This is a genomic window from Brevibacillus halotolerans (assembly GCF_026891775.1).
GTDB classification, from domain to species: Bacteria; Bacillota; Bacilli; order Brevibacillales; family Brevibacillaceae; genus Brevibacillus_B; species Brevibacillus_B halotolerans.
Genome location: NZ_JAPTNK010000001.1, coordinates 461,374 through 576,716, shown reverse-complemented (window position 1 = coordinate 576,716; position 115,343 = coordinate 461,374). Strand labels below are relative to the sequence as shown.

Annotated in this window: 99 protein-coding genes, 1 pseudogene, 4 riboswitches and 1 other annotated feature (2 of these 105 only partly in view); of the genes and pseudogenes, 17 read left to right on the top strand and 83 right to left on the bottom strand. The window is 42.8% G+C overall.

Annotation, left to right across the window (positions count from 1 at the left end):
• Window positions 1–225 (bottom strand) — a binding site (T-box leader); it reaches 55 nt to the left of the window's first position.
• 134 nt (window positions 226–359) lie between these two features.
• Window positions 360–1,223 carry a YitT family protein gene (locus O0550_RS02505; protein WP_003338405.1) on the bottom strand — a complete coding sequence of 288 codons (864 nt, stop codon included), beginning with the start codon at window positions 1,221–1,223 and terminating at the stop codon, window positions 360–362.
• A 137-nt stretch (window positions 1,224–1,360) separates the two neighbouring features.
• Here O0550_RS02505 and O0550_RS02500 point away from each other — a divergent pair, with 137 nt between their 5' ends.
• Window positions 1,361–1,546, top strand: coding sequence for a hypothetical protein (locus tag O0550_RS02500; RefSeq protein WP_003346010.1), 186 nt, complete (start codon window positions 1,361–1,363; stop codon window positions 1,544–1,546).
• A 67-nt stretch (window positions 1,547–1,613) separates the two neighbouring features.
• On the opposite strand, the gene O0550_RS02495 is transcribed toward O0550_RS02500, so the two are convergent.
• The 13 genes from O0550_RS02495 to hemA all read right to left on the bottom strand — a co-directional run bounded on the left by O0550_RS02495 (window position 1,614) and on the right by hemA (window position 18,242).
• Window positions 1,614–2,609, bottom strand: a complete 996-nt coding sequence (locus O0550_RS02495; RefSeq protein WP_258425579.1) for an aminoglycoside phosphotransferase family protein — start codon at window positions 2,607–2,609, stop codon at window positions 1,614–1,616.
• Window positions 2,606–3,589 (bottom strand): aminoglycoside phosphotransferase/kinase family protein, encoded by a 984-nt coding sequence (locus O0550_RS02490; protein ID WP_003346006.1) that lies wholly within the window; start codon window positions 3,587–3,589, stop codon window positions 2,606–2,608. The genes O0550_RS02495 and O0550_RS02490 overlap by 4 nt, the downstream gene beginning before the upstream one ends.
• 14 nt (window positions 3,590–3,603) lie before the next feature.
• Window positions 3,604–7,590, bottom strand: coding sequence for a LysM peptidoglycan-binding domain-containing protein (locus O0550_RS24475; RefSeq protein WP_258425578.1), 3,987 nt, complete (start codon window positions 7,588–7,590; stop codon window positions 3,604–3,606).
• A 200-nt stretch (window positions 7,591–7,790) separates the two neighbouring features.
• Window positions 7,791–8,705: an NAD-dependent epimerase/dehydratase family protein gene (locus O0550_RS02480; RefSeq protein ID WP_003338852.1), complete on the bottom strand. Its 915-nt coding sequence runs from the start codon at window positions 8,703–8,705 to the stop codon at window positions 7,791–7,793.
• A gap of 1 nt (window position 8,706) precedes the next feature.
• On the bottom strand, window positions 8,707–9,162 hold the full coding sequence (locus O0550_RS02475; protein ID WP_003334878.1) for an NUDIX hydrolase: 456 nt from the start codon (window positions 9,160–9,162) through the stop codon (window positions 8,707–8,709).
• A gap of 180 nt (window positions 9,163–9,342) precedes the next feature.
• Window positions 9,343–10,635, bottom strand: coding sequence for a glutamate-1-semialdehyde 2,1-aminomutase (gene hemL / locus O0550_RS02470; protein ID WP_003334879.1), 1,293 nt, complete (start codon window positions 10,633–10,635; stop codon window positions 9,343–9,345).
• Between the two features lie 149 nt (window positions 10,636–10,784).
• Window positions 10,785–11,846, bottom strand: a complete 1,062-nt coding sequence (ahbA, locus tag O0550_RS02465) for a siroheme decarboxylase subunit alpha (protein ID WP_003334880.1) — start codon at window positions 11,844–11,846, stop codon at window positions 10,785–10,787.
• Window position 11,847: 1 nt separating this feature from the next.
• Window positions 11,848–12,828, bottom strand: coding sequence for a porphobilinogen synthase (gene hemB / locus O0550_RS02460; protein ID WP_003334881.1), 981 nt, complete (start codon window positions 12,826–12,828; stop codon window positions 11,848–11,850).
• A 15-nt stretch (window positions 12,829–12,843) separates the two neighbouring features.
• Complete coding sequence (cobA, locus tag O0550_RS02455; RefSeq protein WP_258425577.1) at window positions 12,844–14,352, bottom strand: uroporphyrinogen-III C-methyltransferase; 1,509 nt, start codon at window positions 14,350–14,352, stop codon at window positions 12,844–12,846.
• Window positions 14,349–15,290, bottom strand: a complete 942-nt coding sequence (gene hemC / locus O0550_RS02450; protein WP_258425576.1) for a hydroxymethylbilane synthase — start codon at window positions 15,288–15,290, stop codon at window positions 14,349–14,351. The genes cobA and hemC overlap by 4 nt, the downstream gene beginning before the upstream one ends.
• Window positions 15,291–15,300: 10 nt before the next feature.
• A complete protein-coding gene (locus O0550_RS02445; protein WP_003338856.1) occupies window positions 15,301–15,942 on the bottom strand; it encodes a precorrin-2 dehydrogenase/sirohydrochlorin ferrochelatase family protein in 642 nt (213 codons plus the stop codon).
• A 13-nt stretch (window positions 15,943–15,955) separates the two neighbouring features.
• On the bottom strand, window positions 15,956–16,774 hold the full coding sequence (locus O0550_RS02440) for a cytochrome C assembly family protein (protein WP_258425575.1): 819 nt from the start codon (window positions 16,772–16,774) through the stop codon (window positions 15,956–15,958).
• A gap of 100 nt (window positions 16,775–16,874) precedes the next feature.
• Complete coding sequence (gene hemA / locus O0550_RS02435; protein WP_101667662.1) at window positions 16,875–18,242, bottom strand: glutamyl-tRNA reductase; 1,368 nt, start codon at window positions 18,240–18,242, stop codon at window positions 16,875–16,877.
• Between the two features lie 360 nt (window positions 18,243–18,602).
• Here hemA and O0550_RS02430 point away from each other — a divergent pair, with 360 nt between their 5' ends.
• Window positions 18,603–19,520 (top strand): DMT family transporter, encoded by a 918-nt coding sequence (locus O0550_RS02430; RefSeq protein WP_309304366.1) that lies wholly within the window; start codon window positions 18,603–18,605, stop codon window positions 19,518–19,520.
• A 104-nt stretch (window positions 19,521–19,624) separates the two neighbouring features.
• On the opposite strand, the gene O0550_RS02425 is transcribed toward O0550_RS02430, so the two are convergent.
• From O0550_RS02425 to racE, 14 genes are all read right to left on the bottom strand, one after another.
• Window positions 19,625–20,995, bottom strand: a complete 1,371-nt coding sequence (locus tag O0550_RS02425) for a protein O-GlcNAcase (RefSeq protein WP_003338859.1) — start codon at window positions 20,993–20,995, stop codon at window positions 19,625–19,627.
• Between the two features lie 70 nt (window positions 20,996–21,065).
• Window positions 21,066–21,701 (bottom strand): ribosome biogenesis GTP-binding protein YihA/YsxC, encoded by a 636-nt coding sequence (yihA, locus tag O0550_RS02420; RefSeq protein WP_003338860.1) that lies wholly within the window; start codon window positions 21,699–21,701, stop codon window positions 21,066–21,068.
• On the bottom strand, window positions 21,698–24,037 hold the full coding sequence (lon, locus tag O0550_RS02415; RefSeq protein WP_258425574.1) for an endopeptidase La: 2,340 nt from the start codon (window positions 24,035–24,037) through the stop codon (window positions 21,698–21,700). Before lon ends, yihA begins: the two co-directional genes overlap by 4 nt.
• A 324-nt stretch (window positions 24,038–24,361) precedes the next feature.
• Window positions 24,362–26,089 carry an ATP-dependent protease LonB gene (lonB, locus tag O0550_RS02410; RefSeq protein WP_022584168.1) on the bottom strand — a complete coding sequence of 576 codons (1,728 nt, stop codon included), beginning with the start codon at window positions 26,087–26,089 and terminating at the stop codon, window positions 24,362–24,364.
• Between the two features lie 344 nt (window positions 26,090–26,433).
• Complete coding sequence (gene clpX, locus O0550_RS02405) at window positions 26,434–27,693, bottom strand: ATP-dependent protease ATP-binding subunit ClpX (protein WP_003334892.1); 1,260 nt, start codon at window positions 27,691–27,693, stop codon at window positions 26,434–26,436.
• A gap of 50 nt (window positions 27,694–27,743) precedes the next feature.
• The gene (clpP, locus tag O0550_RS02400; protein ID WP_003334893.1) at window positions 27,744–28,322 is read right to left on the bottom strand and encodes an ATP-dependent Clp endopeptidase proteolytic subunit ClpP; all 579 of its coding nucleotides are present in this window, start codon (window positions 28,320–28,322) and stop codon (window positions 27,744–27,746) included.
• Between the two features lie 99 nt (window positions 28,323–28,421).
• Complete coding sequence (gene tig / locus O0550_RS02395; RefSeq protein WP_003338864.1) at window positions 28,422–29,705, bottom strand: trigger factor; 1,284 nt, start codon at window positions 29,703–29,705, stop codon at window positions 28,422–28,424.
• A 134-nt stretch (window positions 29,706–29,839) separates the two neighbouring features.
• On the bottom strand, window positions 29,840–30,361 hold the full coding sequence (locus O0550_RS02390) for a metallophosphoesterase family protein (protein WP_003334896.1): 522 nt from the start codon (window positions 30,359–30,361) through the stop codon (window positions 29,840–29,842).
• 2 nt (window positions 30,362–30,363) lie between these two features.
• On the bottom strand, window positions 30,364–30,972 hold the full coding sequence (locus O0550_RS02385; RefSeq protein ID WP_258425573.1) for an XTP/dITP diphosphatase: 609 nt from the start codon (window positions 30,970–30,972) through the stop codon (window positions 30,364–30,366).
• Between the two features lie 265 nt (window positions 30,973–31,237).
• Window positions 31,238–31,975, bottom strand: a complete 738-nt coding sequence (rph, locus tag O0550_RS02380) for a ribonuclease PH (RefSeq protein ID WP_003334898.1) — start codon at window positions 31,973–31,975, stop codon at window positions 31,238–31,240.
• A gap of 271 nt (window positions 31,976–32,246) precedes the next feature.
• Window positions 32,247–33,305, bottom strand: coding sequence for a GerMN domain-containing protein (locus O0550_RS02375; RefSeq protein ID WP_003334899.1), 1,059 nt, complete (start codon window positions 33,303–33,305; stop codon window positions 32,247–32,249).
• Between the two features lie 95 nt (window positions 33,306–33,400).
• On the bottom strand, window positions 33,401–34,558 hold the full coding sequence (locus tag O0550_RS02370; protein ID WP_258425572.1) for an MFS transporter: 1,158 nt from the start codon (window positions 34,556–34,558) through the stop codon (window positions 33,401–33,403).
• 79 nt (window positions 34,559–34,637) lie between these two features.
• On the bottom strand, window positions 34,638–35,045 hold the full coding sequence (locus O0550_RS02365; RefSeq protein WP_003334901.1) for a MerR family transcriptional regulator: 408 nt from the start codon (window positions 35,043–35,045) through the stop codon (window positions 34,638–34,640).
• Window positions 35,046–35,230: 185 nt separating this feature from the next.
• A complete protein-coding gene (gene racE, locus O0550_RS02360; RefSeq protein ID WP_096887675.1) occupies window positions 35,231–36,055 on the bottom strand; it encodes a glutamate racemase in 825 nt (274 codons plus the stop codon).
• Window positions 36,056–36,212: 157 nt separating this feature from the next.
• On the opposite strand from racE, the gene O0550_RS02355 reads away from it, so the two are divergent.
• Together O0550_RS02355 and O0550_RS02350 are read left to right on the top strand one after the other, a co-directional pair.
• Complete coding sequence (locus tag O0550_RS02355) at window positions 36,213–37,238, top strand: superoxide dismutase (protein ID WP_258425571.1); 1,026 nt, start codon at window positions 36,213–36,215, stop codon at window positions 37,236–37,238.
• 485 nt (window positions 37,239–37,723) lie between these two features.
• Window positions 37,724–37,996 carry an HU family DNA-binding protein gene (locus tag O0550_RS02350; RefSeq protein WP_003338869.1) on the top strand — a complete coding sequence of 91 codons (273 nt, stop codon included), beginning with the start codon at window positions 37,724–37,726 and terminating at the stop codon, window positions 37,994–37,996.
• Between the two features lie 145 nt (window positions 37,997–38,141).
• On the opposite strand, the gene O0550_RS02345 is transcribed toward O0550_RS02350, so the two are convergent.
• From O0550_RS02345 to cobJ, 16 genes are all read right to left on the bottom strand, one after another.
• On the bottom strand, window positions 38,142–39,026 hold the full coding sequence (locus tag O0550_RS02345) for an energy-coupling factor ABC transporter ATP-binding protein (RefSeq protein ID WP_003338870.1): 885 nt from the start codon (window positions 39,024–39,026) through the stop codon (window positions 38,142–38,144).
• 75 nt (window positions 39,027–39,101) lie between these two features.
• Window positions 39,102–39,902 carry a cobalt ECF transporter T component CbiQ gene (gene cbiQ / locus O0550_RS02340; protein ID WP_003338871.1) on the bottom strand — a complete coding sequence of 267 codons (801 nt, stop codon included), beginning with the start codon at window positions 39,900–39,902 and terminating at the stop codon, window positions 39,102–39,104.
• A complete protein-coding gene (locus O0550_RS02335) occupies window positions 39,899–40,207 on the bottom strand; it encodes an energy-coupling factor ABC transporter substrate-binding protein (RefSeq protein ID WP_258425570.1) in 309 nt (102 codons plus the stop codon). The genes cbiQ and O0550_RS02335 overlap by 4 nt, the downstream gene beginning before the upstream one ends.
• Window positions 40,207–40,974, bottom strand: a complete 768-nt coding sequence (locus O0550_RS02330; RefSeq protein WP_035317816.1) for an energy-coupling factor ABC transporter permease — start codon at window positions 40,972–40,974, stop codon at window positions 40,207–40,209. Before O0550_RS02330 ends, O0550_RS02335 begins: the two co-directional genes overlap by 1 nt.
• A 19-nt stretch (window positions 40,975–40,993) precedes the next feature.
• Complete coding sequence (locus O0550_RS02325; protein WP_003334910.1) at window positions 40,994–42,592, bottom strand: cobyric acid synthase; 1,599 nt, start codon at window positions 42,590–42,592, stop codon at window positions 40,994–40,996.
• A 15-nt stretch (window positions 42,593–42,607) separates the two neighbouring features.
• Window positions 42,608–43,273, bottom strand: coding sequence for a cob(I)yrinic acid a,c-diamide adenosyltransferase (locus O0550_RS02320; protein WP_022584159.1), 666 nt, complete (start codon window positions 43,271–43,273; stop codon window positions 42,608–42,610).
• Between the two features lie 76 nt (window positions 43,274–43,349).
• Window positions 43,350–44,786, bottom strand: a complete 1,437-nt coding sequence (locus O0550_RS02315; protein WP_258425569.1) for a cobyrinic acid a,c-diamide synthase CobB — start codon at window positions 44,784–44,786, stop codon at window positions 43,350–43,352.
• Entirely contained in the window at window positions 44,776–45,981 is a 1,206-nt protein-coding gene (locus O0550_RS02310) for a cobalt-precorrin 5A hydrolase (RefSeq protein ID WP_096887680.1), read from the bottom strand. The genes O0550_RS02315 and O0550_RS02310 overlap by 11 nt, the downstream gene beginning before the upstream one ends.
• Entirely contained in the window at window positions 45,978–46,799 is an 822-nt protein-coding gene (gene cobM / locus O0550_RS02305; protein ID WP_003334914.1) for a precorrin-4 C(11)-methyltransferase, read from the bottom strand. The genes O0550_RS02310 and cobM overlap by 4 nt, the downstream gene beginning before the upstream one ends.
• Window positions 46,800–46,804: 5 nt before the next feature.
• Window positions 46,805–47,521, bottom strand: coding sequence for a precorrin-2 C(20)-methyltransferase (gene cobI / locus O0550_RS02300; protein ID WP_258425598.1), 717 nt, complete (start codon window positions 47,519–47,521; stop codon window positions 46,805–46,807).
• 43 nt (window positions 47,522–47,564) lie between these two features.
• Window positions 47,565–48,818, bottom strand: a complete 1,254-nt coding sequence (locus O0550_RS02295) for a bifunctional cobalt-precorrin-7 (C(5))-methyltransferase/cobalt-precorrin-6B (C(15))-methyltransferase (RefSeq protein WP_003334917.1) — start codon at window positions 48,816–48,818, stop codon at window positions 47,565–47,567.
• Window positions 48,784–49,926, bottom strand: a complete 1,143-nt coding sequence (locus tag O0550_RS02290; protein ID WP_003338877.1) for a cobalt-precorrin-5B (C(1))-methyltransferase — start codon at window positions 49,924–49,926, stop codon at window positions 48,784–48,786. The genes O0550_RS02295 and O0550_RS02290 overlap by 35 nt, the downstream gene beginning before the upstream one ends.
• Window positions 49,923–50,588: a precorrin-8X methylmutase gene (locus O0550_RS02285; RefSeq protein WP_003334919.1), complete on the bottom strand. Its 666-nt coding sequence runs from the start codon at window positions 50,586–50,588 to the stop codon at window positions 49,923–49,925. The genes O0550_RS02290 and O0550_RS02285 overlap by 4 nt, the downstream gene beginning before the upstream one ends.
• Before the next feature lie 32 nt (window positions 50,589–50,620).
• Complete coding sequence (cobK, locus tag O0550_RS02280; protein WP_258425568.1) at window positions 50,621–51,391, bottom strand: precorrin-6A reductase; 771 nt, start codon at window positions 51,389–51,391, stop codon at window positions 50,621–50,623.
• Complete coding sequence (locus tag O0550_RS02275; RefSeq protein ID WP_258425567.1) at window positions 51,388–52,422, bottom strand: sirohydrochlorin chelatase; 1,035 nt, start codon at window positions 52,420–52,422, stop codon at window positions 51,388–51,390. The genes cobK and O0550_RS02275 overlap by 4 nt, the downstream gene beginning before the upstream one ends.
• 13 nt (window positions 52,423–52,435) lie before the next feature.
• Window positions 52,436–54,238 carry a precorrin-3B C(17)-methyltransferase gene (gene cobJ / locus O0550_RS02270; protein WP_258425566.1) on the bottom strand — a complete coding sequence of 601 codons (1,803 nt, stop codon included), beginning with the start codon at window positions 54,236–54,238 and terminating at the stop codon, window positions 52,436–52,438.
• A gap of 187 nt (window positions 54,239–54,425) precedes the next feature.
• Window positions 54,426–54,617, bottom strand: a riboswitch (cobalamin riboswitch).
• 194 nt (window positions 54,618–54,811) lie between these two features.
• Between cobJ and O0550_RS02265 the strand changes: the two genes are divergently transcribed.
• Both O0550_RS02265 and O0550_RS02260 read left to right on the top strand, forming a co-directional pair.
• On the top strand, window positions 54,812–55,375 hold the full coding sequence (locus tag O0550_RS02265) for a nitroreductase family protein (protein ID WP_003338881.1): 564 nt from the start codon (window positions 54,812–54,814) through the stop codon (window positions 55,373–55,375).
• 107 nt (window positions 55,376–55,482) lie between these two features.
• A complete protein-coding gene (locus O0550_RS02260; protein WP_242401292.1) occupies window positions 55,483–56,001 on the top strand; it encodes a hypothetical protein in 519 nt (172 codons plus the stop codon).
• Window positions 56,002–56,182: 181 nt separating this feature from the next.
• Here the strand turns inward: O0550_RS02260 and O0550_RS02255 are convergent, their stop codons facing one another.
• Both O0550_RS02255 and thiT read right to left on the bottom strand, forming a co-directional pair.
• Window positions 56,183–56,755: a bifunctional transcriptional activator/DNA repair enzyme AdaA gene (locus tag O0550_RS02255; protein ID WP_003334925.1), complete on the bottom strand. Its 573-nt coding sequence runs from the start codon at window positions 56,753–56,755 to the stop codon at window positions 56,183–56,185.
• Window positions 56,756–57,015: 260 nt separating this feature from the next.
• Window positions 57,016–57,582: an energy-coupled thiamine transporter ThiT gene (gene thiT, locus O0550_RS02250; RefSeq protein WP_181747060.1), complete on the bottom strand. Its 567-nt coding sequence runs from the start codon at window positions 57,580–57,582 to the stop codon at window positions 57,016–57,018.
• Window positions 57,583–57,810: 228 nt separating this feature from the next.
• Window positions 57,811–57,922, bottom strand: a riboswitch (TPP riboswitch).
• A 364-nt stretch (window positions 57,923–58,286) separates the two neighbouring features.
• Between thiT and O0550_RS02245 the strand changes: the two genes are divergently transcribed.
• Window positions 58,287–58,508 (top strand): helix-turn-helix domain-containing protein, encoded by a 222-nt coding sequence (locus tag O0550_RS02245; protein ID WP_003334928.1) that lies wholly within the window; start codon window positions 58,287–58,289, stop codon window positions 58,506–58,508.
• Window positions 58,509–58,878: 370 nt separating this feature from the next.
• On the opposite strand, the gene bglH is transcribed toward O0550_RS02245, so the two are convergent.
• The 11 genes from bglH to O0550_RS02190 all read right to left on the bottom strand — a co-directional run bounded on the left by bglH (window position 58,879) and on the right by O0550_RS02190 (window position 75,378).
• Window positions 58,879–60,294 carry an aryl-phospho-beta-d-glucosidase gene (gene bglH / locus O0550_RS02240; RefSeq protein ID WP_258425565.1) on the bottom strand — a complete coding sequence of 472 codons (1,416 nt, stop codon included), beginning with the start codon at window positions 60,292–60,294 and terminating at the stop codon, window positions 58,879–58,881.
• An 83-nt stretch (window positions 60,295–60,377) separates the two neighbouring features.
• The gene (locus O0550_RS02235) at window positions 60,378–62,264 is read right to left on the bottom strand and encodes a beta-glucoside-specific PTS transporter subunit IIABC (RefSeq protein ID WP_258425564.1); all 1,887 of its coding nucleotides are present in this window, start codon (window positions 62,262–62,264) and stop codon (window positions 60,378–60,380) included.
• A gap of 346 nt (window positions 62,265–62,610) precedes the next feature.
• Window positions 62,611–63,444: a BglG family transcription antiterminator LicT gene (gene licT, locus O0550_RS02230; RefSeq protein WP_003338887.1), complete on the bottom strand. Its 834-nt coding sequence runs from the start codon at window positions 63,442–63,444 to the stop codon at window positions 62,611–62,613.
• A gap of 160 nt (window positions 63,445–63,604) precedes the next feature.
• Complete coding sequence (locus O0550_RS02225; protein ID WP_258425563.1) at window positions 63,605–65,368, bottom strand: FTR1 family iron permease; 1,764 nt, start codon at window positions 65,366–65,368, stop codon at window positions 63,605–63,607.
• 37 nt (window positions 65,369–65,405) lie between these two features.
• The gene (gene efeB, locus O0550_RS02220; RefSeq protein WP_068792018.1) at window positions 65,406–66,722 is read right to left on the bottom strand and encodes an iron uptake transporter deferrochelatase/peroxidase subunit; all 1,317 of its coding nucleotides are present in this window, start codon (window positions 66,720–66,722) and stop codon (window positions 65,406–65,408) included.
• A 6-nt stretch (window positions 66,723–66,728) separates the two neighbouring features.
• Complete coding sequence (gene efeO / locus O0550_RS02215) at window positions 66,729–67,604, bottom strand: iron uptake system protein EfeO (protein ID WP_181747064.1); 876 nt, start codon at window positions 67,602–67,604, stop codon at window positions 66,729–66,731.
• A 149-nt stretch (window positions 67,605–67,753) separates the two neighbouring features.
• Window positions 67,754–68,128, bottom strand: coding sequence for a hypothetical protein (locus tag O0550_RS02210; protein WP_096887698.1), 375 nt, complete (start codon window positions 68,126–68,128; stop codon window positions 67,754–67,756).
• A gap of 81 nt (window positions 68,129–68,209) precedes the next feature.
• Window positions 68,210–72,034: a S8 family serine peptidase gene (locus O0550_RS02205; RefSeq protein ID WP_258425562.1), complete on the bottom strand. Its 3,825-nt coding sequence runs from the start codon at window positions 72,032–72,034 to the stop codon at window positions 68,210–68,212.
• A 198-nt stretch (window positions 72,035–72,232) separates the two neighbouring features.
• Window positions 72,233–72,982 carry a succinate dehydrogenase iron-sulfur subunit gene (sdhB, locus tag O0550_RS02200; protein ID WP_003334938.1) on the bottom strand — a complete coding sequence of 250 codons (750 nt, stop codon included), beginning with the start codon at window positions 72,980–72,982 and terminating at the stop codon, window positions 72,233–72,235.
• A 2-nt stretch (window positions 72,983–72,984) separates the two neighbouring features.
• Window positions 72,985–74,748: a succinate dehydrogenase flavoprotein subunit gene (sdhA, locus tag O0550_RS02195; protein WP_003338894.1), complete on the bottom strand. Its 1,764-nt coding sequence runs from the start codon at window positions 74,746–74,748 to the stop codon at window positions 72,985–72,987.
• An 18-nt stretch (window positions 74,749–74,766) separates the two neighbouring features.
• Window positions 74,767–75,378: a succinate dehydrogenase cytochrome b558 subunit gene (locus O0550_RS02190; RefSeq protein ID WP_003334941.1), complete on the bottom strand. Its 612-nt coding sequence runs from the start codon at window positions 75,376–75,378 to the stop codon at window positions 74,767–74,769.
• 517 nt (window positions 75,379–75,895) lie between these two features.
• Between O0550_RS02190 and O0550_RS02185 the strand changes: the two genes are divergently transcribed.
• Complete coding sequence (locus O0550_RS02185; protein WP_022584144.1) at window positions 75,896–76,375, top strand: DUF2507 domain-containing protein; 480 nt, start codon at window positions 75,896–75,898, stop codon at window positions 76,373–76,375.
• Between the two features lie 106 nt (window positions 76,376–76,481).
• Here the strand turns inward: O0550_RS02185 and metX are convergent, their stop codons facing one another.
• From metX to O0550_RS02170, 3 genes are all read right to left on the bottom strand, one after another.
• Window positions 76,482–77,582, bottom strand: a complete 1,101-nt coding sequence (gene metX / locus O0550_RS02180) for a homoserine O-acetyltransferase MetX (RefSeq protein WP_258425561.1) — start codon at window positions 77,580–77,582, stop codon at window positions 76,482–76,484.
• 104 nt (window positions 77,583–77,686) lie between these two features.
• Window positions 77,687–77,797, bottom strand: a riboswitch (SAM riboswitch).
• 51 nt (window positions 77,798–77,848) lie between these two features.
• A complete protein-coding gene (locus O0550_RS02175) occupies window positions 77,849–78,670 on the bottom strand; it encodes a GNAT family N-acetyltransferase (RefSeq protein ID WP_258425560.1) in 822 nt (273 codons plus the stop codon).
• A 180-nt stretch (window positions 78,671–78,850) separates the two neighbouring features.
• Entirely contained in the window at window positions 78,851–80,089 is a 1,239-nt protein-coding gene (locus O0550_RS02170) for an aspartate kinase (protein ID WP_258425559.1), read from the bottom strand.
• Between the two features lie 205 nt (window positions 80,090–80,294).
• Window positions 80,295–80,485: riboswitch (Lysine riboswitch) on the bottom strand.
• Window positions 80,486–80,645: 160 nt separating this feature from the next.
• Between O0550_RS02170 and O0550_RS02165 the strand changes: the two genes are divergently transcribed.
• Window positions 80,646–81,581, top strand: a complete 936-nt coding sequence (locus O0550_RS02165) for an SDR family oxidoreductase (protein ID WP_003338901.1) — start codon at window positions 80,646–80,648, stop codon at window positions 81,579–81,581.
• Between the two features lie 2 nt (window positions 81,582–81,583).
• Here O0550_RS02165 and uvrC read toward each other — a convergent pair whose 3' ends face one another.
• The 11 genes and pseudogenes from uvrC to O0550_RS02110 form a co-directional block, all read right to left on the bottom strand.
• Window positions 81,584–83,407, bottom strand: a complete 1,824-nt coding sequence (uvrC, locus tag O0550_RS02160; RefSeq protein ID WP_258425558.1) for an excinuclease ABC subunit UvrC — start codon at window positions 83,405–83,407, stop codon at window positions 81,584–81,586.
• Window positions 83,408–83,587: 180 nt separating this feature from the next.
• Window positions 83,588–83,902 (bottom strand): thioredoxin, encoded by a 315-nt coding sequence (trxA, locus tag O0550_RS02155; RefSeq protein WP_003334951.1) that lies wholly within the window; start codon window positions 83,900–83,902, stop codon window positions 83,588–83,590.
• Between the two features lie 226 nt (window positions 83,903–84,128).
• Window positions 84,129–84,254, bottom strand: a pseudogene (locus O0550_RS02150) (MBL fold metallo-hydrolase); the annotation flags it as partial.
• Between the two features lie 189 nt (window positions 84,255–84,443).
• Window positions 84,444–85,406, bottom strand: coding sequence for an electron transfer flavoprotein subunit alpha/FixB family protein (locus O0550_RS02145; RefSeq protein ID WP_258425557.1), 963 nt, complete (start codon window positions 85,404–85,406; stop codon window positions 84,444–84,446).
• Between the two features lie 14 nt (window positions 85,407–85,420).
• Window positions 85,421–86,188, bottom strand: a complete 768-nt coding sequence (locus O0550_RS02140) for an electron transfer flavoprotein subunit beta/FixA family protein (RefSeq protein ID WP_258425556.1) — start codon at window positions 86,186–86,188, stop codon at window positions 85,421–85,423.
• A gap of 12 nt (window positions 86,189–86,200) precedes the next feature.
• Window positions 86,201–86,977, bottom strand: coding sequence for an enoyl-CoA hydratase (locus O0550_RS02135; RefSeq protein WP_258425555.1), 777 nt, complete (start codon window positions 86,975–86,977; stop codon window positions 86,201–86,203).
• A gap of 186 nt (window positions 86,978–87,163) precedes the next feature.
• Window positions 87,164–87,751 (bottom strand): fatty acid metabolism transcriptional regulator FadR, encoded by a 588-nt coding sequence (fadR, locus tag O0550_RS02130; protein ID WP_003338909.1) that lies wholly within the window; start codon window positions 87,749–87,751, stop codon window positions 87,164–87,166.
• A gap of 258 nt (window positions 87,752–88,009) precedes the next feature.
• Window positions 88,010–89,719 carry a long-chain-fatty-acid--CoA ligase gene (locus tag O0550_RS02125; protein ID WP_258425554.1) on the bottom strand — a complete coding sequence of 570 codons (1,710 nt, stop codon included), beginning with the start codon at window positions 89,717–89,719 and terminating at the stop codon, window positions 88,010–88,012.
• Window positions 89,720–89,949: 230 nt separating this feature from the next.
• Window positions 89,950–90,996 (bottom strand): LCP family protein, encoded by a 1,047-nt coding sequence (locus tag O0550_RS02120; RefSeq protein ID WP_258425553.1) that lies wholly within the window; start codon window positions 90,994–90,996, stop codon window positions 89,950–89,952.
• A 149-nt stretch (window positions 90,997–91,145) separates the two neighbouring features.
• The gene (locus O0550_RS02115; RefSeq protein ID WP_121473620.1) at window positions 91,146–92,321 is read right to left on the bottom strand and encodes a thiolase family protein; all 1,176 of its coding nucleotides are present in this window, start codon (window positions 92,319–92,321) and stop codon (window positions 91,146–91,148) included.
• A gap of 23 nt (window positions 92,322–92,344) precedes the next feature.
• Window positions 92,345–93,280 (bottom strand): 50S ribosomal protein L11 methyltransferase, encoded by a 936-nt coding sequence (locus O0550_RS02110; RefSeq protein WP_258425552.1) that lies wholly within the window; start codon window positions 93,278–93,280, stop codon window positions 92,345–92,347.
• A 353-nt stretch (window positions 93,281–93,633) separates the two neighbouring features.
• Between O0550_RS02110 and csaB the strand changes: the two genes are divergently transcribed.
• Entirely contained in the window at window positions 93,634–94,737 is a 1,104-nt protein-coding gene (gene csaB / locus O0550_RS02105) for a polysaccharide pyruvyl transferase CsaB (RefSeq protein ID WP_258425551.1), read from the top strand.
• Between the two features lie 31 nt (window positions 94,738–94,768).
• The gene (locus tag O0550_RS02100) at window positions 94,769–95,617 is read left to right on the top strand and encodes a class I SAM-dependent methyltransferase (RefSeq protein ID WP_022584129.1); all 849 of its coding nucleotides are present in this window, start codon (window positions 94,769–94,771) and stop codon (window positions 95,615–95,617) included.
• 55 nt (window positions 95,618–95,672) lie between these two features.
• On the opposite strand, the gene O0550_RS02095 is transcribed toward O0550_RS02100, so the two are convergent.
• From O0550_RS02095 to O0550_RS02055, 9 genes are all read right to left on the bottom strand, one after another.
• A complete protein-coding gene (locus O0550_RS02095) occupies window positions 95,673–96,584 on the bottom strand; it encodes an ABC transporter ATP-binding protein (RefSeq protein WP_181747077.1) in 912 nt (303 codons plus the stop codon).
• A gap of 6 nt (window positions 96,585–96,590) precedes the next feature.
• Window positions 96,591–97,661, bottom strand: a complete 1,071-nt coding sequence (locus O0550_RS02090) for a FecCD family ABC transporter permease (protein WP_083208729.1) — start codon at window positions 97,659–97,661, stop codon at window positions 96,591–96,593.
• An 18-nt stretch (window positions 97,662–97,679) separates the two neighbouring features.
• On the bottom strand, window positions 97,680–98,684 hold the full coding sequence (locus O0550_RS02085) for an ABC transporter substrate-binding protein (RefSeq protein ID WP_022584126.1): 1,005 nt from the start codon (window positions 98,682–98,684) through the stop codon (window positions 97,680–97,682).
• A 225-nt stretch (window positions 98,685–98,909) separates the two neighbouring features.
• Window positions 98,910–100,484 (bottom strand): PepSY domain-containing protein, encoded by a 1,575-nt coding sequence (locus O0550_RS02080; RefSeq protein ID WP_258425550.1) that lies wholly within the window; start codon window positions 100,482–100,484, stop codon window positions 98,910–98,912.
• Window positions 100,465–101,010: an RNA polymerase sigma factor gene (locus O0550_RS02075; protein ID WP_068792029.1), complete on the bottom strand. Its 546-nt coding sequence runs from the start codon at window positions 101,008–101,010 to the stop codon at window positions 100,465–100,467. The genes O0550_RS02080 and O0550_RS02075 overlap by 20 nt, the downstream gene beginning before the upstream one ends.
• A 59-nt stretch (window positions 101,011–101,069) precedes the next feature.
• Entirely contained in the window at window positions 101,070–102,257 is a 1,188-nt protein-coding gene (locus O0550_RS02070; RefSeq protein WP_258425549.1) for a hypothetical protein, read from the bottom strand.
• A 460-nt stretch (window positions 102,258–102,717) separates the two neighbouring features.
• Entirely contained in the window at window positions 102,718–103,062 is a 345-nt protein-coding gene (locus tag O0550_RS02065; protein ID WP_003338924.1) for a hypothetical protein, read from the bottom strand.
• Window positions 103,063–103,091: 29 nt separating this feature from the next.
• On the bottom strand, window positions 103,092–103,490 hold the full coding sequence (locus tag O0550_RS02060) for a hypothetical protein (RefSeq protein WP_242401293.1): 399 nt from the start codon (window positions 103,488–103,490) through the stop codon (window positions 103,092–103,094).
• A 35-nt stretch (window positions 103,491–103,525) separates the two neighbouring features.
• On the bottom strand, window positions 103,526–103,888 hold the full coding sequence (locus O0550_RS02055) for a thioredoxin family protein (RefSeq protein WP_003338926.1): 363 nt from the start codon (window positions 103,886–103,888) through the stop codon (window positions 103,526–103,528).
• 169 nt (window positions 103,889–104,057) lie between these two features.
• Between O0550_RS02055 and O0550_RS02050 the strand changes: the two genes are divergently transcribed.
• On the top strand, window positions 104,058–105,443 hold the full coding sequence (locus O0550_RS02050) for a zinc ribbon domain-containing protein (RefSeq protein WP_003338927.1): 1,386 nt from the start codon (window positions 104,058–104,060) through the stop codon (window positions 105,441–105,443).
• A gap of 116 nt (window positions 105,444–105,559) precedes the next feature.
• Here the strand turns inward: O0550_RS02050 and murJ are convergent, their stop codons facing one another.
• Window positions 105,560–107,086, bottom strand: coding sequence for a murein biosynthesis integral membrane protein MurJ (gene murJ, locus O0550_RS02045; protein WP_258425548.1), 1,527 nt, complete (start codon window positions 107,084–107,086; stop codon window positions 105,560–105,562).
• A 130-nt stretch (window positions 107,087–107,216) separates the two neighbouring features.
• On the opposite strand from murJ, the gene O0550_RS02040 reads away from it, so the two are divergent.
• The 3 genes from O0550_RS02040 to O0550_RS02030 are packed head-to-tail and all read left to right on the top strand — an operon-like array spanning window position 107,217 to window position 110,984.
• The gene (locus tag O0550_RS02040; protein ID WP_022584118.1) at window positions 107,217–108,497 is read left to right on the top strand and encodes an O-antigen ligase family protein; all 1,281 of its coding nucleotides are present in this window, start codon (window positions 107,217–107,219) and stop codon (window positions 108,495–108,497) included.
• 20 nt (window positions 108,498–108,517) lie between these two features.
• Window positions 108,518–110,164, top strand: a complete 1,647-nt coding sequence (locus O0550_RS02035) for a hypothetical protein (protein WP_258425547.1) — start codon at window positions 108,518–108,520, stop codon at window positions 110,162–110,164.
• Window positions 110,151–110,984, top strand: a complete 834-nt coding sequence (locus O0550_RS02030) for a hypothetical protein (RefSeq protein WP_258425546.1) — start codon at window positions 110,151–110,153, stop codon at window positions 110,982–110,984. Before O0550_RS02035 ends, O0550_RS02030 begins: the two co-directional genes overlap by 14 nt.
• 140 nt (window positions 110,985–111,124) lie before the next feature.
• Here the strand turns inward: O0550_RS02030 and O0550_RS02025 are convergent, their stop codons facing one another.
• Window positions 111,125–112,666, bottom strand: coding sequence for a glycosyltransferase family 4 protein (locus tag O0550_RS02025; protein WP_258425545.1), 1,542 nt, complete (start codon window positions 112,664–112,666; stop codon window positions 111,125–111,127).
• 174 nt (window positions 112,667–112,840) lie between these two features.
• Between O0550_RS02025 and O0550_RS02020 the strand changes: the two genes are divergently transcribed.
• Together O0550_RS02020 and O0550_RS02015 are read left to right on the top strand one after the other, a co-directional pair.
• Complete coding sequence (locus tag O0550_RS02020) at window positions 112,841–113,983, top strand: glycosyltransferase (protein WP_258425544.1); 1,143 nt, start codon at window positions 112,841–112,843, stop codon at window positions 113,981–113,983.
• Between the two features lie 179 nt (window positions 113,984–114,162).
• The gene (locus O0550_RS02015; RefSeq protein WP_003335006.1) at window positions 114,163–114,990 is read left to right on the top strand and encodes a M55 family metallopeptidase; all 828 of its coding nucleotides are present in this window, start codon (window positions 114,163–114,165) and stop codon (window positions 114,988–114,990) included.
• A 151-nt stretch (window positions 114,991–115,141) separates the two neighbouring features.
• Here O0550_RS02015 and O0550_RS02010 read toward each other — a convergent pair whose 3' ends face one another.
• Window positions 115,142–115,343 carry the 3' portion of a nucleotide sugar dehydrogenase gene (locus O0550_RS02010; RefSeq protein WP_258425543.1) on the bottom strand. It continues 1,097 nt past the right edge of the window, so 202 of the gene's 1,299 nt are visible here — the last part of the coding sequence; the start codon falls outside the window, past its right edge; it ends in the stop codon at window positions 115,142–115,144.

The following is a 115,343-nucleotide window of genomic DNA, read 5'->3' as shown; positions in this document are numbered from 1 at the left end:
CATCATTCAAATACATTTCCCACTATGTGAAAGTACGGAACTCACGCGTTCACTCTAACAAGATAACGGTTTGACGCCGATTCCAACTACTTTATTACTTCTCATTTCATTGGAATTGCTCATGGATGACTTTCCATATCCCTACTCCTTAGAGAATCTCGCAGCTAATGATTCTCCCTCTCTGATAAGGTGGGTATATGTACTCTTTCCAATCATAGCATTGCATATATAATCATATACAGCATATTATAGCGAACCCCTAATGGTACGTCAAATAGAGAAAAATGTGAATGCTTACAGACAGAAACGAAAGCTGTTTGATTTACCTTCCCTTCTAAATCAGACAGCCTTCGTTCCTTTTAATGAATCGCTTCCTTCTTAAAACGACCGCCTTTTACATCACGAATGTTTCCAATGGCTAAAAATGCAGACTGATCCCATTCTTCTACAATTGATTTTAATTTGGCCTCTTCCAATCGGGTGATAACGGTAAAGATAATTGTCTTATTATCTCTAGAATATCCACCTTCCCCGTTCAAATAAGTAACACCACGTCCTAGCCTTGCTAGCAGAGCTTCACCAATTTCTCGATGCTTGTCACTAATGATCCAGACTGACCTAGATTCGTTAAAGCCCTCAAGTGTTAATTCAATCATTTTGTAGGCGATGTAGTAAGCAAGTAAGGAATACATCGCTTGATTCCAGCCAAATACAAATCCCGCACTGCCTAAAATAAATATGTTGAAAAACATAATTACCTCTCCAACAGAAAAGGCTGTTTTCCTGTTAAACAAAATGGCTACAACCTCTGTCCCATCCAGCGACCCACCATAACGAATGACCAAGCCTACTCCTATCCCCAAAAATACGCCACCATAAACCGCAGCGAGAAACGGTTCTCTCGTAACAGCGCTGACTGGGTGCAATAAACTTGTAGCAATTGACATGGTCGTAACTCCAAACAATGTAGATAGGGCAAAGGTTCTACCTATGTGCTTATAACCAATAATGAGGAAGGGAATATTTAATAAAAATAAGAAAAGACCAATTGGCCAGCCTGTTAAATGGCTAAAAATAATAGAAACACCCGTAATTCCTCCATCAATGACTTGATTGGGAATCAAAAATTCTTCTAGTCCAAATGAAAAAATCATGGACCCTAGAATGATAAAAAAAGCTCTCTTGAATAGTTGAACGGTATTAACCCTTCTATGTTCAATCAAAAGAACCACATCCTCTCTTCTTTATTTGTTTTTTTATATTTTACTGCAATTCATGTAAAGAAACGATTCATAAAGTGCTGCTGGGCTTCACCCTCTATCCGCATACTGCATACACTGTGCAGTAAGGGGTGATCATTATGAATTGGCGACGCTTTAAATACAGTTCTTTTCTACACAATGTAAAAGCTTCCTATAAGCAGTTTCTATTGCCTTTTACAGCCTTTCAGTTTATTAGAACCTTACTATTGCCCACCTCTCTCGATGTATTAATCCTCGGCTTCCTCGCCATTTCTTATGCCGCATTCTCGATGGATTGGCTGTAGTCACGTCATTATGTTTACCCACCCATCATGCAAAAAAACGCCTCCTTTTCCCAAGAAGGCGTCTAAATCAAAATGCTTGATTGGTCCATCTATTTAAGCTCACCAGCCGATCCAAATCCTTTTCCAATCGTTTAACTGCATATAGCTCCGTCCATTCGTACCGTCGATTATAGTAGGACTCCAGATTACGCATGATCCTCTCAGGATATTGCAAAAAGTATCGTAGTAGCGAAATCTCTTCTGGTCGAAGGGGAAACACTTCACTGTACTGTTCAAAAAGATCAGTTGCTGTTTTACTTTCCCCCCCGAGCTGAAAATAATTACGTAGCATTACCGCTACATCACGAATGGGGGTATCGAACACCGTTCGATCAAAATTTAGTAAACGCACTTTGCCGCTCTCATTCATAACCGTATGACTTGGATCTGGATAACCATGGATGAGCGAGAGTCGAAATTGATTGCTTGTTTCGTGTCGTCTTCGCCAAATTCGTAAATTTTCCAAGGCTTGATTAGCAATGTCAGCAATAAAAGTATGATTTGCTAAAAACGCCACATCAAACGGAGATGCATAATCACGTTCATTAGCGAGGTCACGGAACATAGCCAATTGACGAATCCAGCTTTGCCATCTATTAATTAGGGCATCAACGAGCGGCTCCACCTGCTTTGGATCTTCAATTCGGTAATTTTGCGTTAGCTGATGAAACTCCGCCAATCGAACAACTGTGCCCGAAGCCCAGCTAGACAGATTCGCTTTGGAAATTGAAACACTATCCTCCCATTGGGTTAAATAATAAACCTCTCCCCCTTGCTTTACATATGGCTCATCAATTTTGGTATATAAAAGAGGGATAGCACCATCCCAGCCTCTTTGCTCCAAATGCCTCAATACGCCACCCACATAAAGTAGGCGAGTGGCCGGTGTGGCTGTTTTTTTGCAGGAATAACACCCATTTGGAGTAACCCCTTTGAATACACGTGGAGCTTTAACCAACTCAATTGATTGTACATACATATCGTACTCGTTAAACAAGGGAAAGAGTTGATCGTACTGACTCATGACGATTGCCGTCCTCGCTCTGCTCGCTTCGCCAAGCGTTGCAGATGATAATCCAATTCTCGCTGTCGCATGACTGATTGTTTGACATCCTCTGCTGCTTGTTTATCCTCTTTTGTGCTAGCTTGAAGAACTTTTTCCAACGTTTTCCATAATTCATGCGGATAGGCCATAAAGGAGAGTAGTAAACGAAACTCTTCATAATTCAATGGTTTTACCTCTTCATAACCATCTAGAAAGGCGTCAACCAATGCCGGATCTCCACCATCCAATGCAATCTCCTGTAAAAAGCTTGCTGTATCCTTATGCTGAACAGTGAGAGAGGTTTTATAAAAGCCTCGCAAAAACACTTGATCGTCAACCATTACCCAATTCTTCCGTGATAAGTCCTTATGAGAAGCTGCAAGCACTTCATCTGGTAAGGATACGCTCTGAATCAAGGTAGCACTGCGCTCCATCCGTTCTAAGATTGACGGAAACAAGCTTCCCCATTTATTGCGTTTCTTGGCATTACGATCTCGTTCCCACTGCTTTAAAAATTTTTTTGTCCGATCCAGCCCTTGCTGCGCATGTAATTGTTCTCGTTTCAACAATTCTCCACCAATTTGGAGGGATTGCGCTTGTTGGGCTAAATGCATTTGCGCTGTTATACGACCACATTCCAGCATGTTATCAGTGGTGTAGGCGATAGGTTCTTCTACGCGATGGTGGTCCATCATGCTATAACCCTTTTTATTTGATACTATATAAGGCTTCGAATCTTTGGTACGAATAAATCGTTCTACGTTTTTAACCCCCTGACGCGCCATTTGCTCACGCCATCCGTAAGACCAACGCATATATTCTATACGAGGCCATACCCTTACCTCTTTGGTTCCCCTGTTTGTTTCTATTAAATAGTAATCCACTTTTGGTGTTATTTTGGTCGTTTTCAGTTTATATCGTTTGCAGATGGGGGAAATATCTAATTGTTCCTTTGCCATGCCCTTCTCTCCCCTTATTGCGGAATGTAAAGAATTTGCCCCTCTTCTACCCGATCTGTTGACATTCGATTTGCTTCTTTAATTTTGCTCACGGACATTTCATACCGCTGTGCAATGGAATCTAAGGTATCATTTTTTTGGATAATGCACATTTTCAATTTACTGAATTTTTCTGTGCGATCTTGAACAAATGAAGTTAGATTCCCTAATGCATCTTTACGTGAACTACTGGTATCACGTTTTGCTTTCGTTTGCTCTGAAAGCTCCTCCTCTTGTTTACTCTCCTCACGCAGATTTTTATTTTTCTCATTTCCATGTAAGTGTGAGAAAATATTGGAGAAGTTCATCATTTCATTTTGCTCTTTATGATTGTTTTTTGAGCCAATTGCAACCTTCATTTCTTTTTCCTGTTCAACTTGGGATGCTGTATTTTCCTCTGCCGATTTTGCTTCTTCCTTCTCCAATTGAGCCATGAGCACAGTTGCCTCTTCTTCTGTGCTTAATTCCGTCCTGATAGTAGGCTCTTGTTGCTTCTGATCATAATCTGCTGTATGAACTTTCACCTTATTTTCATCTAGTTCGACATGTACTTTGGCAGTTTCTGTTGCTGTTTCTGTTATTGCTTCTTTTTTTGCTGCTGTGGTTATGTCTACCTGATCTTCTTCACTCCCCTCAACTAATTGCACCGTTGATTGAGAGTGATGATTCTCTATCCGTTCTTCATGTTGTTTCGCAACAACTTCTTTTGGTTCTGGAGTTACCTCCGGGCGTTTCGTTGCAGCTTCTTTTGGTTTTGGAGCTACTTCTTGGCGTTTGGCAACGGCTTCCTTTGGCTCTGGAGCTATTTCTTGCGGTTTTGCAACGGCCTCTTTTGGCTCCGGAACGGTTTCTGGGCGTTTTTCAGCAACTTCTTTTGGTTCGGCAACCGTCTCTTGGGTTTTTGCAACGGCTTCTTTTGGCTCTGGAACGATTTCTGGACGGTTTTCAGCAACTTCTTTTGGTTCAGCAACTGTCTCTTGGGTTTTTGCAACGGCTTCCTTTGGCTCTGGAGCTATTTCTTGCGGTTTTGCAACGGCTTCTTTTGGCTCTGGAACGGTTTCTTGGCGTTTTTCAGCAACTTCTTTTAGTTCGGCAACCGTCTCTTGGGTTTTTGCAACGGCTTCTTTTGGCTCTGGAGCTATTTCTTGCGGTTTTGCAACGGCCTCTTTTGGCTCCGGAACGGTTTCTTGGCGTTTTTCAGCAACTTCTTTTAGTTCGGCAACCGTCTCTTGGGTTTTTGCAACGGCTTCCTTTAGCTCTGGAGCTATTTCTTGCGATTTTGCAATAGCTTCTTTTGGCTCTGGAACGGTTTCTTGACGCTTTTCAGCAACTTCTTTTGGTTCGGCAACCGTCTCTTGAGTTTTTGCAACGGCTTCTTTTGGCTCTGGAACGGTTTCTTGGCGTTTTTCAGCAACTTCTTTTGGTTCGGCAACTGTCTCTTGGGTTTTTGCAACGGCTTCCTTTAGCTCTGGAGCTATTTCTTGCGGTTTTGCAATAGCTTCTTTTGGCTCCGGAACGGTTTCTTGGCGTTTTTCAGCAACTTCTTTTAGTTCGGCAACCGTCTCTTGGGATTTTGCAACGGCTTCCTTTAGCTCTGGAGCTATTTCTTGCGATTTTGCAATAGCTTTTTTTGGCTCTGGAACGGTTTCTTGGCGTTTTTCAGCAACTTCTTTTGGTTCGGCAACCGTCTCTTGGGTTTTTGCAACGGCTTCTTTTAGCTCTGGAACGGTTTCTTGGTGCTTTGCGACGGCTTCTTTTGGCTCCGGAACGGTTTCTTGACGTTTTTCAGCAACTTCTTTTGGTTCGGCAACCGTCTCTTGCGGTTTTGCAACGGCTTCTTTTAGCTCTGGAACGGTTTCTTGGTCCCTTGCAACAGCTTCCTTTGGCTCTCTAGATGTTTCCTGATGCTCTGCAATTAATTCAAATGATGCAGATTGCTCAAGGTGAGGTGACTCCTCCTTAAAAGTAACTTCTTCGTAAAAAGATTTTCTCTCCTTCTCCTCTATATCTACTTCTGTTTCAACCTGCTCATGATAGGAGACTGGTTCTACATACACACTATCAGTCATTACCTCCTGATCTTCCACTGACTCCCTCACATATTCATTAGGATTAAGCGGCTGATACGAAGCTTGATATAGAGATTTAGCGATATGCTCAGGTTGGTACTGCATGCCAGCAACAGGTTGAGGGACTGGGCTAGGTGGAAATGGAGGTGGTTGATAAAACATTTGTTGTGGTGGTGCATATGGTGGCATCTGGGCAAACGGATATTGTGGTGGCTGCTGTTGATAAAACGGCCCTGCCATCGGCTGAAATGGATTTGGAGGTGGTGGGGCAAAAGGAATAGGGTTCGAGTTTACACCTAATCCGCGGCCCGGTCCCTGGTGCCCTGATCCCTGCTGGTAAGAATTTGTTTGATAAAACGGCGGTGTACCATACGGCGGTGCATACTGCGGGGGTTCTGGCCTAGAAATTGGGTGAAATCCATGTTCGTAAGGTGATTGCTGTCCTTTGAAATCTGATTGTAGATTTGAATATGCTTGATAAGGTCCATTGCCTGATTGCTGGATTTCATCGATTTCTTCCCGTTCTGCTTCATCAGCTGCTGTTTCATATGCCTCATATTGTGGATGCTGATAACGAAACCGTGTCGCCGAATCTTGATCCCAGTTATTTTGAGCTATATCTTCTGACTGCATCTGAAAACCCGGAAATGGTTGATATGGCTGGTATTGGTTGGTTTTCTCGAATTGATCAAATGGATTATTTTGATTAATTTGCTCATATTGCTCGTATTGATGATATTGGTCATTTTGTGCACTATGCTCGTATTGATGATATTGATCATTTTGCGCACTATGCTCGTATTGATGATATTGATCATTTTGCGCATACTGCTCATTTTGATGATATTGATCATTTTGCGCACTATGCTCGTATTGATGATATTGATCATTTTGCGCACTATGCTCGTATTGATGATATTGATCATTTTGCGCACTATGCTCATTTTGATGATATTGATCATCTTGCGCACTTTGCTCGTATTGATGATATTGATCATTTTGCGCACTATGCTCGTATTGTTGATATTGATCATTTTGCTCACTTTGCTTGTATTGATGATAATGATCATTTTGCGCATTAGGTTCGTATTGATGATATTGATCATTTTGCGCACTATGCTCGTATTGTTGATATTGATCATTTTGCGCATTTTGCTCGTATTGATAATATTGATTATTTTGCCCATATTGCTCGTACTGTTCATTTTGCTGGTACTCTGCATGCGCAATCTCATCTATCAATTCTTGTCCGTCTTCGTTCTGATGTTCCAATTGGGACTCTACTTCTTTCTCTAGAGCGGTCAGCTTTCGTTCTAGATCATCAATAGTGACATGCTGATATCCCTGTTCTTCACTCTCATCGTCAGCTACTTGTATATATTCCCAGGTGTCAGGTGATTTTTGCGATTGCTGCTCAGCACGAATCTCCTGTTCATTCTTTAGCTGGATTCCATCTATTATCAGGTCAGCGGTAATAAGTAATTGTTTAGGGCCTTTTATCTCATAATCAAAACTATCAATAATCCCATGAATATCAGAAACCTCTTTGGTTCTGGAAATAGGAACAGAGATACTTATTGGGATACGATGCATGATCTCCGCCTCTTCATCAGAGAAAAAAACGCTAGCATCTCCTTGTTCCAACTGCAACGGAGTAAATCTCATTGCCGAAACCAAGGTGTCCGTTCCGCCATTTGCATTGGCGTTCTTGGTCGGCACATACTTGCCTCGCAGTTGTAAGGACCCACATATCGTAATCTCATAATCATTTTCCCTTATCTCTAAATCGGGTAATAACTCCAGTTCCCGTAGCTCTTCAATTTCTGGTTTATCTGATGAGAGAAATATAGTCTCTTTCATTTGAAACGATAACAGTCCATCTTGTACAGACACACCTGCTCCTCCTTTCAGCTCCACAAGCATTTCCCTATATCTATATGGACAGAGCAACAAAAATAGAACATAAGAGAATGATTTGGCATAAGGTTACGTCTTAGCTAGTCGGATCAAAAAAATCCCGCTCTACCTTGATAGGTAAAACGGGACTTCTCATTAAAACGTACAAACAGCCTCTTTTAGATGATCGTACATATTTACTCATGATTACTTAAATAACTCTCTTCTTTTTCGAATGTTTTCGTGATTCTCTGAATAAGTGATGGTAGCCATTCTTGTAAAGGAACGAATAAAAAGCCTGTCTCCTTTGCCTTTTCGTTACTCATGCACCATACTGATTGGGTTATCCCGAACGGAGACATATGTTCATCTGCTGTTTCTGACATAATAATAGCTTGTTTGCCTGTACTATCTTCAATCAGACTGATAAGTCCTTTTAATGTAATACCCCCATGGGAGCAAGCGTTAAAGGTCCCTTCCAGCTCCTCTTCAGCAGCCCATAGCAAAAAGCGTGCAGCTTGGTTAGCTGGAATAAACCCAATAGTTGCATCTAGGTTTGGAATTCCGATCGTCCATTGTTTCATCACATGCTCTACGTGAAAATGCAAACGACGGGTATAATCATCATCCCCCAGAACGATCGGAAAACGAATGGCTGCTACAGGAAAAGGAGCTTCTTGAAAGAACACAGCTTCGGCCAAACGTTTGCCTTCCTTATAGGATGTTTCTTGTCGCGTCACATATTCAACAGGGTAGTGATAAGGATCAAAATCCTCTTCCGTTACAAATCTGTCTGCCTCGTCATAAACAGATAACGTAGATGTAAAAATATAACGGGACACTTTATCGGTAAAAACCTTTATAGCGATCCGAGCATCCTCTGATGAATAGCAAATATTATCAAAAATCATATCGAATTCATAATCCTCAAATGCAGACAGCATGGATTCCTCATCATAACGGTCGACAATAATTCTCTCTACCTGTTTACCAAATGGATCTTCGGTAATCCCTCGGTTTGCAAGGGTAACTTTTATGCCTTTATCCAAAAGCTCCTGAACCAACCTTTTTCCAAAAAAACGAGTTCCCCCTAAAACAAGCGCTGTTTGCACATTATCCCTCCTTATTGTCAAATCCATAGCTATTAAACCAAATGTCAGATTGACTGACCGAAAGCTCAATCGCTTTTTTTATGTACGAAATGGTATTCTGGGGAAGATCATGAATAGAAAACCATGCTAGTTCATCACATTTATGCGGCTCTGCATTATAAATCTCTCCGGACCATTCTGTTGCCGTTACAAAAAAATCGATACGCTCATCATTTGACAAGCGATGCATAATGCCCGTTATCGTTACTTGATCAGGCTTTAAGATGATGCCTGCTTCTTCACGCGCTTCACGAATCGCAGCTTCTATCACCTGCTCACCACCATCAAGGTGACCGGCTACAACACTGTAATTACCATCTTCGTATCCGGTCTGATATCGTCTTAATAGCAAAATGTTGTTATCTTTTCGCAAAAAAATATGCACGGTGACTGGTGCGGTAAATCGCTCTCCTCCCATGTCATTCCTCCCTTGGTGTCCCTTTCTTTTTGTTATAAACCCCCTCGTTTATTATATCATCTTGCTAGGAAAAGTAGGTGAACTTTACTTTTTTCAGCAAATTTTATGAATACAAAAAAACAGACAGATAAGTTCATCTGTCTGCTTCACAATCTATATTCTTCTTTGAAAACATCTCATCTAGACTAGGGTAGCCATTGCCTTATAGCTTGCTTGAATGGTCTTTTCAATATCTTCATCTGTATGCATAACGGAGACAAACATTCCTTCGAATTGGGAAGGTGGAATCATGATCCCTTCTTGCAGCAACTGTTGGAAGTAACGCGAAAATTTATCTACATCTGCAGTTTTAGCTGTCTCATAGTTGATTACTGGGGTATCTGTAAAGAATAAACATACCATCGAACCAACACGATTTACGGTATGAGGAATTCCTAATTTAGTCGCATTAGCCGCTAAGCCTTCTGCTAGTCGTGCTGAACGAGCATCAAGCTGTTCGTAGACCCCTGGCTTACCAAGCTCCATTAATGTAGCAATACCCGCTGCCATTGCTAATGGATTCCCCGATAAGGTTCCTGCTTGATACACACTTCCCGCTGGAGCTACATGCTGCATAATTTCACGTTTCCCACCGTATGCACCGACTGGCAAACCGCCACCAATGACCTTACCCATCGTGGTTAAATCAGGTGTGATACGATACAAGTCTTGCGCACCGCCGCGAGCTACACGGAAGCCTGTCATTACTTCATCAAAGATCAGTACAGTACCATGTTTTTCCGTAATGCTACGCAGTTCCTCTAGAAAGCCCGGCTGAGGTGGTACTACACCCATGTTTCCGCCAATTGGTTCTACAATAACAGCAGCTAGTTCTGAGCCGAATTTTTCAAAGGCAAGGCGTACACTATCGATGTCATTATATGGTACCGTAATTGTATTTACCGCAGTTGTTTCAGGCACACCAGGGCTATCCGGCAGGCCTAAGGTGGCAACACCCGAACCAGCCTTAATCAGTAAACTGTCCGCGTGGCCATGATAACAGCCTTCAAACTTCATAATTTTATCACGCTTTGTGTACCCACGCGCCAAACGAAGCGCACTCATTGTTGCTTCGGTCCCTGAATTTACCATTCTCACAACTTCTACTGAAGGAACAATGTCACACACTAGCTTTGCCATTGTGGTTTCACGTTCTGTAGGTGCCCCAAAGCTAGTACCCAGTAAAGCAGTTTCACTAATCGCCTGCAATACTTTTGGATGAGCATGCCCCAAAATCAAAGGTCCCCAGGAGCCAATATAATCAATATAAGTATGCCCATCAACATCTGTAATACGGGAACCTTCCCCTTTTTCAATATAAATAGGATTGCCCCCTACGCTTTTAAATGCACGCACAGGACTATTAACCCCACCGGGAATGTATTGTACCGCTTCTTTATGTAGTTCGATTGATTTCGTGAATTGTCGAGTCATTCCATTCACCCCATTAGAATCTGTTATCGTGAAACTGGTAGAAAAAACGCTTGTTTGAAGGTGATCAAACAAGCGTTTTCCTGTTATAACAATATGCTCCTTATCAGGAAACAGCGCATGCATTCCATGCTATCGGATATTGTGCGCGATTACTTATCCAATCCCAGTTTTGCCGCCATCTCATTTTCCCATTCATAAATCTCAGGTGTAAAATAGGATACGCGTGTTTTCTTGTATTCCTTCGTAGAGTACAATGTAATACGGTCAGTGATACCTGTTTCATCCTCAATGGCTTGTAGAATTGATTCACACTCTTCCTTATCACGACCATGTACCATCGTAAAGATGCTGTACTTCCAATCTGGATAGGTAGGACGTAAATAGCAATGGCTAACCGCTCGGAAGGAACCCATTTTCATTCCAATTTCCTCTGCTTGTTCTGCTGGTACGTTCCATACACCCATACCATTTGCACGGAATCCAGCTTTCCGGTGGTTTAGTACCGCAGAGAAACGACGCATTTGGCCACGGTCTACCAATACTTTCGCATGGTTCAATAATTCCTCTGTTGTCATGCCAGCATTTTTTGCCCATTCGTCAAATGGACGCGAAACAATTGGCAAATCCTTTTGCAGTTCGATAATCACCTTGATATCTTTATCAGTGATCCCTAGATCAATCGCTGCCTGGCGCATTTCTTCTGTGTAAGTAGGAGCAGATTTTGTATTCGCTTCTGCCTCTTTTTTCACATCTAGTTGTACTCCGATTTTAAATAGTTTTAGAGTAGGTAGAATGCGAATCGATTCCACATTAGACAATTCTCCTAAGATTTCAACCGTTTTTTCCAACCCAAAACGACTGTTCGGAGGTAGAGCAATCGTAAACCACAGGTTAAAGTCATGGTTGCGTTTATAGTTATGTGTAATACCCGGATGGGAGTTAAAAATCTTTACAGCCATTTCATCTAATTTATCAGGAGCAATCCGAGCCGCTACCAGACTTGATTTATATCCTAATGCTTTTGTATCACAAATAGCAGAGATTTGACGGATAGAATCACCTTTCATTTTTTCCAGGCGAGCCATTAACTCTTCTTCTGTTGTCCCTAAATTTTTTGCCATAACCTTAAATGGTTCAGGAACCAATGGAATCTCTTTTTGAATGGCATCCAAAATCTCTTTATCTAACGCATCTAATAAGTCAACCGACATGTTATGAACCTCCTTGTAGCCACTTGGCAACATCTTTAGCATGGTACGTAATGATTAAATCAGCACCTGCGCGTTTGAATCCCGTCATTGTTTCCATAACAACGCCTTGCTCGTCAATCCAGCCATTTGCACTAGCTGCTTTTACCATGGAATACTCTCCACTGATATTGTAAACAACTAACGGCAAATCAAAGCTTTGACGTAAACGTAAAACCATGTCCATGTAAGCAAGACCTGGTTTTACCATTAAGAAATCGGCCCCTTCCATCACATCGGATTCTGCTTCGCGCAAGCCTTCACGCGCATTAGCATAGTCCATTTGGTAGGACTTACGGTTACCGAACTTCGGAGCGGATTGAGCTGCTTCACGGAACGGGCCGTAGTATGCAGAAGCATATTTAACCGCATAAGACATAATCGGAATATGTGTAAATCCAGCTTCATCTAAAGCTTCACGAATGGCGGTAACAAATCCATCCATCATATTAGATGGCGCAATGATGTCAGCGCCAGCTTTAGCCTGTGATACAGCAGCTTGGCTTAATAAAACAAGAGACTCATCATTTAGTAGCTCTCCACATTCATGCAAAACACCACAGTGGCCATGATCCGTATATTCGCATAGGCATGTATCTGCAATAACAAGCAACTCAGGGAAAGAGGCTTTTATGTGACGAATTGCTTGCTGTACAATCCCATTGTCTGCATAAGCTTCTGTTCCAAGCGCATCCTTATGCTCTGGAACCCCAAACAAAAGAACAGCCTGAATGCCTAGACTAACGATTTCTTCAACTTCTTCATGAAGACGATCCAAGGAAAAATGATAAACGCCAGGCATAGAGGAAATTTCATTTTTGATGTTTTCCCCTTCTACTATGAACAGCGGATAGATCAAATCTTCTACTCGCACATGGTTTTCTCGTACAAGGTTACGCATCGCTTGGCTTCGGCGCAAACGACGATGACGGTCAAATTTAATCATGATCTACTTCCCCTTTTACGTGGTAATTAGTGCATTGACTAGTCCTTCAATTGTATATTCACTTGCCATGATATCCACTTGCAAGCCTGCTTGTCTTGCCGTATCCGCTGTAATCGGTCCAATGCAAGCAATCTGTACACCCTGAAGTAATTGGGTAAGATCGTATTCCTTCAGCGCTTCCACAAAGTTTTTGACCGTAGAGGAGCTGGTAAATGTAATGATCTGTATCGCCTTTTCTTCCAATAGGGAAACCGTTTCCCCAATGTTCTGTGCATCTATAACTGTATCATAGGTATCTACTTCCGTCACTTCCATGCCGAGAGTTCTCAGCTCTCGTGGCAATGTTTCGCGCGCTATATCCGCACGTGGAAGCAAGACTTTAGAGCCTGGCTGTAACTCATCCTTAAGGGATTCAACCAAGCCCTCTGCAAGAAACTCACCAGGTAAGACATTTACCGTCAAGCCTCTTTCTTCTAGCATGGAGGCGGTTTTCGGACCAACGGCCGCAATTTTACCAGTTAAGGTACGAATGTCAATCTTTAACTCACGCAAGCGTTTAAAGAAGAATTGAACCCCATTTGGACTAGTAAACATGACCCAGTCAAAAGCTGATAGCTGTTGCAATGCGGTATCCAATTGCGGTAAAGCTTGTGGCTCAACCATCTTTATCAGCGGGAATTCATATGCCTCCCCACCTAATTCATTGATTTGATTCGATAGTTCACTGGCTTGACTTCTAGCACGCGTAACGAGTACACGCTTCCCAAACAACGGCTTTTTCTCAAACCATTGTAATTTTTCACGAAGCGTAACCACTTCTCCAACCACAATGATAGAAGGATTTGTTAAGCCTGCCTGCTCACGCTTCTCTACAATGTCCTCTAAGGTACCGACCAAGGTTTCCTGTTCGACTAAAGTCCCCCAACGCACCAAAGCTACCGGTGTTTGTGGAGAGCGACCATTCTTCATTAATTGTTCCGTAATATAGGGGAGATTGCCTACTCCCATGTAAAAGATGATCGTACCAACAGCCGTGGCTAATTTTTCCCAGTTAATGCTTGATTCTGTTTTCTCTGGACGTTCATGTCCTGTCACTATTGCTAACGAGGAATTAAAATCGCGATGGGTCACGGGGATGCCTGCATACGCCGGAGCAGCAATCCCTGAAGTGATCCCTGGTACAATCTCAAATAAAATATCGTGCTTAGCCAATTCTTCAGCTTCTTCTCCAACACGCCCAAAGATAGAAGGGTCCCCGCCTTTAAGACGAGTAACCACTTTCCCTTCTAATGCTTTATCGACTAATACCTGATTGATCTCTTCCTGGGTTAGGGTATGACGATCAGGCAGTTTTCCACAATAGATTAACTCTACGTCCGGTTTTGCATGAGCTAGCAATCGTGGACTTGCCAAGCGATCATACACGATGCAATCAGCCATTTGAATCGTTTCCAAACCACGCACCGTAATTAGCTTAGGGTCACCAGGCCCAGCACCTACTAAGAAAACTTTTCCTCTATTCATTGACAGTTCTCCTCCAATACTTTAGCAAGCACTTCTCGCGCCCCCTGACGGAGCAGCTCTTCTGCCAAATTTTCACCCAATGCTTGAGGATTGTCTCCAGTCAATGTTGCTTTAAACAATTGGCTTCCGTCAGGAGACCCTACCATCCCTGTAATGCTAATGGAAGGCTTTTGATTTGCATCAAGCTGTACTTCTGCATAAGCGCCAATCGGCACTTGACAGCTTCCCTCCATTTTGTGAAGAAAAGCTCGCTCCGCCTCAACCGCATAACGGGTCTCCAGATGATCAAACCGTTGTAAAAGTGACATCATTTCAGCATCATGTGTACGGCACTCAATAGCAAGCGCCCCCTGCCCCACCGCAGGGAGACTGATTTGTGGATCAAGATACTGCGTGATCGTGCCCTTCCACTCCACACGTTTAAGACCGGCAGCAGCCAGAATAATTGCATCAAAATCTTCTTCCTCTAGCTTGCGGATTCGTGTATCAATATTTCCCCGAATCGGTTTAATAATGAGATCAGGTCGGTAATGTAGCAATTGGGAGGAGCGGCGCAAACTGCTCGTTCCCACCACAGCGCCTTGTTTTAGCTCATCTAGCGTCTTACCGTCCTTGGAAATCAGCACATCCCTCGGGTCTTCCCTTTTTGGAATGGCACCGATCGTCAAACCTTCTGGTAAGACAGCAGGCATATCTTTTAAACTATGGACAGCCATATCAGTTTGTTCTTCCAACAGGGATTGTTCAATTTCTTTAACAAACAGACCTTTACCGCCCACTTTGGAAAGTGTAACATCCAGAATGCGATCTCCCTTTGTAACAATCTCTGTGATGCTAAAACTTGATGCAGGGTCTATTTCACGCAAACGAGCCAGCACCCATTTTGTTTGGGTAAGTGCCAGCATGCTTTTACGCGATCCAACTTTCCACTCTTTCATGTCTGCCTCCCTATAATTGCTCTCTTTGTTTCACCTGTTGTAGTAAGGCATCTGCCATCTGCTCTCTTTGCAGGGAAGGCGCCTCTACATATCTATCATCAAGCAACTCTTGAAAGATTTGTTTGCGCACGGTCGCATCTTTAATCTCCTGTAAAACCTTTAAACGCATCTGGGCTAAAAAGTCAACATAGCCCTCATATTCCTGACCAAACTCTCGTTCTAGCCTTCTACGCAATTTACTTGCCAAACTAGGGCTTGCACCCGAGGTAGATACAGAAATCACTAACCTGCCTCGCTTGACCGTAGAAGGAACGATATAATTGCATAGGTCTGGTCGGTCTGCAATATTTATAAAAGCCTTGGTTCTTTTCGCTTGTTCATATACCGAATAGTTGACATGCCGATGATTGGTCGCAGCTACGATAAAAAAATACGGACTTAAATCCTGTCCCTGATACAGCTCACGTTTCCAATTGATCTTCCCCTGCTCGGTCCATTCAGCTAACAATGGCGTTATCTCAGGAGAAATAATGGTGATTATTGCCCCACATTCCAGTAGAGAACCTACCTTGCGTTGAGCTACTTCTCCACCACCAATAACTGCACAGAGCATTCCCTCCATTTTAACATGAATTGGATAATGCGGATTCATCTGCCCCACCTCTCTACGACCATTGATGAAATTGTGAGTAGGGATCAATCAGCAAAAAATTAAGCAATAAACATACAAATGCAATGATGTTTATCCATGCTGCCACTTTTCCCAACCATTGATTCCGAACCCTTTGATACAACAGCATACTATATAAAATCAGAACGACGATTGACATACACACTTTCGCGTCCATCCAAAATCCATGTGAAAAAATCAATTGTGCCCAAATACTGCCTAAAATGACTGACAACAAAAGTAGCGGCACACCAAAAATGTTTAGTTTAAAAGAAAACGCATCCAATTTCTCCAAACTTGGGAGCCGTTGCCACAGTGGTGTCCATTTTTTTTGCTTCAGCATATGTAGATTCACTAGATACATACCTGAGAATATCATGGACACGGCCAGTAATGCGTAACTAATGATAGCAATTGTCACATGAATAAAAATAAAATCAGAGATAACTCCGCTGTGCTGCGGAGTTGCTGGCTCTGAAAAGAACATGGATAAGGTGAGAACTCCAAACCCGATTACATTAGTAAAAAATAGTAAGAAATCAATGCGAGCTACAGCATGTATGATCAGAGAAAGGGTCACCAATACCCAAGAATAAAAAACTAAGGTTTCAAAAAAGGTAACAACGGGCAAATATGACTTTACGATCATTTGGTAAACAAAAAAAATGGTTTGTAACAACCAGACAATCGAGAGTAGTCCTAGCGCAATTTGCTTTATTCGCCGGTTACTCTGCAAAAAATCATTGAAGTAACAAAGTACACCCGCTGCATAGAGAAAGATGGTCAAGTCATAGAGCCACCTTGCATTTGCCATACACGCTCACCTTTCCCTACTATCTAGATCACGCCCATTTTCTCAATTGCCTGTGAAAACAGGCGGAGCAGGAAGAAATCCATTTCTTCCTCGTCTCTTGCTAGAAACGCTGTTCACGTGATTGTAATGAAACAGCTTTTTCACGTCTTAAGCTTTCACGCTTTTGTTGCTCCCATAATGCTTCCTGTTTTTTACCTTCCAATCTTTCATCCAAAGCAAAAATTGTAGAAAAGATATCGATTACCTCTTCTCCTTTCTTTTGGACGGTCAACTCCTTCAGTTGTACGATTGGATCATGCAGCAATTGGGAAATAATTCCACGTGTATGCTTGCGAATAATATGCATTTCCTTCTCATTTAAATGAGGCAACTTGTTTTCAATTTTGCGGATTGCTTCTCCATGAATGGAAAATGCTTTTTCACGCAATGCCGCAATCAAAGGCACAACGCCCAGCGTCTGTTTCCAGTTAATGAACTCCTGCTTTTCTTCCTCAATCATAAGTTCAATACGCTCTGCTTCTTTGGAGCGTTCAGCTAGATTGCTCTGAACAATGCCCTCCAGATCATCTATGTCATACAGGAATACATTTTCTAGCCCATGAATATCAGGATCAAGATCACGCGGCACGGCGATATCAATCATAAACAATGGCTTATGAGGACGCTGCTTCATAATCGGCTTTAATTGTGCTTTTGTTAACACAAAACCGGTTGCTCCCGTCGAACTGATGACGATGTCTGCTTTAGCCAGCTTCTGGGGCAGATCCTCCATGGTACAGGCTTCACCGCGGAACTGTTCCGCTAAGGTCTGTGCACGTTCCAGCGTACGGTTTGCTACTGTCACATGCGCTACTCCGTTTGCGTGCAAATGCTTAGCTGTTAACAAGCTCATTTTACCTGCACCTAAGATCAGTACATGCTTATCAGCAAAGCTTCCAAAAATCTTTTTGCCAAGCTCAATCGCGGCATAGCTGATAGATACAGCATTTTGGCCTACAGAAGTCTCAGTATGAGCCCGTTTTGCAAGGGTTACAGCCTGTTTAAACAGTGTATTAAAAATGGTTCCAGTAGTCTCATGTTGTTGTGCTAGGAGAAAAGCGTTGCGAATTTGACCAATAATCTGTGTCTCTCCCATTACCATGGAATCGAGTCCACAGGTTACACGGTATAAGTGCTCAATCGCTTCGTCATTTTCCTTTACGTACATATAATCGAGAAGCGACTCTTTCTCTACGCCAAACCATTCTGCAAGAAAATTCCGTGTATAAAATCTACCGGTATGCAACTGATCGCAAACCACATAGATTTCAGTACGGTTACAGGTTCCTACAATGATACATTCTAGAATGCTTTTGGTATGAGATAGAATATGAAGTGCTCTCGGCGTGCTGTCGTCATTAAACGTGAATTTTTCACGAATTTCGACAGGCGCTGTCTTATAATTTAGGCCGAGCAGTAAGATTTCCATAGCCTTCCTCCCGTGTCATTCAAATACGGATTTTAGCTTCTTTATTATAACATTATGTCCGTAAGCAAGTAGTTTAAAATGTGAAATTTTCATTAAAGTTATCCAAAAAACCTTGTCAAATGTGCTATTCACTGGTTCGACAAATTACTTTCAGGATTTCACATCTTTTTCCACAAATTAACATTTGTTCATCTTGTTAATTTTATCCAGATTTTCACTATCTTAGTTTGTCTCGTTTTTACTTATTCATGCTTCTTTCGGAACTATCAAAAAACTCCTTCCTTCCCTGTTTATCTACTCTTATAATGAGTACTATAGCTCGGAATCGGCCAACATATTTTCTAGAAACGAGGTAGTAGAGTGAAAAAAGCATTGATGGTTGACTGTTTATTGTTATGTATCGTTTTTATCTGGGGAGCAACCTTTGTGGTCGTTCAGAATGCGGTTCACATGCTTCCTCCCAATACGTTTAATGCGATCCGTTTTTTTAACGCTTCATTATTCTTGTCCCTTATCTACTTTATTCGAAATCCAAGGGCTTGGCAAACCTGTAACTTTTCTTTGGTACGCAGCGGTGTATTTCTAGGCTTTTGGCTGTTTGTCAGCTATGCAACTCAAACAGTAGGACTCTTGTATACCTCACCATCAAAGGCAGGATTTATTACAGGTCTGTCGGTTGTGCTTGTGCCCTTACTCTCGATTGTTGTACTTACGCATAAAGTGAAAGCCTCTACCTTTATCGGCGTCTGCATGGCCGTAATTGGACTTTACTTATTAACAATGAATGGAACTCTTTCTCTTACATTTGGCGATTTTTTAGTGCTTTGCTGTGCGATTTGCTTTGCCATGCAGATTGTGTTGACCGGTCGATATTCTCCTCGGTTTCCTACGATGCCCTTAGTGATCATTCAATTGTTCACTGTCTCTTTTTTCAGTATGTGCTACGCCCTTCTCTTAGAGGATTGGCAAGCGATATATGACCCTTTCATCATAGGACACCCTGAGGTTCTATGGGCGCTATTTATCACGGCAATTCCAGCTACTGCCCTCGCATTCTTAGTGCAAACCTCTTTTCAAAAGGACACCTCTCCAACGCACGTGGCACTGATCTTTTCCTTAGAACCAGTCTTTGCAGCCTTCACCTCCTATCTATGGATTCACGAGCTGTTGACGATGAAACAATTGATCGGCTGTGCTTTTATCCTAAGTGGTATGCTGTTTTCAGAACTGCCTATTCTATTCTGGCTACGCAATCTAAAAGCCAAAATATCTGCTTAGCCTTCTACAGTCATATCTCTATAGAGTTAGCTTTTGTACGTAAAAAATCAAACAGACATCTTCCTTGCGAATAGAAAGGTGCCTGTTTGATTTTGCTTTCAACCTTATACACGACGTTTCCAAGTTCGATAATTTCGCACTTCCAAGCTAAGCGCCTCTACCATTAACCGCATGACATTGCTACTTACCTTCTCAGGAAGCTTTTCCGCTTGCCGTAATCTTCGCCTCATTCGTAAAAAGTAGAAGATTGCCCGAATCGTTTGTCCCTTCCGACCAGCATCAATTAAACGTGTTGCCGTTTTGCCTAATTTAGCCCAGTATGCATACTTTTTCAGCCAGCCTTTTATTTCTTTATATAACCTTTCATTTTGCATACCGTTCAATAGGTGCCTTGCAGAGCTCTCCATTTCAGAAAAGGTATGCTCTAGGATTTCCACAGCCTTCTGTTGATCGCCGTGAAAAAAGTGGTAGCGAAATTGATGTAATTTTTCCAGTAGCTGCGGCGCTTCTTCGTCACACAAAAACGATGCGCGCACATGATCGGCAAACAAAAGAAAGGCATCAAGATCTTCAGACCCCGCTATCTCTTTCACTGCACGTTGGAAGGCTTCTTCAGGATCATAGGAATCAGGATGGGTTAAATATTCGCCGATCGTCATGATAGGAATCTTAGAGCTTTCCGGATATTCCATTGCATTAGCTACATACCCCGTAGCAAAACGGAACAGAGTAGCATCCCTATTTTGCAAAGGACCAATGTGTAGCTCGCTCGACATCGCCAGATCATTCACCGGATAATTATCCCAATAAAGCGGGTAGTGTCGTGTTTGTTCAAAAAAGTATTGGGAGTCTGCTTCCGTTAGATAAGGAGAGCAGACAAACCTCCCCGTCCAAAACAGGTCGATTTCTGTTGGTAAATGCTGTCCCAGATAGGTAATATACGCCTCATCACCTCTACCATGATAAACCGTAGGGCATACCACGAGATGGATATCATCCTTACTAGTCTCTTTTAGCTTGTTCCAGACCAAAAGAGTAACCTGCACATGCGCCTCTGCTAAATGAATGAATGCCTCTTGATCACTTTTGTGCATTAATTCCTGTGGAATATCATCAAACAACAGAGCAAATTTCGTCACACCGCAGGCAAGGAGGTTCTCGTACTTTTCTATCAATCTATCTACGTGCTTCGAGTTGGCATACTGCATGCTCATTCCCGGACTGAGACAATAATAAAAGGCACATCCCACCGAATGTGCCTCTGAAATCAGCTCCGAAATGAGACGCATTTGGGCGGGAGAATGATGCATCTGCCAATCATCTCGCAGGATCGCATCATCTTTGGGCGCATAAAAATAGGCATTAAAGCCATGCTGACTGATAAAGTGCAGCATATCAATCCGCTCCTCATGCGACCACGGCTTACCGTAAAATCCTTCAATAAGTCCCCGTAATGCAAATCCTTGTGAAGACATCCTTTCTCCTCCTTGGGAAGCTGTTTGTCTATCTAAGCTGCTGGTGTCTTTCTAACGTAGCCTGATTTAGTTACTCGTTACCTTCCAGTATATGAGCAGATTCTTCGGGTGATTCCTGCTTGCCTTTTAACCTGCGTAAAATTTCTCCCCATAATTCATCTCTGCCTTGTCCCATTTCTGTAGAGAAAACAATGAGAGCATCTGTTGACTGGAAATTCAAAGTTTGACGAATAACTTTTAAATGCTGTAGCCATCTTCCGCGAGAAATCTTATCGCCTTTCGTTGCTACCACGATAGTAGGGATTCCAAGCTCCTTGCAATATTCATACATGCTAACGTCCTCTTTGGAGGGAGCATGGCGAATATCCACTAGCTGAACAACAAATTTAAGCTCTTCTCGCTTGCTCAGGTAAGCATCAATCATACCGCCCCAGGTCGACTTAATGGACTTGGAAACCTTCGCATATCCATAGCCTGGAAAATCCACAAAGTACATTTGATTATTCACTTTAAAATAGTTAAGTGTTTGCGTTTTTCCGGGACGCGAGCTTGTCCGAGCAATTGCTTTACGACTTAACATTTTATTGATTAAAGATGATTTCCCCACATTGGAACGACCCACCAGAGCAATCTCTGGCAGGCGATCCTTTGGGTATTGTTGAGGCCCTACGGCACTAATAATAAATTCTGCTGAAGTAATCTTCATTTCTTTTTCACCATTTTCCCTTGCACAAAAGCATATTTAATCACGTCATCCATCTGTTCTACCGGATGGAACGTCATATCATTTTTCACACTTTCTGGAATATCTTCTAAGTCTTTCTCGTTTTCAATTGGCAAGATAATGGTAGTTAGGCCGGCACGATGGGCAGACAGTACCTTTTCCTTCAAACCGCCAATCGGCAATACACGACCACGTAATGTAATCTCACCCGTCATACCCACTTCTTTACGCACAGGAATATTTGTCAAAGCAGATAACAAGGCCGTTGCCATTGTAATCCCTGCGGAAGGACCATCCTTTGGAATTGCTCCTTCTGGCACGTGAATATGAATATCATTTTTCTCTAGGAAATCTTGAGTAATATCCCATTGACCAGCACGAGAACGAATATAGCTGAGGGCAGCTTGAGCTGACTCCTTCATCACGTCACCTAGTTGACCAGTTAATGTGAGAGTACCTTTACCAGGATAAACACTTACTTCAACATTTAAGGTATCTCCCCCCACCTGAGTCCATGCTAATCCTGTAACAGAACCCACCTGGTCTTCTTTCTCTGCTAGACCATAGCGGAATCGCGGTTTACCTAGCAGGTTCTCCAAGGTCTTAGGTGTTACAACTACGCGTTTCTTTTCTCCACTGACAATGATTTTTGCAGCTTTACGGCACAGATTCGCTGCTTCACGGTTCAGGTTACGTACCCCTGCTTCTCGTGTATACTGACGAATCACCTTCATCATGGCTTCATCGGCCACTTGGAGCTTCTCTTTTGTGATACCATGGGACTTTATATTTTTAGGAAGGAGATAATCCTGCATAATATGGAATTTCTCTAGCTCGGTATAGCCGGAAATTTCGATCGTCTCCATCCGATCAAGCAATGGTCTTGGTATGGTATGAAGCGTATTTGCCGTTGTTAAGAAAATAACGTTGGACAAATCATAAACTTCTTCTACATAATGATCACTAAATTTTTCGTTCTGATTTGGATCAAGTACTTCTAATAAGGCTGACGCTGGATCTCCGCGGAAATCACTCGCAAGCTTATCGATCTCATCAAGCAGAATAACAGGATTAACAGTACCTGCTTGGCGCATGGATTGAATGATTCGGCCTGGCATCGCTCCTACATAGGTGCGACGATGTCCACGAATTTCTGCTTCATCACGCACACCACCAAGCGAGATACGGATAAATTTCCGGCCCATCGCTCTTGCAATAGATCTACCCAAGGAGGTCTTACCTACACCTGGAGGGCCTACAAGGCATAGAATCGGTCCTTTTAAATCACTTACTAATTTTTGTACAGCAAGATACTCTAGAATGCGCTCTTTTGGTTTTTCAAGGCCATAGTGGTCTTCATTTAAAATCGATTCTGCATGGGCAATATCTAGATTATCCTCTGTCTTTTTCGTCCATGGCAAGGAGAGTAATGTATCAATATAAGTGCGAACCACACTGCTTTCTGCAGAAGTAGCTGGCATCTTATCTAGGCGATCAAGTTCTTTCTCCAGCTTAACCTTGATACGCTCTGGGGCGTCGGATTGGAGCAATTGCTCACGTAAATCATCCATTTCCCCATTTCGCCCGTCACGATCACCTAGCTCCTTTTGTATGGCCTTCATCTGTTCGCGCAGGTAATATTCTTTTTGCGTTTTTTCCATTTGCTTTTTAACGCGCTGACCAATACGTCGTTCTAGTTCCAGTACTTCTCGTTCGTTATTTAAGATATTAAGTAAGATTTCTAGACGACGATGCACATCTACTGCTTCTAGTACGTCTTGCTTATCCTTTATTTTAAGCGGTAGATGGGATGCAATGACATCCGCCATGCGCCCCGCTTCGTCAATATCACTAACTGAGCTTAGCGTCTCAGGGGATACTTTCTTAGAAATTTTGATATATTGCTCGAACTGCTGTAAAACAGTTCGCACCATAGCTTCGATTTCATTTTCATTTTCCACGGTTTCCGGTAAATATGTAATCGAAACGTAGTAATAATCATCTTTTTGCAGATATTCGTTAATAGAGGCACGCTCTAAGCCTTCCACTAGTACACGAATTGTTCCATTAGGTAGCTTTAACATCTGCTTCACTCGTGCAACTGTACCTACCGAATAAATTTGTTCTGCATCCGGTTCCTCCACCTGCACATCCTCTTGCGTTGATAGCAGAATATAATTATCATCTACCATCGCTCTTTCAAGAGCCCTTACGGATTTCTCACGTCCTACATCCAAATGCAACACCATGCTTGGGTAAACCAATAAACCACGAAGCGGAAGCAGTGGTATTTCACGGGATCCTGTATGTTCACTCATGACCAAGCACCTCCCATTTCTAAGGCCACGATATCTCTCTTTTATAATGTCTGAAAGACGGTATCGTCTCATTGTATCGCAAAATGATACCCAATGTCTAATGACCACATGTATTTGCTTATATTACATGCTGTTCATTGCGACATTTGTAACACACATACGATGATGAAGCCGTTTTTATTATACCCAAAAATTCCTAATCTTTCATAGAAGCTTCTGCTTCTTCGTACACTTTGATTAAAAAAATATGGGATAGAGATAGGCCCCGCCTAGCCATATAGGAACGGAGCCTATGTGTAAAACAAATGAATCTACCCTCTTATGCTATAAAGGTAAAGTGCCTGGCTGAATGCCCTCCACTTGTACAGGTACACTAAACGGCGGCAAGTACGTGTCTTCTGTCTGGTCTGTTTCGTCAATTTGAGTTAAAACACCTTGGTCTACAAATGCCATTTGGATTGCTTCCTCTACATAATGGATTGCGATTACTTCAATTCCTTCTATATCCGCAAAGATCGTCTGCCAATTCTCCGCTGGAATGAAAACACGTTTAGCCCCTGCTTGACGAGCTGCTTCTACTTTAGCAACTACTCCGCCAACTGGCTTTACCTTACCATGGATACTAACCTCGCCTGTAACGGCCAATAAATTATCAATAAGTCTTTCTTTGATAGCCGAATAGATTGCGATTGCAATTGTTAAGCCTGCGGAAGGGCCATCCACGGGCACACCACCGGGAAAATTAATGTGTAAATCATAGTCATATGGCTGAATGCCTAGGCGGTGAAGAACAGTTAATACATTATCAATGGAGCCTTTCGCCATAGATTTACGGCGAATGGTTCGGCTCGGCCCCCCTAACTCCTCTTCCTCCACTAAACCAGTCAGAGTAAGTTTGCCTGCACCTTTAATAGGGGCTAATGAGGCCGTTACCTCCACTTCCATCACGGTGCCCATGTTAGGACCATAGACAGCCAGCCCGTTGATGACGCCAATTTGAGCTTGCTCATGTACTTGTTTTTCTTGACGAGGCGATTTTTGACTGCTATGTACCACCCATTCCACGTCCTGAGTGGTTACGATCTCACGTCCTTCTGTCATGCATATTCCTGCAGCTATCTGTAAAGTATTAATGGCTTCACGTCCATTGGTTGCATAACGCTCTATCACTGCAATCGCGTCATTCTCCACCTGAATTTGCATTTTTTTCATGGCCTTAGAAACAATACTTCCAATCTCATTAGGCTGTAGAGGCCGGAAAAATATCTCTAAACACCGCGAGCGCAAAGCGGGGGGAATTTCTTCAGGTGTACGTGTTGTAGCTCCGACTAAACGAAAATCAGCCGGCAGTCCATATTGAAAAATCTCATGGATATGGGCAGGTATCTGAGTGTTCTCTTCGCTGTAATAAGCGCTCTCCAGCATTACTTTTCGGTCTTCCAACACTTTTAGCAGTTTATTCATCTGTACTGTATGTAGCTCGCCTATTTCATCTAGAAATAAAATCCCTCCATGTGCCTTGGTAACGGCACCTGGCTTGGGTTGTGGGATACCAGCTTGCCCCATAGAGCCCGCTCCTTGATAAATTGGATCATGCACGGAACCAATTAGCGGATCAGCAATGCCGCGTTCATCAAACCTAGCAATAGTTGCATCAATTTCCACAAATTTAGCGTCCTGCTTAAAGGGGGAAAGCGAGCTTTTTTTGGCAGCTTCCAGCACGACACGGGCAGCAGCTGTCTTCCCTACCCCTGGGGGTCCATAAATAATAACATGCTGCGGGTTAGGCCCACATAACGCTGCTCGTAATGCTTTTAACCCGTCCTGCTGTCCAACGATATCTTCTAGCTTACTAGGTCGTGTTTTCTCAGATAATGGCTCAGTCAATGCGACCATTTTCATTTTACGTAAATGATCTACCTCTTTACGGGATTCTTTTTCCGTTGAAACCTTTGTTGTTCTTTGCATCTTTAACAGATTAAAAAAGTAGATGCCTATAATGATCCCAACGACAAGCTCAATAGCCCCTACTATGACCGTTGTATATTCCAATTCTATACCCTCCCAAGTAATGCTGGTAATACCTCCAAAACGATATAAAAGTAGTATTACCTAGTGCATGGGAGAGTAAACAGGATCATTACACAACCTTTTGGGTATCATGTAAGCTCTTATGAATCGAGCACCTCGTTTTTCATCTACATCCTTACATCCTTACATCCTTACATCCTTACATCCCTACATCTCTACATCCATCGAAATCTGGATCACTACCAGCCCTTAGCATAGAGTACACTTATTCTTTGACACAAAAAAAGGCGCTTGTTCCAAAGAACGAAGCACCTTTTTCTTATCATTTTCACCAACCAGGTGTTAGCCTGCTTGATCGAGAGTTTTTACGCTGATTGGATGATGTCGCCTTCTTTATTCTTTAGTTGTGGCTTTACCTTTTCGGTAACCACTTCCTCCGTAATTAGGCACTTCTCCACGTCCTCACGCGAAGGAAGCTCATACATCATATCCAGCATGATTTGTTCAATAATTGCACGTAGACCACGAGCACCAGTGTTACGCTTAATTGCTTCTTTTGCAATTTGAGTCAAAGCGCCTTCTGTAAACTCAAGCTCTACTCCATCTAGACTAAGTAGCTTTTGGTATTGTTTGATCAAAGCATTTTTTGGTTCTGTCAAAATTCGTACCAATGTCTCTTCGTCTAATGGCTCAAGTGTTGCATGTACCGGCAATCGACCTACAAATTCCGGTATCAAACCGAATTTGAGCAGGTCCTCAGGCAATACGTATTTTAGGTATTCGCCTTGTTTTAAGTCGGATTTAACACCTTCCACCATTTCAGAACCAAAACCGATTACTTTTTTACCAATACGGCGCTTGATAATTTGCTCGATGCCGTCAAATGCACCACCGCAAATGAACAAGATATTGGAGGTATCGATTTGGATAAATTCCTGATGGGGATGCTTGCGTCCACCTTGAGGTGGCACACTCGCTACTGTACCCTCTAGAATTTTCAACAATGCTTGTTGTACACCCTCACCTGATACATCGCGCGTGATAGAAGGGTTCTCGGATTTACGAGCAACTTTGTCAATCTCGTCAATATAGATAATCCCCTTCTCCGCTTTTTCTACATCATAATCAGCAGCTTGGATAAGCTTCAGCAAGATATTTTCAACATCTTCCCCAACATATCCAGCTTCAGTTAGCGATGTAGCATCAGCGATCGCAAACGGTACATTTAGGATGCGGGCTAGCGTTTGAGCTAACAACGTTTTACCGCTACCTGTTGGTCCAATTAGTACGATATTGGATTTGGATAATTCCACATCCTCAATCTTCGCACCTGAATTGATTCGTTTGTAATGATTATATACAGCAACAGCCAAGGATTTCTTAGCTTGATTTTGTCCAATAACATAATCATCTAGGATATTACGGATTTCCAATGGTTTTGGAATTTCCTTCATATCGATATCTTCATCGGTCCCTAGTTCTTCTTGTACGATCTCATTGCAAAGCTCAATGCACTCATCACAAATGTAAACACCTGGACCAGCTACAAGCTTGCGAACCTGCTCTTGAGACTTTCCGCAGAAAGAGCACTTTAATTGACCTTTATCGTCATTAAACTTGAACATGTTTTTCACCTCACGTCGATGATTTTTTCAGCCAAGCACAGGATGGCCCCTTAACGGCGTTCGATCACACTGTCAATTAACCCGTAGTTTTTCGCTTCCTCAGCAGACATGAAGTTATCGCGATCTGTATCGCGGTCAATCACTTCATAAGGTTGACCTGTTCTTTCTGCCAAAATCTCATTTAATTGACGCTTTGTTTTGATAATCCAGTCAGCGTGAATACGAATATCCTCCGCTTGACCACGAACACCACCCAGCGGTTGATGAATCATCACTTCACTGTTTGGTAATGCAAAACGCTTACCTTTCGCGCCTGCAGCCAAAAGTACCGCACCCATGCTGGCCGCCATGCCGATGCAAATCGTGGAAACGTCCGATTTGATAAATTGCATGGTGTCATAAATCGCCATGCCTGCGGTTACAGAACCGCCTGGAGAATTTATGTATAGGCTAATGTCTTTTCCTGGCTCTTCAGATTCAAGGAATAACAATTGCGCTACTACTGCATTTGCTATTTCATCATCAATCTCACTACCCAGGAATATGATACGGTCTTTTAACAGACGAGAATAAATATCGTACGCACGTTCTCCGCGGTTAGTTTGCTCTACGACCATAGGGATCAGCATAAGGGATGGCCTCCTTCACTAATTTCTGCTCTCTTTATCTGAGAAAACAAGGCACGAAAAAACGTTCGTGCCTTGCGCCCATATCTAAGGTTATGCAGTTTATTTGCTTTCTGCAACCAACAAATCTACAACTTTACGAGTCAAGATTTCGCGGAACAAACCAGCAAGCCCGTCTTGTGCAGCAAAGATTTTCTTAAGCTCGTCAGCAGGACGACCATACATCTTCGCATATTGCTCAAGCTCTTGATCCACATCTTCTTCTTTTGTTTCAAGGTTTTCTGTTTTCGCAATCGCTTCAAGAACTAATGCTGTGCGAACACGCAGCACTGCATCTTTACGCATTTGATCGCGAAGAGCAGATTCGTCTGTACCAGAGAATTGGTAGTACAACTCTAGGTTCATACCTTGCATTTGTAGGCGTTGCTCAAATTCTTTAACCATTTGATCAAGCTCTGACTCTACCATAACATCTGGAATATCGATCTCAGCGTTCTCCGTAGCTTTTAGAACCAATTGCTCGCGGATGTAGTTTTTCTTTTCCGCTTCAGCTTTTTCTTCTAATTTAGCTTTTAGATCAGCTTTGTATTCTTCCAAAGTGTCAAATTCGCTTACATCTTTTGCGAACTCATCATCCAACTCAGGTAGGTTTTTACGTTTTAAGCTGTTCAATTTCACTTTGAACATAGCTTCTTTACCTGCAAGGTTTGGAGAATGGTATTCTTCAGGGAAAGTAACCGTGATTTCTTTTTCTTCCCCGATTTTCATACCTACTACTTGCTCTTCAAAACCAGCGATGAATGTGCCAGTTCCAAGTTCCAAAGAGTAGTCTTCTGCTTTACCGCCTTCGAATGCAACTCCATCTTGGAATCCTTCGAAATCGATATTTGCAGAGTCGCCGTTTTCAGCTGGGCCTTCTTCAACTGTTACCAATTCAGCGTGACGAGTTTGCATACCTTTTAGTTCTTCTGCAACTTGTTCTTCGCCTACAGTGAAATCTTTCTCTTCTACAGAAAGACCTTTGTAGTCGCCTAGTTTTACTTCAGGCTTTACAGTAACAGTTGCTTTGAACACCAATTTTTGACCAGCTTCCATTTGTTCTACGTCAACTTCTGGACGATCAACAGGCTCGATACCTGTTTCACGAACAGCTTGTCCGTATGCCTGTGGAAGAATGATGTCCAATGCATCTTGGTACAAAGACTCAACGCCGAAGCGATTTTCGAACATTTTGCGAGGCACTTTACCTTTACGGAATCCAGGTACGTTTACTTTTTTTACTACCTTTTTAAATGCTTCATCCAGAGCAAGGTTTACTTGATCGGCATCAACCTCTACCGTCAAAACCCCCTGGTTATTCTCTAACTTTTCCCATTTTGCTACCACTTAAACTTCCCCTCCTAGATTAAATCCAGAAAACATTGCCTCACCCACACAGAAACAATCTATGTCATTAAGAAGCAATTTACCTGCCATTATAACCATTTCAGTATATCACATAACAAATAAATTTCAAGAAATCACCGTCGTACCAAAAATTGACCACCACGTTCAGAAATTTCTTGTCCTTGTCGATCGTAGAAGCGCACCTGTACCTTAATATGGAAATCATCAGTACCTATTTGTTCCAGAACAGCGTATGTAGGAGTTCTAAAACCGCGCGGCATCATCAAACTGCCCGGGTTAATGAACAAAATATCTCTCTCGACTTCACATACTGGAAAATGAGAATGTCCAAACAACACAACGTTCGCTCCAACTTCTTCGGCACGATAGTGCAACTTCATAAGTGAGCTTTTAACATCGTACAAATGTCCATGTGTTTGGTAAATGATTAAATCTTTCCAGCGTGTAACCCGATCTTTAGCAACTGGCTCAAAATCACAGTTTCCTTGTACGAGTTGCATTTTTGAAAATGGTGCTTGCTTCTGGTCGACACAGAAGTCTCCACAATGCAAAATGAAATCTGCTGGGTGACGATCCACTACTTCTTGTACCTCTTTGATTTGCCCATGTGTATCGCTGATGATGAGAATGCTCACGCCTATCTCCCCTTCAGTTTTTCTAGCAAATCCTTCATCGCCATGGCGCGATGACTAATCGTGTTCTTCTGTTCTGGTGATAACTCAGCCATGGTGCATAATTGACTTGGTACAAAAAAGACTGGATCATAACCAAAGCCGTTGGAACCAGATGGAGCGTGTGCGATAGCACCTTCGCAAGCCCCTGTCGCAATCACGGGCTCTTGTCCCGGTTCAACATAAGCGAGTGTACAACGGAATCGGGCTGTTCGCTCCTTCGTCGGAACATCTGCCAGTTTGGTTAATAGTTTTTGATAGTTTTCTTCATCTGTAGCCTGTTCTCCTGCAAACCGTGCAGAATAAACTCCTGGAGCACCATGTAAAGCATCCACCTCTAAACCAGAGTCATCGCCGATTGCCGGTAGTCCTAACACCTCTGAGATTGTTTTTGCTTTTTTGAGTGCATTGGCTTCAAAGGTTTCTCCATCTTCTTCCACTTCGGGTGCATCTGGAAATTCAGAAACACTGACTGCCTCCAGATTCAATACCTCAAACAATTTATTGAATTCGCGAACTTTTCCTTGATTTCTAGTGGCTAATACCACTTTTTTCTTTGCTGTTTGTTCACTCATGCTTGTCCCTCGCTTTCGTGATAAAAGCTACTTTACAATCCAATTTCTGTATTGCTTATGTATTACCCCACATTATAACGCAAGCATTGTAAAAATTCACCTTTCCTATGTAACCCTGGTAAATCTTAGACGCAGTTATCCTTTTTGATGTTTCATCCATGCCGTATTTTTACGTACATATCATGATAAAACCCGAACAACAGACATGTGAAGATATCCGCTTTCGGGTTTTACCACCTATGTAGGCCTATTGAGAGCTAGAAAGTTACGCTTTACTATGAAGCTTCACTTCTCCTAGCACTTCTTTTTGTAGTTCGATGAGGTCTTGAATCCCTTTTTGTCCCAATGCCAGTAATTGCATTAGCTCCTCCGTACTGAAAGGAGATTCTTCCCCCGTTCCTTGCAGCTCTACATATTTACCGGCGCCTGTCATAATAACATTCATATCAACAATTGCGGAAGAATCCTCTTTATAATTCAGGTCCAATACTGGTACTCCCTCTACTACACCTACGGAAGTAGCAGCTAAGAAATCCGTGATCGGTAATTCCTTCCAAGTACCAGCCGTTACTAATGTATTCATAGCATCCACCATCGCTACAAATGCACCCGTAATAGACGCAGTACGCGTACCTCCATCTGCTTGAATAACGTCACAATCCAACCAAATTGTGCGCTCTCCCATCGCCTCTAATTTTACAACCGAGCGTAGGGCGCGGCCAATCAGACGTTGAATCTCCATCGTACGTCCTCCGACCTTGCCTCTGGAGGATTCTCGGGCATTTCGTGTTTCTGTGGCACGCGGTAGCATAGAGTATTCAGCTGTAATCCAGCCTTTTCCACCGTTCCGCATAAACGGAGGTACTTTTTCTTCTAACGTCGCTGTACAAATTACCTTGGTATCGCCTACCTCAATCAAGCAAGAACCCTCTGCATGCTTAATGTAATTGCGGGTAATTTTAACGGGACGCAATTGATCGCTCGAACGTCCATCCAATCTCATAAAAGACCTCCTACATATTTTCAAATTCGTTATTATGTCGCTGTGCTTGTTTACTATTGTCTGTGGAATGGTAACGTTTAATCACAAAGCCTTCAACTAGTATACCAAGGCACACCATGAACTGCTAGTTTTTCAAACTGATTCTTGCAAGGACGTGTTCATTTTATCAGAAAACACCGCGAATCATACTAAATAACCACCTCTGAAGGCTGTAGACCATATAGACATGTACTATAAATAAACATCCACGCCCCTAGACGTGGATGTTAGCTTACAATTCAAAGGCATTAATTTGAAGCGGTCTTGATACAGGCTGGTCAAATTTCATTGAACCTGCTTGCGTTAACGGTTTTCCCTCTACCTGAACCTGCACCTTCTTTATACCAGTATTCTCTGTTAAGGACAGCACGAGTGATTCCATCGCTTCAGGGTTTGCTTCTTTTCCCTTATCATACTTTAAAATATCGTTGCTTAAATTAACAACCACCGTATCTTTTTGTTGCTCAACGCCAAGTACCTTTGTAGTTCGCAGTAAGGAGCTAAATAATGGTGAGCCTTCTTTCGGCCCTTTTATCAGCTCTTCTACAACCGCTTTCGACATATCCTGCGTCTCTGGAATCAAGCGTGTCACCGGTACAAAATAGGTTCGTTTATCATCTAGCTGACTTTGAAAATAAATCGTTACCGCAGAAGTTCTGCCAGGATGCGCCCCTTCAACCAGTTCCGTATTAATGCCCTGTTGACGGTTTAACAATGAGATTGGTGTACCATTTGCCGGCATCTCGCTTAACGGTTGCCCGTTTACCCAAATCGCAATGTCCTTCACCGTATCAAATTCTGTCATAGAACGAGTAATTGCATCGAGAATTTTTTGTTCGTCGACCGCTTTATAATTTTTAAACTCAGATGAGAATTCTATTGTTGCTTTTCCTTCTTTAATAGACATCCCTAGAATTTTCGTGCCTTCGGGTAACAGAGCCTCAAATCCCTGCGGCTTCAGCGTCTCCACAGGACCTCCCTTTACCATATAGCTTAGCACTTGTTTAGCGGGTCCTTCTGCTTTGGGTAAAATCAAGGAGACTGGGACGACAAAACCATTGGTATCTTGCAGATAAACAGTACGCTTTGTCGTTTGGGTAACCGCTCCCTGCGTCTCTTCTCCCGTCTGTTCTTCCGTTATCTGTAATGGATTAGGATCTGCACCTGTAATGGATGGAGTCTGTATAGGGACACTCGTTTCTTTTGATGGACCAAACAGCCCACATCCTGTCATGAGTATCGCACTTAGCCCAACAACCGCTGTCATTTTACCGATAGGTCTTTTTTTCATCCCATATCCTCCTCGTTGACACTTTGTACTACCATGTATACGAGCAGGGCTTGGGTTTATTCCTCTAGAGTAAAAGAAATCTCCAGCAAGCCATCTTAGACTGTCCTCTCTTTAGAAGCCATGTTTATACTCATGATAATAATCGCAGCAAGTGACAGGATAACAGCCACTGCAAATGGAGCTTGTGGAGCTAGCGCGTGACCAATTACTCCTGATAATAAGGGAGCTAGCGCTGCTCCTAGCCAGCGTACAAAGTTATACACGCCAGAAGTAATTGCTCGTTCATATGGAGAGATTTCCATAACATAGCTTGAATATAGAGCATTATTTAACCCAAGTACTAGGCCTGAGACGATAATCAGTATTATTTTAGCCGTACTGCTAGGAATAGCAAATAAGCCGAGTAAAATAATCACTAAAGCAAGTAATCCATAGCGTATCAACACTTTATAAGGAAGTCGCGCTTCTAGCTTATGGGAAAGAACCGCCGATCCATACGCCAGCATTAATCCCCATCCAAAGAACACAAAACCTAATTGGATAGCAGTTAAGTGTAAGATGAGTGGCGAGTATGCCAAAATAACAAAGAAACAATAATAATACAACATGCCAGACAAAGCACCTTGCATAAATGGTCTGTAGGTTAAGAGACTGAGAAGTTCTTTTAGACCCGCTGTTTGGCGTTCTTGTTTTTTGGATGGTTCATGAACAAAGAAAATGACAAGAAGCAATGCACAAAAAATAAAGAAAGAAGTAGCGAAAAAAGGATAATTCCATGCAAATCCACCTAAAAGTCCACCTACTAAGGGACCTCCTGCCATACCTAGCCCAATGGCCGCTTCATACATTCCAACTGCGCCACTAACCTCATCAGATAGGGCAATCAATAACGTCATCGCTGTGGCAAAAAACATGGAGTTTCCCAATCCCCATCCTGCGCGAAACCAAGATAATCCTACAATAGATGAGGACATAGCGCATAACAATGAAAAAACAGTAACTATCGCTAGCCCGATCATCATTAATTTTTTATCCCCTAAACGCACAGCTAAAATACCGGATGGCAGCATCATAATCGCCATGGTAAATATATAAGCAGTAAATAACATCTCTACTTGCCAATGTGTCGCATGGATTTGTTCAGCAATGACTGGAAGTATAGGATCAACTACTCCTATTCCCATAAATGCAAAAAAAGTGGCTAGCACCGTAATGATCCGTGCACGTTTTCGATTAATTGGTTTAAGCTGCATCTTTACCATACACCCCTATTTTTTTAATCCTTGTTCCTGCATTAAGTTGCATATACATCTTTCGTGGAATTTATGTTATCTACTTGTCTTTCTGCCGGAGCTTCTCTATTTTGAGAAGCATGTGCTGAAGGTCTTGACGAAAAGACTCCATACGTTTCAATTTTTCCGTTAACATATCCACCTGCGCCTCTAGTAGTGTGTGGAGTCGATCAGCATGGACTGATGCTTGCACATCTTCATTTTCATACGCTCGCTCCATCTCTTCCTTTAAACTGATAAAATGTTGAAGCTCTGTTAAAGAAAAACCGAGTACCTCACGTGCTTCCAAAATTTTTTTGATATCACGTATATCGTCAGAGGAATACAGCCGAATTTTACCTTCTGTACGAATTGGAGGTTTAATTAAACCTATTTCCTCGTAATAACGTAATGTTCGTTTCGTTACTCCAATCTGCTTGGTTACCTCATCAATTTTAAAGAACGTCATGGTATCTCCTCCTCTCAAATAGTTTGATATACAACTATATGAACAAGTAACAATTTACGTTAACGTAAGCTTTTTGTCAAGAGAGACAGAACTTTTTTAAAAAATATCGATAACATAAAAAGTCAGTTCTCTGTATTTCAAGAACTGACTCGTTACACGAACGGATTATCGCCTATCCAGAATTTCTAAAATAATGGAGCCACATGCTCAAGCACCTGCTGCTGTACATTCAACGGGCACTCTAGCCACTCTTCGCCAATTTGCTGGAATACCTGTTTACTGCCACTTGTATAAAACAAATGGTGCTTGGGCTCGATTTCTTGTTGCTCATTCAATAGCCCCTGCATAGACAGCATTGCACTGAGCTCACGCGCCGTTTCTTCTGCAGAATTAATCAAGGTAATGCTATCTCCCATTGCCTCCTGAATGAGTGGAGCAAGCAAAGGATAATGGGTACAGCCCAAAATCAATGTATCCAGTTCTTCATGACGGAAAGGCTCTAAGGTCTTGGTTACGATTTGTCGGGCTTCTTCTGTATGTAGGCGCTGTTGTTCAACTAATGGAACAAACGCCGGACATGCCATGCCCACTGTGTACAGCTCTGGATTAATACGACGCATCGCTTGTAGGTAAGCCCCTGTACGAATCGTCATTTCTGTACCAATAACTCCAATACGCCCCGTACGAGATGCCGAAATGGCAGCACGTGCTCCTGGTTCAATTACACCGATAACGGGCGAATTCATTCGTTCCTTCGCTTCATGCAACACCACCGATGCAGCCGTATTACAAGCGATTACCAGCGCCTTTAGTTGAAATTGAGAAACAAATTGAATCATTTGATTCGTATATGTGCGAATTTCTTCGGAATCGCGTGAACCATATGGACAACGGGCATTGTCGCCAAAATAGACAATCTTTTCACGCGGTAATTGCCGCATTACTTCTTTTACTACGGTCAATCCACCCACTCCTGAATCTATAATCCCGATGGTTTCTTTTCCATTCATTGATGTTAGCTCCTTTGAAGTCAGAGTCCCTTTTCTACCATATGCTGTTCCCTGATCCTATGTAAAGACAAAGAGGATGAACCAGCTAAAAAATTTTGAACCTGTAGGCATTTATCATCATAAAGTATACAGCAGGAAAGTTGAAGGAGGAATTACCTTGAACCACCAAATACAGCATCTCCTAGATTGGAGCGAATGGGGTCGGCAATGGGTCGATTACCTGCGTCAAAATCCTCATTGTGCTGAGATGAAGCGGGATTTGCACAAATTCCATGTGGCCTTTAGTGAAGTAGGGCGCAAAGCCAACTATTACCAGGATAAAGAGGATCGCGAGGAACAAATTTCGAAATTAGCCTCCCAAGCTGAAGACATTCAGCGGCACTTCCATGACCTACTCCGTCTCGTCCAAAATCGAAAAACAGAGGAAGAGAACAAAGAGCAAGAAAAGCAAGCCAACTCGAACAAAAGAGGTCGCTTTCAACGGCATCCTAGAGTAGAGCAACCCGCGCCACCAGCTATCGTTCCGGTGGTGTCAGAAGCAAATTTTTCTAATACAGCCGTTCCGATTGGTGGTCATACCCTTCCACCCCTTCCCTATTCTTATGATGCCTTAGAACCATACATTGATGAAGAAACAATGCGCATTCACCATGATATACTACATCGCAATTATGTGAACAACTTAAACAAAGCTGAAAAAATGATGGCTCAAGCTCGCGAAACAGGAAATTTTGAGCTGATTAAGTTCTGGGAAGGAGAGGCAGCCTTTAATGGTGCAGGGCACTACCTGCATACCATTTTTTGGTTTGTTATGCGTCCAGATGGTGGCGGTATGCCAACCGGAGAACTAGCTTCCCATATTAATAGCTATTTCGGTTCCTTTGATAAATTTAAGCAACATTTCTCACAGGCTGCTGAAAAAGTAGAAGGCGGCGGCTGGGCTATTCTTGTTTGGTCTCCGCGCTCTCACCGCTTAGAAATTTTACAAGCGGAAAAACACCAAAATTTATCGCAGTGGGATGTAGTTCCATTACTAGTCTTAGATGTATGGGAGCATGCCTACTTCCTCTCCTACCGCAGCCAAAGAGCTGATTATATCAAAGCATGGTGGAACATTGTCAACTGGGAAGAGGTAGAAAATCGCTTCCGTCAAGCAAGCCGTTTACGCTGGAAACCATTCTAAGCTGTATGGCTGTACTCTACTGTCTATGATAATACTCCCCAGCCCTTGAGAAAAACATATCAAATGCATGAGAAATATATGACATATTCAAAATAACCGGTAATATGGGGATGATTCTGCCAAGTATGCAAAAAGAGCATGCGAGTGAGGATGACCCGCTTGCTCTTTTACCATCTTTCATTTTATTCGCGTAAAATAGAGATAGATATCTGGAATCTAACATGATTCTTTGTAGAGTGGGCAAGCTCTTCCGTATTGTTTTCTATCGTTCTTTTCTCCTGAATTGGTTTTCTTTTCGTTGATTTTTAGGTTTGGAAAAAGTAAAATTTGGCAAATATAGGAGCAAACAAAAAATTTTATCCTTTGTTTTGTCCCTTTTCGAAAAAAAAGGTGATTTTTTAAGGGTTTCTATGCTTTTTTACTGTTCTAATAAAGGATTTTTTGGTATGATGAGTAGTAGTTTTTTAAAGAAAAGAGGTAAGAAAATGAACAAGACAGAATTGATTGCAAAAGTAGCTGAAACAGCTGAATTAACAAAAAAAGATGCTGGACAAGTGGTTGACGCCGTATTCGAAGCAATCACTGGCGCACTAAAAGGTGGAGAAAAAGTTCAATTGATGGGCTTTGGTACTTTCGAAGTACGCGAACGCGCTGCTCGTAAAGGACGCAATCCTCAATCTGGCGAAGAAATCGAAATCCCAGCAAGCAAGCTACCAGCTTTCAAAGCAGGTAAAGAACTAAAAGAAGCTGTTAAGTAATCATTCTTCCTACATAAGAAGAGACAAATAAGGCTAGCAAATGACCAAAGGTTGTTTGCTAGCCTTTTTCTAATGAAATAACAATTAAATGGCTCCCTGCCGATGAAATGCCCATCTGCACGCTATCCTCTATGTTCTTTGCCCGTTAATTTTTCGTTACGAGCAGTAGTTCCTTTTCCTTGATACCTATTCGTTCTGCATAGCCACACCATTCTTGTACGGTTCTAGGCGCTGTCCACGTTGCACGCTGCTCCTCATTTAAAAGTGGCTGGATACTTTCCCAGACGCTATAGAGCAGAGGAACCCCAAGCTGCACTTGGCTTAAAAGCTCTCTTTGACAAAAAACCTCTTGAGGAGTTCCTTCTAAAAGAAGCGAGCCTCTATGCATAACGAAGACCCAATCGGCCCAAGCATAAGCAAGCTCCAAATCATGTGTAGACATAACAACGGTCGTACCCTGCTGATAAATTTGTTCCAATTGCGTCAGAAATAGCTGTGTATGATAGCTATCCAGATAAGCTGTTGGCTCATCAAGCAGGAGTAATTCCGGTTGCAATACAACAACTCCAGCTAAAGTGACTAGCTTTTTTTGTCCTAAGCTTAACTGGTGTAATGGTAGATGTAACCACTCTTTTATTTGAAAAGCTTCTGCTGTGGCCAATACACGCTCGCGAACCTGATCAGTAGATAGACCTTGATTACATAAGCCATAGGAGAGATCCTCTGCCACCGTAGCCGCCAATAATTGATGCTCTGGGTCTTGCATCACCAATCCTACTTTGCTGCGTAGCTCTTGTAAAAATCGGCGATCATAGCGGTATGGTTCTCCCTTGTAGTACAACTTTCCTTCTGTTGGGCGGTAAATACCATTTGCCTGCAAAAACAACGTAGATTTCCCCGAGCCATTATGGCCGAGAAGTACGATCTTTTTACCTTTTGGGATACGTAAATTGATTTCCTTTAGAGCGAGGCTATTTGTCTTGTGTTCGTAGGCGTAACTTACTTTTTCCAGACTGATCAAGGTTTCCACAAGAGCCACGCCCCCTTCCTGGTAGTAAAGAAACTTGGCGATTGCCAAGTCTCTCAGGTTATCGGTTCTTATCTCTTATAAAAGGGAGTGCCAAAAGATCAGTGCTGCACAGCAAGCTCCCCCCATCGCAGCTTCGATGAGATAACGCTTTATATATCTCTCTTTTTCCATGGTAACCACTTGCAGATTTCCATCGAATCCACGCGCTAGTAAACCATGGTTTAACTGCTGATACCGTTGCATACTTTTAGCAAACAACAAGCTGACTAGTCGGCCCATGTCCTTCAATTGGGCTGAAAAACTTCCATGCCCACCGCGTGCTTTTTGCGCAATCCATAAATCATGTGCCGTTTGGAAAAATACAAATAAAAATCGATACATCAACATAATAAGTTCAACAATGATGGGAGGCACTCGTAATGCGCGTAATACGTCAAGCAATTGAACTAAAGGGGTCGTTAGCAGCAAAAAAGCAAAACAAGCACTAGCACCCAATGTGCGGGTAAACAGCTTACCGATCACAAACAAATTACGTTGATCAATATAGACATACCAATCACCTATGGTAAGTAAATGCCAGCTCGATTCTAGCCCGATGCTGACTGAACCTGACAAGCGCTGTACGTCGATTAGCAGGGCAGGTGTACTGCTAATGAAAAACAAGCAGGCTACCCCGATAAAAACAAGATAGCTACGCAAGGGAACACTAGCATACCCTACAATCCAGATACTCATCCAAATAAAAATGCCAATTTGAATTTCCATATCTGCACATAAGGCAAGAACAAGCATTCCTGCCGCAAAACCAGCTTTGAAGCGAGCAGATACATCACGCAGTCGATTTTGATACGCTATTCGGTCTATCCAAAGATTCATTCTTGTACTTCGTGTGTCGTTTCATTTTTTTTACGACCTTTAAAAAATCCAATTGCGTAACCAATCACACCCGCTCCCAAAGCTGCCTGAACTGCGAACAACAAGCTCTCTGTTTCAGAGCCTGGCACTTCCATTAACGGCTGAAACCATGGTTCATATTCTGGGGCCAGCTCCTGGATTGCTTCTTCCGCTTGGCCATCTGCTCCACCAAATTCAGAGTTCTTGATCAACATCAGTGGAATGACCGCGATCACTACCACAAGGGCAAGTAACAACAAGTTTTTCCATTTGGCTACTCTTTTCATTATTTGGCACCTCCCCGCAAGCTAAGCAACATCTGCAATTCTTGACGGTTATATGCGCTAATCCAGTTCCAAACAACTACAGTAAGTAAACCCTCACAAATAGCTAACGGAATCTGAGTGACTGCAAAAATGGTTCCAAACTTCATGAACGCAGCAGCAAAACCACCGGAGGCCGCTGGAAAAGCTAATGCTAATTGAACAGATGTCGTGATATAAGTAGCTAAATCAGCCAAAGCAGCAGCGAAGAAAATGCTGACTCCTTGCTTTACCTGCATACCGCTTAAAAGACGATAAATCCCATAGCCTACAAACGGCCCTACAACTGCCATAGAAAAAGCATTGGCTCCGAGTGTGGTTAATCCTCCATGGGCAAGTAAAATCGCTTGAAATAAAAGGACAATACTACCTAACACACTCATAATTTGTGGTCCGAATAGCACTGCTCCAAGTCCTGTACCTGTAGGATGCGAGCTACTACCTGTAACAGACGGAATTTTAAGCGCCGACAATACAAAGCTGAACGCACCAGCCAACGCTAGTAACAGCTTCAATTGTGGTTTATCATTCGTCAAACGTATTAAAGAGCGAAGTCCCCAGACAAAGAATGGTACAAACACTACCCACCAAAAGATCGCCCAGCCGAAAGGTAAAAAACCTTCTGCAATATGCATCGCGTAGGCACTTTCGGGCGAGTTCACTAGAAAATACAGAGCAAACACAGGAAGTAACCATAACAAACGACTACTTGCAACCCATTTTCGATTCATTTTCATCATCCTTTGGAAATTAATTAGTATCCTTCTTTTGAAACCATGCTTCAAGATGACTAATATTTAAGTGACTTTCCACGTGATGTGCTAATTGATCATAAGCTTTTTCGCGTCTCATCTGCTCGGTGACTACCTCTTCTGTAAAGATCGGTAACCCTTTTTCCTGACGCAACAGATTAATAAGCTGTCTGGTAAGATGTCGATTGTGGAAAATCCCATGCAGGTACGTTCCACTAGCTCTTCCATCTTTCGAAATGGCACCATCCTGTTTTCCATCCTGTAAGATAATGAAAGGAGAACCGGAGTGATCAGTCATACAGGTCTCTCCTAGATGGATTTCATATCCTGTTACCTCTGTCAACGAATTCTGATTGTCCTTTGTTGGTTCCATAGTGTACTCTTGCTGCTGGCCTGCTTTCTCACTCGACAATCCCAGCATTTCCTGCGCCTTTGGATGTAGCTCTCCTGTGACCTGCACAGTTCGTTTCTCCTGACAAAATGTGGTTTCAACAGGTAGAAAGCCTAGCCCAGCACGCTCTTGTACTGTTCCGTCTCCTTCTACACCGTCAGGGTCGAGTAACTTCTCGCCCAGCATTTGAAAGCCTCCACAAATGCCAAACAATCTTGTACCTGAGCGATGCAACTGGCGCAGGGCATCTACAAGCCCTTCCTGTTCAAGCCATGCCAGGTCGTCCAAGGTATTTTTTGTACCTGGAATAATAACCAGATCAGGGTTTCCTAGCTCATGTCGGTTACGTACATATCGCACGCCTGTTTCTGGTTCATCAAACAACGGATCAAAATCAGTAAAGTTCGAAATACGTGGCAAACGAAGAATTGCAATATCAATAGGGAATTCAGCTAATTGAGGTTGTTTAAAGCGAAGTGATGACAGTGCTAGCGAATCCTCCGCCTCAATTTCAACAGCCATATAGGGCAAAACAGCCAAAACAGGTATTCCCGTTCTTTTTTCCAGCCATTCCACTCCATCGTCTAACAAATCGCGTCTTCCTCTGAATTTATTAATGATAAATCCCTTAATTCTTGCCCGTTCTTCATCGTCGAGTAGCTCCAGAGTCCCTATAATAGAGGCAAATACTCCACCGCGTTCAATATCTGCCACTAAAATTACATCGGCATCCGCTAAATGAGCCATCCGCATGTTAGCAATATCTCGATCTTTCAGATTTATCTCTGCTGGACTTCCCGCGCCCTCTAAAATGAGAACATCGTACTCATTTTGTAGACGTTCTAAGGCTTCCTTTACAATTGGCATAGCTTGTTCTACATAACTTTCTCGATACTCTCTTGCATCCATATCAGCGTAACGCTTTCCATGTACAATGATTTCGGCAACCATATCCTGCTTTGGTTTTAACAGAATTGGATTCATGTCTGTAGTGGCTATTGTTCGTGCTGCTTCTGCCTGTACGCCCTGAGCACGTCCGATTTCCTTCCCATCTTTTGTTACATAGGAATTAAGCGCCATATTCTGTGATTTAAACGGTGCTACCCGATATCCTCGATTGGCAAAGATACGGCACAAAGCTGTACAAATTAAACTTTTCCCTACATCTGAGGCTGTGCCGACTACCATGATGGCTTTTCCTTGCATGTAAGCACTTCCTCTCTAAAATTCCAAACCTTTTACTGCCGGAATTCCTTCATTATAATAGTGCTTAGACGGCTCAATGGTAGAGACCAAATCTGCTAGTTCGATCAGTTCCGTTTTCGCACTGCGACCTGTGATTACCAAATGCATATTGGTTGGGCGATTTTTGATCGCTTCTACTATCTCTGCTAGTGGGAGAACATCTTCAATCGGAAATGTAGAAATTGCTAACGCATTATTTAATTCATCTAATACTAATAAATCAATAGTTGGGTCGCTCAGTTTCTCTTTCGTCAATGACCATGCTTTTTTTAAAGCCTCACGATGCTCTTCTGGGGTTTTGGTCCAAGTAAATCCGATTCCTAGCTGTTGCATCTCCATTCCTAATTTACGCATGGATAATGACTCACCATAGGATCGCTGCGGGGACTTGATAAATTGTAAAAACGTCACTTTCATCCCCCGTCCCAAGGCGCGCAGACTAACACCCAAAGCCGCTGTTGTTTTCCCTTTACCATCACCGGTATACATTAAAAACAAACCACGTCGCTCGGCTCTTTCTTTTGGACTGTCCTTTTGTTGTAATTCATCAAGAGATTCCACTGGAACCGCTACAGTAGATCCATTTTCATTTTGCTCTTGGCTGTGTGCCTGTCCTTGATTCACGTCATTTCGATGTGACATGCTTTGCTTCCCTCCTGATGATTCACTTTTAACCTTTTTACAGTGGGCAAGTCCTTTACAATGTAATAAGACTGACTTAATGAAAAGCTTTGTTCACTGCTGATCTATGCACTGCATACTCCCTGCATGAATCTAGCCAACGCTTAATCATTCCCGGATGAGAAGCAAAATGCAAGTGTGTATAGCCGGCCAACAAGCTGCCTTTGGCGTAGCCTTCCTTTTTCACGCCTCGCATTCCCTTTACCTGATAAGCATGATTCTCAGTAGTCTCCTCCGTTATTTTGGAGTAGTGGAACTCATGCCCGCGAGCAGTTTCACCTGCTAAAAGTAACAGAGAATCCCGTTCAGCTAGCGCTTCTCGATAACCCAGTGCAGCCAACTTCTGTTGCATCTCTACTTGATAAGGGATGGCGCCTACCATCTCATGCTGTTGTCCTGCACGATCTGTGATCGACTGGCATAGATACATGAACCCACCACATTCTGCAAAAGTAGGTAATCCAGCTTCTATCATGCTATGCAAGGTTTGCCGTTCTTTCGTCCATTGCGACAAGCGTTCAGCAAATTCTTCTGGAAAGCCGCCACCAATATACAGGCCATCAGCATCCATAGGGGGAAGCTCCCCATGTAACGGGCTAAAATAACAGAGCTCGGCTCCATACGCTTCTAGTAGCTCTAAATTTTCCTGATAATAAAAGTTAAATGCTTCATCCTTTGCCACAGCTAATTTCACTGGGGATAGATCAGATGATGTAGGAGATGGACCAGCTAACAATTTTTCTGTAGGCTCTGCTAGGGCTGGTGCGCCATTTGCCAGTGCCAGTAATAGATCTAAATCAACTGTCGCTTCGATTTTCTCGGCTAACAGATCAAACCAAGGTTCCATCTCCCCGCGCTCAATCGCTGGAATTAGCCCGAGATGTCGCTCAGGCACCTTCAAGGACGGATCGTTAGGTAAATATCCAATAACGGGTATATTGCACATTTGCTCAACAGCCGCTTTTACTAGCTTAAAATGATTCGCGCTACCACATCGGTTTGCAATGACACCGGCGATTTTTACAGATGGTTCCAATTCTTGAAACCCTTTGACAATCGCCGCCGCACTACGAGCCATAGCTTTAACATCAAGAACAAGGATGACCGGAGCCTGTAATAATAGACTTATTTCGGCTGTACTTCCTTGATTGCTAAGTGGATCTTTACCGTCGTAAAAACCCATGACCCCTTCAATCAAGCTGATATCCGCTGACTGGCTGCCACGCAGAAACACCTCATGCATGACCTGCGGCGGCATCATCCATGTATCGAGATTACGAGATATTCTGCCAGTTGCAGCCGTATGGTACGTAGGGTCAATGTAGTCAGGACCAACCTTAAATCCTTGGGCCTGGAGCCCGCGCTTGCGCAAGGCCGCCATTAATCCGATCGATAATGTTGTTTTCCCTGCGCCGCTACTGGTTCCTCCCAATACGATTCGTGGACATTCATAAGTCTGTTCCTTACTCTCCATGTAAAATACCTCCTCCGTTAACCAAAGCGATGGACAAGGTTACATTTCCGCTTTTTTGTTTCGCTAAGTGGGGAGCCTCTGCCTTAGCGGAGCGTAATGCGGCAGGCTCACTGACACCATAGGCACCCGTAAATTTATACACTGTTTCCGAACGTTCTGTCATTGGCATCTCGTTTAATTGCTCTGGTGTATAGGCGATTAACTTCCAGCCATATTTTTGACAAACAGCTAAAAGTCCTTCTTCGTCCTGCTTTAATGTAATGGTTGCGATATTGCGTACGCTTTTAACCGAAAGACCCTGTTGCTCTAAGGTTTGTAAAATGACTTGTTCGATTTCCTCCGCAGATGTCCCACGATTGCAACCAATGCCAAGTACAATGGTTTTTGGACGATAGACAACTCCATTTTCTAAAAAGCGGGTCTGCTCTTCTGCTGTTAATACACGTGGCGTAATGACCAAAGCTGCCTGAAAGGTATCATTCCAAGCCTCAGCCATGGAATGATACACTTGAAAATGCCCCGGCAGTGGCTTATCTGGATAAGGCCACCAGCCGCTTTCCCCTGCTTCTTGAATAATGGCTACCTTTTCTTCATTGACCACACTAGCACTTACGGGAGTTACCTTTTCAAAGCTATCTAACTCCCAGCCAAAGCCACGTCCAAACAAATCTACAGGAATCGTTTTTTGCACATCTGATGCCGTAGTAATCACTGGATTGGCATCTAGTAATCTCGCAATCTCACGAGTTAGCTCATTCGCTCCGCCAAGGTGTCCTGATAATACGCTGATGACATTCTCTCCTCGGTCATCTACGACTACAACACCTGGATCTACTTTTTTATCCTGCAATACCGGAGCCATCATTCGGACAACAGCTCCGAGCGAGATGAAAAAGATGAGACCGTTATATTTCTTAAAAAAGTCAGCAAACAATAGACGTACAGAGCCTGTAAACGTACGAATATCTCGCTCTTGCTCATCTCCTACCATGAATTTTTCCATGTAGTATAAATGTGAACCAGGTAACACCTGATGCAAGTGACGAGCTTTCTCTACCCCATGCTTGGTAATCGCAACTATGGCGTATGGTAGTTGCTCCGGATTTTGTACGATCTCGCTTGGGGTACGTCCAGCAGGTACGGGGGTATTTACCTCGACTCCTGTCTGCCTTCCTACTCCTGTACCCTCACTCATCCGTTAGTCACTCCTTTACGGAATCGATGCGTAAAGGTCTTATCATATAGCTTGGAGCGATGCTCAGAGGAATCATGAAGCATTGGATCAAGTGCCCAGCCAGCTAAAATCATGGCATGACTACGAATTCCATTTGCCGCCATATCTTTGTCCAAATGCTCAAGCGTTGTACGAACAATTTTTTGATCCGGCCATGATGCTCTTTGCACAACCGCTACAGGGGTTTGTTCACTCCAGCCAGCTTCAACCAGCTCACGAACAACCTTTTTGGTCAGCGTAGCACTTAAATATAGTGCAATTGTACAGTGGTGACTAGCTAAATCCTTAAGCTGCTCTCGATCTGGTACAGGTGTGCGTCCCTCTGCTCGTGTTAAAATCAGTGTTTGTGTTAATTCAGGAACGGTTAGCTCTGCTTGTAGTGCTGCCGCCGCTGCAAATACAGAACTTACTCCCGGAACGATGGTAAAGGAAACCTCCGCCTTTTTCATGATCACCATTTGTTCCAAAATGGCTCCGTACACTGCCGGATCACCTGTATGAACGCGAGCAACGCTTTTTCCTGCCCGAACTCGCTCAATCATGATTTCTACCATTTCATCAAGCGCAAGTCCCGCGCTTTTGATTACTTCTGCTTCGGGTTTAGCACGAGCAATTAATTCATCGTTTACTAAAGAGTCGGTATAAATTACTACATCTGCCTTTTGAAGAATATTTAAGCCTTTTACAGTGATTAGGTCTGGATCGCCTGGTCCAGCTCCTACAATATAAACCATAGGCTCAAGCCCTGTATTTGTCATTTGTTCGCTAGGTTTGTTCATGTCATTCATCCCTTCCGTACTACCATTAGTGTAAGATACTCAAGCTCTTTCCCTTTTAACTGGCGAACGTCCTTCCAGATCGTCTCTTCACCAGATGTCACCTTGGTAATTACAGACGCACAGTCTGCCATACCTAGCTCCTCTAGCAAGCCAATCATCATATCTAACACCTTAGCTACTTTCAAGAAAATGACAGTATCATGATGCTCCAAAACTCTACGCATAGATTCTCGATCTTCCGTTGCCGGTATGATACCAACCTGCTCATCTCCATCAGCCAATGGAATGTTTAATTGGGCAGCCGCTCCCAGCACTGAGGAAATACCTGGAACTGATACCACTGGCACTTCTGGATGCAATTGATTCATTAGACGAGCCATATGAATAAACGTACTATATAAATTTGGATCTCCCTCTGTTACAAATACAACATCTTTTCCTTGAGAAAGCTTCTCCCAAACCTGAGCTACTGTCTGAGCCCATTGTTTCTTTAGAACGTTTTCCTCTTTCGTCATCGGGAACACTAATCCTAACAGATCTTTTGCAAGACCATCCGTATACTGCTCCACGATCGTTAGCGCATAGCTTTTGCCGCCTTTACGCTTTTTAGGATACGCGATGACATCCGCTTCCTTCATCAGACGGAACGCTTTGACTGTGATAAGCTCAGGGTCCCCAGGTCCAATTCCAATTCCATATAAAGTCCCAACAGAGGTATTCACCGGATTATTTGTCAGTGTATTTTCATGATTTTCAAGAGTTGTATTAGTCATGTTGCTCATCTTTATTCTCCTCCTTGGCTTTGTGTTTAGCAGTTATGATATAGACAGGATTTAACCCTTCAAGTCGGGTTAAATGCAAAATTGGTTTACTGCGCGACACCTGCAGCATAGTGACTGATACGTCAAACCCCGCCGCTTTGCATGCCTGCATTGCATCTGCTAAATTTTCGATGGTAACAGCATTGATTACTACACGCCCACCTGGACGCAGGCGCTTAGCAAATAACTGGACTAGCTCTGTCAGCTCGCCACCGCTTCCCCCAACAAAGATCGCATCTGGATCAGGGAATTCATCCAATCCAACAGGGGCCTTCGCATTGATAAATGTGATATCCGTACGAAACTTGTGCATATTCGCGCGAGCATTTTCTAAATCTGGCTCATTCTTTTCTACAGCATACACAGCTCCCAAAGGGGCTAGCTTCGCTGCTTCGATCGCTACCGAACCAGTCGCTGTTCCGATATCCCAGACGATGCTGTCAGGTTTTATCTGCAACTCAGCAAGGCTTGCTACCCGCACTTCTTTTTTCGTAATGAGTCCCTTATCTGGTTTACGTTGAGCAAACTCTTCATCAGGAATGCCCAATGTCCAATTCACAGGTGAGGCATTCTCTTTTCTTTTGAGAATCATGACATTTAAAGGGTCGCACTCTGTCTCTGCCAATTCCACAAGCGTAAACCACCGACAACGTTCTTCTTTATTTCCTAACCGCTCCGCTACAAACGCTTCATATTCATCCATACCAAAACGCAGTAAATACTGAGCTACTTTTGCCGGAGTATTTTCCTTATCCGTTAATAGAGCCACCTTAGACTTGCCATTCACACGTTGTGCTAATCCAAGCATTGGGCGACCGTGTACACTGTCAATATGAGCATCTTGCCAAGCTTCCTTCATTTTGCTAAAAGCAAGCTGTAAGCTACTCAAATGCGGTACCACTTGCACGACATCACGACCGAGTTTGCGGGTGAGCAAACCTCCAATCCCATAAAACAATGGATCTCCAGAAGCAAGCACAACAACCTCTTTACCTGCTGCTACCGCTTGTTTTATTTCGCCAATTGCCGCTAGCACACCACTTTTCAAAGCAAAGCGCTCACAGTCAAGGTCTGGGAAAAAGGCTAAATGTCGCTCTCCCCCTACCAGCAATTGCGCTTGTTTGATCAGTTCAATAGCTTGGGGAAATAAACCTTGAGCACCGTCATCCCCGATCCCGATTATCGTTACCTGTGTCATCTACTACCGCCTTTCCCAACAGTTCGCCTTTCAATGTGGTGAGCACCGTTTCTATAACCATGCCTCCGCCGACGTGCTTATTGATTTGTTCGGAGCATTTGTATGCCAATAAGTTAAAAAAAGCGGAGTTTCCCGCTTGGCTCATGAGTTCGCCCACCTGCATGGCCGTGTTGGCTCTCTGTATTTCTGCAATATGTTCTTCACTTGCACCGACTTCTCTGGCTACCTCCGCCAAAAATTCAAAATCAACAGAAGATCCCTTGGAATGCACCATCATTGCTCCCTGAGCAACCTTAGACAATTTTCCCATCATTCCAACCATGGAAATGTGGGTAAATCCTTGCTTTTTACCAATAAGGGCACTAAAGCCCACGAAATCTCCCATTTGAATAAACGATTCTTCTGGCCAATCCGGATACTGTTCCATCGCTGTTTTTTCGCTGCGCCCACCTGTTGTAATGGCAATAGCCTGGCAGTTGCTTGCCTTCGCTACTTGAATAGCTTGAGCTACCGATGCTTTGTAAGCAGCCGTTGAAAATGGTACGACCGTTCCTCGGGTCCCCAAAATGGAGATACCTCCAACGATTCCTAACCGTCCATTCAGCGTTTTCTTAGCAATCTCTTCTCCATTTGGCACTGAAATGACAACGCTGACTCCACGATCTTCTATTTCATATTCATCTAAAAGCTCTTGGACAACGCCCTTAATCATTTTTCGTGGAACAGGATTAATAGCTGCTTCACCTACCGGAATCGGCAATCCGGGCTTTGTAACTCTACCGACACCTATTCCGCCATCCAAATGAATACCGCTATCTGCATGCCAAGAAACACGTGACAAAATTAGGGCCTTATGGGTGGCATCTGGATCATCTCCACCATCCTTAATGATACCAGTCTCCACCCAATTTTCTCCTCGTTCCTGAGATACCATTTGAAACGTGACCCGATCCTTATTAGGCAAAAGAATTTCCACCTCCGAAACTTCTTCCCCGCTAAGTAAGGCTAGCAGGGAAGCTTTCGTGGCGGCGGTAGCGTTGGAACCTGTTGTATATCCGTGACGAAGTGGCTTCTCATTTTCTGCCTCCGCTACCTTTGCATTAGTCATGCACGCTCGCTCCGTTCTGTTGCTAGAATGGACAACGCATTAACCGCGGCAACAGCAACTGGGCTACCACCTTTGCGATCCAAGTTCGTGATAAATGGAATATCTAACTTCGCTAATTCCTCTTTGGATTCAGCTGCAGATACAAATCCAACTGGTACGCCAATAACCAATGAAGGGTTGGCCTTACCCTCTTTCACAAGACGAATCAATTCAAGCAGTGCAGTAGGAGCATTCCCAATCGCATAGATACCACCTTTAATTTGGCTTGTAGCTTTGCGAATAGAGATAATAGCACGAGTTGTATTCTCGGCTTTCGCTTCTTGCATGACATCAGCATCAGAAATATAAACATGTACATCTCCACCAAACGCCTTTAGTCGTGGCTTACTGATGCCTACTTGAACCATTTGAACATCTGCAATAATTGGTTCACCGGCTTGAATAGCGCGAATGCCCGCTTCTACTGCATCAGGATGAAACTTCATGCTACGCCCTAAATCAAAGTCGGCTGTTGCGTGGATGACGCGTTGCACCACACGATACTGATCATCCGTAAAAGGATGTGGACCTAGCTCCTCTGTAATCATTTCAAAACTTTTTGATTCAATTTCTTGTGGTTGAATCGTGATTGGTTTAAACTCCGTATGAAATTGCGATGACATATGATTTCTCCCCTCTTTGGTTCCGTTATTTTTTAGACCGTAGCCTGTGTTCGTAACGCTTTCAAAACGCTCTCAAATGTGTGATGCGTCTCTCCATACACGAGTTTCGGTCTGTCGATCATAATGGTATAGATGCCAAGCTCTAGGGCTGCCGCTAGCTTCTCGTCTACAGCGCCTACCTTACCGCTTTCTTTTGTAATCATTGTAGTAACACCATATTGTGTATACAAAGCGGCATTCAATTCTTTAGAGAAAGGACCTTGCATGGCAATAATATTTTTTTGCTCTACGCCTAACTCTTCACATTTTTCCATATTGTCTTTACGTGGCAGCATTCGTGCAATCAAACGAATCTCGGGATCACCTAGCAAATGCTTCGTAAACGTTCCAAGCGTTTTGCTTCCTGTAGTTAGCATCACTACGCCTTTTCTTTGTTGTGCTTCCAATGCTGCTTGTTCATAATTTTCCACTATGAGCACATTAGGATGGTCAACATAACTACGGGTCTCCCTTTCATACCGGATGTAAGGAAGCTGTAATTCTTCTGCGCAAGCCATCGCATTTTTAGATGCTTCTTCTGCAAAAGGATGACTTGCATCCACAATGGTTGTAGCCTTCTGTTCCTTGGCTAAGGCAATCATATCCGCTAGTGGTAGTCTTCCTACTCGCGTCGTAATTCCCTCGTCCTCCAAGCTTTTAGCGGCAGAATCGGTAACAACCGTTGCCAGTAGATCAACACCAGTAGACTTCAAAAGGACAGCCAATTCGCGTGCATCACTTGTCCCTGCCAAAAACAGGATCATACACGTACCCCCCGTTTATCATCAGCTTCTGTAGCCTGAGACTCCTTGCTACAGGCTGTATGCCCATCTTGGGTTACAGGGGTATGGCTATGTCCGTTTGCATGGTGATGATCATGATCATGGTGGTGATCATGGTCATGATGGTGATCATGGTGGTGATCATGGTCATGATGGTGATCATGGTCGTGATCATGGTCGTGATGGTGATGATGATCGAATACAGCAAGTTTTCTAAATTGACAAAGATCGCAGTTGGCTAATGCCCGTCCCTGTAATGCTTCTATAGAACGATCTACTACAATTTGTTCTAGCAGTTCATGGAAGCCTAATGCCTCGCTCATCGAGGCATGTATATCAGGGAAGTCCTGATGAAACTGTTGTAAGTTTTCTTCTAGACGTTTTAACAGGATACCCGTAAATAACAAATAAGGAAGGACATAAATCTGCTTAGCTCCCTGTCTTACACAACGGACTAATCCTTCTTCCACTGTCGGATAGGTAACGCCCATGTACGCCACTTCAACGTTACCTACCCCTGTGCTCTCCCATAACAAGCGGGCTATTTTACAAAGATCGCTGTTTGCATCTGAATCACTGCTACCACGACCTACTAAAAGAATGGCACTATCCTTGTTAGCCGGTTCTAGTGGAGTATAGGCAGTTGTATTTTGTAAGCGATCCCGCAAAATTTGCACCATGTCCTCATGCACACCTATGGGGCGCCCATAACGAAAATCTACATGGGGATATTTCGCCTTAGCCTCGTCTATTTCATGCGGGATGTGCAGTTTAGCGTGGGCTGCTTGAAACAGCATTAAAGGTACCATTGCTACAGTGGTAGCTCCACGTTCTACTATTTTTTGCACACCTTGCATAATGGTTGGTCTGGTTAACTCCAAGAAACAAGTCTCATACAGTGTCACGTCTGTTTGTTCCTGTAACAATTCAGTAACTCGCTGTGTAAACTGTAGAAGATGCTCATTTCCCTCGGCATCTCTGCTACCATGACCGATAAAAAGTATTCCGTTCAAAAAATTCCCCCCCTTAATCTCCACACGGTTCTTCGATCTGCAATGGAGCTACGAATTCCTGATAGCGGTATTCAAGTACCTGCCCTGTACGTTTAAAGAATTTATGGAATCGTTCCTCGATATGACCTTTTGTCTTATACTCATCCACAATCCGTTCTACAAGTCCAATAATCTGTTCTTCTGGAACTCCCTCAGCTATACGTTGTCCAGGATGAGCGTTACGTCCGATACGCTTGCCACCTAAAAACACATCATATGCGCCACGTCGGTATACAAGACCAATGTCCTCCATAACTGCACCATAGCAAGCCATTCCGCAGCCGTTAAAGCCAATTTTTAAATCCTTTGGCACAGCTAGACCATCTAATCGTCTACCTAATTCCTCAGCTACAGGGATCGATTCATCCTTTTCTAAATCACAAAAATCACAAGCTTTCACCTGCGCACTAGCCCCGATCGGAAACAATTGAAAGCCAACTGCTCTTAATTGTTGCGTGACCTGCTCTGGATCTACCTGCGGTAAGCGAAGAATAATTTGATGCTCAATGCTGTACATCATTTCTCCGCCATCCTTGGTCAAATCGGCCAATAGACGCATTTGTTCAGAGGTAAAATTCTTACGAGCTACACCAGGCGAAACGCCTAGCTCTAAAATATCAACAACTCCGCTAAACGGGCGAGGTGGTGGAGTGATACCCTGATTTAACTCCAAGGCTGTCTTTTCATCAACGCACGCAAGCGCTTCCATCGCTAATTGAAAGGCCTTTACCGCTTGTTTAGGAGCTTGAAAGCTCTCTGTCTCTTCCTGAAAAGAATTCTGTTCTACTTCCCTTGAGAATTGCCTGGGATTTGAAAGGGCTTCCATCGCCGCTGATGGTGCGGAATCAGAAACCTGAGCTTCTTGTATTGTAGCCTGCGGTGAAGTCGCTACAGCCACTTCTTGCACAGAAGATGACTCAGATACCGGATTTCCACTCTGAGGCTGGCTGTGAAGCGCCCAAGGCTCTGCCTTCTCCTGCAAGCGTTCATGAGGTTTTAACGGTTGATCCATGCGATTTAACGTATATTTACGTTGATATCCGCGCGGAGTAATAATTTTTTGGTCGTAAACAAAGGTAGTCGAGTTCCCGATGATTACTGTTGTCAGCATTCCAATGTCATGCTGTAGCATGTCTGCAAGTGTTGTAATTACAACATGTTCTCGATCTCTATAGGCGCTCTTTACGATTCCTACTGGCGTTTCAGGAGAACGATATTTTAATAATATTTGTTGTGTTTCTACAATTTGTCGTGTACGGCGACCACTGCGCGGGTTATACAGCGCAATGACAAAATCAGCAGAAGCAGCTGCTTCTACACGCTTAGCAATCGTTTCCCACGGTGTAAGATGGTCACTCAAGCTGATTGTGCAAGCGTCATGCATAATGGGAGCACCCAATAAAGACGCGCAAGACTGAATGGATGAAATTCCAGGTACAACCTCTACCTTCACCCCAGTAGATTCTGTCCAGCCTTTTTCGACTAGGACTTCATAAACTAGTCCGGCCATGCCGTATACCCCAGCATCCCCACTAGAAATAACGCCAACAACTTGACCTAACTCAGCCAATCTTACCGCTTCTTGAGCACGGCTAACCTCTTCTGTCATCCCAGTACGCACGACACTTTTGTCTGAAATAAGCTCTCGAATTAAATCTACATAAGTGTTGTAGCCAATTATCACTTCGCATTCTAGGATAGCCTCTTTTGCCCGATGCGTAATGTGATCATGATGTCCTGGTCCAAAGCCAATTAGTAGAATTTTTCCTTTCTCCATCTACTCCAAGCCCCCTATCCTTATTTGCAATCAACCTTACATTTTTATACAATAAAAAAAACAGCGCTTCCCCGTCTGACTTACGTGAGAAGTGCTGTTATGATGAGCTTGTTATTTTTTGGAAAGGAATATTCCCTTCTGTAGCAAAACTGCTCTCATAACACCTCCCCATCTGCCGTAGGTCTGACGGTGTTGTTAGAATAAAGAGGGTAGCCTGACTCTTGGAATATTCTGCTCCTTTTCGTCTTCTGAAAATTTATAATATCCAGTGACAAAAACGGGCTCTCCAATTACAGTGGCGGGACCGTGTTGGATTTTCACCAACTTCCCCATGTGAATCGTTTCTCATGTAACAATTCCTTTATTCCCAAGCTTATGTGATTAGTTCTATCATAATCCAATTTGCATTTTATTGTCCATACTTTTCTGTCTAGCCCACACGGGACTGGACAAGAGGTGAAAGAAGATCGTATACTGACATACTATTAGAAATCTTCTATTTTTATGCATAGAGGAAAATATATTTGAATATACAGTATCATAATTAACATATTATAGAAAGGTTGTTAAAACATGTCCCTCTTACACACCTTACAACAACGTCAAGCTATACGCGCCTACGATGGTCGCCCTGTAGAAAAAGAAAAGATCGAGCAGCTTCTAGAAGCAGCTATATTAGCACCCAATGATCGCTTGCGAGAGCCTTGGCACTTCTATGTCATTCGAGGCGCTGCTAAGGAACGGTTTAACCAGCTAGCTCAGGATTTCTTGCTTGAACGCTTTCCTACCAAACCTCATTTAGTAGAAGAATCCATGAAGAATGTTCTGGCCACCCCTCTCATTATAGTCGCTACATCCCAAATCATAGAAGGCGACGAAGCTTCTTCGCTTGATAATGATTATGCTGTAAGCTGCGCTATTCATTCGATGTGGCTGATGGCTTCTGAGCTAGGTCTAGGTTTTGTATGGCGTACACGTGGTGTAGGTTTAGCTAGAGATGAACGTCTCAAAGCCTTCTTGTCCCTATCTGATCAAGAAAAAGTAATTGGTTCCTTATTTATTGGCTATCCAACTGATGAAGCCACACCTCGAACTGCTCGAAAGCCTATCACTCAAAAAACAACCTGGGTCGAGTAAACTTTGGCATATTTCGAACGGTTACAAAAAGGTTACATTTTTCCCCGCTTTGTTGTAACATTTCCCTCACCTGCTACGTATTATTTTTATAGTAGGTGATGATACATATGACAAACCACATGACTTTTGCCATACTGGTGGGCTTGTGTGCGACAGCGGGACTTTTTTTATTTCGACGCGCTGTGACGAGTGGGGATCGACAGCAAGGCGGATTCTGGATTAATGGTCTAGCTATCGCTATTGCAACTTTGCTGGTTTTATTCTCAAGCGCTATCGTCGTGTTCTTATTGGTTACGATTCTCTGGACAGTCGGCACTCTATTTCCTATGTTTGTCGACAAATCTGATTTCTGGACACTCGTTTCCTTTGCAGTCGTCTCCTTTTTCATGTTAATGCTGTACGAACTAATTCTTGAACCAGTCCTTTTATACATAATGCAAAGACTACATATCTCAAGAAATTGGAAATTGATACCTGAAATTTTAGCAACGACCTTCATTTTTTATCTCGTGAATACCACATGGATTTCTGGTGTCTTGTTAACACCATTAACTCCCTTATTTGTTGGCATATTAGCTGTAACAGTCGATTATGTTTTAGAGCGCATCATGGGTGAGAGAAGGTAAAAATGTAGACACGACAAAAAGCACCTCTTAGTTTGCGAATCTCGCAACATGACAGGAGGTGCTTTTTATCTGTCTTTTCCTCGTACAAAAAGGCGTTTCTGCAAGCATACAGAAACGCTTTCAACTCTGTTCTTCCATTCTTTTTTTATATGTATGTTCTCCCGTTATACAGCAGATGCACTTAGCGTGTCGTCCCTGTTTTTCCCTGTTTCTTCTGCTGTAAGCGGTATTGAGTAGGTGTACAACCTGTTTCTTTCTGAAAAACAGCGGCAAAATAGGCACTATTACGAAAACCTACTCTGCTTGCAATCATGGAAACATTTCGATCTGTTTCTAGTAGTTGCTTCTTCGCTTCATCTATTCGGATGCGCGTTAAATATTTCCCTGGCGTTATCTTCATACAACGAGAAAAACAACGCTGCAAATAAAAAGGACTCACATAGAGACGTGACGCCATTTCACGCAGAGTTACGGGTTGGTTATAGCAATCGTGAATCATCTCTAGCAAACGGGTCGCCGCATCTTCTTCCGCTGATTTCCAGGTTGGTTCAGATGGTCTACAACGCTTGCAAGGACGAAAACCTGCAGCAATGGCATCGGACGCCGCATAATAAATCTTCACATGCTCTCTTTTGGGTGTCCTTGATTTGCATGACGGCTTGCAAAAAATACCCGTCGTGCTAAGGCCATAAAAGAATAGTTGATCATAATTTGGATCGCATTCTACTATCGCCTTCCAGAACTCCTCTTTCATCCACGATCCCTCCTAGCCTTCAATCCTCAGTATAACGTAATGTTTTTACTTCTAGTAAGCAACTGGGAATGAAAGAGCAAAATTTCGATAGTTTTTTCTTAATTTCACAATTATGTAACTTTTTCCATAATAAAAAACCGTGCCTTTTCACGTTCTTACGAATATTTTTTTGTAACAAACCGCTTTTATTTTCACTAATATTAAAAAAAGCCAAGAGAGGAAGTAGCTCCCTTCTCTTCGCTTTTTTATAAACTACTTTATTATGTACGTCGATAAGCGCCCGCATTCTGCTGAAACAATTGAGGTGCCCCATTTGCTAGTAATGTAACGACCAAAGCCGTAATCACATACTCAGGTATCAGATAAGTTGCATTATAGCTGAAGGAATAAAGTGTTGCAGGTGTTCCTTCCGGGGCATAGCTCCCAAACCAAACAGCTCCTGAAGTCGTGCGAATAGCCAAGCATAACGCAATTCCCACTAGCAATCCTCCCCAGATGGAGGCAATTTTTGTTGCTTTGCTTTGTGTCTTACTAGCGTACAGGAACGCACCAAAGCCTAGCACGGCATAGGATAGAGGATAATCTAACACCATTTGAATCGGATGGACCATCTCGCCACCAAAAAAGAATTTAACCATGCCTACTAGCCCGCCTGTGATTACGCCTGCTACCCAACCACGGCGAAACGCCAAGAGAGCTATCGGTACCATTACCAGCGATACGCTTCCCCCTTGAGGCATGGCAAACAGCTTTACCTTACTTAAAATAACAGCTATTGCTGCCATGATAGCTATTTCCATCATGATAACCAGTCGTGTTCGTGACATTTCAATTCCTCCTCATTCTGATGCAGTATGTATGTAAGCAGCAGAAATAGAAAGGGTCCAACTCAAGTTTATATAGACTATAAATACAAATTAGAGCAAATTGTATCAGCCAGTTGAATATAAAGAGCGTTTTTCATGTTTTACACACAAAAAAAAACCACCCTAGACGGATGGTTCTCAACTCGGCGATACAACCCTATCTCGACGATAGAGCTACAGCTTTCGCACTTGAAGTCAGCTACCTCTCCCTCCGCTGGCATTACCCAGTTCAGGTTCTACGGTCAGTAACGCATTCTGTTACAATCTCAGCCGCATTTGCCCGGCCCCCGTTTAGTACATGCTTATTTCATTTTCAATGTTACAAATTCAAATAATACCATAACATATTACTACTATTTTGCAAAGTACTTCTTTGAAGCGTCATTTGCTTCATTATAATTGTTTTTTCAATGGTACGTTCTATGACTTTGCATCTAACAAAAGCGAAAAATCAGTTGAAACAGGCTAGATCTTTTACAAGATATAGGGAAAAAGCAGAAATTGAGTGGGCCGAGGTACCCCCCACTTATCCTATGAATAGTATGTAAGGCAAAAGCCTAAAAAGCCTGCTACTTCGGCACCAACACACTCCCCCTGACATAGGATAAGGTGACTGTATCCCTCAACCTTGTTCCTGTAGAGCCCACAAGGAGGGGTGGCACGTTTTGAAGAGTAGCGACCAAAGTAAACCGTTATTAACTAATCGCGAAAGAGAAGTGTTTGAACTCCTGGTCCAAGACAAGACCACAAAAGAGATAGCAGGACAGCTCTTCATTAGCGAAAAAACAGTCAGAAATCACATTAGTAACGTCATGCAGAAATTGGGCGTGAAAGGGCGGTCACAAGCCGTAGTAGAATTGGTAAGGCTTGGCGAATTAAAAATTTGACCGCTCAGGTGAACTGTCTCCCTTTTCTTCAAATCCTTGAAGAGAAGGGGGGATTTTTTCATTCTTTAGACATAAGGTGTTCGATTATAAGCCTCTTCATATCGCTTCTTCATGGCATTTACAATTAGAGTAAAACCTAGAACCGCAAGCATAAAAGCGGTTAGTGGCGCAAAGAAAATCCACTGCTTTGTTTGTAGAAAAGAGCGTGATTGTCCGATTAATCCAGCCCATTCATAGAGGATGTAAAGAGCGTACTATATCATGCTTGAAAACTTCCAGACCACTCTTTATATTTTATTTTTATTTATGACTTTTCTATCAAAATAAGAAAAGGCGCAAAGGTTATAAAAAACCTAGCGCCTCTAGCATTTTAATCTAATACTTCTCCATTACTAGCAATGACATTTTTATACCAGTAGAAGCTTTTCTTTTTCAATCTTCGCAGAGTTCCTTTTCCTTCATTATCCTTATCTACATAAATGAATCCGTAACGCTTCTTCATCTCTGCAGTGGAGGCACTAACTAAATCAATTGGTCCCCATGTTGTGTAACCAATCAGGTCAACACCATCTGCAATCGCTTCTTTCATTTCCGCAATGTGGTCCTTTAAGTATGCAATGCGGTAATCATCTACAATGACATCCCCGTCTTCTACAACATCAACTGCCCCTAATCCATTTTCCACAATAAACAGTGGCACCTGATAACGATCGTACAAAATATTAAGGGCAATACGCAAACCTTTCGGGTCGATTTCCCATCCCCAATCTGTTGCTTTCAAATACGGGTTTTTTACTCCACCCATGATGAGATTGCCATTTGTCTCTCCAGCTTTTTCAGGGGTTACTGTTGCCGTTCTACTTACATAGTAGCTAAAGCCTAGATAGTCTACTTTATACGTGCTCAATAGCTCTTCGTCGCCTTCCTCTATGACGATTTGAATATCATTTTCAGCAAAATAGCGCTTCGTATAGGATGGATAGTAGCCTCTCACTTGAATATCGGTAAAGAATAAGGTCTCCCGATCCGTAGTAAATGCTTTCCATACATCTTCTGGATGACTTGTTAGTGGGTAGGTTGGCAAATAAGCCAGCATGCAACCAATCTGAGCATCAGGAATGATCTCATGGCATGCTTTTACAGCCAAAGCGCTTGCCACGAACTGATGATGAGCCGCTTGATACATCGCGTTCTTCTCGTTCTCACCTTCTGTTAATACAAGTCCACCACCCGTAAATGGCGCATGTAGCACAACGTTAATCTCATTGAACGTCATCCAGTATTTCACTTTATCCTTGTAGCGTTTAAAGAGTGTTTTGGCAAAACGCTCATAGAATTCAACTAACTTCCGATTTCTCCACCCTCCATACTGCTTCACCAGATAAAGCGGCATCTCATAATGTGAGATCGTTACTACCGGCTCAATACCGTATTTTTTAATTTCATCAAACAATTGATCATAGAATTTCAAACCTTCTTCGTTTGGCTCAAGCTCGTCACCATTCGGAAAAATTCTTGTCCAAGCTATCGAGGTGCGGAAGCATGTAAAGCCCATTTCTGCAAACAAGGCAATATCTTCTTTATAGCGATGATAAAAATCAATCGCTTCATGATAAGGGTAGTAGCCTTCCATTGATTCATCATGCGGATACATAATGCCTCTTGGTGACACATCTGCTGTTGAAAGACCTTTGCCACCCTCTTGATAAGCGCCCTCTAGCTGATTAGCTGCGACCGCTCCTCCCCATAGAAAGCCTTCTGGAAATTTCTTCACGATTTTCGTCATAACTTATTTCCTCCTTATAAGTAGAATTGCATCTATGCAAAATTTCGATATAAACAAGGTGATGGATCAACAATTCAGATTCCTTAGACTCGCAGGGTAAGCAAAAGCTCTTTTTCTTTTACTTCAGCTAGACTCGAAGGTTCGATCTCTGGATATTGGTCTGTATTCGTGATGATCACAGGTGTTATCGTTTCAAAGCCTGCCTGTCTAATCTCCTGTAGATCGAATTCAATGAGCAGTTCCCCTACCTTGACCTGCTGACCTGTCTCTACATGGGCGGTAAAGTGTTTGCCCCCCAATTTAACGGTATCTATTCCAATATGAATCAATACCTCTGCTCCAGCATCACTGATTAACCCTATAGCATGCTTCGTATTAAAAATGGAGACGACAGTTCCATTCACTGGCGAAACAACACGTCCCTCTGCGGGTTCAATCGCTAATCCTTTTCCCATAATCTCTCTAGAAAAGGTGGGGTCACTGACCGCTTGTAGAGGATGAACAGCACCAGCTATTGGGCTGCAAATCTGTTCATTTTGAACAAGCGTATTATCTGTTGTTCCTTCTTTTTCTAATCCGATGAATTCTGCTGTTTCTTTCGACTCTTCCTGATCTTCATTGGCTGGTATATCAATAAAGCCTAGAATATATGTCATGACTGCTCCAACAATAAAAGCAATGATAAGACCAATAATCGCATACCAGAACGTCTCCCCAACGAGGATCGGCAACCCAGGCAATCCTGCATTTCCGCCTACAATATAAGCTTTTGTTTTAAATAAGCTGATAAAGGCTCCACTGACTGCTCCACCGATTAACGCCGCGATGAACGGTTTCTTCAATCTCATATTGACCCCATACATCGCTGGCTCCGTAATACCCATGGTTGCTGTGATACTTGTAGACATGGCAATTGATTTAAATTCCTTGTTCCGTGATTTTAAGAATACGCCAAAGGCTGCGCCTGCTTGAGCTAGGTTAGCGACGAACATAATCGGAAGAATGTAATCGTAGCCAAGCTGAGCTACGGAACCAATCATAATTGGTATCAGCGCATAGTGCATGCCGGTAATGATAATAAGAGACATTGTTCCGCCAAGCAGCACTCCCGCAAACAATCCTGCATGATCAAACAACGCGATAATGCCTGATGCAAGTCCATTTCCAATAATCGTTCCAATTGGTCCAATGGCAATAAGCATGAGTGGTACTACAATAAGCAAGGTAAGCATGGGTACTAAAATCAGCTTCATTGATTTATGAATTAGGTTATCTACGAATTTTTCCACATAAGATGCCAGCCAGATCGTAATGACGATTGGGATAACCGATGAAGCATAGGTAACGGCTGTTACCGGTATCCCCATAAAGCTCGTACTTTGCCCTGTACCTAACAGGGCTGTCAATTGCGGATGGAGAACGGCGGCTGCGACAGAAACAGCAATAAAAGGATTATTTCCAAATTTATTTGCCGCACTAAAAGCCAAGATAAGCGGTAGAAAGTAGAAAGCACCGTCTCCGATCGCATTTAGTATCTGATAGGTACTGTCATCGGGCGACATCCAGCCAAACGTTGCCGCTAAAGACAAGAGACCTTTAATCATCCCTGCCCCAGCTATCGCTGGAAGAATCGGTGTAAACACCCCTGCAATGACATCAAAAATCGCACTTATCGGATTTTGCTTCTTTTGCATCCCCTTCTCTTTTCCTTGTATGCTTGCAGCTATATCGCTACTCTTCATTATCTCTTTATAAACCTGCGCAACATCGTTTCCAATGATGACCTGAAACTGACCTCCACTTTTCATGGTACCCATGACACCCTTTGTCTTCTCCAGACTCTCTTTATCAGCAAGCTGATCGTCATGCAAGTTAAAGCGTAATCTGGTCATACAATGGGTAACGTGTGCAATATTTTCTTTTCCTCCAACAAGCGCTACTATTTCCTTTGCTACTTTTTCTTTATCCATAGAAAAACACATCCTTTTCCTAACATGACTGAGATAAAAGCAATGCACTTGTTCAAATGGGCCCAATTGATCAAAAGTTTCGCATCATCTCATAAAAAAAACCCAAACATCTACCCACGTATCGACAAACATGTCTGTACATGAATAAACATTTAGGTTTTGCCTGCTTACCAGTAACAATCCTAGTAGTATGAAATTAAAAAAAACCTAAATCGCTGTCCATATAAATAGACAACCATTTAGGTTTTGCCTGCTTAACCAGTAACAATCCTAATCAATAAGAACTTGTCTTATTAAGTTACTTATAAAATATCATGTCCTCTTGATAATGTCAACGCTTTCATTTTTACTTTTTATTTACCACTCTATGGATGTGAATCGTTAGATAAAGCACTTCTTCATTTGTTAACTCATGCTTATATTCCTTTTGAATGTATCGCTTGATTTTCTTCGTACACTCATAAGCTTCCTTATATTTGCTTTTGACCATCTCGTATAAGAAATCGTCGCTGCTCTCCATATGGGTTTCCTTGCACAAACGTTGAGCGAAAAATTTTAGATGGGTAATAAACCGGTAATAATGCAAGGATTCCTCGTCCACTTCAATATTGAAATGATATTTAACGATATTTAAAATCTCTTGCATTACCTTCGTTATTGTAACAATCGTTGGCATTTCTTCGTTTAATTCGGCATTTACAATGTGTAAAGCAATAAAACCAGCCTCATCTTCTGGTAATGTAATTCCTAATTTCTGATTGATCTGTTTGATTGCCTTTTGTCCAACAGAAAATTCATCTTGATACAATCTTTTGATCTCCCAAAGCAAGGCATTTTTAATATCTAATCCGTCCTTGTTACGCTGAATGGCAAAATAAATATGATCCGTAAGGGAGACGTAAATGCTTTCATTTAGCTTTTTGCCCAAGCTCATTTTGGCATAGTTAATGATATTCTCAGAGATTTCCATATACTCCATCGGAATTTCATAAAGCAGTGTTTTAAACTTCTCGGAGATATCCTTATTTTCTAATTTGAAAATTTTCTCGATCTTGTCTTCTTCAACCTTATCGCCTGGTCGCTTCTGAAAGGCAATTCCTCTGCCCATTATCACCAGTTCTTTATTTTGATCGTTGTATACACTGATCACATTGTTGTTAATAACCTTGGCTATTTTCATGCTGACGATCCTCCCTTAGGATAAACCAAATGTTTATTACAATCGCTCCTGATCTTTTTTTTGATCGTACCTTTCTTTTCAGGAGAGGTCAAGGAAAATGAAAAGAGAGAGAAAAAGCCCGATCATCAATTTGATCGGACTCTTTTTTCTCCTATTGCTCTTATGCAGGAATTACGGGATTTTTAGCTCGTTTGTGAGTCCAAGCAAACACCCCTAATACAACTATCAATAAAACAGCCTGTGACAGCACAGTTTCCATGGTTGGGAAAAAACCAATTCCTTCCCACAATGGTAGTTGGCTTATCGGATGAACAGGTAAGGATTTAGTGATTTGCAATGCATGCACACTGACTCCGACAATTTTGAAGGCTAGCGCATAAATAACAACTGTGGCCGTCGTAAAGAATAAGCGAATCGGCAGTTTTACACTGTAACGAATCAGCACAAATCCGACAACCAACAAGATAGCTAACGCAAGGGCAATCCCTGCTAGCAATTCCTTCATCGTAATGGATGGAGCTAAACCAATATAGAAAATAACGGTTTCCGCACCTTCACGGAAGATTGCTAGAAAACTAACGGTTGCCATGGCCCATAGCCCGCCCTTAGCAACTGCCGATTCTACCTGACCTTTAAGATAAACATTCCAATTTTGAATGTTGGACTTATTGTGTAACCAATTCCCTACCAGCACCATCATGATAACAGCCGCAATTCCGAATACACCTTCTAAGTATTCACGGCTAGCACCTGCTGTCGCTTGAGAAAAGAATAGCTGGATACCAACAGCCAACAAACCACTACATATAATTCCAACAATCACACCTGCCCAAATCCATTTCTGTTGATGGGCGTGGTTGGTTTTTTTCAGAAAGGAAAGTAAGGCTGCTACGATTATTAAAGCCTCAAATCCTTCGCGTAATAAAATCACCGCTGCATCCCACATATGATAAGAGCCGCTCGATACATAGGGAGCAAGATCAATCTGTAGCTGAGTCAAGCGATCAGTAGCCTGTGAAGTCTTGGGAACCTTAGAGCTAAGTTCACTAATAGCTAATGGAATTTCATTCTCCACTTTTGCATACAAGCTAGGTGCCCTCGTCATAATTTCACCTTCGACCAGTGGCCAAATTGTTAAAAATTGATTAAGGGTATCAATAGCAGTAGCATTATCATTGGCCCCTATTGCAGAGATTGTGGTCGAAAGCAAATCCAACAAGCTTTGAACAGAGTAAGTCCCTTCTGTCGGAGCGTCTCCACTTGTTTTTCCATCTAAAAATGCCTGGATAGATTGGTGGAGTCCGTCCATTTTTTCAGCTACCTTTTTCATATCCAACGGTTCGGCATTTAACGCAATGCGTACAAAAGCCATTTGTTTCTCAATATCACCGTATGCCATGATGCTTTTATTGCGGACAATTAATTCTGCTCTCGTCCAATTTCTATCCAAGGCTTGATAGGCCTTCAGCATCTCTGGGTGGCTTTGCTGCTTGACATCCTTTTGCCATTTTTCCAGTTGGGCAAGGACATCCTTTAGTTTCTGTTGATTCTCCTCTTTTTTGGGAGGAGCTATTGTTTCTTCGTAAGTTCTCAGGGCTTTGGACAGTTGTTGTAGACCAGCATAAATGGCCTTATCATCCTTTGTTTCTTTCTGTAACTCTGCCTGTACGTGCGCTATTGCACTGTCAACCTCTTTGGCTTGAGGGATATCGGTTCTCTCTTTCGTCCATTCCCCTGCAAACGTAGTGATCGTCGCTTCTACATGAGGCCAATCCTGCTCTTTAGTCTTCAAGAAGGCATCAGACATCGTGACAAAAAGGCGATCTGTCGCTTCTGTAGCCCAAGCTGGCATACTTACAGCCATCAAAAAAGTAGCCAGCATGAACATGGCTAACATACGCTGTTTACTCTTTAAAAACCACATGGGGCTCACAACTCCTACTCCTTATAGATCTATGTTACTACTGGAACAAGCCCTCACCTATATAGCTTCCCTTTTTTACCCCTGGGAAGCAAGCAAACAACCCGCTTCCGCGATGAACAATATACTCGTTTAACTTATCATTCTTCGCCAAACGGTGCTGCATCGGAATAAATTGCTTAATCGGGTCTCGCTGATAGCATATAAACAAGAGGCCGGCGTTAAGAGTTCCCGTTTTCCCATCCATACCATCTGCATAAGAATAGGATCTTCGTAAAATTTTGATAGAACCATCTCCATGCGCAATTCGGGCATGGGAAACATCCGGTAATTTCTTAGGCTGTAGCGGTTCGAACTCGTCTGTTCCTCCTAGGGGAGCACCACTATCTCGATGTCGGCCAAATGTCAGTTCTTGATCACTCAAATTCGTACGATCCCAAACTTCAAGACGCATCTGTATGCGGCGATAAACCATATAGGAACCGCCTGCCATCCAATCTGGCCCATCACTAGACTGTACCCAGACATGTTGATTAAGCTGTGCCGGGTCTTTCACATTAGGATTACCTGTGCCATCCTTAAAACCAAACAGGTTACGCACCGTTTCACCCTTTAGATCAGCCTGCTTGGTACGTTGGAAGCCGGCTTGATTCCAGCGCATAGTCGCGATGCCTCTCGCTCGTCTAATCAGATTGCGCAAGGCATGAAACGCTACCTGCTGGTCATCTGCACATACTTGAACAACAATATCTCCTCCCGTCCATTCGGGCTGAAGAGCATCCTGTGCAAAGTGCGGCAGCTCGATTAAAGCTTGCGGACGTTTCGCTTTAATCCCAAAACGATCAATGCCGTCCTTGACAAAAAACTGAGCGCTAACACCAAATGTAATGGTAAGCTGGGAAGCAGAAAGTCCTTCTGCTTCCCCCGTATCCACCGGCGGGAGATACTGACTTGTTTTCGTATCCTCCACTGGCAGGCCCTGTGTCATATTTTCTGTAGCTTTGGTCCAATCTTTAAAAAGCGCTATAACATCAGAGCGTTTGGTTGTCGTTAAGTCAAAAGCTGCTACATAGACAAAGTTTTGCGTTTCTGTAGTAATACCTGCTTGATATTCTCCGTAAAAAGGGACAGTATCAGCTTTCATACGACCTGATTTATCCTTTGTCTTGTCTGATTTACCTTGTAAGTGGTTAGCTGCAGCAATGACACCGCCCATTCCACTAGCTCCGACTAAAAGTCCAAGTCCTCCAACCCCAACCATTTTAAGCATATCTCGACGCGAAACCTTTGTCTCATTTTGATCAGAAGTTGTGTTCTGTTGTTGCTCGTGATGTTTTTTCTCACGTTCTTCTTTCATAGATGCCTATCCCTCCAGCACAACACCAATTTTAGACAGTGGCTCGGCAAGTGCATCAATTGCTTGGCTAAGTTTTTTGACCTGATCTGGTTTTAATTCAGTATAAGAAGCATAATCTTCCCCTTTTTTGAAAGGTGCCAATAATCCAAATACATCATCAAAACGTTTTTTGATCTCATCTGATAACTTCTGATCCTTTGCTACCAAGGCTGGTTGCAACAGCTCATATATTTTTTGCGCTCCTTCTACGTTGGCAGCGAAGTCATACAAGTCAGTGTGAGAGTAACGCTCTTCTTCTCCTGTTACCTTAGAGGATGATACTTCATTTAACAAATCAACCGCGCCTGTTACTAGAAGCTCTGGTGTCACTTCTACTGTTTCTACCTTAGCACGCAATAGCTTCGCATCATTTAGCAACTGATCAGCCACTTTTTCAGAGCCTTTTGTTGTTTTGTTTACCCATAAACCTTGCTCTATCTTATGGAAGCCGCCCCATTCTTCTTTTGGTACATCGCCGTCACGAGCGTCAATTTTAGGGTCCAAATCTCCTAGGGATTCTGCAATTGGCTCAATGCGCTCGTAGTACATGCGTGATGGAGCATATAGTTTCTTCGCTGTTTCCATATCCCCTGTTTTTACTGCCGTTACGAATTTTTCAGTAGAAACCACAAATTGATCGATCTGATCAATAGAATAGGTTCGATATGCTTCAGTTACACCTTTTAAAGTATCTTTCGCATCTTTTTTCTCTTCTACCTTTTGTGCAGCATCTGTTTGAGCAACCTTATTATCTGCTTGTGTTGGTTGAGATTGCTGCGTGCATCCAAGAAGTGATGCACCTACTACAAATATTGTTGATAGAGTAAAAATAGACTTTTTCATGAAGTACTCCCCTTAATTGTTAGAAATAGAAATAAGTTCGTACCACATTATAATACGAATGATAATCATTATCAATAGCTTTTTTGCTCTCACTTTCAAAGTCTATTGACAAACGATAGTTCCTAGTAATAACAAGCTTTTACTAAGAATTATATGATGACATAAGGGATGGATGGAAATAAATTTTTGATTGACTCGTGCTCCTGTGTAGCATAAATAGCTACTGTTTTTCGCAAATCAAGAATGGGAACCCCTATTTCATGCTTGCTTAATTGCCATGCAGGAGTGGGTAAAGATTGGAAGGAAAAAACCATATTTCCGAAGCGACAACACTCTCGTAAGCAAATATCTTGTGAATACTCCCTGCTCTCTTCTAATAAATGAATCGGTTCAAGACCAAACTGCTCAATTAAATGCATTCTGTCGGCTAAATCCTTGCCATGCTTATAGGGAGCCGTCCGTCGGGGCGATAAGATTGGGTAATGCTCAATAACATATTTGTCATGAATGCCATGATAAAACACAAGCCTCACCTCTTCATGATGAAAGAAAGAGCGACCATTCCTTTGATGGCCACTCTTTTTTATTGGGATAAAAACGTTCACTTATTCTTGCCGATTCGGCTTTAACCGCTTTGATTGTATTTTACTGCCTGTCACTATAGCCTGGGCCTTTGTTTCTCGCCCTAATAGATCTTGTGCCACTACGGTGATCGTTTCTCTGCCTTCTTTTACCCGTGGAATTTCTAATAGAAAATCTCCCTGATCGCTTACATCACCATACAAACGCTGATCGCCATAGTAAAAGGACAGCTCTGTATCAGCTTGTTTAATGACCCGTCCTCTCACATGAAGTGTAGAACCTGCTGTATCGTCATAGCTTGGCTTTGCAAAACCCACAGAAAGCGGCTTAGCAGGAAGTGCCTTGTACATAATACGTTTTTGGTCCTGCATAACAACCGCTGATCCTGTCATTGCATCTGCATAGCATATAACAGATTGTGTTGTCAGGTTCTTCGCTTCGTCCATCGCCTCAACTAAAACCTTATTTTCACCATGCTTAAGAGCAATTTGATGTGAAAAGTATTTATGAACAGGCTTCTCAATCTGATCCTCTTCCCAGCTTGCAATTATTTCACCATTAACCTTCAATCTTCCTTTATAATTCATATCACGATACATCCAGCGCAGAGGGACAACGATCTTTTTGCTGGTCGCGTCAAACACAATATCCTCGTTACCATCGTTTACAAATTGCAAAATAGGTGGCGTTTTATCCACGATAATCCGTTGGGTAAATTCACGGGTGTTTCCAAAGGCATCTGTCACTTTATAAGGTACATATTGTATTCCCTCTGGCAAGTCTAGTACTGTCTGGAATCGACCGTCTGGTTCCACTTTTACCGGTTGCTCTTTGATCGTAAGCTTAACCCGATCCATCATGTCTTCGCCTGTCACCTTGCCACGAATAGCAACATGATTTTGATTGCTAACCATGATTTGTTGAAAAATCTGATCAGGAAACTCGATGCCCGGCGGTGTAAAATCACTTTGTCCATTGATATGAGTATAGGAGATATTACCCGCGTAATCATAGGCAACCAGCGTCATTTTTTTGTGTGGCTGACTAACTACTGCTTGTGTAATTGTCGGGGCATAAGGTCCACCTGTTTTTTTTCCATCCACATACAGCAGATACCCTTGAATATCCTTATCTTTTGTCTGCCACTGAAGTTTATTTTTATTTAGTTGCGCTGTGATTTGCGGTGCTTGACGATCCACGCGTACAGGTAGGGTAAGCGTCTGCCACTTGGCGTTGCTCCCATCATTTTTCGCACGGATGACAAATCGATATGACCCATCAGGTGCTGGTACATAGGCCCCTTTATCTGAGGAATAGATCATTCCGTCCCAAGCCCACTCTTCTTTCTCCGTGAAGAAAAAGGAATCACCTTTTCTTGATTGGTCAAATTTATTTACCTTACCATCTTTTACGAGAGATCGAACAACCTGACCTGTTGAATCTGTAACATTAATAGAAAGCTCTCGCGCATTACGTAAGAACGTAATAGATGGCGCTGCCTTATCATAATGACCATCTCCATTTGGTGAAAAAGCAATATGGTCTGGGTTGATTAATACATGACCATTCTCATCTACACCATTCACACCCAGTGCGTCCCGGAAACGCCATTTGTCACTTTCTTTATCGTGATACCATGTTGTTTTGACACTGGTTAGCTTTTCCTGACTCTCAGCGCTCCACATCGGAGCGTCCATGATTCTTGGTTCATTCCATTCTCCATAAAAACCATAATAGGGAACTCTCAGGGCAGGTACATGAGCCTGCTTGGGGGTAAATAGTAAGTATCCTTCCACAAACCTTTGTTTAGGGGCAGTCTTTGGCACAGTTACAGTTACCTGAACTTCTTGTTTTTGACCTGGAGCTACTGTAACGCTTGGGGTTTGGAATTGAACCTTGGCCCCAGGCAATCGCGTCTCTCTCATGCTAAAGTATCCATTCTCTATCTGATCAGTTAACACACCGAATTCATCACTAAGTGTGTACGTGAGTGGCTCTTTGCCGAATTTGTTAGAAATGATGAGGCTAAACGTTCGTTTCTCACCGATTTGCCCTAAGGATACACCTGCTTTTCCCTCTTTATTAGTAATAACAACGGGAGATTTTGCAGCTTTGACCACCTGCATAATGCCTGCCCCTTGCACACGAGGCGAATAAGGAAGGGGCGGGAGCTTTTCATCCTTTGACTTAGACGTACGCGGATCAAGTACAGGCTGAGCTGTGTTCATGGCTACTGCTTTTAGAGTTTCAACCAGCTCTCGTCCTTCTAAAGAATATCCTTGTTTTTGATAATACTGCTTAAGTAAGGCCATTGCTCCTGCAACGTGCGGAGTTGCCATTGATGTACCACTTTTTACCCCATATCCGTCTTGGGAAACAGTGGACAAAATTCCACCACCAGGTGCAGATATCTCCGGTTTAAATTGTAAATCCGGCGTAGGTCCCCATGAGGAAAAGGAGGACATGGTTCCACCTTCTGGATATGGCAATTCATTTTGTGCAAACTGGCCATCAAAGGTAATTTTTACCTTTTTACCCTTTTTCAATTTCTCTGCCATTGCTTCGCCCATTGATTTTAAAATAGATGCACTTGGTATATTTTTACTCTCATTTCCACTCATCAAAAAGGGCCCTGCTTGATTGTTATAAATAAGAGCACCAGCCGCACCCGCTTCCTTAGCGAGACGCAGCTTTTCATCAAAGGTTATATCTCCGCGTTCAATTAAAACGACTTTATTCTTAACACTAACATTGTAATCTTCTTTTTTTCCTTTCCCAACATACGCCATTTCATGTGATTGGGATAAATACTGCTCAGGTTGCAACGGGCTTCCACTGATAGGAATTCCCGTCAAATAGACCACACGCGGCAACTGATCAACACCCTCAAGCGCAAAACTATTGCCAGCAAACGTAGTGGCATTAACCGATGCAATGCTAAAAGCATCTGGAGCCAATCCAGGTGACCCGATCATGGCGTGATCGGGATTGGCTTGCTTTACTTTATCACTACCAAAATAAGCATCGTTCCCAGCTGCTGCGACTACGATAACACCACTGTCAACAGCATTTTTGACCGCATACTGTTCGGTATTCGTCTCATCTACATATCCAGCGGAAGACCCCAGACTAAGATTAATCACATCTGCTTTTTTAGCAATAGAATCGGTCATTGCAAATAAAATGGATTCACTAAGCCCAGAAATGCTCCCCTGATAATTGCTAAAAACTTTTTCGCTAAGCAATTGAGCTTCGGGTGCAACCCCTTTTACTTTACCATTTCCCGCTACTATTCCCGCCACATGCACACCATGCTGAGATTCCCCTACATCTTGAGTTATTTGATTGCGATCAGCCCAATTATATCCTGTAATAACCTTTTGTGATGCTCCAGACTTTTTTTGTGCTGCTTGTTTATCGTGAGGTGCTGGAAAATCAGGGTGTTTATGATTAATGCCTGTATCCACAATGGAAATCAACATCCCTTCCCCTTTTACACCCAACTCCTGCCAGGCTCTATCTGCCTCGATCATCGACAAAGTAGATTTTCCAGCTTTAGCCACAGACTCTCCTTTCATCACATGCTTCAAGGCATTCCATTCGTTTGCTTGATTCTGAAGCATGTTAAAAAGATTGCCCGGGGAATGACCGCCTGCTTTTTTTGGAAAAGAAGCACTAGTCGCCTCCCAAATATCTTTTTGAATTTGCTCACGTGAAATGATTTGCTGCGTGTTATCAATCGTCTGGTGGTTATGTAAAACGGTATCTGCTCCAACGTAATTGACCGGATAATATAGCAACGGTACAACTGCACCGGTACAAAGCACTTTGATCATTTGTTTCTTCATACGCAGCCCCCTCCTGGTGAAAATTCCTCATGTAGTATCTTCATCAGTTTGCCAAAGGAAGCTTATGGGTATACACCCGTACCATTACAAGGGAAGGAAAGCATACTACCAATTTTTTCAAAATATAAAAAAGCCCTCTCACTATCGAGAAGGCTTTTTCTGAATTCATGTCGTATAAAAAGGGAAGAAGGTATCTTCTTACGAGAAGAAGAAGGATTTAATAGCATGCTTCGTGGTTTCTTTATTCATATGAGCAATGGAAGTAGTAAGCGGGATGCCTTTCGGGCAAGACTGTACGCAGTTTTGCGAGTTACCGCAGTAGCTAATTCCGCCCTCCTCCATCAAGGAATCTAAACGCTCATGCTTGTTCATTTTTCCTGTCGGATGCTCATTAAATAGACGCACCTGAGAAATAGCAAATGCACCAATAAATGGTGATTTATCATTTACGTTCGGACATGCTTCTAAACACACACCGCAGGTCATACATTTAGATAGTTCGTATGCCCATTGGCGATCTACTTCCGCCATTCGTGGTCCTGGTCCTAAATCATGGGTACCATCGATCGGAATCCATGCTTTCACCCGTTTTAAAGCATCGAACATGCGGCTGCGATCTACAGTTAAATCGCGTTGTACAGAGAACGTTTTCATTGGCTCGATACGCACTGGTTGTTCTAACTTATCAATTAGAGCGGAACAGGCTTGGCGTGGTTTTCCGTTAATGACCATCGAGCAAGCACCGCACACCTCTTCTAAACAGTTAGATTCCCAAATGACCGGCTTAGTCTTCTGGCCTTGGGAGTTAACCGGGTTGCGTTGAATTTCCATTAACGCTGAAATTACGTTCATATTTGGACGATATGGAATTTTAAACTCTTCTTTATAAGGCGTGGAATCAGGTGTGTCTTGTCGGGTAACGATCAGATGGATTAAACGATCAGCCATGATCATTTCCCTCCTTTTTTATCACTGGTATAGTCACGCTTACGTGGTTTGATTAAGGAAACGTCTACATCCTCATAATAGATTTCTGGCGCTGTTGTTTCTGGATTATACTTCGCCATCGTCGTTTTCATGAAGCGTTCATCATCACGCTCAGGGAATTCAGGCTTGTAGTGTGCGCCGCGACTTTCATCACGTTGTAGGGCACTAATTGTAACAGCACGAGCTAGAACAAGCATGTTCCATAAATGACGTGTAAACTGCGCTCCAGAGTTGCTCCATTGCTGTGTATCTTGAATGTTGATGTTTTTGTAGCGCTCCATGAGCTCCAAAATCTTATCATCTGTTTTTTGCAATCGATCGTTGTAGCGAACCACTGTTACGTTATCAGTCATCCACTCGCCCAACTCTTTATGGATTACGTACGCATTTTCTGTACCGTCCATTTTTAAGATGTTGTCGTATTTCTCTTGTTCTTGCTTGGAATAGCTGTCAAATAAGCTACTTGGAAGATCATCTGAGAGCTTATCCAACGAGTTGATGTAATTGATTGCATTTGGACCAGCAACCATACCACCATAAATAGCAGACAACAGCGAGTTCGCACCCAGACGATTACCGCCATGTTGAGAATAATCGCACTCACCTGCAGCAAATAGACCCGGGATATTTGTCATTTGGTTGTAATCTACCCACATACCGCCCATGGAATAGTGAACTGCTGGGAATATGCGCATTGGTACTTTTCGTGGATCTTCCCCAACAAATTTTTCATAAATTTCAATGATACCGCCTAGTTTTACATCCAATTCCTTTGGATCCTTATGAGACAGATCCAAATACACCATGTTTTCGCCGTTGATACCCAATTTCATATCTACACAGACATGGAAAATTTCACGAGTCGCAATGTCGCGTGGTACGAGGTTTCCGTATGCAGGATATTTTTCCTCTAAGAAGTACCATGGTTTCCCATCTTTATACGTCCAAATGCGGCCACCTTCTCCACGAGCTGATTCAGACATGAGGCGTAGTTTATCATCGCCAGGAATAGCAGTTGGGTGAATTTGGATAAATTCTCCGTTTGCGTAAATAACACCCTGTTGATACAACGCAGATGCCGCTGTACCTGTGTTAATAATAGAGTTAGTAGATTTACCAAAGATAATCCCAGGGCCACCAGTCGCCATGATAACTGCATCCGCATGGAAGGCTTTAATTTCACCTGAACGCATGCTCTGTGCAGTTATCCCACGACAGACACCCGCATCATCAAGAACGGCACCGAGGAAATCCCAGTACTCATATTTTTTCACAAGTCCTTCCGTCTCATAACGGCGTACTTGCTCATCTAGTGCATATAGTAATTGCTGTCCTGTCGTTGCTCCAGCAAATGCAGTACGGTGATGCTTCGTTCCCCCAAAGCGACGGAAGTCTAGCAATCCTTCCGGAGTACGGTTGAACATAACTCCCATACGGTCTAGCATATAAATGATTCCAGGTGCTGCATCACACATTGCTTTTACTGGTGGTTGGTTCGCTAGGAAGTCACCGCCATAAATCGTGTCATCAAAGTGTTCCCAAGTAGAGTCGCCTTCCCCTTTGGTATTAACAGCTCCATTAATACCGCCCTGCGCACAGACTGAGTGAGAGCGCTTAACCGGAACTAGGGAAAAAAGTTCTACGGCTACCCCTTTTTCTGCTGCTTTAATTGTCGCCATTAGTCCAGCTAGGCCACCGCCGACAATAATTAATTTACCCTTCGCCATGTTTTATTCCCCCTTCTCTTACACGAATGCGAATACGGCACGCAAGCCTACGTAGGATAATGCTACGAACAGGATCATGGTGAAATAAGTTGCCATACGTTGTGAACGTGGCCCTACTGTAATGCCCCAATGCACTAAGAACGACCATACACCATTGCAAAGGTGGAACACAGCGGATAGAACACCTACAGCGTAAAACGCTATCATTACTGGGTTAGTAAAAATATCATGCATGAGGTCATAGTTAATTTCGGCAGTACCAAGTGCTTTGACAATACGTGTTTGCCATACATGCCACGCTATGAAAATCAGCGTGAAAACACCTGTAATACGCTGCCAGAGATACATTTGATTGCGGAAAAACGAGTAGTTGCCATTGTTCGGTTTTGCTTGAAATGCGAGATATAGACCGTAAATGGCGTGGAACAACAGTGGGAGATAAATGAATGCAAATTCCAAAAACAATAAGAACGGTGCCTTTTCAATTAGGCCAACCGCTTCGTTAAATGCTTCCGGCCCTTTGGTTGCTTGAAAGTTCGCCGTTAAATGGAACAGTAAAAACAACCCGATCGGAAACAACCCGAGTAGAGTGTGAAGCTTGTGCAAAGCGAAGTTTTTCTTACTTGCCATGCCTTGGGTCCCCCCTTCATTGATGTGTGGAAAATGTTATCTTACAATACCTATGCCATCACCATGCAGGCTCAAGCAAGACACATGTTCCGCTCCGCTTCCACTTTGGAAGAACATCCTCTATTCACGAAAAACCAATCCCTCAATAGGGAAACACAAAATGTTTCCAGTTTGCGAAATGGTTTTAAAAGTCTGTCAATCCAACGCATAAAAAACCGCGGGCGTAAACGAGATGTGTCTAAATAAAGAATAAAGATTGGAAATTATGTGACCAAAACCAATTGTACTCCTACCTCTTAGTAGCGTCAAGCAATTGAATAGACTTAATACATTCTTAGATTAATTGTAATCTATATCATTCCTAGCTTTTCTTGTTATTTATTCTTATTATGACCACGTATCTATCAGATATACTCTGACTCATCCCTCATTTACTCCTATCATTTTCCTAGTCTTAGCATAATTGTTTTTTTCTCTCATAGAATAGAAATCATGCACAAAAGGAGGACGAGCTAGAGTGAGACAAGCTACTGATATCCTACAGCAGCTTTTACCTGAGTTTTCAGTATATGATTGTCAGCGCATGCAACAAATGAACATGCCTTTTGCCGGTCATCTCTTTTTTCGAAATGTAGTCACTCAGGAATTACTGGGAGATTGCGAAGCTCCTATTCTTTATTGGATGGGGAAAGAGATAGGCGAGACCTATCATATACATGCGGCGGAAGATTTGATATTAGCCTTCATCCAGCTCGGCTTAGGAAAGCTGGAATTAACCTTGTGTACAGCTAGACAAATTGAATATCTCCTGACTCATCCTCATCTTACCATGCAGACTACAAACCGACTAGAACGCACCCTACAGTTTGAGACAGGCTTTATTGCCGGATCGATTGGCAAGTGGTTAGAGCGTGAGTCAAATGCCACACTCACTCTTCTGGGAAAGGACAAAAAAAAAGAACCAACTGCACACATTCAGGTTGTTATCTCAGGGTAACAACCTGTTTTTACGTGCAGAGCTCTTATATTCGTTTCATCGTTACTAGTTGTCATTGTCATGGTTTCCTACCTGTCTGCTTTCTCTTCAACATCTGATAAGCTGGTTATCCAATTAATTGTGAGGTTTGTTGCTCTTTCACTGTTACAGGAAAATAAGGCCCTACTAGCTGAGCCATTTTATCCATTTCAACTAAAAAACCATCATGTCCAAATACGGAGTCAATTGCAAAAAAATCAACATCCTTCCCCTGTTGTTTTAACGTAGAGGATAGCCAAAGCTGATGAGGAATTGGATACAACAAATCGTTGGAAATAGCTATACAGACTACCTTGGCTTTGATACGTGACAATGCGTTTTCAATCCCATCTCTTCCCCTACCAATATCGTGTGTATCCATTGCTTTTAGGAGATAGAGATAGCTATTTGCATCAAAGCGCTGCACGAGCTTATCGCCTTGATAACGTAAATAGCTTTCCACTTCAAATGTAGTATCCACTAAGTCGGCATGCACGGTGCCTTGATGGGCCCTGCCAAATCGTTCTTCAAATAATTCGGCTGTCCGGTATGTAATCATGCCAACCATACGTGCTGTTGCCAAGCCGCGAATAGGACCTAACTGAGGATAATAATGTCCATTATTCCAATCTGGATCATTACAAATCGCTTGCCTTGCCACATCATTATAAGCAATGGCCATAGCTGATAACTGAGCGCAGGTAGCTATTGGGATCACTACATCCATCATCTGGGGATATTCAACCGCCCACTCATAAACCTGCATACCACCCATCGAACCGCCAATGACCGCATATAGATGAGAAATCCCCAGTTGCTCAATGAGCTTGTATTGGGCGCGTACCATGTCTCGGATCGTCACAACAGGAAAATGAGTTGCATATGGCTCTTTAGTCTCCGTATTCATACTTGCAGGACCTGTTGTTCCGTAACAGCCACCTAAGACGTTTGTGCAAATCACGTAATAATAATCGGTATCAATTGCTTTTCCGGGCCCAATCAGCCCATCCCACCAGCCTGGCTTTTCACCATCACCTACCGCTTGACTGTCTCCAGTTAATGCGTGGCAAACCAAAATTGCATTCGATTGCTCAGAATTGTACGTACCGCTTGTTGTATAACCGATTTCCACTTGACGGAGCACCTCGCCACATTCCAACGCCAGGTTGTGAATCGTTGCTTTTCTCAATGCAATTCCTCCTATTTCCACTTGATGCCCTAAAGTACAGGTACCTATGTGCTAAAAAACCCCTCTTCCGGAGAAGAGGGGTTTGATCGTATCGACTAGACCCGCTCTTATCTGCCAGACTACTTTATGTGTGCCTGCTGGATTTAGCACCTCTCCGCTTCTCGCGGGGTTGCCGGGTTTCTTCGGGCCAGTCCCTCCACCACTCTTGATAAGAGATTTCTATATAATTCTGTTTATCATACTTCTTTTGAGTAAGAATTGTCAATCTATTTCAACGAAAAGGATTCTTCTCTTTTTATTTGATACATCGTCCACATTCCAATGTCCTGAAAGCCCAAACGTTTATAAATAGCTCCAGCCGCTGGGTTATCATAAAACAAGCACAAGCTTCGCCCTTCCGCCAAAACATCCCTGCACAGCGCTACCATACAAGCACTAGCATATCCCCGCTTACGATGAAGGGGATGCGTACAAACACCAACAATCATAGCAGCCATCGAACACTCGGCTGTTGTTGAAGCACAGGCTACCGTTTCTGTGTTCACCTCTACATAATAGGTTCTCCCTGTACCGCTTTCCAGTGTGTGTTTCAATGCTTCTTCTGCATCAGCAGATCTGCCAAACTCTTGTATCTGATCACGTAGGCTGACGATTTTTACGACATCATGAACTGTGGCTTTTTTTACCTCAAATCCCTTGATGTCATCCTGAGATAATCGAGCGTCATCTTCTAATTCTGCAAAATAGGTAGTTTTGATCTCATGCTTCGGAAGATGGCTTGCAAAAGCTTGCAAAGAATCTTGTTTTCCTGATAAAACCTCCAGCTTCTTGTCAGCAAGTATAATTTCACTGAACCCTTCGAGATCAAACCTATCCAAAGCATAAAATACGTACGAGTGATAATACCGCAGGAGTACCGCGGAGAGTTTTGTCTGGTCACTTGCTGACCATTCTCCCCATAACTCTTGAAAAGGGGTAGAAAAGCCAAAATTTTCGACATCACCAATAAGAAATAAGTTCAAGCTTCTCTCTTGTGATACCAATTCTATAAATGCTTCATAATCTGCTTCTGTTAGTTTTCGGATCATTTGACAATTCCCTCTCCAAAAGTTTTTCTCTCCATTATTTGAAAAAGTGTACTATTTGTCAATAGAATTCAGAAAAAACACATAAAGCCCGGTGGACGTCTCTCCACCAGGCTCCTTGATTAATCCAATCCTATCCCTGTCCATTTGAAGCACTCTACATTCTGTTTTATCTAAAACAAATTAAGCGTGCACGACAGCATCGGCAGAAACATCCAATCCAAACGCCGTATGCAGTGTAGCTACAGCTTGCGCCACTTTTTCTGCCGGGATCACACAAGATACCTTAATATCAGAGGTAGATACCATCCGAATGAGAATATCCTGGCTGGATAAATGACTAAACATATCGGCTGCCACTCCCGGATTGGTTATCATACCAGCTCCTACAATTGAAACTTTTGCAAGGCCAGATTCATATTCCACATGCTCAAAGCCTAACTCTTCCTGATGAGCCGCCAAGGTCTCCAGCGTTCTATGTAAATCGTCAGCGGAGATCGTAAAGGAAACATTATTTGCTTTGTCATGATAGGTGCTTTGAATAATGATATCTACATTAATTGAAGCGTCCGCCAATGCTTTAAATAATAAGGATAACATGCCTACTTTTACAGGCATTCCGATAACCGTTATAGAAGATACATCTTTGTCATGAGCTATTCCGCTGATTACTTTGCCTAACTCCATGTTTGTCTCCTCCTCAACCAATGTTCCCTCTTCTTCTGTAAAACTGGAACGAACCACAAGTCGAACTCGATGTTTTTTTGCACTTTCCACAGAACGTGGATGCAAGACACCAGCTCCTAGAGTTGCTAATTCTAGCATCTCATCATATGAAATGGAGCTTACCTTTTGTGCACGAGAAACAATACGCGGATCGGCTGTAAATACCCCTGATACATCTGTATAGATTTCACAGCAGGTAGCCTGTAGACTAGCCGCAATTGTTACCGCTGTAGTATCAGACCCGCCCCGTCCCAATGTTGTAATTTCTCCGTTTTCGCTAGCTCCTTGAAACCCTGCTACGATGACAATTTTCCCCTGCTGTATTTCTTGCTCAATCCGTTGACTGTTGATCGTACTAATGCGTGCCTTTCCATGCTTCTCTTCCGTTAAAATGCCAGCTTGCCAGCCTGTCATGGACACAGCTTCGTACCCTCTGCTTTGTAGGGCCATACTAAGTAACGCAATGGAAACCTGTTCGCCTGTAGCAAGCAGCATATCCATTTCACGAGCAGGTGGGCTCTCATGTAATTCCTTTGCTAAATCGACCAGCACATCTGTTGTTTTTCCCATAGCAGATACCACAACCACCATGGCATACCCGGCATCCTTATAACGGATAATTCTCTGTGCTACCTCTTGAATACGCTCCGCAGAGCCTACGGATGTTCCTCCGTATTTTTGCACCACAATTTCCATTTCGAATCTCTCCTCTGGTATATTCTGCTAGTCTGGATCATATGCCTTCCTTGATTCATTTATAATGAAAGCTTTTTACTAATTGAAGTACAAAAAAGGCAACGACAAAGGAAATACCTAGTCGTTGCCCTAACTGGACATACACGGTCCCTCCTTCCCCTGATTCACGGAAATGCCAAAGCAAGTAATAATAGCTTTAGCAGCCCGGTGAGATAGCTCTCCATTTGCATGACGGGTAGGACATACAAATGACAGTCTTACGCTTATTCAACGTAAGCCCAGCATGCACCGCTTGGGTATCGCGTGCACACTTCGGCAAATTCCCCTTTTCCAGCTCCATCATAGATTCCCATATCTCCGGAGGGTACTCTTGGTTTTTGCGCCTCTACCTCACTCCTGTATAGGGAAGTGAGGTTGTTGCTTATGAGATTATTCAGAATTATATCACGTTACTTTATCCGTTACAATTCTTTTTAGGATATAAGAAGATAGTAGCGTGATACAATGAGCATAGTTTTCGTACCTTTTTAAATAGGACATGAAAGGAGGCTTTCTAATGAAAGATAATAAAACCTTACAGAACCAAACCGAGGCAAACACGGACAATAACACACCTTCCCCCGTACAGTTGAACTCAAAATCCACCTCGTCTGTTGTTCTTATCACTGGGTGTTCAAGCGGCTTTGGAAAACAAATTAGTATCGCTCTTGCAGAAGCTGGCTATCAAGTGATCGCCACAATGCGTGATGTAACAAAAAAAGAGCCTCTTCTTCAAGAGGCTTCAGCCCGTGGCATTGAGGACCGTTTACACATGATCCCCTTAGATGTTACGAAACAAGATAGTATTACGCAGGCCATCGACCAAACGCTACAACTATTTGGCAAGATAGACATATTGATTAACAATGCTGGCTATGCGACTGGCGGTTTTACTGAAGAAATCCCTCTAGAGGACTGGCGCAGTCAGTTTGAAACCAATTTTTTTGGAGCGGTAGCCACTACTCAAGCGGTTTTAAAACCCATGCGTGAGCAAAGGAGCGGTCTCATTATCAATATGAGCAGCATTTGCGGACAATTTGGCTTCCCTATGCTCGGTCCCTACACCGCTTCCAAACATGCACTAGAAGGCTTCAGTGAATCTCTACGCTTAGAAATGCTCCCATTTGGCATCAAGGTGGTCCTAATAGAGCCTGGGCCATATCGAACTGATATATGGGAAAAAAGCATAGAAGCAGCAGCTTTCTCACCTGAGTCTCCCTATCATACCTTTTTAGAGTATTTGCAACAGCAAGCCAAGCACAACGCCATGCACTCTGGCGATCCAGAAGAAGTAGTCCACACCGTATTACGTATTGTAAAAGCTCCTAATCCGTCCTTTCGTTATCCGGTTGGAAAAAGCATCAAAAGCTTACTCTTTAGTAAAAAAATATTACCCTGGAGATTCATAGAGCTACTTGTAAAAAAGCAATTACACAAAATTATGAAGAAATAAGCTTATTTCTCATCCTTCAATCCTCTTAAGTGCGCAATAATATCTCTTGCTAATTTATCACCAATACCCAGCTGGCGGAAATCTTCCACTGTTGCTTCCCGCATCTTTTTCAACGAGCCGAAATGCTGAAACAGCTTCTTCCGCCGCTTCTCTCCTATGCCTGGTATCTCATCTAATTGGGAAGAAAGCATTGTTTTCGAACGGGCCTGACGATGAAACGTGATAGCAAAGCGGTGTACTTCATCCTGGACGCGTTGCAACAAATAAAACTCATGGCTGTCCCGTTTAAGCTCTACAGGCATAGGCGGGTCACCATAGAGTAACATCGCTGTTTTATGCTTCTCGTCCTTAGCGAGTCCACAGACGGGGATGAACAGTCCTAATTCATTTTCTAACACATCCATCGCCGCACTAATTTGACCTTTGCCTCCATCAATTACAATTAGATTTGGCAATGGCTGATTTTCTTTTAACAGGCGAGAATATCTACGTAAAATAACCTCTCGCATGGAACCGTAATCATCAGGGCCTTCTACTGTTTTTATTTTATATTTTCGGTACTCCTTCTTGTCTGGTTTCCCATCGGTAAAGACAACCATGGCCGAGACAGGTTCCGTTCCCTGTATGTTAGAGTTGTCAAAGGCCTCAATACGAAGAGGGGTTCCTATTCCCATAATGTTGCCTAAATTATGGACAGCCTGCACAGTACGGGCATCATCCTTTGCTAATAGGGCAAATTTCTCAGCTAGGGCAATGCGAGCATTTTCGTTAGCCATATCAATTAGTTCATGCTTTTTCCCTCGTTTTGGAGTCAGCACTTTTACTCCTAGCCATTCCGAGATCAGCTCCGGCTCACTTTCCTCAGGAAGTAAAATCTCTTTTGGCAGAGCTTGCTGTTTTTCAAAATAATACTGTGCTACAAACGACATGAAATCCTCTATAGCGTCTCCGTAAAAAGGAAACGAGCTTGTATCACGCTCGATTAGTTTACCTGAACGCATATAGAAGACCTGAACGCACATCCAGCCCTTATCGGTATGATAACCAAAAATATCGCGGTCAACTGTATCAGTCAATGTAATCTTTTGCTTCTCCATGACTGCTTCAATATTATGAATTTGGTCACGAAATTCCTTTGCTCGTTCAAACTCTAAATTTTCGGCAGCCATCATCATTTTCTCTGTTAGGATTTCCTTCGTCGCCTTATGACCGCCATCTAGAAATCTAGCAATCTCATCAACAATACGTAGATTCTCCGCCTTATCCACCTCGAACACACAGGGTGCCATACATTGATGCATGTGGTAATACAAGCATACCTGCTTCGGCATATTTTTACATTTACGCAGCGGGTATAAACGATCCAGCAGCTTCTTCACTTCTTGGGCAGCGGTCGCATTGGGATACGGTCCAAAATACTTCGCCTTATCCTTTAAAACGCGACGCGTGATCTCCAAACGCGGATGCGCCTCATTGGTAATTTTAATATAGGGGTATGTCTTATCATCTTTTAATAAAATATTGTATCTAGGATCATATTTTTTGATCAGATTACATTCTAAAATAAGCGCCTCAATCGGGCTAGAGACGACAATATATTCAAAATCAGCAATTTCATTTACTAATAGCTGAGTTTTACCATCATGACTGCCAGTAAAATAGGAACGAACGCGATTTTTTAATACCTTAGCTTTTCCCACATAGATAATGTCGCCATTCGCATTTTTCATTAGATAACAGCCTGGCTTATCCGGTAATATCGCAAGCTTATCTTTGATCTGACTCACGTCGCGTTCTCCCTTCCTAGTAGTATGTACTCGATCCATTTTCTTCCGAATCCAAATGGTTTTTTCGCCTATCCTTTATCCTAGCACACTTGTTCTCTTTTTCCTACTTATAAAGATTGGGATAGGAAACAAAAAACCCGCACTCCTTTTCAGGAGCCGGGCTTTTAGAACGCATGCTGTACATTTCGACTCAGACGCACTTGTTCTTTTGCAACAATCTTACAGATGTTTGTTGATTGTTTCCATCAAAGCATCTTTTGGTTTAAATCCAACCATTTTGTCCACAGGTTGACCGTCTTTGAAAAGAATCAAAGTTGGGATGGACATAACGCCAAATTTACCAGCAGATTCTGGATTGTCGTCAACATTTACTTTCACGATTTTAAGCTTTTCGCCTACTTCTTTATCCATATCCTCAAGCACAGGAGCGATCATTTTGCAAGGTCCACACCATGGAGCCCAAAAGTCTACCAATACTGTACCTTGTTCGATATCTTGTGCAAAAGATTGATCAGTTGCATTTGTAATAGCCATAGGATAAAATCCTCCTTTACTCTTAAAAAAATAACTTAAAGCCTTCTGAAAGTATATCATCTATAGCCAAAATTGACCATGACTCAAAATACTTTCATTATACTTTGAAAAAATAATTCCTATTTCTATCTTATCCTGCTACAAAATGGTTGAATCCATTCGTTACAGTTGCTCAAATCCATGAACAAAAAAGCAAATCGTTTCTTCCTCATCCTCAGTTAACTCTTAGCTTCGCATGGCTGGAAGAATTGCCGGCATCAATCAAAAGTGTTTTTCTATCTCCCACTATTGCTGCTAATATGGGACGATCAGTCTCCTGATAGGGGGTAAGATATAAAATACGTTTTGACATTTGTATCAGTTGCTGCAATTTCTTCCCTCCTGACTCTCTTGTTTATTTCGTAGCGGATCGTTGCTCTGTATTTCTTCATTAATATGATTTTTTCATCTTTTCTTACTCTAAAGTAATTTCTCCACAAAAGCAAAAAACTACGGTCCTTTCTTAAGCAACCGTAGTCTAAGCAATCATATTTATTATGTTTTATCCCACTACTACCTTTTTAAATTCCTCGGTTAGCAACGGTACTACTTCAAACAAGTCACCCACGATTCCATAGTCAGCTACTTGGAAAATAGGGGCTTCTGGGTCTTTATTGATAGCCACAATCACTTTGGAGTTTGACATTCCTGCCAAATGTTGAATAGCTCCAGAAATTCCGCAAGCGATATATAAATCAGGTGTTACCACTTTACCCGTTTGACCAATTTGCAGTGCATAGTCGCAATAATCTGCATCGCAAGCTCCACGGGAAGCACCAACTGCTGCTCCTAGAACCTCAGCTAGTTCTTCTAGCGGCTGGAAGCCTTCCTTGCTCTTCACGCCACGACCACCAGCGATAATAACCTTTGCTTCAGATAAATCTACTTTGCCAGATGTTTTGCGAACGACTTCTTTAATAACACTGCGTAGATCCTTTAGTTCTACGTCTATCGCGATCACTGTAGCAGATTGACCTGCCTTTGCTTCACTCAGCGCAATATTGTTTGGACGGATCGTTGCGAATATTTTGTTATCGGAGAAGATGCGCTTTTGAAAAGCTTTCCCTGCATAAATAGGACGTGTAAAAACTGGACCTGCTTCCACATTAGTCACATCTGAAATCAGACCTAATCCTAATCGAGCAGCAACTCGTGGTGCGATATCACGTCCAATCGCTGTATGCCCTGCTACGATAGCGTCTGGATTCACCTCTTGAATGACCTTTACCACAGCCTGTGCATAAGCATCTGGAGCATATTGGTCCAATGTTGCATTTTTTACTGCATAAAGGCTAGTCGCTCCGTATTCCCCCAGCGCATTGGCATATGTATCTGCATCGCTACCAAATGCGGCAGCTACTACTTCGCCACCCTCTGCAATGATCTGGGCGGCAGCCAATGCCTCCAAGGAAACGTTACGCAATTGATGATCACGTGCTTCAGTTAGTACGAGTACTTTTTTCATTTGGAAGTCCTCCCTTAGATCACTTTTGCTTCGTTACGCAGTAGTTGCACTACTTCAGCCACTTGGCTTGGAATATCACCTGACAAGATACGACCTGCCTCTTTCTTTTCCGGTACATATTGATACACGATCTCGGTTTTACTTGCTACCTCTTCTTCTGTAAGCCCCAAATCATCTGCGGACAGACGATCCAATGGTTTCTTTTTCGCCTTCATAATGCCTGGTAATGATGGATAACGCGGTTCATTTAAGCCTTGCTGTGCCGTGATTAGGACCGGTAGGGAGGTTTCGACTACCTCCGTGTCTCCTTCTACATCGCGTTCTACCCGAACCGTCGTACCCTCAATGTCAATTTTCACCGCTGTTGAAACATGGTTGATAGATAGCTCTTCAGCTAAACGAGGACCACCTTGACCTGCGCCGGAATCCACAGCCATTTGTCCACCTAGGATAAGATCGAATCCTTCTTTTTTGGCAACGGCCGCTAGTACCTTTGCTGTTGTATATTCATCACCAAATAATGATTCATCATCTACTAGCACTGCTCGATCGGCTCCCATAGCCAGAGCGGTGCGCAACTCTTTTTCGGCACCATCTTTGCCTACGGTCATTACAATAACCTCGCCGCCAAGATCATCTCGTAGCTTGATTGCCTCTTCAATGGCATATTCATCATAAGGATTAATAATCGTTTCCACGCCATCATCACTAATGAGTCCGTCCTGAATAATGATCTTTTCTTCGGTGTCAAAGGTCTGCTTCATCGCAACTAAGATTTTCATGGTTGAAACCTCCTATCGATTGGAAAATTGCGGTTTACGTTTTTCAAGAAAAGCAGTTACGCCTTCTTTCATATCTTCAGTAGTAAATACCTGCCCAAACAATTCAGCTTCACGTTTCATTCCAGCAGATAATCCCAGCTCAACACCGCTGTGAATGGCATCCAGTGCGCATTTGACAGAAATCGCACCCTTTTCTGAAATTTTACGAGCTAGCTTTTTACTTTCTTCCAATAACTGTTCCACTGGATAAACAGCTTCTGCCAAACCAATCGCAAGAGCTTCTTCTCCATCAATCATATCGGAAGTCAGTATGAGTTGTGTAGCTTTTCCTCGTCCAATTAGACGCGGCAAACGCTGAGTACCACCGTATCCAGGGATTAGTCCCAAATTAAGCTCAGGCAAGCCTAATTTTGCTTCCTTTGCTACATAACGGATGTGGCAAGCCATGGCAAGCTCTAATCCTCCGCCTAGGCAAGCTCCATTTATTGCAGCAATAATCGGCTTAGAAAACGTCTCCATTCGCAGAAACAATTGTTGTCCTCGCTCCGCCACCTGCTGTGGACTCTGTTCAGCCAGTGCAGTAAATTCTTTAATGTCAGCACCTGCGATAAAAAAGCGCCCTTCGCCAGTAATAACAATGGCTCTTATCTGATCATTTTGCTCCAAATCATCCAAAGCCTGAGCCAAGCTGGTGAGTGTAGCTTGATTTAACGCATTCGCTGGCGGATGGTTAATCGTTACTATAGCGATAGTTCCTTCTGTTACAAGCGTAAGATTTGGATACGACATGCTTTGTCCCCCTTTTACACCGAACGAGTGAATGAGCGCCCGATCAGCTTTGTACAAAATAGAACCTAGGCAACATTGTATCAGAGGAAATCCCTATACAAAAGTGTTTTTACAAGTTTTATTGATGTGAAATAATGAAGACCTTTTGCAAAACGCTGTATGGAGATTTCCTAGGTTGAATGGGGTCTAGTTTTTGCAGAGTCCCTTTAGGAAGAGATTATGAATGGGATCCACAAGAGAGACGAGATCGTACTTACATTCTTTCATAATCCAAGAAGTTACCGTCTGATCCAACGTACCAAAAATCATTGTGCGTGCCATCCGTACATCAATATCTGCACGGAAGATACCGCAGTCCATTCCTTCCTGAACGACTGCATCAATCAGATTAAAGTATGATTTTAATACTTCTCCAATACCCTGACTTACTTCCGGATTAATCTGACGCAGCTCAATTTGTGTCACAATCGCTAAGTTATGATCCTGCGCCAATTGGCTGAGATGACTCCGAATGAGGATACGCACCTTCTCAGAAACATCTTGAGCCTGAGAAGTCAACTCGCGGCAATTCTCTACAAACTGTCCCATCTTCTCGTTAAACAACGAGATAAGAACATCATCCTTGTTTTTAAAATAGAGATAAATGGTGCCGTCCGCTACCTTGGCTTCTTTCGCGATCCGAGATACCTGCGCGTTATGATAACCGTGCTTGGCAATCACCGTGACGGCTGCATTTATAATGGCTTGATACTTTTCCCCCGTTTTTTTGGCCATGTTACCCTCCATTTTACTTTCTTAGATGTCCTTATTTTTTGTTAGAAATGAATGAATATTCATTCAAGAAAAGTTTATAATACCGAACCGGCTCTGTCAAGCATTGGATAAATAAAAAACGGCTTACCCCATGTCAGGGTAAACCGTTGCTATCATTGTACCTCTATTTGAAAAGATAGGCAATTCTTCCTAGATAGAAATGTGCTGAAATCGTTTCATATGTCTAATTTTGTCGCATTTTAGACACATTTTCTTGATTTACCCCAATTTACTTGTACTTTCTATTTCAATACGCTTCTTTTCTTCTTCTTGCAAATGACGACGAAGTACCTTACCTACCATAGTTTTAGGCAATTCTTCCCTAAACTCATAGGAACGCGGTACTTTATAACTAGCTAATCGCTGACGACAGAAAGCATTCAATTCCTCCTCCGTTACCTGATAGGAATCCTTTAGGACAACGAAGGCTTTCACTGTCTCTCCCCGATATGGATCTGGTATACCGACTACCGCAGCCTCTTGAATGGCAGAATGTTCAAACAAAACTTCCTCCACCTCACGCGGATAGATATTAAATCCCCCAGCAATAATCATATCTTTTTTTCGATCAACGATGTAGAAAAACCCTTCTTCATCCATATATGCTATATCTCCCGTCAACAGCCAGCCATCCTTAAGAACCATAGCCGTGTCTTCAGGACGATTCCAGTATCCCTTCATGACCTGCGGACCACGAACAGCCAATTCACCAATTTGATTTGGAGGCATTGCTTCGTCTGTTGCTGGGTCGATAATACAAGCTTCCGTGTCTGGCCATGGAAGTCCAATACTGCTATTAACGCGTCTTTCCCACAGGTTATTTGAATGGGTAACAGGAGAGGTCTCGGTTAAACCGTAGCCCTCTACCAACTTTCCGCCTGTAATTTCTTCAAATCGCTCCTGTACCTCTAACGGCAAGGGAGCCGAACCGCTAACACAGGCCTCAATAGAGGACAAATCGTATTGTTTAATGTCTGGATGATTAATCAGGCCAATATACATGGTAGGAGCCCCTGGAAAGATTGTAGGCCGCTCCTTCTGTATTAATTGTAGAATTTGCTTAACGTCGAAACGGGGAACAAGTATGATTTCTGCGCCCATCTGAAGGCCGCAATTCATCACGGTAGTCAGCCCATAAACATGAAATAAGGGGAGAACTCCCAGAATTTTCTCTTGTCCTTGCTTCATTTTGTAAAGAACAGCCTTGCATTGAACAGCGTTTGCCACAAGATTTCGATGGGTAAGCATCACTCCCTTGGCAAGACCTGTTGTTCCACCTGTATATTGCAATAGGGCTAATTCTTCCTCCCAATTTGCTTGAATATGGATCGGATCGGTTGGCGCCTGTTTTAGAGCACGCACAAAACTCTCTACCCCGTCCTGATAGAGAATCGCTGGGACTGGCACCGCTTTTTTATCAAATTTCTGGGCAATCGGGTAAAGCGCTTTCTTCATTGGAGGTAAAAAATCTCGTATGCTGGTTAGAAATACATGAAGTAATTTGGTATTTGACCTCACATTTTGCACTCGATTGTATAAGAGATCGAGGGTGACAATGGCAACTGCACCAGAATCGTTTAGCTGGTGCGTTAATTCACGTTCTGTATACAAAGGATTGGTCATAACAACCACCGCTCCAGCAAACATCGCTCCATAAAAAGCGATTATGGTTTGTGGAATATTTGGCAGCATTATGGCAATGCGATCTCCCTTTTGTACGCCTCGCGATCGTAATACATGAGCAAAACGATAGGATTGGGTGAGCAATTCTTGATAGGTTATGCGCTTTCCCATAAAAGAAAGAGCATAATTTTGTGGATAATCTTGTGCTGATTTTTCTAAAAAGTACGTCAATGGAACACGGGGGTATTCCACTGTAGCGGGGACTTCTGCTGGGTAACAAGATAACCAAGGCTTGGCAATTAACATCGCTTTCCCTCCAACCTTTGATACCTCATCTTTCCCATCTTCACATTCACAATCTCTCCTTATTTGACTATTTTATTCTAAATAGATAGACTTTTCCAGATTTTTTTACTAATCTTTCCAGCCAGGAAAGGCAAAACGAAACAGAATTGACTGTTCCAACTCATAGTTATGCCTTTCCTACCCCACATCTCTCGTTTTCACATTTTTAGCTGTATAAAAATAAGAGAGCATCATCTCTGGTTATCTTCTGCTTTCGCACTCAATACTTTTTTTATTTTTTCCTGGATTCGTTCTCTCTCACCGGAAGAAACTAAATAGTACCAGCCAAGTGTTGAATGATTCCAGATGCGTTCATCACGTCCTCTAATCGTTTCTGTCGTGATGTGATTTTTTTTAGGATCATAGTAGGTGACAAGTAACGAGGAAATTTCATTTTGTGTGAGGTCTGTCTTAATATGTTTGCCTAAGATCTCCATTAATTTAAAAGCCTTTAAAAATGCATCCATGGAGCCTCCTTTATTAGCTAAAGCTCGGATAATTTCCTGCTGACGAGCAATTCGTTCGTAGTCGCTGTCTTCGTGGCCTACATCACTTTTACGATAGCGTGCATAATCTAGCGCTTGCTTCCCGTTCAAAACCTTCTTGCCCGGATATAGATCAATATTGGTTCCATCACTAGGATCAGTATATTTCATACGTTTTTTGACAGTTACTTCTACACCGCCCAATTCATCAATAAGCTTTCGGAAGCCATCAAAATCAATCGTGGCATAACGGTCAATCTTAATGGATAAGTAGTCTTCCAAGGTTTTTTTTAACAGAGCCGGTCCGCCAAAGGCAGTAGCGTGATTTACTTTATCAAAGCCTTTACCGGGAATTTTTATATAGGTATCACGAGGAATTGAGATCAATTGTGCTTGTTGCGTTATCGGATTAATGGTAGCTATCAGTAGGGTATCAGAGCGTGCCCGCTCCCCTTTTCGACTATCCGTACCGATTAGCATCATACTAAAGGGCTGAAGGGTTTGTTCTTTGTGATAAAGCTCTTCGGCTGTAAGATTGGGGGACTGATCCAAGGGAACCCCTGGCGTCTGCAAAATGGAGGTGTTGTGTGGAAATGAAGAGCCGCTCACCTGAGGAAGCGGCTCATACCAATCTTTCGTCATCTGCTTGTATTGTTGAAAAGCAGTACCTAGATAGGCTAACAACGCTAAAAATAAGACGCAAAGGACAATGACGATCACTTTTTTGACGGTTTCCTTTTGCTTGACTTGCATCTGATCTTCCCCTTACCTCATCACAATGTATACAAAAAAGAACCCTATACAGGGTCCTTTATACTATGGTCAAAAAATGTACGATTTATGCAATAGCTACCAAGTCTAATCTGTTCTCAGGATTATCCCCTGCCAGCCTTCGTTTCATTTTATCGTTCAACAATCATACTCATACCCAGTCCGCCACCTACACATAAAGTAGCTAACCCTCTATGCAGCTGGCGGCGTTTCATTTCATGCAGGAGGGTGACGATTAAGCGGCAGCCTGTTGAGCCGACTGGATGACCAAGCGATATCCCACTGCCATTTACGTTCGTAATGGTTCGATCCAATTCCAATAGCTTTTCTACCGCCAAATACTGAGAAGCAAATGCTTCATTAACCTCAATCAGTTGTATGTCTTGCAAACGAAGCCCTGCTTTCTTCAAGGCTTTTTGTGTGGCTGGCACTGGTCCATACCCCATTAAGTCAGGCTCGACTCCGGCCCATGCGTAAGATACAATGCGCCCTAGTACGGTAAGTCCAAGATTTTTAGCTTTACTCTCTTTCATTAATAGCACGGCAGAAGCACCATCATTTAAGCCTGAAGCATTCCCCGCTGTAACCGTTCCCTCCTCACGAAAGGTTGGCTTTAATGTAGCTAAGGCATCGAGCGTAATGTCTGGGCGTATATGCTCATCTGCGGTGAGCGTGTTCGTTTTATTTTTTTTACTCAAAACAATCGGGATGATTTCGTCCTTAAAAAGCCCCTCTTTCGTGGCATGCGCCGCTTTCTGATGACTTAAATAAGCGATCTCATCCTGCTCCTCCCGGCTGATCTTATAGCGATCCGCCAAACGTTCTGCTGTTTCACCCATTAGAATATCGTGATGCGGGTCTGTAAGCAGCTCCCATAAAGCGTCTGTCATTTCACCATGCATGAGCCTCTTGCCAAAACGGGCCTGCTTCAAGATATAAGGAGCGCGACTCATGCTCTCCACACCGCCCGCGATTACAACCTCGCTATCTCCTAAAGCTATCTGTTGCAGACCTGAAACAATTGCCTGCATACCGGAGGAACATTGTCGCTGAACAGTCAATCCTGTCACTTGCTGGGGCAGACCAGCGTCTAAAAGAGCTGTTCTTGCAATATTCGGCTCATCTGTACGTTGAATACAATTACCTAGAATAACCTCATCAATGTCTTCGGGGTCGATCCCTGTTGTATCCATGATGTCACGAATCGTTAGTTCAGCTAATTTACGTGCTGACACATCCTGAAACATACCGCCAAATGTTCCAATGGGCGTCCGTTTTGCTGCGACAATTACGATAGGCTCTGCCATGCTACTCCTCCTTTGGGATGCAACTATTTTCCTTTATTGTCGCACAATTCCAATAAGAGTGTCACCCATTCTTCGCTCTGTTTTTGTTCCATCACATAAAATCCTGCTTGTTCATAGGCTTCTACTACCTTTGGCAAAATCCATTCTACTATTCCTGATAGGAGTAAGCGGCCAGTAGGCTTAAAGGTACGTTTTACTAGCGGCAGCATTTGTATCACTTCTTCTCCGCCGATATTAATGAAGATAAAATCAAAATATTTTTCCAAGGATAACAGATGATCGTCGACGGAGGCATCCCCTATCAGCACCTTCACAGATTGATCAGATAATTGATTAAGAGCCAGATTTTGCTTTAGCTGATAATCAGTCTCCGGGTTGATATCTGCGGCATAGACAGGATATGCGGCTCCATTTAACAAGCTGAAAATAGAGAGAATTCCTGAACCAGCTCCTACATCCAAAATGGTTTTGCCAGCTAATTCGCTCTCCTGTAAAAACCGTAAAATATCCTGTGTTGTTCCATGATACCCCGTTCCAAAGGCAGCACCGGGATCAATGTAGAGCACATACTCTGCTTGCTCTAGCACCTGCGCATCTTCCCAAGAGGGAGCTATTAGCCAATCCCCCACTTGTATGGAGGTAAACTCATCTTTCCACGATTCATTCTCCTCCTCTACTTGTTCAGTGGCTGTGACTTTAATTCTGCCTTCCCATTGATCAAGATATCTCTGTAGTCGAGTTGTCTGTTCCTGCTCCGTAGTGGATAATGGCTCAAACAAATAGGCGGTCATCGGTTTCTCAGTCAGTTCTGCATAATCGTATCCATTATTAGTCGTAATGACCTCTACTTGAGGTTCAATCCATCCTAATGTGTATTCGGTTTCCATAATGGTATAGGAAAATATCTCCTCTAATTCTCCCGGTAGGGAAAGCGTATATTTCATCCAATATTTTGTCATGCAACAAGTTCCTTTCTTCCAAAAATCTAGCGTATCCTAGTGTAGACATGGTAATATGAACGGTATTAGAGCGTGTTTAAGAGAGGGGTCTACACGATGTTTGATGAGTTTTTCTATCGAAGACGAAAAAACAAAGGCATCCTGTATGTGATGATCAGCTTTATCGTACTAAGTGTATTGTTAGTTGCCGCAGGAATCTACTATATTATGTAGTTCTATCTCCTTCGCTTTACTTACCTATCGCCTCTCGATTATACTTGAGGATGTGCCCAATTTAGAAAAACGGCACTTATGATTGTATACTACTTATCAGTTACGTTACCAGTACGTTTGAATAGAAAGAAGGTTCTCTCATGTCGCGAATTCTCATCTCCGGATATTACGGCTTTAATAATGCCGGGGACGATGTTGTGTTATACGGAATCATTACCTCGCTCAGACGAGAACAACCGAATATTTCCCTATCCGTGTTGTCAAATACGCCTGAGCGGACAACATCGCTATTTGGGATATCCGCCCATAATCGTTGGAAGCTCTCCACGATTGTGCGAGAATTAAAGCAAAGCGACCTGTTGGTAATGGGTGGTGGTACACTCATGCAGGACGTTACCAGCCCCCGCAGTGTACTCTATTATCTCGGGATCGTTACAATTGCCAAATTATTAGGCAAGCCCGTCGTATTTTATGCGCAAGGCTTCGGTCCTATCCTAAAATCCTTTAGCCGTTCTATGATTAAAACAGTCGTGAATCATGTAGATGTCATTACTGTACGCGATCATGAATCAGGTGAAGATTTTAAAGCTTGTGGGGTAACCAAGGCACCGTTATATGTTACAGCGGACCCTGCCCTCACTATTCATCCTGAGGACATTTCGGATGAACGCGGGGCTGAGCTGGTATCACCCATGTTCGAAGATTCATCCCGACCGCTTGTGATCTTTTCTGTTCGTGATTGGAAAACGGAAGAGCGTTTCAAACAGGTGATTGCCGATGCTGCGGATTATTATCAGGAACGTGGTTGGAACGTCTTGTTTCTACCCATGCATTTTCCAAGCGATATCGCCCCTTCTGAGGATATTCTGAAGGCGATGCAGCATAAGGGTGCGGCAATGCTCAAGGACCATGTCTCTTTTCATGACATTATGTGCATCCTGAAGCAATCAGATTACGTGGTGGGGATGAGGCTTCACTCTTTGATCCTTGCTTGTATGCTTCACATTCCGTTTATCGGGATTTCCTATGATCCTAAAATTGATCGTTTTGTGGAACGTGCAGGCATGACCTGTGCGGGCCATATCAAGGATTTAACATCAGAGCAGTTGCTTACACTACTTGACGATCGTATGCTACATCTAGATCGGGAGCAAGCCATCATCCGTGAAAGGGCTGACTTGCTCAAAGCGGAAGCTATGAAAAGTAGTGAGCTCGTATTACAAGCGTTAGCCAGCAAGAAATAACTGTCGTTTGTTTGTAAGGAGGCAAAATACCTTGTCACTCTCTTCGTCATTACTTATCGCATTAAACAAAATGTTTCCTTTGCCGGTCCACCCGTTCAATCTAGCGAATGACGGTAAAATGAGTTATACCGAATGGCAATTTCGCAAGGGTGATCAGACCATTCAATTCTTCCTGCCATTCCATTCTCAGGAAGAAATGTTCAAAAATAAGACCGTGCTAGATATTGGCTGTGGCGGTGGTGGTAAAACCTGCTACTACGCTACATTTGGCCCAGAAAAGATTATCGGAATTGACATTGTCCCTCATTATGCAGAAGAAGGTAATGCCTTTGCTAGGGAAAAAGGCTTGGATCACATCGCTTCCTTCATGACCGGTGATGCATCCAAAATGTTATTTGAAGACGAGACGTTCGATACAATTATTATGAATGATGCGATGGAGCATGTAGATAACCCAGAGAAAACGCTGGAGGAATGCTTCCGTGTGTTAAAAAAGGGCGGTCATCTCTACATTAACTTCCCACCGTATTATCATCCATACGGCGCTCACTTGTCAGATGCAATTGGATTCCCTTGGGTTCACTCCTTCTTTTCTGAACAAACCCTGATTGATGCCTATCGTAAGCTCGTGCAGGATTTGCCAGACGGGAAAGATCGTTTAGGCTTTCGTATCAGCAAACGTCCAGATGGTTCCGAGTACTTCTCGTATATCAATCACATGACAATCAGACGTTTCCGCAACATTCAAAAAGGCGTTCACTACCCTGCTGTATATCAAAAAGAAATCCCTTTGCGCAATGTGGTAGCCAATTTAGCAAAAACATCTTTGTTCCGCGAGTATTTTGTGAAGATGGTTGTTTGCGTATATCAAAAGAAATAAGACAAAAACCCCAAGCAGATCGTCAACTTCTGCTTGGGGTTTTCTTACGATGTGCCTATTCAATTATCAGCTTTTCTGCTTGCTGTTTCGGGCAAACTAGCACTTGTGGTCGCTCTGTTTGAGGATGCCTGATAATCGCTGTGTTTACTTGGAAAACGTCAGAAAGTCGTTCTGTGGTCATCATTTCCGTCGGTGTTCCCTCAGCCGAAATCCTTCCATCATGTAGTACAATAATCCGATCACAGTAAAGAGCAGCTAAATTCAGATCATGTAAAACAGACACGACCGTTACCCCGCACTCCCGCTGCCATTCCTGCACTACATCCATGAATTGCACTTGATAATGAATATCTAAATAAGTAGTAGGTTCATCTAACAAAACGATGCTAGGCGACTGAGCCATGAGCTTAGCTAACGCAGCTCTCTGTCGTTGTCCGCCGCTTAATTGATCTAATCTTTTGTTTGCCAACCTCTTTAATTGCAATCGTTCCATGATACTATCAATAAATGGTCCGCTATCCTCTGCTTCTGTTCCCCACCAGGATTGATATGGGAAACGTCCCATTTCTACGACTTCTTGAACCGTATAATGAATCGGAGGAATGGTTTCCTGTTGGAGGACAGCCATATGCTGGGACAATTTTTTTCTTCCATATGATTTAATGTCTTTTCCATATACAAGAATTTGTCCAGCAGATGGTGTCTCTGCTCGTGACATCAAAGATAGCAGGGTAGATTTACCGCTACCATTCGGTCCAATAATCCCTAGCCACTCACCCGCCCCAATTTCAATGCTCACCTGATGTAAAACCGCTTGATTTCCATATCGATGTGAGACATCACAGACTGAAATGACTGGTGCATTCTGATCCTTTTGCAAGGTCTGCTGGCTATTGAAATGTCGGGAAAAGCCACGGCTTTGCTGTTGTTTATCTGCTGTTACCTGTTGTTGTCCTCTGTTCGTCATCAGCAATCATCCTCCCCTACGTTTCCGTTTATTGCGGATCAATAGCATGGCAAAGAACGGTGCACCAATAAAGGCCGTTACTACTCCAAGCGGTATTTCTGTCGGAGCAAGCAACGTGCGGGAGATGGTATCTGCCCACAACACATAAACAGCACCACCTAAAGCAGACATGGGAATCAATAAACGATAATCAGCTCCTATGATCATCCGTAGCAGATGCGGAACGACCAATCCGACAAAACCGATCACACCTGACACGGATACAGCTGCTGCCGTTACAAGAGTGGCTGTCAATAGTACAATCCATTTCGTCCTTTCTACATGCAAGCCTAGGTGTCCCGCTTGTCTTTCTCCTAAGGCAAGCATATTTAAGGGACGAGCATATGCAAATAAAACAAGAAGTCCTATAGCTAGGTAAGGCAAGAGGATTCCCGTATATGACCAGCCTCGCATAGCTAAACTTCCCATCACCCAAAATAAAATTTCATTGATGGTTTGCTTGGACATTGCCACAAGAAATGAAACGATCGAGCCTAGAAATGCTTGCATGACTACCCCGGATAAAATTAGGGTTTCAATAGGAATCTTTCCGTTTTCTCTTGCCATCTGTAGCACAATCACTAATGTGCAAACTCCAGTCACAAAGGCAGTCAATGGCACTGTCCATTGCCCTAACCAAGCATATTGCAGGCCAAAATAGATAAGTATCGCCGCCCCAACTGAAGCACCCGAGGATACTCCCAACGTAAAAGGGTCTGCTAGAGGATTGCGTAAAACACCTTGAAACGCCGCTCCCGCTATTCCAAGCGAAGCTCCGACTAACAAAGCCAGGATTACCCTCGGCAATCTTACGTTTAGCATAATCTGTGTAGAGGATTCATCCCATGTAACGGGAATAACGGAATGCATTCCAGGAATTTGGTGTAGTAAAATGCGGGTTATCTCATCCATCGGCAGCATAACCGAACCAATGGCCAAGCTAGCCACAACAGACAGCAGGAGCAGTATGATTCCCACTGCTCCTGCTGCCATTCTTTTTTTCCCGTTCATCTGTCCGCAAGCGCTATTTGTACTCATCCTAGAGGTCAGCCCCACTTACTTAAATTTATCAGGATAGATTGCTTTCGCCATTTCTTTCAGTCCTTGAGCAAGGCGAGGTCCCGGACGACTAATGATATTTTGGTCAAGTCCTACGACTGTGTTGTTTTTAATCGCCTCGATCCCACTCCAGCCTTTACGGGAGCGAATAATATCCTCTAAGGATTGGTTGGTTTTTGAGTCTACCACACCCTGTGTGTAAAGAATGACATCAGGATTTTGTTTTATAATGGTCTCTTCGTTAATTTGTACCCAGCCTTTCGTGTCACCAGCTACGTTGATTCCGCCAGCAAGCTCGATCATTTGGTTCAAAAACTCTCCGCTACCAACGGTCCAGCCAGGAGAAAATTCAAGATACACTTTCTTTTTTTGATTGATAGGTTTAACAACAGCTAAAACCTCGTCAAGAGTCTTTTGTAGCTCGTCCACAGCTTTCTTTGCTTCAGCCTGATGATCGGTGATTTTACCATACAACTCAATATTGGCGATCACGTCATCATAGGTCTTCGGCTCTACTTTAAAGATTTTTACACCAAGCTCTCGGAATTTCTTCACTGTTTCTTCTTTCATTGAAATTCCTGTAAAGACAATATCCGGTTTGGCAGCCAAAATAGATTCAACGTTCGGTGCCATAATGCTCCCCATTTTCGGTTTATCCTTAGTTGATGCTGGGTAATCATCGTAGTCAGAAACACCCATAATTTGTTGCTCAAGTCCAAGAGCAAATAAGGTTTCCGTTTCGGCAGGCGATACCGATACAATACGCTCCGGGGCTTTTTCGAAGATGAACTCTTCTCCCGTCACATCTTTTACCTTAAGCGGATAGATGGTTTTTAGAGAAGCATCTGACGCTTGATGATCCGCAGCAGAATCAGTCGCTTGGTTTTGGCTTGGGGATGGCTGTACTCCTTCCTTTGGTGTTGTTTCACCGGAACACGCAGTTAGCGAAACAGCTAAGCATACGGTTAGCAATGCTGTTAGACGATGTTTCATTTTGTTCATGGAAATATCCTCTCTTCCCTTATTTTAATCGATCATATGTACCAAAAATCCCCAATCCTTCAAACAGACGGATTAGGGATGGTGTCGCCTCTTGAACGGGAGGACTGCTTTCCTCCATCTGACATAAAGAATGCAATTATCTCGTAAAAGAAACTATCGTATTTAATTATAGGAGAAAGAAAGCGAACTTACAAGAAAACTGGTATAGAAGGTAACATCACCTTACTATCTAATTACATCACCAGTCACCGCATCCACATATAGCCTAGGTGTGTCATGATAATATATTTGATAAACCAAGTGAGGAGTTACTTTTTGTTGCTTCTTATCCTCTAGCATGGTATAGACTAAGGATAGCGGTCGTTCTTTCAAGTAAATTGCTGCTGCTGCTTCTGGCGTCATGGCTTTCGATTTGTCTGGTAGTGTAGCAGGGCCTTGTACGCTATAGCCTAGATGAAGTCCAATTACCTTCTCTGTTATGGTATCAAGCGTTACCGAATAGCTTCGGTTAATAATGGGTATACCTTGATGCGACCTTATAAATTGATAGGTTTGAGTCAATCCTGCTTTGTTAACGTCGATTAATTGAAGCTCTTTCGTATTGGCATCCATATATCTTTCGATGATCCTCGTCGCCGTTCCAGTTAATTCCTTGTGAATCGCATTGGTAGAAGCATTCGCATCCTTCTCATCTGATGAACTAATCCTAAATCCCATTATTTGTCCATCAAGGGTCTCAACCTTAAGTATTTTTCCCTCTTCCATTTGCCAGGAATATTGTTTGTAGTTTTCCGTAGATCCAGCATCATCTGTCGCATTAGGTCCATATACAACGATGCCAAATTCCTGTTGAAGGATTCTCACAACCTCCTCTGGGGTATGAGCAATTAGTTTTTTACTCTGGGCTATGATCGGAATAGGCTTACTAGATTGTTGACCTTGCTCCTCTTCCTTCGCTTCTCTTACTTGCCCGCTAACCGCATCTATATAGCCCGAAAAATTAAATTCATAGGTAAGACGCGGCTTTTCATCCCCTTGGTAGACTAGCCTCATATTTTTCATAAATAATTGTGTAGCAGTCGCTTTAGATATAGCTTGCTGTGGCAACGGAAATTTCAGATTCGTATCTGTATTTTTGGTAATGGTAGATTGTTTTATTTGCCCTGATTCATCTAATTCCACTTTATAACTGTCCGCCAAAAAAGGGATTCCATTTACCATCCGGTTCATGAAAATGTATCCGCGAGCTGGAGCAGACAGTACGGGATTTATTTGATATCCTCTTATATCCTCGCCACCGAGCTCTTGCAAATAGGTCAATGCCTTTTCCTTCGGGGGAGGATTGTTTGGTTCTTGTCTATTCTCTTTTGTTGCTGATCTTGGAGTTGTCACATCGTTTTGTTCTTTTCCTTTCGTTTGTTTCTGGATAGGGGAATCCTTTAGAGAAATCGGTTGCTTAGATACGGGCTGTTGTTTTTGTTCCTGCTGTTGCTTTTGCTTATCTGCTACCTCAACAGGGGGCTTCGCAATAAACTCCTGTTTCGTAGGATAGCTGGACATAGGTGGCAAAGCCTCTTTATGCATTGAAGGCGCAAATAGGTACAATAAAAGTGCGAATATGCTTGCTAATCCCAGTCCGTATTGAATTGGCCGAAATAATCGGCTTCTTTTATGCACCACAAGATTCGTCTGATACTCTAGACGGGCACGTAACGATTCCACAAAGTCTTTACTTGGTTTGTTTTTTGTATGTAATCTTCTTAAGCGAACAAGCAATTCCTTATCTTTTTGCCAATCCATCGTACAGCTCCCCTCCTATCCGTCCTGCTAATTCCTTTTCAAGCTTCTTTAATGCTCGATGCAAGGTCACTTTCACCTGTGATTCCGAATAATCCATGATGGAGGCGGTTTCTCTGACGCTGTATCCCTGAATTCCTCTTAGTATGACAACCATTCTGTAATGCTGTGGGAGCTTCTGGATCGCTCGGATCAACTCCTGCTCCTCCTCCCAGCTTTCTACTGCTTTTTCCGGCAAACCATCTGAAGACACATGTTTTTTTAGCACATCAATGGAAAACAGACTTTTCCATCTTTTCTTGCGATGATAGTCAATAGCAATGTGCTTTGCTATCGCAAATAGCCATGTTTTGATATTTGCCCTGCTCTCATAGCGTTCCAAGGCACGGATCACACGGACAAAAACCTCCTGTGTCAAATCCTCTGTATCATTTTGATTGCCAGTATAATAGAGCAGAAAATGATAGACATCCAAATAATACTGCTCATAAATGAACAGCACCTGCTGTTTTACATCTTCGCCATACAATGCAGTTCCTCCATTCAAAATCTCTTGTTGATAAGTCTCTCAGGCTATATGAGTAACAATTAGCCATCGAAGCTGTATATTTTACCGTCTGCCCCCACCCCAAAGGCATAATGCTCTTTTTCAGGAGCTGGACCATCTAGGATGACTAGCGTTACTCCATTTGTTCCCGGCATAATGATATTTCCAACTGTGTAGCTTGTTTCTTTGCCTCCTTGGACACGCTGTAAGAAATCAAATGCCTTTTGTTTGGCCAGCTCTGGAGATGCTCCTTTCCCAGATGGGCGTTTTTTAAATTGCATATAGACAAGCTTGCCTGTTTCTTCGTCTATTTGCATTCTGACTTCTTCTTTTTTATCAGTCTTTGACCTTTTAAAAGAAATATCATAAAAAGAATTATATGTTGATAGGCTAATTTCTTTTACATGATAATCTCTTAATTCCGGGTAAAGTACGTGCATCCGATCAAACATAGCCTGTGCCGGCTTTGTCAGCTCGTCATTTGGCATGTCCCGATTTTCGAGGTCAGCCGCATACCATTTATCAAATAAAATTGGTTTTGTTACAGCATCCAAGCTTTCAATTCTACCATTTTCACCGAAACGCACCGAAACGTAAGTTGTTAGATTTTTCTTATTTGGAAGGCTGATTCGGAAATTAACGACTGGTGGCAGGGTTTTAGCTGAAATTAGCTTGCCTTCCCCTTCTTCTTTGGCTTCTCTCCATATAGAAATAGGCACGGAATTCTTTGCCTTTTCTCCATACAATTTTTCTAGTAAAAGGGCTGCTTGTTGTTTAGCTGTTTCATCGGTGATTTGTTTTTCCGATCCCTTTAAAGAAGTGTAAACACTTGTCCCCTTGGGATATTCTGTTCGTTCAAAAAAGCCGAAATATAATAATTCTCCGGTTTGTCTGTCTAATTGAATAGTGACGATTGGCGTATTACCCGCACCATTCTTGCTTAATTCTACGTTTATCAATTTACTCCACCTTTTTGTAAGATCAATCTTCTGATTTTTATATTCCTTGATTTCGGGAAAGGCTAGCGTTAGCTTATCTATCACACTCTTTACCTGACGATTGATATCAGCTTGTTGGGTGATCTCTCCTTGTGTAGAGGTGGCTTTTTTTCCAGTAGTTTTCGTATCTATAGCCCAAACCGGTGAGATCGGTACAGAAAGTAGTGTTATAGCTGAAGCAATTGCTATATATCTGGGTACTGACATCGTTTTGTTTTTGGGGGTATTCATTTTATCTCTCCTCAATCTCTACCTTTTTTAACCTCTATTAGTCGAACCAAGCGGGAAATGGTTACAGCTTTTTTGTTTTTTTATTAGGAAAATGATATGTATACAATTGGGTTGGTGTGGGGAGATGAGTTCGTTTTGCGTCTCGTGGAATAGCCCCGGGTTGTTCAAAGTCGGCTCAGGGTTAGATCTGTTGTGAAAAACGTAATGTACGAAAACCCCATCATATTTTGCCGAATAGCATCTTGGAATTGAATTTTTTATTTGATATTCCATAACGAAATATGAAAAAACAGGTTGATCATGGCAAGAAAGTTGTTTCACCATTAATTCAACCTGTCTACATTTACATTATGTTATTTAGGTTTCCGTCACTAGATAAGGAACCTTGTAAAGCACGAAGCCAATCAAGGTTAGTCGATGGTTACACAAAAAAGAAATAACAGAAAACACTACTTGTTAATTAGTCGCTGTCCTCTTCTACTAAAATCGCATCCAAACGTTCCCTATCTTCTGCAATTTGACGTGATCGTTCAAAGCTATTCATGAACAATTCTAGTGTTAATTCCTCAGTCCCACTGTCAGTTTGCTTTAGAATTCTGAATATGACCTTATGCTTAGATAGTATCTGGATTAAATCTTTCATCTTTTCTAGTTCCTCTTTGTTGCGGCGATTTACGACCATTATCGGTTTCTTATCAGCAATATTGGTTTTAATTTCAGAAAAAGATACACCTGTGTATTTCTTTATTGTCATTAGCAAGCTACTGTTAATATTAGAGTTAAGTACTAAAGAGAATTTTGCCAATATTTCCCACCTCAAATATATAATTTACTCTAAAACTCTTCAAGGAATAGCGGATTTACTGGTTCACCTTGGCAATCATTCATTACTAAGTAAGCCGTACCATTCTCTTCAAAGAAATCTACATATGACACAAAATTAGGATGATTCAGTCCTTTTATGATTTCTGCTTCTCGTATAAATGCCTGTAATAGATCGTTATATTTCTCCTGCAAAGAAGGCATCCGACAAAAAACGGTCTTATGATCAAGATCACGTAAGGCAAGTGCTCTCGGAAAAAACTCTTTCATAACACGCGTATGCTTACTGCCAAACTGACGTGCAGTATACACAATCGACAGCTCGCTTTGCGAAATCATTTTTTTAATCTGGTAACGTCCGCAAAGGCGTATTCTTTTCGGCAATCCCTTCTCCTCGGTACCTGATTTCACTTTTTCTTACCTCTCTCTTCATGTTTAACCTTCTCTTATTCTATCATAACTTTAGCTTGCTTGAGCGCCTCGCTTAGCTCTTGCATGTGAATAAATCTCGCTTGTCGATATATTTCTTTCCCATAGGCAAATACAAGTATGGTGGGTCCAGAAAATGCCAAGAACCTTCCAGACAGCTCAGGAAGCTTATCAATAGAAGCTTTGCTTACATGAAAGCCTTCAAGTATATAAGGTTGCTGTTCTTCAGGATGTAAGGGCTGATCCTTTGACAGCCAGGTATGTAGCTTTTGTTCCACAGCCTCGCAAACACCGCAATTCTTAGAGGTAAGGAGAATTAGACAGAGCGGAAATGCTTGTAGCGCCTGTTCCAATTCTTCTAGGGTCACGTATTCTTTCATCGTCAGTTTTCCTCCTAAGCATTTTTATTCATAATCCTCTCTTCCTCTCTATCGGCGTTTCGTCTTACTTATATTGAAACATTCTTTACAATGAACCACTTCCTGCATTGACGTGTGAAAATAATCACCTAGAATAAAAGAAGAAGGTTCTTTTAGAAGGAGGATTCCTATGAAATGGAAAATCATCATTCCTATTGCCATTTTACTTATAGTTGCTGTAGGCTTTCTTGTTTTTAATCAACAACGTAATGCTGTGTACAAAAATCCAGAAACAGTCGTGAAGCTGTTTAAACAGGCGGTAGAGCAGAAGCAAGCAGATGTCTTCTTACAAGTGACTACTGTTCCAACTGGTGTCAAAGCCGTATTGACTGACAAAAATGCAGTTGGCATTATTGAGAATTTATCACAGCATACCGAAACCTGGAAAACATACATAGGCTCCCTTGCCGATCAAGCTCTGAGCTATCAAACGAATCCCTCATATAAGCCAGAGGCCCTAGACGATGCTGAAGAAGCAAATTCTTTACTAGTATTAAAAAAGGAAGGTAGCTTATACAAGGTACAGGTACGTCCCATCTATATGAAATTAATGGGACCAAAAGGAACCAAACTAGCAACAGGAGAGCAAGGTGTAGAGATTGTTCCTGAGACTCAATCAGAACCGTCTGATCAAAAACAAGCGAAAAAACAGACATCTGAACAGGATGACGAAGAAGACCAAGTTACTTTCAAGGTAGGCCCCTTCTTCCCGGGAGAGCATTTTATGAATGGTAGTTTACCTACCCTGCTCGGCACAGTGACTACCGAAATCAAATTTGATGTTAATTATGGTCGTTCTAAACGATTCAAAGTGAATTTCCCTGTTCGTGACATTAAGGTGTACACCAATGTTAAAAACGCTGCCTTATTCCATAACGGTCAGGCTATTCCCGTTACCTTTGAAAAGAGCTTTACCGGCTACGATGCTTTAATCAAAAACGCTCCCAAAAAAGCTCTCGAATTTACGGTCAAAGCATCTACACCACTCGGCGAGGTAACGAAGACGGGTACCTTGGGCGAACAAGATACATTTATTGATTTACCGCTCCAAATTTCTCAAGCAGGTAATATTGAAGGCGATGTCTCCGCTTTCTTTACAAATTATAATAAAGCATGGCTGCAATATGCCAAGACGAAAACGACCGTTGACCCTCTCTTACCTTATCTCTCCCCAAACGGCGATGAGAAACAGAGTTATGAGCGTGAGGTTGAGCAATTTGAAACTACACCAGACATTCTAAAACAAGTCTTTGTAGGTGAATTGCTTCATTTAGAAATTGACTTTGGCTCTTTAGAAATAGTAGATGACACCCATTTAAAAGTAATGGTCAGAGAAGTTTATCAAGATAAATGGAAAAATCTTAGCACCAATCAAATAGATGATCACGGGCAGGATGAGCAATGCTGGGAATATGAGCTACACAAAATAAAAGATAAGTGGCAGCTAGCCTCTACTCGTGCTGCATCAGTGTCCCGCTTTGGTCTTACTCCTAATCAGGTGAAGAAATTAAAGTAGGCAAAACGTGATAGAAATGAGAAAAGGCACTCACCGTAAACAATACAGTGAATGCCTTTTTCTATATAGAAAGAAACCTTTTCTCTTGCTAATCGTCATTTGATAGAGAATGTCTCCTACTTCTTCATAAAGCGTCCCGCTATCTTGCCGACAATATCTTTCACAAGCGGTTCGCGTAAAATAAACAACACTGTAAAGTAAATGACTGTAGACACAGTACCGCCTACCAGTAAATCGAGAAGCCTACCCGATTCCAGCATCAGAACTCGGAGAATGAAGGCGACAACAGACATAACTGCGCAGGCAATCAAAACCTTTGCTACTGTCAAAAGGAAGTCCCAGGTAAGAAGCTGACCAATGGAGCGCCAGAGTAACAAAAACAATAGGATGGACTGCACCATTGCGGATACAGAAGCACTTAATGCTACACCGCCGTGCTCTAAAAGCGGGGTGAACAATTTGGCAGTCAACACGTAAACTCCGATGCCTATCACTCCCACAATCACAGGTGTACGGGTGTTTTCTAAGGCATAAAACGCACGTGTAATCAAATCGCGGGCCGCTAGGAAATAAAGACCCATACCATAGAAAATAAGACCAAAGGCAGTCCAAGATAATGCTTCTTCATTAAAAGCACCCGATTGGCGAACAAATAGAAGACTAATCAAATTTTCGCCATATAAAATGAAGCCAATTGTCACTGGAAACAACAAAATCAATAAATAAGACAACCCTTTTTCCAGTGTAGCTTTCATTAAATGCATTTCTTTACGCTTTACGTAATTGGCTAGCAGCGGAAACAATGGTAATGTAAACGCCCCAACAAAAATAGCCATTGGTAGCTGAGCAATCTGATTAGCATAAGAAAGTGCCGCAACCTTTCCATCTCCAAGCCCCGTAGTTAATCCACGTTCCAGAAAGGTGGTGGTTTGCGAGATAACGGAACCAATGAGGATTGGCACAACCCGTTCACCCATGCTTCGCAATTCAGTATCCTGACGATATTGCAGGTTAAACCGTTGACTATAGCCATATTTACGCATGGCTGGCCACATCACGACTAAAGCAGCTACGTAACCAAGAGTGGTAGCTATTGATAAACCATCTACTCCAACAATTGGTACTAAAGCAACCATGGCAAGGATAACAATAACACTGTTCGCTACCGTGCCTAATGTAGACGTAAAAAAATGATGATGTGCATTTAAGACGCTTGCCCATAATCCAGCTAGACCAATAAAGAAAACAGACGGCCACATCAACTGTAATTGCCGGATGGTAAGTTCCGCTTTCTCACCGCTTACTCCATACATCAGAGCAATCTGAGGAGAAAGGAAATAACCGGCCACAGTCAGAGCAAAAAAGCTAAAGGTTATGAGTGCAAGCATTTTATGGTAGAGAACAGAAGCCTTCTGTGTCTGATTCTCTTCTAGTATTCCTCGCATAGTGGGGATCATCACTGCATTGATCGCTCCTGGAATGATCATGAACAAGGTCATGGGAATCGTTAGGGCAAGAAAGTAGGCATCCGCCTCCATTCCTGTTCCATACAAATGTGAAACATAGAGTGTGCGAACAAAGCCTAGCAAGCGTCCTATCAATGTTATTACTACTATCATGGATGCAGTTTTTAGTAAATTCACAGCTTGTAATCTCCTAATTCTTGCGCGCTACTTATCTGTTAGTTAACAACGCTAGATTTCTTTTCCTTGCTACCCTATCTTATGATTCATTATAATGGTAGGGTCGAACATATGTGTAGGGGGACTTCGCTTGAAAACGAATCTAAAAAAGTTGGTTATGAATCCTACCAACTGGATTTACTTATTACTCACCTATCCTATCATTGATTACGCAATGCGTAAATTTATCCCGATTGGATTTATTGTTTCTTTGTGGGATGAAGGCGTACTTACTGTCCTCCTTCTGTTTACCTTTATTGCGTATGCAAAAGGCCACCGTACCATGCCTGGCATTAAGCATGCGTTCCTTGCCTTTTTGATATTTGGCCTGGGACTTATGTTTATGGATATGACTAATTTTAATGCTAGCGTAGAAGGTTTTCGAGCTATATTCCAATATATGGTTGCATTATTAATCGGCTTCTATCTCATTGAGTCGAAAGAACAAATGCAGAGTTTCTTGAAAGCCTTCACCTTAGTTGGTCTATTCGTAGCCTTGATTGGCGTAATGCAGGTTGTGCTTGGGGTGGAAGTAAACAGCTCCTGGACAGGAGAAAACGAATCAATGAAGAGACGTGCATTCTCCATTGTAACAAGCCCGAACGTATTGGGTAGCTACATGATCCTTACCATCCCAATTGCAGTCGGCTTATTTTTGCAAGGGATAACGAAAAAGCAAAAGCTTCTTTGGGGGCTGACATCCCTGATCATGCTGGTTTGTCTTATTGCAACAGGCTCGCGCGGAGCTTGGTTCGCTCTCTTAGCTGTATTAGTTATTGGCTCTGTTTTTGTGAACCGGAAAGTTTTCTTATCCATTGTAGCCGTAGCCATAATTGGCGGTGTTGTTTTATTGGCTGTACCAGAGACAACTCCTGTCATCGGTAAGGTACAAAACCGCATTACTACTCTGTTTACCGAGGACTATTGGGAAAAGAGTAGCCAAAGCGGCCGCGTCGCGCGTTGGACGAATGCTTACCACCGGATGCGACTAGAACCATTATTTGGCGCTGGCCCTGGTCATTGGGGCGGAGCCGTGGGTTCCCGTTATTTTGGAACTATCTATACTGACAGCTATATGTTTAAAACGTTGGCTGAAACAGGGATCATTGGCTTGACTCTATTGGTTTCCATGATGCTTGCCATTGTTAAATATGCGGCTCAGGCGACCCTGCGCTGGAAAAACACGCCGTATTTCTATACTGGCTTAGGGTTATTCTGCGGTTTTCTGGCAGTGTTCTTCCATAATTTTGTGGAAAACATCTTTGAAGTGCCGTTTATGTCTACCTTCTTCTGGCTCTTAGGCGGAATGGTAGCGGCGCTAGCCACTCTTGACTTCCGGTACGCCAACCGCAAAATTGGCTCCAGATCTTAAACGAGAAAAAGGTGAATTGTATGCGACAGCTGTTTAGGCTGCAAACCTTATACTGGGCAGTTTATGCCTTTGCCCTGTTTATCGCTTATAACTTGGTGGTCAAGGTCGCTTTTATTGATCTGTCATGGATTGCACTCGTGATCTTTGTGCCACTGCTTATTGGGACGTACTTCCTTATTCATAAGAAGGAACGGCGTCAGGTGATTATTTTTACCATTGGTTTTTTGCTGTTAGACAAAGCATTGACCACATTAGATGATCGTATCATGGTCAAATATGTAATAGGCGCGATTGGAGCGATTATTGCCATTGCTTTACTGGTTAAGTTTTACGGGAAAGTGAAATGGAACGCTGTTTTTGCACTTGTTGCAGTAGCTTGCTTGACTAATTTCACCTATGCGCGTGATAATCTGGCAGCGATTAATCATTTTGTATTAAAAGCAGAGACAGACCGTCTGTATAAAGGGGAATGGGTCGACTACTTCCCAATCACCCTGTATGACATTGACGGTGATGGAACAAAGGAAATTCTAACATTTGGTAACGCAGATGAAGTTGCAGATGTAGAAGAAGATAAAATTCCAGAAACACCGGAAGAAAAAAAGGCAACTGCCGAAAAGCTTCTCTATTTAAAAGATGAGCCTCTTTCGCTTTATGTTTTAAAATGGAAAGACGGCAAGCTTGTACGGTTAAAGCAAGATCAGTTTACGCCACAGCAGTGGAAAAATGCTTTGGCACAAATGCCGACGGACTACCCTGGTTTCCCATATTACGCACAAACGGAGAAGCAATTAGTTCCTACCGTACAGCGTCAAAGCTACACAGAAGCAATGATGCAGTCCGGTACAGCGCCATTCCGCGCCTTATTGCTCGATCTGGCACAGGTGGATAAAAAGCTGACTGACCAAGATGGTTATACGTATAAAACCAATCAATTTAATAAGCTAACCAAATTCCATGATGTGGAAATTAAAAATGGATTTTTAACTGGCTCCTATGGTCAAATCTCCTTCCAGTACAAGACTCGTGGTACCAAGATTTTAGACACGATGCGCCTTCCTGATGGACAAGAAGGACTTCTGGTATTGGACGAAGACCTAGCTGTTATTACCGTTAAACCTGATGCGACTGTGGAAGAAAGCTACCGCTTAAATCGCAAATCCCTCAAGGGTGGACTTGCAATGAGCGATATTATGGTAGCGGACATCGACCATGATAATAAGGACGAGCTGTTGATTGGCGGCGTTCCTTCGTATATCCTACGCCCAACCGCGGACGGTAAATGGGAGATGCTATTTGCAAGCAGCGAAAAAGATACAAGCTTCCGATTAACCAATTATGCAAGCATTGGTAAAAACGAACATGCAGAGCTGATTGCCCAAGCAAAAAGCTGGGTGAGTAGCTTTGATCGTCGTTATCTCTCCGGCTTTGACTATACACAGGATGGTCTGAAGCAGAATTGGAAGATTTATTTACCATTAATTAAAATGCAAGTTGGAGACATTGACGGAGATCAGGAGAACGAGCTGGTTGCTACGATGTACGATAATCATCGTATTCTAGTATTCAAACGCCATCAGATCCCTGTCTTCCCAATTGCTGTTGGCATCACCATAGCACTGTTTGCTTTTGGTATCGTGAGGAGGGTTCGTTATGTTTCAAAATAAGGGAAAATGGTTGCTGGCGAGCATAACTGCGCTCACTCTCCTCTCCGGTTGTACGTATGAATCTGCTCCAAAGGAGTTCGTAAAGCTTGAAGATACTGCTCCTGCCGGCATTACCCCTGCTGAAAATCCTGCTGCCGTTTTGCGTGCTGCTTTGGAAAAGGGGAAATCTTCCTTTGAGATGATGAAAAATGGTGTCAAAACAGAGGTCGATCCTAGTAAATACTGGTTTAGCGGCTACGTGAAAAATCGGATGATGTCACGTGAGACCACAAGTATGTTTGATGGTATCGTGGAAGGCCCAGATGCTTATCAGGTGACTGGTCGAATCGCTCGTCAGGAATTTGTTTACTACCGTAAGGGTGACGAACGCTATATTTTCAAAGGCGGCAATTGGATCACTGCACGTGAGGAGCCACTTCCTATCGATGTATTTCGTGGTTATGAAGCCTGGTTACCTTTCTTAGACAAAGCAGTGCAGATGCCTGATGAAAAGGTGATTAGCACAGAGACTATTCCGTATCAGATCAAAATTACGGGTAAGGAATGGGTAGAGAACGCTGATAGCGATCTTTTTGCGGCCTTTAAGGAACAATTACAGGATCGTCCTGATATCAATGAGATTCTGGCTAACACCACCATTAAGATGACTGTGGGTATTGGAAAGGACGATGGATTGATTCATAGCTATCAAACCTGGATCATCCTGCCGATCCCAGGTGGTGGCTACATGGATCAGGAGGTTAAGTTCACTTTCTTTAAATATGGGGAAAACATTAAAATGAAAGATCCAGAAGAAGTGAAAAAATATTTACTTGATTAATTTATAAGATCAGCATTACAAATAAAAAACTCTCTATTGCTTGTCAGTTACTGACCGATAGAGAGTTTTTTGTATTTGTTCTGATCCATTACAAAAAGCGTGCGAGTGTGTGACACTCCAACACGCTTTTTGCTGTTCGTTTATTGTTGTACAGGGCCTGCTTTCTTAGCTTCCCTAGTACCGTCTACTAGCTCATTCATAACCTGTGCTAGCTGGCCCGCTTGTTCACGGCGTTCGTACAGCTTAACACGATCATAGAAGCTCTCATCGCGTTTCGGACTAGCCCCGTTCTCCTTTTGCTGTTTCCAATTCTGATACAGATGTAGATACGCTCGCTTCATCGCTTCCTTATCAGTGGGATTGGCTACCTCCCCTAAACCAAAGCGTTGGATGATCTCCGTCGCCTCACCTGGCATATTTAACGCTAAAATAGGCTTACCAACCCCCATGTATTCATAAAGCTTACCAGGGATATAGGCTCCTGCATCAGGAGTCACGTCTCCGATCATCAATAGAGCATCTGCACCACTCATCAGGCCTAGTGCTTCTTTATGAGGTAGATTGCCTAGCACTCTGACTACTTTCTGCAAACCAAGCTGCTCTACGCAATCTCGATTTTCTGTATAGCCCGGATAGTCAAAGACCCCTGCAAATGAAAGACATATCTCCTGTTGGTCAACTAGGCCTTCATCAATCAGTTCCTTGATCGCACCCAGCAATAAACGTGGATTGCGTTTCTGATATAAAATACCTGCATAAGCGGCATGAAACCGATCGGGTGCCGTATGTGCAGGAGTCAGCTTTGCAAAATCGGCTTTGTCAAAGCCATTATAAATGAGCTCCATTCGGTTTGCGGTAGCTGGATATTTCGTTTGGAAATTTTCAGCAAATGTAGCAGTGACTGTTGTAATAACATCAGCTTGCTTCATGACCTTTGCTTCCATTCGCTCTTCCAGACGCTCACGCCAAGCAATACCTGATCGATGCATATTTTGAGTCCAAGGATCTCGGAAGTCTGCAACCCATTTACAGCCGAACTCTGCTGCTAACTTACGAGCGACAAGGTGGTTTGTTACGGGACCAGATGTAGAGAAAATCACATCAATGCGGTGCTTGCGCATGATCTCACGCCCCATCTTCAAGGCCTCAGGATACCACAATATTTGATCATCCGGGATAAGCAGGTACGGCTTTATTTTTTTGGCTGTTTGAAATAATGTGCTCTTAAGCCTTGCCACCAAGGAAGGCTGAACGCTTTCCTCAGTCTGTTGTCTTGAAGCTAATGCTACATTTTCTGCTTTTGTGACAGCTCTCTTGCTGTCGTCTTCCTCTTGTTCTTTTACACGATCAGAATTCGAATCGGATACATTATTTCTTCCCATAGGATTACTGGAGGCCTGCTTAGTAACAGCTTGCTTACCAGACGATGCTTGCGTATTGTTTGCTGGTTTACGGAATTTCGCAGTCAGCTCCTTTGCTCGATGGATGTGCACATCTGTAGGAACATCTGCCAGTAAACTAGGATCAAGGGTAGCATGATAGCTCGGGTCCGCAGTAAGCACATGTACACCCCAGCCGAATTCCCCTAGATATTTAGCCATTTTAAGCGGACGTGGAACACCACCGCCTCCAATTGGTGGAAATATATACGAGAGTATTAATACATTATGTCGCTTGTCCATATCTATTTTCCTCATCCTTATTCACGTTTCTAACCCAATTATTCACTTGCTAAAGCGAAAACAAGTCTATAAAAAAATGTCACGTTTACCATACCATAAGTACGGTCATATTGCGAATCACCGCTTCATCTGGTATATTTGAAATGGTCTGTTGGAAAGGTTCGGGTGGATTACATGACAAGCAAACTACGTGTCCTCCACGTAATCGGCGGTGGAGAATTTGGTGGAGCTGAACAGCATATTCTCAATCTGCTTACTTCTTTTTCTAAGAAGCAAGTAGAGGCAGCCGTCGTATGCTTTTACGATGCGTTATTTGCGAGAAAATTGCGTGAAGCTGGTATCAAAGTGACAACATTACATACATATGGACGCTTCGATTTCCGTATTTTGCAGGGATTAAAGCAGGAAATTATCGCTATGAATCCAGACATTGTGCATACGCACGGAGTTAAAGCTAACTTTTTGGGAAGATTGGCGACTCGTTCATTGGACTGCACAACATTTACCACAGTCCATAGTAATTTAAAATATGATTATGTGAGTCCACTAGCTTCTTTTGGCGCAACTCTTATGGAAAAACAAACACGTCGCTGGACGGATCACTTTATAACGGTAAGTAAGGCACTCCAAACCGTTTTAATAGAAGATGGCATCCCACAAGAAAAAACAAGTGTCATTTTTAATGGAATGGATATTACCCCGTTCCGTATCGAAAATAAAGCAGAAGTGCGTGCCACACTACGTGAAGAGTGGGAAATCCCCACCGATGCGTTTGTATTTGGAAACGTCGGGCGTATCGTTCAAATCAAGGGACTTCCTTATTTACTTGAAGCTTTTGCTCAGGTGTTAGCTAGCACGCAAAACCATTCTAATCTTTATCTAGCTATAATCGGGGATGGTGTAGACCGCCCAGCTCTTGAAGATCAAGCACGTCAGCTTGGAATTGCTGAGCGAGTTCGCTTCGTTGGATTCCGTACCGATGTCCCTCGTTGTCTTCAAGCATTAGATATGTATGTGCACGCAGCGTTGTACGAAGGACTAGGTTATACGATCGCTGAAGGAATGGCTGCATCTCTACCTGTAATAGCTACAGATGTCGGAGGTGTAGGTGAATTTGTCATTTCAGAAGAAACGGGGCTGTTAGTTCCACCAGCTCAAGCGGGCGTTTTAGCACAGGCCATGCTCAGACTTTGGCAGGATCATGAGCTTCAGCTACGCTTGGTTAACAACAGCACTGAAATGATCGACCGTGAATTTACAATTGAGCAAATGGCGGAACAAACGATTCACCTTTACAAGCAAAAACGAAAGCCATAATCGACAAAAAATCGATCATGACTTGAAATAACGTAAGCATCCATGCTTATCCCCATCATTAATTTGCAAAAACGACTTCTTCCCGTCCAGCTAAGGGAATAAAGTCGTTTTTTCTTTGTTTCATTGTCTGAATCCTTGTACAATAGAAATGGAACTACATAGAAAGGTTGTGCGTAATCGTGAAAGTATTTATATCCTGCGATATGGAAGGAATCTCGGGCATTACCGATCCTACTTATATTAACCCCGAAACAGGCAGTAATTATCAAAGAGGCCGTGCTTATATGACTCACGATGTGAATGCTGTCATTGAAGGTGCCATAGCCGCTGGCGCTACTGAAATTTTGGTAGCAGATAGCCATGAAAATCTTAATAACATTCATTTGGAGGATTTGCATCCACAAGCTCGCCTACTACGCGGAACCCCACGCGATCACTCTATGATGCATGGCCTAGATGAAACCTATGATGCCGTTTTTTTAATTGGCTACCACACCCGTCACGGCGTTCCAGGGGTTCTTAGCCATACGATGTCACGCGTAATTAAAAACATGTATATAAACGGTCAAGTTGTAGGCGAATTTGGCTTTAATGCCATCTATGCCGGTTTATACGGCGTACCAGTCTGCCTGGTATCTGGAGACAACCTCATCGCGGAGGAAGCTCTAGGGCTCATTCCTGACATCCAGACCGCTATCGTTAAATATGCAACGTCTCGCACTTCCGCAATCTGCCTTTCGCTACAAGAAAGCCGTGAAATTCTGCAAGAGCAAGCAAGCCTAGCTTTGCAGCGTTGTAAGGAAATAGTCCCGCTTACTACAGAGCTGCCACTTGAATTAAAAATAGAATTCTCTCATTACGGCCAAGCTGAAATGGCCGCAATTGTTCCAGAAACAGTAATCATTCCGAACACCACGGAAGTTACCTACTACGCAAAAAATCAGTCTGATATGTATAAAACCATGCGTGCGATGATGAACTTAGCTAGTTCAGTTCCTTTCTGTTAACATCGCTCTTTGCTCTTTGCTCCTAGCTCCTAGCTCCTAGCTCCTAGCTCCTAGCTCCTAAAGATACAAAAACGTCCTGCCCCCTTCATCAGCTATGACTGGGACAGGACGTTTTTTATATGCTTTTCCTTGGCAAAACTTTATCTACATTCTAAATTCGCTTCACTTTCACTTGCTCATCAAGCGTACGCGGAATTCGGTTTTTTAAATCTAAGACCACAGGGGATGACGCCATTTTTCCAGTTACCTCAGCCCAATCAAGCCCGATGAACTCTTGCTGCATCGCGGCTAGCACCAAAGCATCAGCTCCAGATACAGCAGCTTCTAGGCTGTCTTTTTTATGAGCATATGGC

Excerpts from the sequence above, each read along its gene's own strand:
- O0550_RS02020 (WP_258425544.1), top strand. The coding sequence starts at position 112,841 with ATGACAAGCAAACTACGTGTCCTCCACGTAATCGGCGGTGGAGAATTT.
- O0550_RS02225 (WP_258425563.1), bottom strand. The coding sequence starts at position 65,368 with ATGTGGTTTTTAAAGAGTAAACAGCGTATGTTAGCCATGTTCATGCTG.
- O0550_RS02445 (WP_003338856.1), bottom strand. The coding sequence starts at position 15,942 with ATGAATCCGCATTATCCAATTCATGTTAAAATGGAGGGAATGCTCTGT.
- O0550_RS02500 (WP_003346010.1), top strand. The coding sequence starts at position 1,361 with ATGAATTGGCGACGCTTTAAATACAGTTCTTTTCTACACAATGTAAAA.
- O0550_RS02025 (WP_258425545.1), bottom strand. The coding sequence starts at position 112,666 with ATGGACAAGCGACATAATGTATTAATACTCTCGTATATATTTCCACCA.
- trxA (WP_003334951.1), bottom strand. The coding sequence starts at position 83,902 with ATGGCTATTACAAATGCAACTGATCAATCTTTTGCACAAGATATCGAA.
- thiT (WP_181747060.1), bottom strand. The coding sequence starts at position 57,582 with ATGTCACGAACACGACTGGTTATCATGATGGAAATAGCTATCATGGCA.
- licT (WP_003338887.1), bottom strand. The coding sequence starts at position 63,444 with ATGAAAATAGCCAAGGTTATTAACAACAATGTGATCAGTGTATACAAC.
- O0550_RS02295 (WP_003334917.1), bottom strand. The coding sequence starts at position 48,818 with ATGACACAGGTAACGATAATCGGGATCGGGGATGACGGTGCTCAAGGT.
- hemL (WP_003334879.1), bottom strand. The coding sequence starts at position 10,635 with ATGACTCGACAATTCACGAAATCAATCGAACTACATAAAGAAGCGGTA.
- O0550_RS02335 (WP_258425570.1), bottom strand. The coding sequence starts at position 40,207 with ATGAAAAGAGTAGCCAAATGGAAAAACTTGTTGTTACTTGCCCTTGTG.
- O0550_RS02080 (WP_258425550.1), bottom strand. The coding sequence starts at position 100,484 with ATGGATTGGCAAAAAGATAAGGAATTGCTTGTTCGCTTAAGAAGATTA.
- O0550_RS02115 (WP_121473620.1), bottom strand. The coding sequence starts at position 92,321 with ATGGCAGAGCCTATCGTAATTGTCGCAGCAAAACGGACGCCCATTGGA.
- O0550_RS02140 (WP_258425556.1), bottom strand. The coding sequence starts at position 86,188 with ATGAAAATCTTAGTTGCGATGAAGCAGACCTTTGACACCGAAGAAAAG.
- O0550_RS02205 (WP_258425562.1), bottom strand. The coding sequence starts at position 72,034 with ATGAAGAAACAAATGATCAAAGTGCTTTGTACCGGTGCAGTTGTACCG.
- hemA (WP_101667662.1), bottom strand. The coding sequence starts at position 18,242 with ATGGAAATCTTACTGCTCGGCCTAAATTATAAGACAGCGCCTGTCGAA.
- rph (WP_003334898.1), bottom strand. The coding sequence starts at position 31,975 with ATGAGATTGGATGGACGTTCGAGCGATCAATTGCGTCCCGTTAAAATT.
- O0550_RS02030 (WP_258425546.1), top strand. The coding sequence starts at position 110,151 with ATGTTTCAAAATAAGGGAAAATGGTTGCTGGCGAGCATAACTGCGCTC.
- racE (WP_096887675.1), bottom strand. The coding sequence starts at position 36,055 with ATGAATGGAAAAGAAACCATCGGGATTATAGATTCAGGAGTGGGTGGA.
- O0550_RS02120 (WP_258425553.1), bottom strand. The coding sequence starts at position 90,996 with ATGCAAGTCAAGCAAAAGGAAACCGTCAAAAAAGTGATCGTCATTGTC.
- clpX (WP_003334892.1), bottom strand. The coding sequence starts at position 27,693 with ATGTTCAAGTTTAATGACGATAAAGGTCAATTAAAGTGCTCTTTCTGC.
- O0550_RS02070 (WP_258425549.1), bottom strand. The coding sequence starts at position 102,257 with ATGAATACCCCCAAAAACAAAACGATGTCAGTACCCAGATATATAGCA.
- csaB (WP_258425551.1), top strand. The coding sequence starts at position 93,634 with ATGTCGCGAATTCTCATCTCCGGATATTACGGCTTTAATAATGCCGGG.
- O0550_RS02110 (WP_258425552.1), bottom strand. The coding sequence starts at position 93,280 with ATGACAAAATATTGGATGAAATATACGCTTTCCCTACCGGGAGAATTA.
- O0550_RS02190 (WP_003334941.1), bottom strand. The coding sequence starts at position 75,378 with ATGGCAAGTAAGAAAAACTTCGCTTTGCACAAGCTTCACACTCTACTC.
- O0550_RS02035 (WP_258425547.1), top strand. The coding sequence starts at position 108,518 with ATGCGACAGCTGTTTAGGCTGCAAACCTTATACTGGGCAGTTTATGCC.
- ahbA (WP_003334880.1), bottom strand. The coding sequence starts at position 11,846 with ATGTCGGTTGACTTATTAGATGCGTTAGATAAAGAGATTTTGGATGCC.
- O0550_RS02375 (WP_003334899.1), bottom strand. The coding sequence starts at position 33,305 with ATGAAAAAAAGACCTATCGGTAAAATGACAGCGGTTGTTGGGCTAAGT.
- O0550_RS02290 (WP_003338877.1), bottom strand. The coding sequence starts at position 49,926 with ATGACTAATGCAAAGGTAGCGGAGGCAGAAAATGAGAAGCCACTTCGT.
- O0550_RS02365 (WP_003334901.1), bottom strand. The coding sequence starts at position 35,045 with ATGACGTTCTTTAAAATTGATGAGGTAACCAAGCAGATTGGAGTAACG.
- O0550_RS02370 (WP_258425572.1), bottom strand. The coding sequence starts at position 34,558 with ATGCAGCTTAAACCAATTAATCGAAAACGTGCACGGATCATTACGGTG.
- cbiQ (WP_003338871.1), bottom strand. The coding sequence starts at position 39,902 with ATGAATCTTTGGATAGACCGAATAGCGTATCAAAATCGACTGCGTGAT.
- O0550_RS02330 (WP_035317816.1), bottom strand. The coding sequence starts at position 40,974 with ATGAATCGAAAATGGGTTGCAAGTAGTCGTTTGTTATGGTTACTTCCT.
- O0550_RS02320 (WP_022584159.1), bottom strand. The coding sequence starts at position 43,273 with ATGTCACATCGAAATGACGTGAATCAAGGACAGGCACACAGCCAAGAG.
- fadR (WP_003338909.1), bottom strand. The coding sequence starts at position 87,751 with ATGGCCAAAAAAACGGGGGAAAAGTATCAAGCCATTATAAATGCAGCC.
- O0550_RS02495 (WP_258425579.1), bottom strand. The coding sequence starts at position 2,609 with ATGAGTCAGTACGATCAACTCTTTCCCTTGTTTAACGAGTACGATATG.
- sdhB (WP_003334938.1), bottom strand. The coding sequence starts at position 72,982 with ATGGCTGATCGTTTAATCCATCTGATCGTTACCCGACAAGACACACCT.
- hemB (WP_003334881.1), bottom strand. The coding sequence starts at position 12,828 with ATGATTAAATTTGACCGTCATCGTCGTTTGCGCCGAAGCCAAGCGATG.
- O0550_RS02170 (WP_258425559.1), bottom strand. The coding sequence starts at position 80,089 with ATGGAAATTGTGGTGCAAAAATACGGAGGAACATCCGTAGGCTCTGCG.
- uvrC (WP_258425558.1), bottom strand. The coding sequence starts at position 83,407 with ATGGATCGAGTACATACTACTAGGAAGGGAGAACGCGACGTGAGTCAG.
- O0550_RS02125 (WP_258425554.1), bottom strand. The coding sequence starts at position 89,719 with ATGTTAATTGCCAAGCCTTGGTTATCTTGTTACCCAGCAGAAGTCCCC.
- cobA (WP_258425577.1), bottom strand. The coding sequence starts at position 14,352 with ATGAATAGAGGAAAAGTTTTCTTAGTAGGTGCTGGGCCTGGTGACCCT.
- cobK (WP_258425568.1), bottom strand. The coding sequence starts at position 51,391 with ATGATCCTGTTTTTGGCAGGGACAAGTGATGCACGCGAATTGGCTGTC.
- O0550_RS02385 (WP_258425573.1), bottom strand. The coding sequence starts at position 30,972 with ATGAGTGAACAAACAGCAAAGAAAAAAGTGGTATTAGCCACTAGAAAT.
- bglH (WP_258425565.1), bottom strand. The coding sequence starts at position 60,294 with ATGACGAAAATCGTGAAGAAATTTCCAGAAGGCTTTCTATGGGGAGGA.
- O0550_RS02050 (WP_003338927.1), top strand. The coding sequence starts at position 104,058 with ATGAAATGGAAAATCATCATTCCTATTGCCATTTTACTTATAGTTGCT.
- O0550_RS02440 (WP_258425575.1), bottom strand. The coding sequence starts at position 16,774 with ATGGCAAATGCAAGGTGGCTCTATGACTTGACCATCTTTCTCTATGCA.
- O0550_RS02085 (WP_022584126.1), bottom strand. The coding sequence starts at position 98,684 with ATGAACAAAATGAAACATCGTCTAACAGCATTGCTAACCGTATGCTTA.
- O0550_RS02315 (WP_258425569.1), bottom strand. The coding sequence starts at position 44,786 with ATGGAGAGTAAGGAACAGACTTATGAATGTCCACGAATCGTATTGGGA.
- clpP (WP_003334893.1), bottom strand. The coding sequence starts at position 28,322 with ATGCTGATCCCTATGGTCGTAGAGCAAACTAACCGCGGAGAACGTGCG.
- O0550_RS02260 (WP_242401292.1), top strand. The coding sequence starts at position 55,483 with ATGACAAACCACATGACTTTTGCCATACTGGTGGGCTTGTGTGCGACA.
- O0550_RS02135 (WP_258425555.1), bottom strand. The coding sequence starts at position 86,977 with ATGTCGTATCCAAATCTTACGCTTGTAACAGAAGGAACTATCGCTATA.
- O0550_RS02145 (WP_258425557.1), bottom strand. The coding sequence starts at position 85,406 with ATGAAAAAAGTACTCGTACTAACTGAAGCACGTGATCATCAATTGCGT.
- yihA (WP_003338860.1), bottom strand. The coding sequence starts at position 21,701 with ATGAAGATTACTTCAGCAGAATTTATTATTAGTGCCGTAGGGCCTCAA.
- O0550_RS02175 (WP_258425560.1), bottom strand. The coding sequence starts at position 78,670 with ATGATCCGAAAACTAACAGAAGCAGATTATGAAGCATTTATAGAATTG.
- O0550_RS02090 (WP_083208729.1), bottom strand. The coding sequence starts at position 97,661 with ATGAGTACAAATAGCGCTTGCGGACAGATGAACGGGAAAAAAAGAATG.
- O0550_RS02325 (WP_003334910.1), bottom strand. The coding sequence starts at position 42,592 with ATGCAAGGAAAAGCCATCATGGTAGTCGGCACAGCCTCAGATGTAGGG.
- efeO (WP_181747064.1), bottom strand. The coding sequence starts at position 67,604 with ATGAAAAAGTCTATTTTTACTCTATCAACAATATTTGTAGTAGGTGCA.
- O0550_RS02165 (WP_003338901.1), top strand. The coding sequence starts at position 80,646 with ATGAAAGATAATAAAACCTTACAGAACCAAACCGAGGCAAACACGGAC.
- lon (WP_258425574.1), bottom strand. The coding sequence starts at position 24,037 with ATGAGTGAACATACAGGATCCCGTGAAATACCACTGCTTCCGCTTCGT.
- O0550_RS02055 (WP_003338926.1), bottom strand. The coding sequence starts at position 103,888 with ATGAAAGAATACGTGACCCTAGAAGAATTGGAACAGGCGCTACAAGCA.
- efeB (WP_068792018.1), bottom strand. The coding sequence starts at position 66,722 with ATGAAAGAAGAACGTGAGAAAAAACATCACGAGCAACAACAGAACACA.
- O0550_RS02490 (WP_003346006.1), bottom strand. The coding sequence starts at position 3,589 with ATGGCAAAGGAACAATTAGATATTTCCCCCATCTGCAAACGATATAAA.
- O0550_RS02475 (WP_003334878.1), bottom strand. The coding sequence starts at position 9,162 with ATGGGAGGAGAGCGATTTACCGCACCAGTCACCGTGCATATTTTTTTG.
- O0550_RS02255 (WP_003334925.1), bottom strand. The coding sequence starts at position 56,755 with ATGAAAGAGGAGTTCTGGAAGGCGATAGTAGAATGCGATCCAAATTAT.
- O0550_RS02350 (WP_003338869.1), top strand. The coding sequence starts at position 37,724 with ATGAACAAGACAGAATTGATTGCAAAAGTAGCTGAAACAGCTGAATTA.
- O0550_RS02310 (WP_096887680.1), bottom strand. The coding sequence starts at position 45,981 with ATGAGTGAGGGTACAGGAGTAGGAAGGCAGACAGGAGTCGAGGTAAAT.
- O0550_RS02095 (WP_181747077.1), bottom strand. The coding sequence starts at position 96,584 with ATGACGAACAGAGGACAACAACAGGTAACAGCAGATAAACAACAGCAA.
- cobM (WP_003334914.1), bottom strand. The coding sequence starts at position 46,799 with ATGAACAAACCTAGCGAACAAATGACAAATACAGGGCTTGAGCCTATG.
- O0550_RS02285 (WP_003334919.1), bottom strand. The coding sequence starts at position 50,588 with ATGTCATCGCAATTTCATACGGAGTTTAAACCAATCACGATTCAACCA.
- hemC (WP_258425576.1), bottom strand. The coding sequence starts at position 15,290 with ATGAAAGAGTGGAAAGTTGGATCGCGTAAAAGCATGCTGGCACTTACC.
- O0550_RS02425 (WP_003338859.1), bottom strand. The coding sequence starts at position 20,995 with ATGTCTTCACAAGGATTTGCATTACGGGGACTTATTGAAGGATTTTAC.
- O0550_RS02265 (WP_003338881.1), top strand. The coding sequence starts at position 54,812 with ATGTCCCTCTTACACACCTTACAACAACGTCAAGCTATACGCGCCTAC.
- cobJ (WP_258425566.1), bottom strand. The coding sequence starts at position 54,238 with ATGGAGAAAGGAAAAATTCTACTAATTGGCTTTGGACCAGGACATCAT.
- O0550_RS02235 (WP_258425564.1), bottom strand. The coding sequence starts at position 62,264 with ATGGATAAAGAAAAAGTAGCAAAGGAAATAGTAGCGCTTGTTGGAGGA.
- sdhA (WP_003338894.1), bottom strand. The coding sequence starts at position 74,748 with ATGGCGAAGGGTAAATTAATTATTGTCGGCGGTGGCCTAGCTGGACTA.